This is a genomic window from Streptomyces sp. NRRL S-455 (genome assembly GCF_000717875.1).
Lineage (GTDB): Bacteria > Actinomycetota > Actinomycetes > Streptomycetales > Streptomycetaceae > Streptomyces.
Window position 1 is genome coordinate 56800 of sequence record NZ_JOCT01000024.1, and the last position, 113848, is coordinate 170647.

At 71.0% G+C, this 113848-nt stretch carries 104 protein-coding genes and 3 pseudogenes (2 of these 107 running past the window's edge); 60 read left to right on the top strand and 47 right to left on the bottom strand.

What is annotated here, in order from left to right; genetic code table 11:
* The 3 genes from IE97_RS0128670 to IE97_RS0128680 form a co-directional block, all read right to left on the bottom strand.
* On the bottom strand, positions 1 to 24 hold the beginning of the coding sequence (locus IE97_RS0128670) for a glutamate synthase subunit beta (RefSeq protein WP_030246676.1). Its footprint begins 1467 nt before the window's first position; 24 of the gene's 1491 nt are visible here — the first part of the coding sequence; it begins with the start codon at positions 22 to 24; its stop codon lies off the left edge, out of view.
* Positions 25 to 148: 124 nt separating this feature from the next.
* Positions 149 to 628: a DUF1772 domain-containing protein gene (locus tag IE97_RS0128675; RefSeq protein WP_030246678.1), complete on the bottom strand. Its 480-nt coding sequence runs from the start codon at positions 626 to 628 to the stop codon at positions 149 to 151.
* Between the two features lie 186 nt (positions 629 to 814).
* Positions 815 to 1513: a DUF2293 domain-containing protein gene (locus tag IE97_RS0128680; protein ID WP_030246681.1), complete on the bottom strand. Its 699-nt coding sequence runs from the start codon at positions 1511 to 1513 to the stop codon at positions 815 to 817.
* A gap of 68 nt (positions 1514 to 1581) precedes the next feature.
* On the opposite strand from IE97_RS0128680, the gene IE97_RS0128685 reads away from it, so the two are divergent.
* Both IE97_RS0128685 and IE97_RS0128690 read left to right on the top strand, forming a co-directional pair.
* Positions 1582 to 2214, top strand: coding sequence for a uridine kinase (locus tag IE97_RS0128685; RefSeq protein ID WP_030246684.1), 633 nt, complete (start codon positions 1582 to 1584; stop codon positions 2212 to 2214).
* 297 nt (positions 2215 to 2511) lie between these two features.
* The gene (locus IE97_RS0128690) at positions 2512 to 2940 is read left to right on the top strand and encodes a CBS domain-containing protein (RefSeq protein ID WP_030246686.1); all 429 of its coding nucleotides are present in this window, start codon (positions 2512 to 2514) and stop codon (positions 2938 to 2940) included.
* 42 nt (positions 2941 to 2982) lie between these two features.
* Here the strand turns inward: IE97_RS0128690 and IE97_RS0128695 are convergent, their stop codons facing one another.
* Entirely contained in the window at positions 2983 to 4110 is a 1128-nt protein-coding gene (locus IE97_RS0128695; protein WP_030246692.1) for a magnesium and cobalt transport protein CorA, read from the bottom strand.
* Positions 4111 to 4361: 251 nt separating this feature from the next.
* Between IE97_RS0128695 and IE97_RS0128700 the strand changes: the two genes are divergently transcribed.
* Positions 4362 to 5156 carry a methyltransferase domain-containing protein gene (locus tag IE97_RS0128700; protein ID WP_030246694.1) on the top strand — a complete coding sequence of 265 codons (795 nt, stop codon included), beginning with the start codon at positions 4362 to 4364 and terminating at the stop codon, positions 5154 to 5156.
* Positions 5157 to 5310: 154 nt separating this feature from the next.
* On the opposite strand, the gene IE97_RS0128705 is transcribed toward IE97_RS0128700, so the two are convergent.
* Together IE97_RS0128705 and IE97_RS0128710 are read right to left on the bottom strand one after the other, a co-directional pair.
* Positions 5311 to 6255 carry a carbohydrate kinase family protein gene (locus tag IE97_RS0128705; RefSeq protein WP_030246697.1) on the bottom strand — a complete coding sequence of 315 codons (945 nt, stop codon included), beginning with the start codon at positions 6253 to 6255 and terminating at the stop codon, positions 5311 to 5313.
* The gene (locus tag IE97_RS0128710) at positions 6252 to 7160 is read right to left on the bottom strand and encodes a pseudouridine-5'-phosphate glycosidase (protein ID WP_030246700.1); all 909 of its coding nucleotides are present in this window, start codon (positions 7158 to 7160) and stop codon (positions 6252 to 6254) included. Before IE97_RS0128710 ends, IE97_RS0128705 begins: the two co-directional genes overlap by 4 nt.
* A 107-nt stretch (positions 7161 to 7267) precedes the next feature.
* Between IE97_RS0128710 and IE97_RS0128715 the strand changes: the two genes are divergently transcribed.
* On the top strand, positions 7268 to 7696 hold the full coding sequence (locus IE97_RS0128715) for a VOC family protein (RefSeq protein ID WP_030246703.1): 429 nt from the start codon (positions 7268 to 7270) through the stop codon (positions 7694 to 7696).
* Positions 7697 to 7710: 14 nt separating this feature from the next.
* On the opposite strand, the gene IE97_RS0128720 is transcribed toward IE97_RS0128715, so the two are convergent.
* Complete coding sequence (locus tag IE97_RS0128720) at positions 7711 to 8265, bottom strand: methylated-DNA--[protein]-cysteine S-methyltransferase (RefSeq protein WP_030246705.1); 555 nt, start codon at positions 8263 to 8265, stop codon at positions 7711 to 7713.
* A 59-nt stretch (positions 8266 to 8324) separates the two neighbouring features.
* Positions 8325 to 9197, bottom strand: a complete 873-nt coding sequence (locus IE97_RS0128725) for a glycerophosphodiester phosphodiesterase (protein WP_030246707.1) — start codon at positions 9195 to 9197, stop codon at positions 8325 to 8327.
* Positions 9198 to 9481: 284 nt separating this feature from the next.
* Here IE97_RS0128725 and IE97_RS0128730 point away from each other — a divergent pair, with 284 nt between their 5' ends.
* Together IE97_RS0128730 and uvrB are read left to right on the top strand one after the other, a co-directional pair.
* Positions 9482 to 10354, top strand: coding sequence for an MHYT domain-containing protein (locus IE97_RS0128730; protein ID WP_030246709.1), 873 nt, complete (start codon positions 9482 to 9484; stop codon positions 10352 to 10354).
* 40 nt (positions 10355 to 10394) lie between these two features.
* Positions 10395 to 12542 carry an excinuclease ABC subunit UvrB gene (gene uvrB, locus IE97_RS0128735; RefSeq protein WP_030246711.1) on the top strand — a complete coding sequence of 716 codons (2148 nt, stop codon included), beginning with the start codon at positions 10395 to 10397 and terminating at the stop codon, positions 12540 to 12542.
* Positions 12543 to 12562: 20 nt separating this feature from the next.
* Here uvrB and IE97_RS0128740 read toward each other — a convergent pair whose 3' ends face one another.
* From IE97_RS0128740 to IE97_RS0128755, 5 genes and pseudogenes are all read right to left on the bottom strand, one after another.
* Positions 12563 to 13138, bottom strand: a complete 576-nt coding sequence (locus tag IE97_RS0128740) for a TerD family protein (RefSeq protein ID WP_030246714.1) — start codon at positions 13136 to 13138, stop codon at positions 12563 to 12565.
* Between the two features lie 279 nt (positions 13139 to 13417).
* Positions 13418 to 14827 (bottom strand): annotated as a pseudogene (locus tag IE97_RS43505) (SAV_2336 N-terminal domain-related protein); the annotation flags it as partial.
* On the bottom strand, positions 14820 to 15767 hold the full coding sequence (locus tag IE97_RS0128745) for an AAA family ATPase (protein ID WP_030246716.1): 948 nt from the start codon (positions 15765 to 15767) through the stop codon (positions 14820 to 14822). The gene IE97_RS0128745 and the pseudogene IE97_RS43505, both read right to left, overlap by 8 nt.
* Complete coding sequence (locus tag IE97_RS0128750; protein WP_030246718.1) at positions 15764 to 17833, bottom strand: hypothetical protein; 2070 nt, start codon at positions 17831 to 17833, stop codon at positions 15764 to 15766. Before IE97_RS0128750 ends, IE97_RS0128745 begins: the two co-directional genes overlap by 4 nt.
* Positions 17830 to 18798 carry a hypothetical protein gene (locus IE97_RS0128755; RefSeq protein ID WP_324605861.1) on the bottom strand — a complete coding sequence of 323 codons (969 nt, stop codon included), beginning with the start codon at positions 18796 to 18798 and terminating at the stop codon, positions 17830 to 17832. The genes IE97_RS0128750 and IE97_RS0128755 overlap by 4 nt, the downstream gene beginning before the upstream one ends.
* A gap of 260 nt (positions 18799 to 19058) precedes the next feature.
* Between IE97_RS0128755 and IE97_RS0128760 the strand changes: the two genes are divergently transcribed.
* From IE97_RS0128760 to IE97_RS0128770, 3 genes are all read left to right on the top strand, one after another.
* The gene (locus tag IE97_RS0128760) at positions 19059 to 19637 is read left to right on the top strand and encodes a TerD family protein (RefSeq protein WP_030246724.1); all 579 of its coding nucleotides are present in this window, start codon (positions 19059 to 19061) and stop codon (positions 19635 to 19637) included.
* 30 nt (positions 19638 to 19667) lie between these two features.
* Positions 19668 to 21689 (top strand): TerD family protein, encoded by a 2022-nt coding sequence (locus tag IE97_RS0128765; RefSeq protein WP_030246727.1) that lies wholly within the window; start codon positions 19668 to 19670, stop codon positions 21687 to 21689.
* Between the two features lie 224 nt (positions 21690 to 21913).
* Positions 21914 to 22915 carry a TerC/Alx family metal homeostasis membrane protein gene (locus tag IE97_RS0128770; protein ID WP_030246728.1) on the top strand — a complete coding sequence of 334 codons (1002 nt, stop codon included), beginning with the start codon at positions 21914 to 21916 and terminating at the stop codon, positions 22913 to 22915.
* 234 nt (positions 22916 to 23149) lie between these two features.
* Here the strand turns inward: IE97_RS0128770 and IE97_RS0128780 are convergent, their stop codons facing one another.
* The gene (locus tag IE97_RS0128780) at positions 23150 to 24421 is read right to left on the bottom strand and encodes an MFS transporter (RefSeq protein ID WP_030246729.1); all 1272 of its coding nucleotides are present in this window, start codon (positions 24419 to 24421) and stop codon (positions 23150 to 23152) included.
* A 270-nt stretch (positions 24422 to 24691) separates the two neighbouring features.
* Between IE97_RS0128780 and aroQ the strand changes: the two genes are divergently transcribed.
* Positions 24692 to 25165, top strand: a complete 474-nt coding sequence (aroQ, locus tag IE97_RS0128785) for a type II 3-dehydroquinate dehydratase (RefSeq protein ID WP_030246731.1) — start codon at positions 24692 to 24694, stop codon at positions 25163 to 25165.
* A gap of 221 nt (positions 25166 to 25386) precedes the next feature.
* On the opposite strand, the pseudogene IE97_RS0128790 reads toward aroQ, so the two are convergent.
* Positions 25387 to 25575, bottom strand: a pseudogene (locus IE97_RS0128790) (MBL fold metallo-hydrolase); the annotation flags it as partial.
* 120 nt (positions 25576 to 25695) lie between these two features.
* Positions 25696 to 26319: a TetR/AcrR family transcriptional regulator gene (locus tag IE97_RS0128795; RefSeq protein WP_030246735.1), complete on the bottom strand. Its 624-nt coding sequence runs from the start codon at positions 26317 to 26319 to the stop codon at positions 25696 to 25698.
* A 419-nt stretch (positions 26320 to 26738) separates the two neighbouring features.
* On the opposite strand from IE97_RS0128795, the gene IE97_RS0128805 reads away from it, so the two are divergent.
* Entirely contained in the window at positions 26739 to 27758 is a 1020-nt protein-coding gene (locus tag IE97_RS0128805; protein WP_030246738.1) for an NAD(P)/FAD-dependent oxidoreductase, read from the top strand.
* A gap of 94 nt (positions 27759 to 27852) precedes the next feature.
* Positions 27853 to 29484: an MFS transporter gene (locus tag IE97_RS0128810; RefSeq protein WP_030246741.1), complete on the top strand. Its 1632-nt coding sequence runs from the start codon at positions 27853 to 27855 to the stop codon at positions 29482 to 29484.
* Between the two features lie 558 nt (positions 29485 to 30042).
* On the opposite strand, the gene IE97_RS0128815 is transcribed toward IE97_RS0128810, so the two are convergent.
* Positions 30043 to 30696, bottom strand: coding sequence for an MBL fold metallo-hydrolase (locus IE97_RS0128815; protein WP_030246744.1), 654 nt, complete (start codon positions 30694 to 30696; stop codon positions 30043 to 30045).
* 10 nt (positions 30697 to 30706) lie between these two features.
* Positions 30707 to 31399 (bottom strand): maleylpyruvate isomerase family mycothiol-dependent enzyme, encoded by a 693-nt coding sequence (locus tag IE97_RS0128820; protein ID WP_030246747.1) that lies wholly within the window; start codon positions 31397 to 31399, stop codon positions 30707 to 30709.
* 222 nt (positions 31400 to 31621) lie between these two features.
* On the opposite strand from IE97_RS0128820, the gene uvrA reads away from it, so the two are divergent.
* Positions 31622 to 34636: an excinuclease ABC subunit UvrA gene (gene uvrA, locus IE97_RS0128825; protein ID WP_030246750.1), complete on the top strand. Its 3015-nt coding sequence runs from the start codon at positions 31622 to 31624 to the stop codon at positions 34634 to 34636.
* An 86-nt stretch (positions 34637 to 34722) separates the two neighbouring features.
* Here uvrA and IE97_RS0128830 read toward each other — a convergent pair whose 3' ends face one another.
* Positions 34723 to 35286, bottom strand: a complete 564-nt coding sequence (locus IE97_RS0128830) for a YceI family protein (RefSeq protein WP_030246753.1) — start codon at positions 35284 to 35286, stop codon at positions 34723 to 34725.
* A gap of 101 nt (positions 35287 to 35387) precedes the next feature.
* Here IE97_RS0128830 and IE97_RS0128835 point away from each other — a divergent pair, with 101 nt between their 5' ends.
* Positions 35388 to 36251, top strand: a complete 864-nt coding sequence (locus IE97_RS0128835; RefSeq protein ID WP_030246756.1) for a helix-turn-helix domain-containing protein — start codon at positions 35388 to 35390, stop codon at positions 36249 to 36251.
* A gap of 191 nt (positions 36252 to 36442) precedes the next feature.
* Here IE97_RS0128835 and IE97_RS0128840 read toward each other — a convergent pair whose 3' ends face one another.
* From IE97_RS0128840 to IE97_RS42610, 4 genes are all read right to left on the bottom strand, one after another.
* On the bottom strand, positions 36443 to 37351 hold the full coding sequence (locus tag IE97_RS0128840) for a carbohydrate kinase family protein (protein ID WP_030246758.1): 909 nt from the start codon (positions 37349 to 37351) through the stop codon (positions 36443 to 36445).
* Complete coding sequence (locus IE97_RS0128845; RefSeq protein WP_030246760.1) at positions 37348 to 38391, bottom strand: LacI family DNA-binding transcriptional regulator; 1044 nt, start codon at positions 38389 to 38391, stop codon at positions 37348 to 37350. The genes IE97_RS0128840 and IE97_RS0128845 overlap by 4 nt, the downstream gene beginning before the upstream one ends.
* A gap of 145 nt (positions 38392 to 38536) precedes the next feature.
* Entirely contained in the window at positions 38537 to 39484 is a 948-nt protein-coding gene (locus IE97_RS0128850; RefSeq protein ID WP_030246762.1) for a hypothetical protein, read from the bottom strand.
* A gap of 261 nt (positions 39485 to 39745) precedes the next feature.
* The gene (locus IE97_RS42610; RefSeq protein WP_199807071.1) at positions 39746 to 39907 is read right to left on the bottom strand and encodes a hypothetical protein; all 162 of its coding nucleotides are present in this window, start codon (positions 39905 to 39907) and stop codon (positions 39746 to 39748) included.
* 254 nt (positions 39908 to 40161) lie between these two features.
* Between IE97_RS42610 and uvrC the strand changes: the two genes are divergently transcribed.
* The 12 genes and pseudogenes from uvrC to pgi all read left to right on the top strand — a co-directional run.
* Complete coding sequence (uvrC, locus tag IE97_RS0128860) at positions 40162 to 42231, top strand: excinuclease ABC subunit UvrC (RefSeq protein ID WP_030246764.1); 2070 nt, start codon at positions 40162 to 40164, stop codon at positions 42229 to 42231.
* Positions 42228 to 43187: an RNase adapter RapZ gene (gene rapZ, locus IE97_RS0128865; protein WP_030246769.1), complete on the top strand. Its 960-nt coding sequence runs from the start codon at positions 42228 to 42230 to the stop codon at positions 43185 to 43187. The genes uvrC and rapZ overlap by 4 nt, the downstream gene beginning before the upstream one ends.
* Positions 43184 to 44263, top strand: a complete 1080-nt coding sequence (locus IE97_RS0128870) for a gluconeogenesis factor YvcK family protein (protein WP_030246773.1) — start codon at positions 43184 to 43186, stop codon at positions 44261 to 44263. The genes rapZ and IE97_RS0128870 overlap by 4 nt, the downstream gene beginning before the upstream one ends.
* Positions 44254 to 45246 carry a DNA-binding protein WhiA gene (whiA, locus tag IE97_RS0128875; protein WP_030246780.1) on the top strand — a complete coding sequence of 331 codons (993 nt, stop codon included), beginning with the start codon at positions 44254 to 44256 and terminating at the stop codon, positions 45244 to 45246. The genes IE97_RS0128870 and whiA overlap by 10 nt, the downstream gene beginning before the upstream one ends.
* A gap of 151 nt (positions 45247 to 45397) precedes the next feature.
* On the top strand, positions 45398 to 48352 hold the full coding sequence (locus IE97_RS0128880) for a M14 family metallopeptidase (protein WP_030246784.1): 2955 nt from the start codon (positions 45398 to 45400) through the stop codon (positions 48350 to 48352).
* Positions 48353 to 48595: 243 nt separating this feature from the next.
* Entirely contained in the window at positions 48596 to 49603 is a 1008-nt protein-coding gene (gene gap / locus IE97_RS0128885) for a type I glyceraldehyde-3-phosphate dehydrogenase (RefSeq protein ID WP_030246786.1), read from the top strand.
* A gap of 145 nt (positions 49604 to 49748) precedes the next feature.
* Positions 49749 to 50960 (top strand): phosphoglycerate kinase, encoded by a 1212-nt coding sequence (locus IE97_RS0128890; RefSeq protein ID WP_030246788.1) that lies wholly within the window; start codon positions 49749 to 49751, stop codon positions 50958 to 50960.
* A 5-nt stretch (positions 50961 to 50965) separates the two neighbouring features.
* Positions 50966 to 51742: a triose-phosphate isomerase gene (gene tpiA / locus IE97_RS0128895; RefSeq protein ID WP_030246791.1), complete on the top strand. Its 777-nt coding sequence runs from the start codon at positions 50966 to 50968 to the stop codon at positions 51740 to 51742.
* A gap of 101 nt (positions 51743 to 51843) precedes the next feature.
* On the top strand, positions 51844 to 52074 hold the full coding sequence (gene secG, locus IE97_RS0128900) for a preprotein translocase subunit SecG (RefSeq protein WP_009300451.1): 231 nt from the start codon (positions 51844 to 51846) through the stop codon (positions 52072 to 52074).
* Between the two features lie 208 nt (positions 52075 to 52282).
* Positions 52283 to 52618 carry an RNA polymerase-binding protein RbpA gene (locus IE97_RS0128905; RefSeq protein WP_003976875.1) on the top strand — a complete coding sequence of 112 codons (336 nt, stop codon included), beginning with the start codon at positions 52283 to 52285 and terminating at the stop codon, positions 52616 to 52618.
* A 122-nt stretch (positions 52619 to 52740) separates the two neighbouring features.
* Positions 52741 to 54072: an MFS transporter gene (locus IE97_RS0128910; protein ID WP_078603423.1), complete on the top strand. Its 1332-nt coding sequence runs from the start codon at positions 52741 to 52743 to the stop codon at positions 54070 to 54072.
* Positions 54073 to 54080: 8 nt separating this feature from the next.
* A pseudogene (gene pgi, locus IE97_RS0128915) lies at positions 54081 to 55604 on the top strand (glucose-6-phosphate isomerase); the annotation flags it as partial.
* Positions 55605 to 55657: 53 nt separating this feature from the next.
* Here pgi and IE97_RS0128920 read toward each other — a convergent pair.
* From IE97_RS0128920 to IE97_RS0128930, 3 genes are read right to left on the bottom strand one after another with little or no spacing between them, the layout of a single operon-like run.
* Positions 55658 to 58063: an FtsX-like permease family protein gene (locus IE97_RS0128920; protein ID WP_030246798.1), complete on the bottom strand. Its 2406-nt coding sequence runs from the start codon at positions 58061 to 58063 to the stop codon at positions 55658 to 55660.
* A 39-nt stretch (positions 58064 to 58102) separates the two neighbouring features.
* Entirely contained in the window at positions 58103 to 58858 is a 756-nt protein-coding gene (locus IE97_RS0128925; protein WP_030246800.1) for an ABC transporter ATP-binding protein, read from the bottom strand.
* Positions 58855 to 59370, bottom strand: coding sequence for a PadR family transcriptional regulator (locus tag IE97_RS0128930; protein WP_030246803.1), 516 nt, complete (start codon positions 59368 to 59370; stop codon positions 58855 to 58857). Before IE97_RS0128930 ends, IE97_RS0128925 begins: the two co-directional genes overlap by 4 nt.
* A 122-nt stretch (positions 59371 to 59492) precedes the next feature.
* Between IE97_RS0128930 and IE97_RS0128935 the strand changes: the two genes are divergently transcribed.
* The 5 genes from IE97_RS0128935 (at position 59493) to IE97_RS0128955 (ending at position 66130) form a co-directional block, all read left to right on the top strand.
* Positions 59493 to 60764, top strand: a complete 1272-nt coding sequence (locus tag IE97_RS0128935; protein WP_030246805.1) for an ABC transporter substrate-binding protein — start codon at positions 59493 to 59495, stop codon at positions 60762 to 60764.
* A 140-nt stretch (positions 60765 to 60904) separates the two neighbouring features.
* Entirely contained in the window at positions 60905 to 62560 is a 1656-nt protein-coding gene (locus tag IE97_RS0128940) for a glycoside hydrolase family 13 protein (RefSeq protein WP_199807070.1), read from the top strand.
* Positions 62561 to 62597: 37 nt separating this feature from the next.
* Entirely contained in the window at positions 62598 to 63923 is a 1326-nt protein-coding gene (locus IE97_RS0128945) for an ABC transporter substrate-binding protein (protein WP_030246810.1), read from the top strand.
* 6 nt (positions 63924 to 63929) lie between these two features.
* The gene (locus IE97_RS0128950; protein WP_030246813.1) at positions 63930 to 65294 is read left to right on the top strand and encodes an ABC transporter permease subunit; all 1365 of its coding nucleotides are present in this window, start codon (positions 63930 to 63932) and stop codon (positions 65292 to 65294) included.
* Positions 65291 to 66130, top strand: a complete 840-nt coding sequence (locus IE97_RS0128955; RefSeq protein WP_030246815.1) for a carbohydrate ABC transporter permease — start codon at positions 65291 to 65293, stop codon at positions 66128 to 66130. The genes IE97_RS0128950 and IE97_RS0128955 overlap by 4 nt, the downstream gene beginning before the upstream one ends.
* Before the next feature lie 17 nt (positions 66131 to 66147).
* Here the strand turns inward: IE97_RS0128955 and IE97_RS0128960 are convergent, their stop codons facing one another.
* Both IE97_RS0128960 and IE97_RS0128965 read right to left on the bottom strand, forming a co-directional pair.
* Positions 66148 to 66993 carry an NmrA family NAD(P)-binding protein gene (locus IE97_RS0128960; RefSeq protein WP_030246817.1) on the bottom strand — a complete coding sequence of 282 codons (846 nt, stop codon included), beginning with the start codon at positions 66991 to 66993 and terminating at the stop codon, positions 66148 to 66150.
* Entirely contained in the window at positions 66990 to 67430 is a 441-nt protein-coding gene (locus tag IE97_RS0128965; RefSeq protein WP_030246820.1) for a nuclear transport factor 2 family protein, read from the bottom strand. The genes IE97_RS0128960 and IE97_RS0128965 overlap by 4 nt, the downstream gene beginning before the upstream one ends.
* 125 nt (positions 67431 to 67555) lie before the next feature.
* Here IE97_RS0128965 and IE97_RS0128970 point away from each other — a divergent pair, with 125 nt between their 5' ends.
* The gene (locus IE97_RS0128970; protein ID WP_030246823.1) at positions 67556 to 68137 is read left to right on the top strand and encodes a TetR/AcrR family transcriptional regulator; all 582 of its coding nucleotides are present in this window, start codon (positions 67556 to 67558) and stop codon (positions 68135 to 68137) included.
* Between the two features lie 83 nt (positions 68138 to 68220).
* Here IE97_RS0128970 and pgl read toward each other — a convergent pair whose 3' ends face one another.
* From pgl to tkt, 5 genes are read right to left on the bottom strand one after another with little or no spacing between them, the layout of a single operon-like run.
* Positions 68221 to 69006, bottom strand: a complete 786-nt coding sequence (pgl, locus tag IE97_RS0128975) for a 6-phosphogluconolactonase (protein WP_030246826.1) — start codon at positions 69004 to 69006, stop codon at positions 68221 to 68223.
* Positions 69003 to 70151 carry a glucose-6-phosphate dehydrogenase assembly protein OpcA gene (opcA, locus tag IE97_RS0128980; RefSeq protein ID WP_030246829.1) on the bottom strand — a complete coding sequence of 383 codons (1149 nt, stop codon included), beginning with the start codon at positions 70149 to 70151 and terminating at the stop codon, positions 69003 to 69005. The genes pgl and opcA overlap by 4 nt, the downstream gene beginning before the upstream one ends.
* Positions 70148 to 71671 (bottom strand): glucose-6-phosphate dehydrogenase, encoded by a 1524-nt coding sequence (gene zwf / locus IE97_RS0128985; RefSeq protein ID WP_030246830.1) that lies wholly within the window; start codon positions 71669 to 71671, stop codon positions 70148 to 70150. The genes opcA and zwf overlap by 4 nt, the downstream gene beginning before the upstream one ends.
* Positions 71672 to 71675: 4 nt before the next feature.
* Complete coding sequence (gene tal, locus IE97_RS0128990; protein WP_030246832.1) at positions 71676 to 72794, bottom strand: transaldolase; 1119 nt, start codon at positions 72792 to 72794, stop codon at positions 71676 to 71678.
* Between the two features lie 34 nt (positions 72795 to 72828).
* Positions 72829 to 74916: a transketolase gene (tkt, locus tag IE97_RS0128995; protein ID WP_030246834.1), complete on the bottom strand. Its 2088-nt coding sequence runs from the start codon at positions 74914 to 74916 to the stop codon at positions 72829 to 72831.
* Positions 74917 to 75300: 384 nt separating this feature from the next.
* On the opposite strand from tkt, the gene IE97_RS0129000 reads away from it, so the two are divergent.
* The 3 genes from IE97_RS0129000 to IE97_RS0129010 all read left to right on the top strand — a co-directional run bounded on the left by IE97_RS0129000 (position 75301) and on the right by IE97_RS0129010 (position 77896).
* On the top strand, positions 75301 to 76218 hold the full coding sequence (locus IE97_RS0129000) for a heme o synthase (protein WP_199807069.1): 918 nt from the start codon (positions 75301 to 75303) through the stop codon (positions 76216 to 76218).
* Positions 76219 to 76276: 58 nt separating this feature from the next.
* Positions 76277 to 76609, top strand: coding sequence for a hypothetical protein (locus IE97_RS0129005; protein WP_030246837.1), 333 nt, complete (start codon positions 76277 to 76279; stop codon positions 76607 to 76609).
* Positions 76610 to 76789: 180 nt separating this feature from the next.
* Entirely contained in the window at positions 76790 to 77896 is a 1107-nt protein-coding gene (locus IE97_RS0129010) for an amidohydrolase family protein (protein ID WP_030246838.1), read from the top strand.
* Here the strand turns inward: IE97_RS0129010 and IE97_RS0129015 are convergent.
* The 4 genes from IE97_RS0129015 to IE97_RS0129030 all read right to left on the bottom strand — a co-directional run bounded on the left by IE97_RS0129015 (position 77893) and on the right by IE97_RS0129030 (position 81595).
* Positions 77893 to 78900: a COX15/CtaA family protein gene (locus IE97_RS0129015; protein WP_030246839.1), complete on the bottom strand. Its 1008-nt coding sequence runs from the start codon at positions 78898 to 78900 to the stop codon at positions 77893 to 77895. The two genes, IE97_RS0129010 and IE97_RS0129015, sit on opposite strands and share 4 nt — an antisense overlap.
* Before the next feature lie 68 nt (positions 78901 to 78968).
* Positions 78969 to 79685, bottom strand: a complete 717-nt coding sequence (locus tag IE97_RS0129020) for an ABC transporter permease (protein ID WP_051705167.1) — start codon at positions 79683 to 79685, stop codon at positions 78969 to 78971.
* Between the two features lie 142 nt (positions 79686 to 79827).
* Positions 79828 to 80751: an ABC transporter ATP-binding protein gene (locus IE97_RS0129025; protein WP_078603424.1), complete on the bottom strand. Its 924-nt coding sequence runs from the start codon at positions 80749 to 80751 to the stop codon at positions 79828 to 79830.
* 31 nt (positions 80752 to 80782) lie between these two features.
* The gene (locus IE97_RS0129030) at positions 80783 to 81595 is read right to left on the bottom strand and encodes an aminoglycoside N(3)-acetyltransferase (RefSeq protein ID WP_030246845.1); all 813 of its coding nucleotides are present in this window, start codon (positions 81593 to 81595) and stop codon (positions 80783 to 80785) included.
* A gap of 161 nt (positions 81596 to 81756) precedes the next feature.
* Between IE97_RS0129030 and IE97_RS0129035 the strand changes: the two genes are divergently transcribed.
* Genes IE97_RS0129035 through IE97_RS0129070 form a run of 8 tightly spaced genes read left to right on the top strand, consistent with a single transcriptional unit; the run spans position 81757 to position 88354 of the window.
* Positions 81757 to 82500: a helix-turn-helix transcriptional regulator gene (locus tag IE97_RS0129035; RefSeq protein ID WP_030246847.1), complete on the top strand. Its 744-nt coding sequence runs from the start codon at positions 81757 to 81759 to the stop codon at positions 82498 to 82500.
* On the top strand, positions 82497 to 83918 hold the full coding sequence (gene sufB / locus IE97_RS0129040) for a Fe-S cluster assembly protein SufB (protein WP_030246849.1): 1422 nt from the start codon (positions 82497 to 82499) through the stop codon (positions 83916 to 83918). Before IE97_RS0129035 ends, sufB begins: the two co-directional genes overlap by 4 nt.
* Before the next feature lie 58 nt (positions 83919 to 83976).
* The gene (gene sufD / locus IE97_RS0129045; RefSeq protein WP_030246852.1) at positions 83977 to 85197 is read left to right on the top strand and encodes a Fe-S cluster assembly protein SufD; all 1221 of its coding nucleotides are present in this window, start codon (positions 83977 to 83979) and stop codon (positions 85195 to 85197) included.
* Positions 85194 to 85514, top strand: coding sequence for a non-heme iron oxygenase ferredoxin subunit (locus tag IE97_RS0129050; RefSeq protein WP_030246854.1), 321 nt, complete (start codon positions 85194 to 85196; stop codon positions 85512 to 85514). Before sufD ends, IE97_RS0129050 begins: the two co-directional genes overlap by 4 nt.
* A 7-nt stretch (positions 85515 to 85521) precedes the next feature.
* Positions 85522 to 86286 carry a Fe-S cluster assembly ATPase SufC gene (gene sufC / locus IE97_RS0129055; protein WP_030246855.1) on the top strand — a complete coding sequence of 255 codons (765 nt, stop codon included), beginning with the start codon at positions 85522 to 85524 and terminating at the stop codon, positions 86284 to 86286.
* A complete protein-coding gene (locus IE97_RS0129060) occupies positions 86283 to 87539 on the top strand; it encodes a cysteine desulfurase (protein ID WP_030246861.1) in 1257 nt (418 codons plus the stop codon). The genes sufC and IE97_RS0129060 overlap by 4 nt, the downstream gene beginning before the upstream one ends.
* 15 nt (positions 87540 to 87554) lie before the next feature.
* A complete protein-coding gene (sufU, locus tag IE97_RS0129065; protein WP_030246866.1) occupies positions 87555 to 88025 on the top strand; it encodes a Fe-S cluster assembly sulfur transfer protein SufU in 471 nt (156 codons plus the stop codon).
* The gene (locus tag IE97_RS0129070; RefSeq protein WP_003989431.1) at positions 88022 to 88354 is read left to right on the top strand and encodes a metal-sulfur cluster assembly factor; all 333 of its coding nucleotides are present in this window, start codon (positions 88022 to 88024) and stop codon (positions 88352 to 88354) included. The genes sufU and IE97_RS0129070 overlap by 4 nt, the downstream gene beginning before the upstream one ends.
* A 74-nt stretch (positions 88355 to 88428) precedes the next feature.
* Here the strand turns inward: IE97_RS0129070 and IE97_RS0129075 are convergent, their stop codons facing one another.
* Positions 88429 to 89271 carry an AbfB domain-containing protein gene (locus IE97_RS0129075; protein WP_030246869.1) on the bottom strand — a complete coding sequence of 281 codons (843 nt, stop codon included), beginning with the start codon at positions 89269 to 89271 and terminating at the stop codon, positions 88429 to 88431.
* Between the two features lie 177 nt (positions 89272 to 89448).
* Here IE97_RS0129075 and IE97_RS0129080 point away from each other — a divergent pair, with 177 nt between their 5' ends.
* The 7 genes from IE97_RS0129080 to IE97_RS0129110 all read left to right on the top strand — a co-directional run bounded on the left by IE97_RS0129080 (position 89449) and on the right by IE97_RS0129110 (position 93708).
* Positions 89449 to 89769: a DMT family transporter gene (locus tag IE97_RS0129080; protein WP_030246871.1), complete on the top strand. Its 321-nt coding sequence runs from the start codon at positions 89449 to 89451 to the stop codon at positions 89767 to 89769.
* A complete protein-coding gene (locus tag IE97_RS0129085) occupies positions 89769 to 90317 on the top strand; it encodes a TetR/AcrR family transcriptional regulator (RefSeq protein WP_030246875.1) in 549 nt (182 codons plus the stop codon). Before IE97_RS0129080 ends, IE97_RS0129085 begins: the two co-directional genes overlap by 1 nt.
* A gap of 119 nt (positions 90318 to 90436) precedes the next feature.
* Positions 90437 to 91441 carry a 2,3,4,5-tetrahydropyridine-2,6-dicarboxylate N-succinyltransferase gene (gene dapD / locus IE97_RS0129090; RefSeq protein WP_030246877.1) on the top strand — a complete coding sequence of 335 codons (1005 nt, stop codon included), beginning with the start codon at positions 90437 to 90439 and terminating at the stop codon, positions 91439 to 91441.
* 133 nt (positions 91442 to 91574) lie between these two features.
* Entirely contained in the window at positions 91575 to 91805 is a 231-nt protein-coding gene (locus tag IE97_RS0129095; RefSeq protein ID WP_030246880.1) for a hypothetical protein, read from the top strand.
* Between the two features lie 180 nt (positions 91806 to 91985).
* A complete protein-coding gene (locus IE97_RS0129100; protein ID WP_030246882.1) occupies positions 91986 to 92405 on the top strand; it encodes a phage holin family protein in 420 nt (139 codons plus the stop codon).
* Positions 92402 to 92728 (top strand): DUF3618 domain-containing protein, encoded by a 327-nt coding sequence (locus IE97_RS0129105; RefSeq protein ID WP_037835026.1) that lies wholly within the window; start codon positions 92402 to 92404, stop codon positions 92726 to 92728. The genes IE97_RS0129100 and IE97_RS0129105 overlap by 4 nt, the downstream gene beginning before the upstream one ends.
* Before the next feature lie 299 nt (positions 92729 to 93027).
* Positions 93028 to 93708, top strand: coding sequence for an antibiotic biosynthesis monooxygenase (locus IE97_RS0129110; protein WP_030246887.1), 681 nt, complete (start codon positions 93028 to 93030; stop codon positions 93706 to 93708).
* A 58-nt stretch (positions 93709 to 93766) separates the two neighbouring features.
* On the opposite strand, the gene IE97_RS0129115 is transcribed toward IE97_RS0129110, so the two are convergent.
* Positions 93767 to 95596: an endonuclease/exonuclease/phosphatase family protein gene (locus tag IE97_RS0129115; protein ID WP_030246889.1), complete on the bottom strand. Its 1830-nt coding sequence runs from the start codon at positions 95594 to 95596 to the stop codon at positions 93767 to 93769.
* A 302-nt stretch (positions 95597 to 95898) separates the two neighbouring features.
* On the opposite strand from IE97_RS0129115, the gene IE97_RS0129120 reads away from it, so the two are divergent.
* From IE97_RS0129120 to IE97_RS0129135, 4 genes are all read left to right on the top strand, one after another.
* Entirely contained in the window at positions 95899 to 97326 is a 1428-nt protein-coding gene (locus tag IE97_RS0129120; RefSeq protein ID WP_030246892.1) for a hypothetical protein, read from the top strand.
* 157 nt (positions 97327 to 97483) lie between these two features.
* A complete protein-coding gene (locus IE97_RS0129125) occupies positions 97484 to 98926 on the top strand; it encodes an alkaline phosphatase PhoX (RefSeq protein WP_030246894.1) in 1443 nt (480 codons plus the stop codon).
* 289 nt (positions 98927 to 99215) lie between these two features.
* On the top strand, positions 99216 to 100253 hold the full coding sequence (locus IE97_RS0129130) for a LacI family DNA-binding transcriptional regulator (RefSeq protein WP_030246898.1): 1038 nt from the start codon (positions 99216 to 99218) through the stop codon (positions 100251 to 100253).
* Positions 100254 to 100354: 101 nt separating this feature from the next.
* Entirely contained in the window at positions 100355 to 100930 is a 576-nt protein-coding gene (locus IE97_RS0129135; RefSeq protein ID WP_030246900.1) for a TetR/AcrR family transcriptional regulator, read from the top strand.
* A 26-nt stretch (positions 100931 to 100956) separates the two neighbouring features.
* Here IE97_RS0129135 and IE97_RS0129140 read toward each other — a convergent pair whose 3' ends face one another.
* The 8 genes from IE97_RS0129140 to IE97_RS0129175 all read right to left on the bottom strand — a co-directional run bounded on the left by IE97_RS0129140 (position 100957) and on the right by IE97_RS0129175 (position 108713).
* Complete coding sequence (locus IE97_RS0129140) at positions 100957 to 102180, bottom strand: TerD family protein (protein ID WP_030246903.1); 1224 nt, start codon at positions 102178 to 102180, stop codon at positions 100957 to 100959.
* Between the two features lie 64 nt (positions 102181 to 102244).
* Positions 102245 to 102466 (bottom strand): hypothetical protein, encoded by a 222-nt coding sequence (locus tag IE97_RS0129145; protein WP_030246905.1) that lies wholly within the window; start codon positions 102464 to 102466, stop codon positions 102245 to 102247.
* Positions 102467 to 102555: 89 nt separating this feature from the next.
* Entirely contained in the window at positions 102556 to 103545 is a 990-nt protein-coding gene (locus tag IE97_RS0129150; protein ID WP_030246908.1) for a zinc-dependent alcohol dehydrogenase family protein, read from the bottom strand.
* A complete protein-coding gene (locus tag IE97_RS0129155) occupies positions 103542 to 104393 on the bottom strand; it encodes a carbohydrate ABC transporter permease (RefSeq protein ID WP_030246909.1) in 852 nt (283 codons plus the stop codon). The genes IE97_RS0129150 and IE97_RS0129155 overlap by 4 nt, the downstream gene beginning before the upstream one ends.
* A complete protein-coding gene (locus IE97_RS0129160; RefSeq protein WP_030246911.1) occupies positions 104390 to 105328 on the bottom strand; it encodes a carbohydrate ABC transporter permease in 939 nt (312 codons plus the stop codon). The genes IE97_RS0129155 and IE97_RS0129160 overlap by 4 nt, the downstream gene beginning before the upstream one ends.
* Positions 105325 to 106698 (bottom strand): ABC transporter substrate-binding protein, encoded by a 1374-nt coding sequence (locus IE97_RS0129165; RefSeq protein WP_030246914.1) that lies wholly within the window; start codon positions 106696 to 106698, stop codon positions 105325 to 105327. The genes IE97_RS0129160 and IE97_RS0129165 overlap by 4 nt, the downstream gene beginning before the upstream one ends.
* Positions 106699 to 106823: 125 nt before the next feature.
* Positions 106824 to 107591, bottom strand: coding sequence for a DeoR/GlpR family DNA-binding transcription regulator (locus tag IE97_RS0129170; RefSeq protein ID WP_030246916.1), 768 nt, complete (start codon positions 107589 to 107591; stop codon positions 106824 to 106826).
* 312 nt (positions 107592 to 107903) lie between these two features.
* Positions 107904 to 108713, bottom strand: a complete 810-nt coding sequence (locus IE97_RS0129175) for an NAD-dependent epimerase/dehydratase family protein (protein ID WP_030246918.1) — start codon at positions 108711 to 108713, stop codon at positions 107904 to 107906.
* 223 nt (positions 108714 to 108936) lie between these two features.
* Here IE97_RS0129175 and IE97_RS0129180 point away from each other — a divergent pair, with 223 nt between their 5' ends.
* From IE97_RS0129180 to araD, 6 genes are all read left to right on the top strand, one after another.
* A complete protein-coding gene (locus tag IE97_RS0129180) occupies positions 108937 to 109878 on the top strand; it encodes a 5-dehydro-4-deoxyglucarate dehydratase (protein WP_030246920.1) in 942 nt (313 codons plus the stop codon).
* Positions 109875 to 111038 (top strand): hypothetical protein, encoded by a 1164-nt coding sequence (locus IE97_RS0129185; RefSeq protein WP_030246923.1) that lies wholly within the window; start codon positions 109875 to 109877, stop codon positions 111036 to 111038. The genes IE97_RS0129180 and IE97_RS0129185 overlap by 4 nt, the downstream gene beginning before the upstream one ends.
* A 331-nt stretch (positions 111039 to 111369) precedes the next feature.
* The gene (locus tag IE97_RS0129190) at positions 111370 to 111978 is read left to right on the top strand and encodes a TIGR03086 family metal-binding protein (protein WP_030246927.1); all 609 of its coding nucleotides are present in this window, start codon (positions 111370 to 111372) and stop codon (positions 111976 to 111978) included.
* Positions 111979 to 112128: 150 nt separating this feature from the next.
* The gene (locus IE97_RS0129195) at positions 112129 to 112788 is read left to right on the top strand and encodes a GntR family transcriptional regulator (RefSeq protein ID WP_030246931.1); all 660 of its coding nucleotides are present in this window, start codon (positions 112129 to 112131) and stop codon (positions 112786 to 112788) included.
* The gene (locus IE97_RS0129200; protein WP_030246933.1) at positions 112785 to 113696 is read left to right on the top strand and encodes a dihydrodipicolinate synthase family protein; all 912 of its coding nucleotides are present in this window, start codon (positions 112785 to 112787) and stop codon (positions 113694 to 113696) included. The genes IE97_RS0129195 and IE97_RS0129200 overlap by 4 nt, the downstream gene beginning before the upstream one ends.
* Positions 113693 to 113848, top strand: the 5' end (the start) of a protein-coding gene (araD, locus tag IE97_RS0129205; protein WP_030246936.1) for an L-arabinonate dehydratase. The gene runs 1575 nt beyond the window's last position; only the first 156 of its 1731 coding nucleotides appear in the window; the start codon lies at positions 113693 to 113695; the stop codon falls past the right edge of the window. Before IE97_RS0129200 ends, araD begins: the two co-directional genes overlap by 4 nt.

The window sequence follows — 113848 nt, forward strand, 5'->3', positions numbered from 1 at the left end:
CATGAAACCCTTGGGATCGCCCATGGCCGTCTTCCTTGCGCGCGCGTGTGACGGGCCGTGTACCGCCGGGCGGCACTCCTCCGGCCACGATACGTCCGCGACGGCCGGTCCGCAGGGCTGCGGACAACGCTTTCTCGCAGGCCGGGCGTCAGGTGAGCGCCAGCACGTACGCCACCGCCGCGCCCGCGGAGGCAACGGTGCGGACGTGGTTCCACATCGTCCACTCGCGCACATACGCCGGCCAGTAGGCGTCCGCCTCCGAGGTGCCCGGCTTCAGCTTGAGCAGTGCGTCGTTGCGCGGCACATTCGCGACCATGGTGAGCCCGAACGAGCCGAACAGGTACAGCGCGCTGCCCACCAGCAGTTCCACCGTCCCCTCGTCCGGCCACAGCACGAACGTCACCACGGCGATCACCGCGCACAGCACGGCCGACCCGAGGAACACGATCATGAAGGGCGGTGTCACCGCTGCCACGTTGATCGCGTTCATCGCCGCCACCCCCTGCGCGGGCGGCAGCGTGGCGAGGCCCCGCATGACGAAGGTCGAGAAGCCGCAGAACACCCCGGCCACCACACCGGTTCCGAGCACACCCAGCACTGTCACCACGAAGTACGGTCCGTCGATCATGTCAGCCTCCCGCCCGTCGAGCCGGGATCCTGCCCGGCTCCCTTCCTCACCACAAGTGAATTCCCGTACGAGCACGGTGACCATGGCCGAGCGGCGCCGGGGCATACGCGACCGTCCAGCCCCGCCGATCGACCCGGCCTGCCGAGCCGTCGTGTGGCCGGCGCCCCGCCCGCGGGTCCTCTCCTGTCACCCCACGGAACCGAGCCCCGCCTCCGTCCACCCCCGCAGCACCGCCTCCACCACCGGCGCGATCCGCCGCCGCGCCTCGTGCCGCGGCACACCGCTCATCAGCAGACGGTCGTACGGTGTGTCCAGATGCCGGACGGACGCCACGACCGCCGAGGTCACCGCCCCCTCGGTCAGCGCCCGCCCCGCCGCGCTGCGGCCCACTCGGCCGCTGCCCCGCTCGGAGGCGTGCGCGGCGATGGCCTGTGCCCGCGCGGCGGGGCAACCGGGAAACAACCGCCGTATCTCCGCCGCGAACGCCCGGGCGAACAGCGCGTCCTGAGCCGCGCGCCGTCGCGCGTCCCGCACGCGGCGCCGCCGTCGCGCCTCGGCGTCCGCCAGGCACCTCTGCTCGGCCCGCGCGAGCGCCGCCTCCTCGACCAGAACACCCTGCCGCTCGTAACGGCTCTTGCGCCGGTTGAACCGCACGACCACCGCCGACAACCCGCTCTCCTCCCGCGACCGGCGCGTCAGCGCGGTGTCGCCTCTCGGCAGGAACACCAGATGCCCGAGGTCGGCACAGTCGAGACACCGGGCGACACCGTCCTCCAGGACGAGCAGCGGCAGCGGCCCTCGCCGGCATCCGGCGCAGTGCCGCCTCCTGAGGGGCTGGAAGACGAGAAGACCGGTGGGGGACGGGAGCGACGCGCGCGGGACCATGTGTGGTTCATTCCCGCTGAGAGCCGCGGCACCTCCGTCCTGCTGCGGCCTGCCGCATCATGGGCCGTGTGCGACTCGAAGCGATCACCTGGGACCGGCTCGGCGACCTGCTCGCCGAACGTCTGCTCGACCTGAAACCCGCCGACGGCAGTCCCTGGCCACGCGTCGCCTTCGACGGCGCCCCGGCCGCCCACCCGGGGGATCTCGCCCGGCGCGTCGGTGAGGCGCTGCGCGTACGCGGCCGCTCCTCGCTCGTCGTCGGCACGGAGGGCTTCCTGCGCCCCGCGTCCGTGCGACTGGAGTACGGCCACCAGGACGTGGAGTCCTATTACAGCGGCTGGTACGACACGGGAGCCCTGTGGCGTGAGGTGTTCGGCCCGCTCGAGGCCGGCGGTGACGGCCGCGTCCTGCCCGACCTGTGGGACCCGGCGGCGGATCGGGCCACCCGCAGCCCCTACGTCCGACTCCCGCCCGGCGGCGTGCTGTTGATGCACGGATCCTTCCTCCTCCGGCACTGGTTCCCCTTCGATCTGAGCGTCCACGTCCGGCTCTCACCGGGCGCCCTGCGCCGTCGGACACCCGAGGCCGAGCACTGGACCCTCCCGGCCTTCGAACGCTATGAGCGGGAGACCGTCCCCTCGGAAACGGCCGACGTCCTGGTACGGGCCGACGATCCGCGCCATCCGGCCTGGGGTGGCTGAGGGGTCCTTTCACTCTGCCCGTCCGGGTCGCGCGGCCTGGCACCGCTCCCCCAAGCTCTCGACTTCGCTCGAGCAGGGGGCACCCCCATCGAGGGCTTCGGCGCCTTGCGATGCACGGCACCAGACCACGCGCCCTGATCGGACGCTCATAGTGAAAGGACCCCTCAGCCGCCGCCGGACGGTTCGTGGGCGGCTGTTCTCGTGTGCGGGAGCCGCAGGACGCGGCGAGAATGGAAGACGCCGGGACTCGCGGTGCGTCCCGTGCCGCGCCGGCCGTCCGGCACCGGGAGGTACTTCATGACCACCGCCGGAGACATCATGCACCGCGGCGCCCAGTGGATCCCCGCCCACGAGACCCTCGACCGCGCCGCCCAGCTCATGCGAGAACTGAACGTCGGTGCCTTGCCCATCAGCGACGAGAACGAACGGCTCTGCGGCATACTCACCGACCGTGACATCGTCGTCGGCTGCGTCGCCATGGGACACGACCCGGCCAGGGTCACCGCGGGCGAGATGGCCAAGGGCACCCCTCGCTGGATCGACGAGGGCGCCGACGTCGGCGAGGTCCTCCGCGAGATGCGGGAGCACCAGATCCGCAGGCTTCCCGTCATCCAGGACAAGCGCCTGGTCGGCATGATCAGCGAGTCCGACCTGGCCCGTCATCTGGCCGACGACCAGATGGCCTCCTGGGCCGAGGGCGTCTACGCCAGGACCGTCCCGGGCTGACCGCGCGGGCGTCCGCCGGTCACCCCGCGGGTCCCGGCGTCGTCAGAGCCAGCCGCTGCGCCGGAAGCCCCGGTACAGCGTCAGGCACGCGACGGATATGACCCCGATGACCATGCCGTAGCCGTATCGCCAGTGCAGTTCCGGCATGTGGTCGAAGTTCATGCCGTACACCCCGCAGACCATCGTCGGCACGGCGATGATCGCGGCCCACGCCGTGATCTTCCGCATGTCCTCGTTCTGCGCGACCGTGACCTGCGCGAGGTGCGCCTGAAGGATGGAGTTGAGCAGTTCGTCGAAGGCGGCGAGCTGCTCCTTCACGCGCAGCAGGTGGTCCGAGACGTCGCGGAAGTACGCCTGTATCTCCGGGTCCACCGCCCGGATCGGCCGCGCGGCGAGATCCTCCAGCGGCCGGCTGAGCGGCACCACCGCCCGCTTCAGCTCCAGGAGTTCCCGCTTGAGCTGGTAGATGCGCCCAGGGTCCGCCCGTGCGCCGGTCTCCGCGAACACATCGGTCTCGACCTGGTCGATGTCCATCTGCACCGAGTCCGTGACGGTCAGGTAGTCGTCCACCACATGGTCCGCGATCGCGTGCAGCACCGCGGACGGGCCCTTGGCCAGCTGGTGGGGATCGGACTCCAGCTCCTCGCGCAGCGGGCCCAGCGAGCCGTGCCGGCCGTGCCGCACCGTGATGACGAAGTCGTGACCGACGAACACCATGATCTCGCCGGTGTTCACCACCTCGCTGGTGGCGGTGAGTTCCTCGTGCTCGACGTAGCAGACGGTCTTGAACACCGCGAACAGCGTCTCGCCGTACCGCTCCAGTTTGGGGCGCTGGTGGGCCTCGACGGCGTCCTCGACGGCCAGGGGGTGCAGGTCGAAGAGTTCGGCGATGCCCGCGAACTCCTGGTCGGTCGGTTCGTGCAGGCCGAGCCAGACGAAGCCCTCCCGGCTCTTGCGCACCCGCTCCACGACCTCCACGAGATCACCGCGCACGGGCGTGCGGACACCGTCCCGGTACGTCACGCAGTTCACCACCGAGGAGCCCAGCGGGGAGCGGGCCGGGTGACTCAGGTCGACGCGCGGGCGACGCCGGGCCAGCCGAGCCACCTTGCGGAGGCCACCGACCCCACCGAGGCTCGTGACCTTCCGCAGATTCCCCGCCATGGACATCCGGATCTCCTTGCCTGGCTCTCCTCGCGCCGTTCCCGCGCCTTGGCGCGCCAGTCTGCCAGGCCGACGTGAGCTGCGGGTAAGCCTGTGGAAACGGCTGGTTCCGTCTTGTTCCCGGCTGTGGATGACGTGACCGTGGATGACGCCGGTCCGCTGCCGACGATGACATCGACGCGTGCCGGAGCGGTGCGGTTCTCCGTACCGGAGCGTCGACTCACGTGGACAAGTCGGGCAACTGGGATGATCGCGGCATGATGCGAACCGATGGGTACCTCCTCGACAACCGGCAGACCGAGGCGGCAGAGCACTACAGCGCCTTCGCCGCTCTCTTCGACCCCACGACGTTCCGGCATCTCGAAGTGCTCGGTGTCGGATCCGGCTGGCGGTGCTGGGAGGTCGGTGCGGGCAACATCTCCGTGGTGTCCTGGCTGGCGAAGAAGGTCGGCCCGACCGGACGGGTCGTGGTGACCGACCCCGACCCCTCACGGCTCGCCCCGGCGCCCCGGCCGCCCGTGCAGGCGCTCGTGCACGACCTCTGCCGGCGAGTGCCGCCGGGGGAGGACTTCGACCTGGTGCACGCCCGCCTCGCGCTCGTCCAGGTGGCCGACCGGGAGCGGGCCCTGCGGACCCTGGCCAAGGCGCTGCGCCCCGGTGGCCGTCTCCTCGTCGAGGACGCCGACCCGGGCCTCCAGCCCCTGCTCTGCCCCGACGAGTACGGCCCGGAGCAACAGCTCGCGAACCGGCTTCGGCAGGGCTTCCGGCGACTGCTCGCCGACCGGGGGACCGACCTTCCCTGCGGTCGCACCCTCCCGCGCCTGCTCCGGGAAGCCGGCCTGACCCGTGTCCAGGCCGACGCCTACTTCCCCATCGCCTCGCCGGCCTGCGCCGCCCTGGAGTCCGTCACGATCCGCCAGATCCGGGACCAGCTGGTCACCGCGGGCCACGCCACGGACCAGGAGATCGACCGCCACCTCGCGAACGTCGCGTCCGGCAGCCTCGACCTGACGACGGCTCCGATGATCTCGGCGTGGGGGCGAAAGCCGTAGCCGCGGGAGCCGTGCGGCTGAGCCGGGAGGCGCCAGCCCGCCCGGGGCGTGAGCCCGGCCGGACGTGGTCCGCCCGGAGCGAGGCCGCCATTGCGGCAGGGCGGTCTGCCGCCCACCGGTCCCACGCCCTCGCCACCGGCCCGGCAGGAGGCCGTCAGCCGGGCGGGGGCGGTCTGCCGCCCACCTGCTCCACCGCCCTCGCACCCGCCCGGCAGCCCTCCTTCGCGGCCTCCTCGGGATACGCGCCGGCGAGCAGCGCGGCGAGGAACGCACCGGTGAAGGCGTCGCCGGCGCCCGTGGTGTCCCGTGGCGCCGCCGGTACGGCCGGCACACGGGCGGACACCTTCCCCGAGCGGGCCACCGCCGCCCCCTCGTGGCCCTGTTTGACGACCACCAACGGGACGCGCAGGCTCAGCTCGGCCGCCGCCTCCGCCGCGTCGGCCAGTCCCGTCAGCAGGCACGCCTCGTCCCGGCTGGGCAGCAGGACGTCCACGCCCTCGACGAGCGCGAGGAAACGCCCGGCGCCCAGCTCCCCGAGGAAGCCGGCCGACGCCGGGTCCAGACTCACCGGCACGCCCCGCGCGCGTGCGGCCTTCACCGCCACCGCCACCAGCGCGCGACTCGTTTCCGAGAACAGGAGATAGCCCGACAGGTGCAGCCGGGCCACCCCGTCGAGCAGCGCGTCCGACCAGTCGGCGGGCCCGAGCCGCAGTGACGCGCCGCTGTCGGTGAGGAACGTCCGCTCCGCCGAAGCGCCCCCGTCCACCAGACAGATCACCGTGCCGGTCGGCACCTCCGGGTCGACCACGAGCCGCGGACGCACCCCACGGGCCACCAGCTCCCGCTCGTGCCAGGCAGCGGCTTCCGCCCCCACGCGCCCGAGCAGCCGCACCTCCGCCGCGCCCCGGTGCGCGGCCCAGCACGCCACGTTGGCGCCGGCTCCGCCAGGCACCGTCCGGATCGAGGCAGCCGTGTCCGTCCCGGCCGCGAGCGGTCCCCGGTACCGCGCGACGACGTCGGTGATGACGTCCCCGACCACCAGCAGCGCCCCGGCCCGCGCCGAACCGGTCGCGCGCCCCGTGCGGGCGGCCCCGCTCATCCCCGGGCCCAGGCCGCCGCGATCCGCGCCGCCAGACGCACGTTGCCGCGGACCGCCGCCAGGTTGGCGCTCAGAGAGGCTCCGTCGGTGTGCCGTACCAGGTAGTCGAGCAGGAAGGGCGTGACCGCCTGGCCGCTGATCCCCTCCGCCTCGCACGCGTGCAGCGCCTCCGCGAGCACCCGCGCGTGGAGCTCCGGATCGAGCTGCTCCTCCTCGGGGACGGGGTTGGCGACGATCAGCGCCGACTCCGGCCCGGCGAGCGCGTCCTGCGCCCGCATGACGTCCGCCACCTGCTCCGGCGTCCGCAGCGTCCAGTCCACCGGATGCCCCGAATCGGACAGGTAGAAGCCCGGGAAACGGTCCGTGCCGTAACCGGCGACCGCGACACCCAGCGTCTCCAGCCGCTGGAGCGTCGCCGGCACGTCCAGGATCGACTTCACCCCGGCGCACACCACCGTGATCCGCGTCCGCGCCAGCAGCCCCAGGTCGGCCGACTCGTCCTGCGTCACCGTCCACTGCCGGTGCACCCCGCCGAGCCCGCCCGTCGCGAACACCCGAACGCCCGTCAGCGCAGCCAGCAGCGCGGTCGCCGACACCGTGGTCGCCCCGCTCACCCCGGAGGCCACCGCCGGAGGCAGGTCCCGGTGGCCCAGCTTGCGGATCCCGTCCTCGTTCGCGACGCGCTCGAGCTGCTCCTCGCCGAGCCCGACATGGGGCCGCCCGTCCAGCACGGCGATCGTCGCCGGCACGGCGCCCTCCTGCCGCACGGCCGTCTCCAGCTCCAGCGCCACCTGGAGGTTGCGCGGGCGCGGCAGCCCGTGGGCGATGATCGTGGACTCCAGGGCCACCACGGGTCGACGCGCGTCAATCGCCTCCCGCACTTCTTCGGACACCACCAGCACCACGCGCCTGCCTCCTGTCAGTAGGCCATTCGGTCTTCCCTCATCTCTGGCGGGCCGCGTACCGGACCAAACCCTTGCGGGCCGTCGGGGACGTCACCAGCCTGGAGTACATGACGCACCACACACCACGTCTTGACCACGTCGTCCTCTGGGTGCGCGACCCCGTCGCCGCCGCCGACTTCTACGAGAAGGCCGTCGGGCTGGAGACGCTCAGGCTCACCGAGTACACCGCGGGAGAGGTGCCCTTCCCCTCCGCGCGCGTCAACGACGAGACCATCCTGGACCTCATGCCGCTGACCTTCGCGGCACGCATGACGATGCTGCCCGGTGCCGCCGACAGCGCCGGTCACCCCGTCAACCACGTCTGTCTCTCGCTGCCCCGCGGTGACTTCGACGCCCTCCTCAGCCGTCTCGAGGAACGCTCCGTACCGGTGTCGGACCTCTCGTACGACTCTTTCGGCGCCCGGGGCCAGGCCAGGCGCAGTTTCTACTTCCGCGACCCGGACGGCAACGTCTTCGAGGCGCGGCACTACGACTGACCTGGGCGCCGGCCTCAGAAAAGAGGCTCGGGCAGCACCCCTTCCAGGGCGAGCAGCGTCCGCTTGGTCTCCAGACCGCCCCCGAAGCCGCCGATGCCGCCGCCGCTCTCGACGACCCGGTGACAGGGCACCACGACCGGCAGCGGATTGGCGCCCATCGCCATGCCCACGGCCTGGGCGGCGCCCGGCTGACCGACCCGCCGGGCCAGGTCGCCGTACCCGACGACGGTGCCGTACGGCACGCCCGAGGCGAGTTCGCGCAGCACCTCCCGGTTGAAGCCGGAGATCAGTGACCAGTCGAGCGGCAGCTCGAAGTGGCGGCGTTCACCCGCGAGGTAGTCCCCGACCTGACGTATCGCCTCGGCCAGCGGCGGGGAACCGGGCGCTTCGACGGGCTCGGTGCCGAACCGCGCGGCCAGTCGCTCCACCGCTCGGTCCCGTACCGCGTCCGTGGCATGGAAAACGACGTTGACCAGGCCGTCCCCACGGGCGGCCAGCAGCAACGGTCCGATCCCGCTCTCGACGACCGCCCACACGACCCGCGGCTCGACCTGCCCCTGACTGTCCATGCGCCCACGGTACGACGCCCCACCGACAACGCCCGGGGCCCGGGACCCGCCGGAGCGGATCACCCGCCCACGGCCTCCCGCACCACGTCGGGCCTGTTCGTGATGATCCCGTCGACGCCGTACCGGGCGACCCGCTGGGCCGTCGCCGCGTCGTCCACCGTCCAGGCGAAGACCTCCAGCGGCCTGCCGTGCGGCCCGTCGACCGCCTGGACGGTGGAGACGTACGCCGAGGAGAGCGTGCTGTGCGAGGGGTTGATCTGGTCGGCGAAGCGGGCGTAGACCGGCAGGTCCGACACCCGCGGTGTCCCCAGGAAGCCCGTCTTGACTCCGGGCTTCAGCTCGTGCACCGTCCGCACACTGTCCGCGCTGAAGCTCTGCACGATCAGCCGGCCCGCCAGATGGGGCCTGTCGAGCCAGCCCTCGTTGCTGAGGACCTTGAGCGTCTGCCGCTCGATGCCCGGATACAGCTCCGGGTTCTTGATCTCCAGGAGCAGTTTCTGGTGATGCCGCTCGACCCGGTGCACGAACTGCTCCAGCGTCGGTACCCGCGCGCCCGCGTACGCGGGGCCGAACCAGCTGCCCGCGTCGAGACGCGCTATCTCGGCGGCGGTGAAGTCCTTCACCTTCCAGGGAGCCCGGCCGGGGAACACCTCCTCGACATCGGTGGTGCGCCGCAGGTTGTCGTCGTGCAGGACGACGAGCGCACCGTCCCTGGTCCGCTGGACGTCGTTCTCCACCCAGCGGATTCCCAGCTCGGCCGCCTTGTCCACGGCGGCCAGCGTGTTCTCGGGTGCGTACGCCGAGGCACCGCGGTGCGCTATGACCAGCGGTGCGGTGCCGGCGGGAGCGGCGACCGCGGGAGAGACGGGGAAGAGGAGGGCGGCGGTCCCCAGGAGCGCGGAGGTGGTGGCGACGACAGCGCGCGCGTGCATGCGGACTCCTCACGTCGAGCGATCACGTGACACACAGCTCAACTCTGACAGCAGAGGGTCAACGCGAGGAGGGCGCAGGATGGCCACAGGTTGAACGGAAGTGACCCGACTCCGCTCACGGATACCGCACAACTGGGGCAAGGCCGTGTTTCTTTGCCGGAAAGTCGTTCGGCCATTCCGGTGGGGGTCATACTCTCTGCGTCAACCCTGACCGCTCGTGCGGTCCTGGGAGGGGGCGCACATCAGCAATCACGGGACGCAAAGGGCGGGGAGGGCAGCCGCGCATGCACGGCACGGTCGACGGTTTCAGCTACGGCCTGGTCACACCCCTGGTGGCCTACCTCATGGCCTGCCTCGGTGGCGCCCTGGGGCTTCGCTGTACCGCGAGGTCCATGCTCGTCGCCCAGTCCTGGCGCCCCGGCTGGCTGGCCCTCGGCTCGGCCGCCATCGGCTCCGGCATATGGACCATGCACTTCATCGCGATGATGGGGTTCACGGTCCGCGACACCCCGATCCACTACGACAAGTCCATGACCTTCGCGAGCCTGGCGATCGCGATCGTCATGGTGGGCGTCGGGATCTTCATCGTCGGCTACCGGGGAGCACGCGGAACGCCCCTGTTCACCGGAGGCACCCTCACCGGTCTGGGCATCGCGTCGATGCACTACCTCGGCATGGCCAGCATGCGCCTGGACGGGCAGCTGGAGTACGACACCTTCACCGTCGGCGTCTCGGTCCTGATCGCCGTGGCCGCCGCCACCGCCGCCCTCTGGGCGGCCGGCCAGGTCCGGGGACTCCTGTGGAGCATGGGCGCCGGCCTCATCATGGGACTCGCCGTCACCGGCATGCACTACACCGGGATGGCCGCCCTGAGCGTCCACCTGCACGGCACGGGCGAACCCACCTCGGGTGACTCGCCCGCGTCCTTGCTCGCGCCCATGCTGTTGGGCCCGCTCGCCTTCCTGCTCCTCGCGGGTGTCGTGGTGATGTTCGACCCACTGATGGTCATGGGCAGGCCCACCGTCGTGTCCGTCGAGCGCAAGCCCGGCATCCCCGCCCACGCGCACGCCCACCACCACGGCCCGCACCGCCGGCGGTTCCGCCCGCGCCGCCCCGTGGGGCACCGAAACGGCTCCCGCACCCCGCAGAACCGCTGATCGGAGCCCATTGTCAGTGCGGGGTCGTACGGTGGATCCCATGCGGCCCGTTTCCCACATCGAACGCACGGTGGCGCCCTTCGAGGTCGTCAGCCCCTACCAGCCGAACGGCGACCAGCCGGCGGCCATCGCCGAGCTGGCCCGGCGCATCGAGGCAGGCGAGAAGGACGTCGTCCTCCTGGGCGCGACCGGCACCGGCAAGTCCGCCACCACCGCGTGGATGATCGAGAAGCTCCAGCGCCCCACGCTCGTGATGGCGCCGAACAAGACGCTCGCCGCCCAGCTGGCGAACGAGTTCCGCGAGCTGCTCCCGAACAACGCCGTCGAGTACTTCGTCTCGTACTACGACTACTACCAGCCCGAGGCCTACGTCCCGCAGTCCGACACCTACATCGAGAAGGACTCCTCGATCAACGAGGAGGTCGAGCGGCTGCGCCACTCCGCGACCAACTCGCTGCTCACCCGCCGCGACGTCGTCGTGGTCGCCTCGGTCTCCTGCATCTACGGCCTCGGTACCCCGCAGGAGTACGTGGACCGGATGGTCCCCCTCAAGGTCGGCGAGGAGATCGACCGCGACGAACTGCTGCGCCGCTTCGTGGACATCCAGTACACGCGCAACGACATGGCGTTCACCCGCGGCACCTTCCGCGTCCGCGGCGACACCATCGAGATCTTCCCGGTCTACGAGGAGCTGGCCGTCCGCATCGAGATGTTCGGCGACGAGATCGAGGCGCTGTCCACGCTGCACCCGCTCACCGGCGAGATCATCAGCGACGACGAGCAGCTCTACGTCTTCCCGGCGTCCCACTACGTCGCGGGGCCCGAGCGTATGGAGCGGGCCATCAACGACATCGAGAAGGAGCTCGGCGAACGCCTCTCGGAGCTGGAGAAGCAGGGCAAGCTCCTGGAGGCCCAGCGCCTCAGGATGCGCACCACGTACGACATCGAGATGCTCCGCCAGATCGGCTCCTGCTCCGGCGTGGAGAACTACTCGATGCACTTCGACGGCCGCCTGCCGGGCTCCCCGCCCCACACCCTGCTGGACTACTTCCCCGACGACTTCCTGCTGGTCATCGACGAGTCGCACGTCACGGTCCCGCAGATCGGCGCCATGTACGAGGGCGACGCCTCCCGCAAGCGCACCCTCGTCGACCACGGCTTCCGGCTGCCCTCGGCCCTGGACAACCGGCCGCTGAAGTGGGAGGAGTTCCAGGAGCGCATCGGCCAGACGGTCTACCTGTCGGCCACCCCGGGCACCTACGAGATGTCCCGCTCGGACGGCGTCGTCGAGCAGATCATCCGCCCCACCGGCCTCGTCGACCCCGAGGTCGTGGTCAAGCCCACCGAGGGGCAGATCGACGACCTGGTGCACGAGATCCGGCAGCGCACGGAGAAGGACGAACGCGTCCTGGTCACCACGCTCACCAAGAAGATGGCCGAGGACCTCACGGACTACTTCCTGGAGCTCGGCATCCAGGTCCGCTATCTGCACAGCGACGTCGACACCCTGCGCCGGGTCGAACTGCTGCGCGAGCTGCGCGCCGGCGAGTACGACGTGCTCGTCGGCATCAACCTCCTGCGGGAGGGCCTCGACCTGCCCGAGGTGTCCCTGGTGGCGATCCTGGACGCCGACAAGGAGGGCTTCCTGCGCTCCGGCACCTCCCTGATCCAGACCATCGGCCGCGCCGCTCGCAACGTCTCCGGCCAGGTCCACATGTACGCGGACAAGATCACCCCGGCGATGGAGAAGGCCATCGAGGAGACCAACCGGCGCCGGGAGAAGCAGATCGCGTACAACACGGAGCAGGGCATCGACCCTCAGCCGCTGCGCAAGAAGATCAACGACATCGTCGCCCAGATCGCCCGCGAGGACGTCGACACCGAGCAGCTGCTCGGTTCGGGCTACCGCAAGGGCCGGAAGGACGGCGGAGGCACCAAGGCGCCCGTGCCCTCCCTCGGTGGCAAGGCGGCCGAGGCGGCCAAGCCCGCCAAGGGCAGGGGCAGGGCGAAGGAGACGGTGCCGACCGACCGCCCCGCGGCGGAACTCGCCGAGCAGATCGAGGAGCTCACCACGCGCATGCGGGCCGCGGCCGCTGAGCTCCAGTTCGAGGTCGCGGCCCGGCTGCGCGACGAGGTCTCCGAGATGAAGAAGGAACTGCGTCAGATGAAGGAGGCGGGATTGGCCTGACGGGTCACCAGGCGGCCCGGCTACAGGAGCGGCATCATCGCGGGCATGAGGTCCTGGAAGGTGCGGCCGTTGGCCGGTACATCGAGCATGGTGATGCTCCAGTCCTCGCTGCCCAGACGGCTGAGTCTGACAAGGATCCGAGCCGTTGACTGGTCGCCGCCGGTGAGTACGAAGCCGACGACTTCCTGTTTGGTGTTCTCGTCGATGACCCGGCAGCGGACGCTCTCCACATCGATGAACGTCTGCCCCGTGAAGGAGTTCAGCGTCATGATGATGGCGTCGATGTGCACGGGGACCCGCTGAAGGGAGACCAGGACGGCCTCGTCGACGTCGTCGACCAGGGAGTCACCGGTGTGCCGAACGGAGCCGTCGTCGCTGACCAGATGCCGGAAGAAGACCACGTCCACAGGCTGCCTGTCGGCGAACAGGACGGCCGAGACATCCAGATCGATCTCCCGAAGGCGGGACCGGAACAGGCCGCGGCGCCTGACGGCCTGCCAGCTCACCTGGACGCGCACCGTGCTCAGGCGGACTCCGGCCCGCCGCAGAACCACCTGCTGCCCCCTGGACAGCTGAACGCTCCCCGAGGCCGGCAGCGGGGGCAGTTCGTGCCGGATGCCCTCCGCCGGCTCCGACGCCGCGTCCTCGGCCGGTGTCCGCCCGTCGACCGGTGGCGGGGCCGGCTCCTCGACCGGCTCTTCGACCGGCTCTTCGACCGGCTCCTGCACCAGCGCGATCCCCAGCAGCTCCAGCACCCTGGCCGGTGCGTCGGCGAAGGACGCGCCGTCCGCGAGATCCGGTCCCGAACCGAAGGAAAGTTGTCCGTGGCCCGACAGGCGCCTCCGGTTTCGGGGGCCGGGGCCGCGGGCCACCGCCCGGGTCAGCGCGTCGTAGAGCTGCCACGCCTCATGCGTGCCGAGCAGAGAGGTGAAATAACCCCGGGCCGCGGGCCGGTACCGCACCCATGCCGACTCCTCCCCGGCTTGGACCCGCTTGCCCGGGACGACGGGCCCGCCCACGAGGAACTCCGCCAGGTCGGATTCGGTGGCCTCGGGCACGAGCTCGTCCGCGATCAGGCGCAACAGCGGAAGGCTCAGCTCCGGGAAGGGGGAGCAGAGCACGGCCAGCCGCACCGCAGCCGTCGAGGCCCGGTTACGGAAGGCCTTCGCCAACACATGGTCGGGCTCCTGGGAACCGTGCTCCTCGGCCGCGGGCCCCCAGCGGGCGGATTCTCTGCCGGGAGCGGGCAGCAGCAACGCGTCGCACCCCTCGGGGCTGCAACGCATCAACGTGCGCGCCCAGCGGCCGACCGGCCGCGGCGACAACGTCACGGTCGGGACGGGCAACTCCCCTGCCTCCGGCGGTGTCCGAAAGAGCAGTCCACTGTTCGACGCCCCCGGCGCCCCAGGGGAAGAGACCCGGACCGCGGTCAGATCCACGCCCACGTGCCGCCAGATGCGCGTGGGCAGCGGGTTGACGAGGGCGGTGACGTGGGTGCGGGTCCACCCGCGCAGCTGTTCCCAGAGGTACCCGCTCTGCCACGCGTATGAGGTGCAGTCGGAGAACACGAGGACGAGCCCGCGTCGGCTGAGGGGCACCGGGCCGGACAGCGGGCCGCCCTCAGGGGATCCGCGCGTGCGGGAGCGGAGGTCAGGAGCGGGCAGATCCGCGTCGAGCGTGAGGATCCGGATCGTACGAAAGGCGTTCAGCGTCGTGAGCAGGCGGCTGAGTTGGTCGGCCGTCTCCTGCCAGACGGACATGGTGGTGCTGCGATCGATGATCAGGGTGAGATCGAACCACCGCTCGGGTGCCGGCGCGAACACCGGGGAGAGTTCTCCCGTGCGGCCGTACTCCGCCACCGTGGCATCGACGTCCAGTCGGCGTGCCCGCCCACGTGGCCAGCGCCGTCTGAACGGATAGAGGGCGCGTACCAGTTCATGTTCCCTGAGGAGCGGCCGGCCACCGGGGGTCGCCACGGAGCGCTCCGTGACGGTCTCCGTCTCGGTCTCGACGTCGGGCGTGGGGTCGTCCGCGCCGTCTTCGGGTGGAGGGGGTGTGCCGGTGGCGACGGGATCGGCAGCGGACGGCTTGACCGGCATGACCCCCTGGAGGGACGCCGGACCGGCGTCGTCCGCGGGTTCCCGTTGCTGCGGGCCGATTCCGGCGAGCCACAGCAGTTCCGCGACGCCCAGGGCGTCCCGGCCCGGGTCCAGGCGCAGCACCGCCCGGGTGAGGCGCGCCAGCGCGTCGACCGGCTCCCCGTCGGGCTGCCGTCGGTCAGGCACGGGAGAGGTCCTTCATCAGCAGCCGCTTCACCCGCTCCCGTTCGGCGGAGTCCGCCGACGGGGTACCGCTGAGGATGTGCAGCGTGCTGAGCAACTGGTCGACCGCGACCGTTTCCCCCGCTCCCACGCGCTCGACGAATTCCTGGACGAGTTCCGCCTCCGGGCTCGACGGCCGGACTTCGAGGCGCAGATGCTTGCGCACCACGTCGCACATGAGCGCGACCGTGGGCGGGGGCATGGTGTACCGGACGCAGCGGCGCAGGAAGGCGGGGGGCATTTCCTGGTCCCCGTTGCTGGTCATCACGATGAAGGGGAACTCGGTGCAGCGGACCCTGCCGTTCTCGATCCGGTGCACGACCTCCGCCTCCCAGGTGCGCACATCGGCCACCGTCCGGTTCTCGCGCAGCAGTTCGACGACGGTGAACTCGCCGCGCTCCAGCACGTCGAGCAGGTCCCCGGGCAGATCGAGATCCGCCTTGTCGATCTCGTCGATGAGCAGCGCGCGCGGCCGCCTGGCGGGCAGCAGGGCACTGCCCAGCGGGCCGAGTTGCAGGAAAGCGGCGATGTCGTCCGCCGCGCCGAAGGTGTCGCCGCGATCCCGGGACAGCTGGTGGGCGTGGATGCGGCCGAGCGCGTCGTAGCGGTAGAGCGCGTCGGCCAGAGTGCTGCGGGAGGTGATCTGCCAGCGCAGTACCGCCCCGAGGCCCAGCTCCAGCGCCACCTGCTCGATGACCGTCGACTTGCCCGAGCCGGGCGGGCCGGTGAGCAGCAGCGGCCGTCGAAGGCACAGCGCCGCGTTCACCGCGTCGGTCAGCCCTTCGGGCGGCTGGAAGACGTCTCCGGCCGGCCGGTGCGGGAAGGTCCGCCATGGAGGCGCCGGGGGCAGCCAGACGTGCGGCCGGGGCTCTCCGGTACCGGTGTAGTAGCTGTTCCAGGTCACGTGTCCTCCAGGCAGGGGCGAGGCGCCGACGGCGGTACGGGCTGGGCGACGCTGCGGCAGAACGCGAGCCACTCGCCGCTGTCCCACACCAGCCGCAGGTCCGCGACCGGATCGTCCTGGGCGCCCAGCCAGCGCCGACGGTAGGCCTGAGCGATACCGACCGGCATGGTCGGCCAGTAGCGGTCGAGACTGTCCGGCCACTCGGCGGCACGGTCGTCGTTCTGCGGCCACACGAACACCGGGGTGTACGACAGGAGCAGCTCCACCAGCGGATGGTCGCCGCCGGGATGGTGCAGCAGGCCGATGCCCTTGGCGTACCGGCCCTTGTACAACTCGCCGCGCAGCACATCGCGGTCCTGCACGGCGTGGCGGTCGAGCCAGTCCAGCGGGATGTCGCCGGTGCAGTTCACCATCTGTTCCCAGCGGTCCTTCACCACACCGCGCAGCTTTCTCAGCAGCCGCGTCGGCGCGAGCCGCCCGCTCCAGTGCAGGACCACGTCGTAGTGGTGGCCTATGCGGATGCCCTCTCCGGCCTCCTCCGGGCGCCACTTCAGCAGCAGCGCGGCCGGGAGGGCGATATCGAGCCGACGCAGCTCGACACGGAGTTCGCAGGCCAGCTCGTCGGCCCAGAGGACGGCTTCGTCGAGGGCCTTCTCCACGCTCGTCTGGTCGGCTTCGGGCGTCTCGAACTGAGTCCGGTCCACGATGTCGCCGTCGCGCACCAGCCAGGCGTCCAGCGAGTCGGGCCAGTCGCCGGTCAGTGAGGCATGCAGGCTGACCACCAGGCTGAGCTGCCGGTTCTCCCGCTGGGCTCGAGCGAAGGCGAGGGCGTCGTTGAGCGCCGTGGAGGCGTTGATGGCCTGGGCCCACTGCCGTACGACGGGATCGGACGGGTCCTGTCCGGTTTCCAGCGCCAGCAGTGCCACGAACCGGGTGAGCCCGCGCAGGCGCTCCGGATCACTGAGCGGATGGTCGTAGACGAAGTGGTCGACGGCGTCCGCGACGGTCGGCTGAGGGCGGACCCTCGGCAGCTCGGTCTCCGCGGTCAGCACGGCGCCGAGGGCGTGACGCAGGTGGGCGGTGGTCACCTCGCCGCCGAGCCGGCCGGAGAGCAGCTCCACGGTACGGAACGCCATGACGAGGCCCTCCGCGGCGCGCGTCGCCCGCACCGTCATGGGGTCGGCCGGCCGGGATGCCAACGCGGTGAGCAGTGCCGAGGCGTCGTCCAGGGTGGCCGGCACCTGGCTGTGGTCCAGTGGGGGGTCCAGAGCGGAGAGGGCGGCCGAGAGTTCCGCCCGTGCCCGGGGCCCGGGGGTGCCGGTGCGGGGCAGAGCGGAGTTCCCGGCGTGGCGGAGGTTGCGCGCCAGCCACAGGGGTTCCCGGGCGAGTGGATGACTGTCCAGGATCCCGCACCCGACACTCTGGCGGGGGAGCCGGCCGCGCAGCGCTCCGGCGGCAGTGGCGACGTCGACGAACTGCCCGGCCTGGGCCTGCCCTTGCTGCAGCACGGCCGCGAGTTCCCGGGACATCCGGAGGTCGATCGACTGCTGGGCGGCCGAGCAGGACATCAGCACCGCCAGCCGTGCGCTGCCACCCCTCACGCCGGTCGCCAGTTCGCTGGAGTTCGGCATGGCGCCGCCGGCATGGCAGGTGTCCACGACGCACACGACCCCCTGCACACCGTCCCGGTCGGCCGCGTCCCGAAGCAGCGGGCCGACCTCGACCGCCTGGTCACGCACCTCCGGCTGGGAGTCGGTGCCCATGTAATAGAGGGAACCGGAGGCGCCAGGGGTGAAGCCGTGCCCGAGCAGCGCCACCACCAGGACGGCGCCGCGCTCGCCCGCGAAGCGGTAGGCCTCACGGACCAGGTCCGCGATCCTGGCGCCGGTCAGCCCCGGTCCGAGGACCAGGGAGCGGCCGTCGGGCAGCCCTGGGACGCACCCCCCGAGGTGCCGGTCCGTCAGCACGCTGTGCAGCAGACGGGCCGATTCCTCCAGCCGGTCGAGGTGCCCCATGGCCGCACACTGGGCGCCGATCACGAGCAGGTGACGTGGGAGCGCCGTCATCGTTCTCCGGCGAGGGCGGCGCGCAGTGTCTCGGCGATCGGACCGGCCACACCGGGCTGTGCCAGATAGAGCACCGCGGGATGGACCCAGAGGCCGACCGAGTCGACTCTCCTGCTGTCCGGCCGCACCTGTGCGCTGTTGGGCCCGAAGTCGTCCTCCAGACGGTGGCGTACGGCCACCGGATCGTCGGGGTCGTAGAAGTTCAGCCACGCACGGACCCGTTCGGGCGTGCACGGCGGTCGCGGCACCAGCCGTGGCCACACGACGGTGCGCATGCCGAGCGGCGACCCCATGGTCACCAGCAGTTGTACCGGAGAGGGGCGTTCGTGCAGGGCTTCCCAAGTGACCACCGTGCCGAGCGAATGGGCCACCAGCACCGTGGAGCCCGGAGCGCATTGCTCCGTCACACGGTCGCGGATCACCGTGTCGAGCGTCCGGCCCGCCCGGTCGGGCTCCCGCCGGGCGAGGTAGCGGGCCACCTGCCCGAGGTCGCGCACCATCAGCTTGGGGGCCGCCCACTGGCCCAGGCCACGGAACAGCCGCATGGACAGCACGGTGGTGGCCGCGTTGAGGGCCCGGCGCACCGCCGCCATCGTGCCCTGCTCCTGGGGGTGCGGGAGTAACTCCGCACGCGCGTGCGCCAGGATCTCGGCGCGCGTCGCTTCCCGCTCGCCGGCCGGAACGTCCGGAAGCGGCTCGGAAAGCCCGGCCAGCACCTCGTCGAGCAACTCCAGGACCAACTCCGCCGACTCGGCGTCCACGATCTCCACCGTGGATCCCTGGGACTGCGCGGGCCGGAAGAGATCGCCGTAGTAGACGAACGCACGGTCGACCTCACCGCCCGACAGCGCGTCCGCCACATCGGAATGGCCCGCCCCGCGCATTCCCGACGCCAACGCGTCCGTCCAAGAGGCCAGTTCGCCGACGCGGTCCCGCGGACCGCCCACCCCGTGCACGAACACCACCCGAGGCCTCATCGCACCCCCGATCACTGTCGCCGAAAGCAGCGTAGACGCATCAGCCCTGCCCGTTCACCCATTCCGCGGCTGCCGGTACGGATGATCGCGGCGCGCCGGGCCTGGTGGCGACCGTGTTGCAACCCTGACACAAACGTCCCGTGCGGGGTGGCGGTGTCCGGCCCCAAGGCATTTAGTTGCCGAAGAGCAGTCACATCGCGGCCCGTCCGGCCGTCCGGCCGCAGGCACCGCATGAGGAGAGGACTCGCGTGAGCGTCAACTTGTCCAAGGGCCAGGCCGTCAGCTTGCAGAAGTCCGACGGCGGCAGTCTGACGGCCGTCAGGATGGGTCTGGGATGGCAGGCCGCCCCGCGTCGTGGTTTCTTCGGCAGTCGTACGAAGGAGATCGACCTCGACGCCTCGGCCCTGATGTTCGCCGACCAGGAGGTGGTGGGCGCCGTCTGGTTCCAGCAGCTCGTGAGCGACGACGGCTCCGTCCGCCACACCGGTGACAACCGCGTCGGCGGTGCCGGCCAGGGCGGCGACGACGAGTCGATCCTCGTCGACCTGATGCGGGTGCCGGTGCACATCAACCAGATCGTCTTCACGGTGAACTCCTTCACCGGCCAGACGTTCGCCGAGGTGCAGAACGCCTTCTGCCGCTTGGTCGACGAGACCACCGGCCAGGAACTCGCCCGCTACACCCTCACCGGCGGCGGCTCGGCCACCGCCCAGATCATGGCGAAGATGACCCGTCAGGGCACGGGGTGGAGCATGCAGGCGATCGGCGAGCCCAGTCACGGCCGTACGATCCGTGACCTTGTTCCGGCCATCGTGCCGCACCTCTAGCGGGCCGGGACAGGACGGGGGGAGGACGCGATGGCCACCGAGCTGGCGCAGGGGCAGAACTGCCGGTTGCCCGGACCGCGGCTTGAGATACGGCTGTCCGCCGGTCATCCGGTGATCGCGGGTGCCACGCTGTCCGACGAGGACGGCCGGGTGCCGGGTCCCGAGTGGGTGGCACACCCGGGCTCGCCGATCGTCCCCGGCCTGGAGGCGCCGCGGCGGGCCGCCGCGCAACACCGGCTGGCCGTCGACCTCGGCGCGATGCCGGAGCCGGTGTGCCGTGTCAACGTGCTGATCGCGTTGCTCCACGGCATCGGCGGCCCGGAGCGCTTCGGCGGCTTGCCCGCCCCCTACGTCGCGGTCGCCGGCCTCGACGGCACGGAGATCGCCGGTTACACCATCACCGGCCTGGACACCGAGTCGGCGGTCGTCGCCCTGGAGCTCTACCGCAGGCAGGGTGCCTGGAAGGTGCGGGCGGTCGGCCAGGGCTACGCGGGCGGCCTCGCCGAGCTCCTCACCGACCAGGGCCTGCCGCAGGCCCGGGAACTCGCGGGCACCATCAACGAGGCGGTGGCCGAGGGGATGCCACGCCCGGTGCAGGCGCCCCCGCCCCTTTCGGCGGAGGGCGACCGCTCCCGCCGGGCGGCGGCCCCGGCCTTCGGACCGGACCAGGGCCGCACGGCTCCCCAGGACGACTCCCCGATGCCCCCGAACGGCGGGCAGACACCAGGTGGGCCGGGGCAGCCCGCACCGCAGCCGCCGGCGTACCCCGGCGGCACGCCGGACCCGTCCGCCGCCCCCCGGCCCACCGCCGCGAGTGGCGGCCCGATCGACTACAGCCACCCGCGCCGTCAGAACGCCGCCCCGCCCACACCTCCGCCGACCGCACCCCCGGCCGCTCCCGGGCAGCCCCGAACGCCCATCGCGGGTGATGCGACCGGCTGGTCCATGGACGAGCGGCTCTACAACCAGGTGTGGGGCATGTTCGAGGACCTCGCCCGCACCACCGCCGCCTACCGCGGTGCCGTGGACTTCGCCGACTCACGCAGGGACAAGGAGCTGGAACAGCTCCTGTCCGACCCGCGCAGCCGGATCGGCGGGCAGGGCGACGCCGCCCGCGAGGCGGCCCGTGCCCGGCACGCCCAGCTCGTGGCCCAGGCCAGGGAGGCCTTCGACCGGGACCTCGCCCAGCTCACGGCCGAGGCCGAGGTCGTCGAACCGGCCCTGCCACCGGCGTACGCCCGCTGGGACAGTCCCGTGTGGCACGCCTACCGCGTACCGACGGAGATACCCATGGCCGTGCGCCTGGGCAACCTCCATCTGCCCGAGGCCGACCCGATCCGGATCCCGATGCTGGCCCGGCTGCCGCTGGAGCGCGGTCTGTGGATCGACAGCGGACGAACCGTCGGACGGACCGGGCCGTCCGACGGTTCGTCCGCCGAGGCGCACGCCCTGGGGCGTCTCGCCATGGAGGCGGCTGTCGCGCACGCGGCCCGGCTGCTCGCCGTGCATCCGGCGGGCGAGTTCGCCGTCCACGTCATCGACCCGGCCGGTTCCGGAGCAGGGCCGTTGGCACCCCTCGTGCGGACCGGTGTGCTCGCGGCTCCGCCCGCGCTCGGCGCCGCAGGGGTGGCGGACGTCCTGGCACGGCTCACACAGCGGGTCGACCTGGTGCAGATGGCGGTACGGGGAGGCGCCGCCGACTCCCTCCCACCGGGCTTCGACACGTCCCAGCAGGTGCTGATCGTCAACGACTTCCCGCACGGCTTCGACGACCGGGCCGTGAACCAGCTGCGTTACCTCGCCGACGAGGGCCCCGCTTTCGGTGTTCACCTGATGATCGTGGCCGACCGCGAGGAGTCGTCCGCGTACGGGCCGTTGCTCGACCCGCTGTGGCGTTCGCTGCTGCGACTGACCCCGGTGGCCGACGACCACCTCGCCGACCCCTGGGTCGGTCATGCCTGGACGTACGAACCCCCGCTCGTGCCGCCGGGCAGCCAGGTCCTCCAGCAGGTGCTCACTCAGGTCGCGGCCGCCCGTGCCAAGCACACGTAAAGCCACCTGACCTGCGAGTTTGGTCTTTCTTTTGCCAAGGGCTTTACCTGTTCTTGGTGATTGCGGTACTGTTTTCGGCACGGAGGGGAGTACTCCCTGTCTGCTGCGACGTACCCGTCAATACGGATCAGGCCAGATCCCGGGGCGTCGGCCCATCCTTGGGTGGAAGAGACCTCCGGCAGCGACGACGCTGACATTTGCCGTTAACGACTGCCGGAGGCGCAGTGGATGTTTCCGTGACCCTATGGGTCCTGACGATCGTGGGTCTCGCCGCCCTGATCGCGGTCGACTTCTTCATCGGCCGCAAGCCGCACGACGTGTCCATCAAGGAAGCCGGGATCTGGACCATCGTCTGGATCGTTCTCGCCGTGCTCTTCGGGCTCGGTCTGCTCGTGTTCGGAGGCGGCCAGCCGGCCGGTGAGTTCTTCGCGGGCTTCATCACCGAGAAGTCACTGAGCGTCGACAACCTCTTCGTCTTCGTCCTGATCATGGCGAAGTTCGCGGTGCCGTCGCAGTACCAGCAGCGGGTGCTGCTGATCGGTGTCCTCATAGCCCTGGTCCTGCGGGCGATCTTCATCGCAGCCGGTGCGGCGATCCTCGCCAGCTTCTCCTGGGTCTTCTACCTCTTCGGCGCCTTCCTGATCTGGACCGCCTGGAAGCTCATCCAGGAGGCCCGCGCTGACGAGGAGGACGAGGAGTACGAGGAGAACAAGCTGCTCAAGGCCGCCGAGCGCCGCTTCGGTGTGGCCGACCGCTACCACGGCACCAAGCTGTGGATCGAGCAGAACGGCAAGCGGGTCATGACCCCGATGCTGGTCGTGATGCTCGCGATCGGCACGACGGACGTGCTGTTCGCCCTCGACTCCATCCCGGCGATCTTCGGCCTGACCCAGGACCCGTACATCGTCTTCACGGCCAACGCGTTCGCCCTGATGGGTCTGCGTCAGCTGTACTTCCTCATCGGCGGCCTGCTGAAGAAGCTGGTCCACCTCAGCTACGGCCTGTCGATCATCCTGGGCTTCATCGGCGTGAAGCTGGTGCTGCACGCCCTGCACGAGTCCGGGGTGCACGTCCCCGAGATCAGCATTCCGGTCTCGCTCGGCGTGATCTGCTCCGTCCTGATCGTCACCACGATCACCAGCCTGCGGGCTTCCAAGAAGCAGGCGGCGGCCGAGGCCGCGCAGGGGCAGAGCGGAAGCGCTCCGAAGGACAGCATCGACGTCTGACCGCGGCGCACGAAGGGACAACCCGACCAGCCCCGCGGCCCGGTGAGGGGCCCCGCACGACGGACGGAGTGCGGGGCCCCTGCCCGTCTGCGACGATCAGCGCATGATCATGGCCCGATCGGACCGACCTTCCCGCGGTCGCCCTCGCGTCCGTGCGGCTCTCCGGCCCGCTGGTGCTCGGGCTCAGCACCACCACCCACATGGTGCTGCTCGCGGCGTGCCCGGAACCGGTGATCAACCCGTAGTCGCCTCCACCGCGGCCACGGGCACCGGACGCGTCTCCGGCAGCAGTGCGAAGCACCCGAGGCTGAACAGCGCGATCGCCGTCAGATAGGCGGCCACGCCCCAGGGCACCCGCCCGCCCTGCTCGGCCAGCGCCGTCGCCACGATCGGGGTGAGCGCGCCGCCGATCACCCCGCCGAGGTTGTAGCCGACGGCGGCGCCCGTGCAGCGCACCCGCGGTGCGTACAGCTCCGGCAGATACGCGGCGATCACGGCGAACATCGTGATGAAGGAGAGCATCGCCCCGAGGAAGCCGAGGAACATGGGCAGCGGCTCGCCGGTGGCGAGGAGCGCGACCATCGGGAACATCCACAGTGCGGCGGCCGCGCACCCGGCCAGGCACAGGGGGCGCCGGCCGTAACGGTCACCGAGCAGAGCGACCAGCGGCGTGAGCGCGCCCTTCACGACCACCGAGCCCATGATGCAGGTCAGCATGGTGCCGCGGCTCACCCCGAGCCGTTCCGTGCCGTAGGCGAGCGACCAGGTGGTCACCGCGTAGAAGATCGCGTAGCCGATCGCGAGCGCCCCGCCGGTGAGCAGGAGGAGTCGCCAGTGGTCACGCACGACCTCGGCGAGCGGCACGCGCGCGTGGTCTTCGAGCTCGAGGAATCCGGGGCTTTCGGTGAGTGAGGAGCGCAGCCACAGTCCCACGACGGCCAGCACCCCGGCCGCCCAGAACGGCACCCGCCACCCCCACGCGGCGAACTGCGCCTCGGACAGCGTCGCCGACAGCCCCAGCACCACACCGTTGGCGAGCAGGAACCCCAGCGCGGGACCGACCTGCGGGAAGCTCGACCACAGCCCACGCCGCCCGGCGGGCGCGTGCTCCACCGTCAGCAGCACCGCGCCGCCCCACTCCCCACCGAGCCCGAGCCCCTGGAGGAAGCGCAGGACCAGGAGCAGCAGGGGGGCGGCCACACCGATCGTGTCGTACGTCGGCACACAGCCCACCGCGACCGTGGAGGCACCGGTGAGCAGCAGCGATGCGACCAGGACCGGCCGCCGCCCCCGCCGGTCCCCGATGTGCCCGAACAGCACAGACCCCAGCGGCCGTGCCACGAAGCCCACGCCGAAGGTGGCGAAGGCGGCCAGCGTCCCGGCCACCGGCGAGAAGGTCGGGAAGAACAGCGGCCCCAGGATCAGGGCCGCGGCGGTCCCGTAGACGAAGAAGTCGTAGAACTCGATGGCCGTGCCGGCGAGCGAGGCCGCCGCCAGGCGCGGCATGGAGGGTGCCCTTACGGTGCGTACGTCGTGCATGCCGCGTCAACTACCCACCGTGACGGCGAGTTACGGGGGCGCGCGGGGGCCCGGGGGCCCTCAGCACGTGACGGTGATGCGCCGGGCCGGACCATCGACCCGCACGACGCCCCGGTAGGGAATCTACGGCCGCGGATCGGTGTGCCCGGCTCGGCGTCCCTTCGGCGCACCGTGATAAACCGGGGTGCGAGCGGCGGCCCTGCCGCGGGCCGCTCGACCGAACGGACCGGAGGAACCGTGCCCCGCAGCCTGGCCAACGCCCCGATCATGATCCTCAACGGCCCCAACCTGAATCTGCTCGGCCAGCGTCAGCCGGAGATCTACGGCTCCGACACCCTGGACGACGTCGAGGCGCTGTGCGCCAAGGCGGCGGCCGCGCACGGCGGCACGGTCGACTTCCGCCAGTCCAACCACGAGGGGGAGTTGGTGGACTGGATCCACGAGGCGCGGCTGAACCACTGCGGGATCGTGATCAACCCGGGTGCCTACTCGCACACCTCCGTCGCCCTCCTGGATGCCCTCAACACCTGCGACGGCATGCCGGTACTAGAGGTCCACATCTCCAACATCCACCGGCGCGAGTCGTTCCGGCACCACTCCTACGTCTCTCTGCGTGCCGACGGGGTCATCGCCGGGTGCGGGGTGCAGGGGTACGTGTTCGGCGTGGAGCGCGTCGCGGCACTCGCGAAGGCGGGCCAGGCACAGGCGTAGGCAGGACACACCTCGCAGGCCGGGGCCGCCGGCCGAGGGCGGGGATCGACAGGCCGGCGGCCCATCCGCACAGGAGCCGTCATCCTGCGCGGGGCTGCTACCAGTTGACCGCTCAACCAGAAAAGAGGGGAGCGTACGTGCGACACCGGCGCGTGTGAACGATTCACACGGGGCGCGTGCGCGGCTCACCCCTCAGGCGCTCCCGCGCCCCGCGTAGCCGTTCACCACCCGCGCGCGTGCCACTCCGGCAGTTGCGGACGCTCCGCGCCCAGCGTCGTGTCGTCGCCGTGCCCCGGGTAGATCCACGTCTCGTCCGGGAGGACGTCGAAGATCTTGGTCTCCACGTCGTGGAGGAGACTGGCGAACGCCTTGGGGTCCTGGTGGGTGTTGCCCACACCGCCGGGGAACACCACAGCACGCGCCAACACACGAGGTCACGGCGGCGCGTAAACCTACGGGCCGTGCCTTCGCGGCGTCGAAGTGGGCCGACCGCATCAGATGCCTGTGCAATGAGGCCGGCCGTGCCCTTCTCAGCGGTGGCGCGGGCGAGGCAGCAAGGCGAACGCGCTCTCCGCAATCGAGGTCAGGCGGGCGGGACTGTGGCCGTACGCGCCTACGACATCGGTCCCGCGGATGATGGTCAGCAGAAGGTAGGCAAGGTCGTCGGGATCCGCGTCGGGGTCGATGTCGCCGTTGCGCTGCGCCGCTCGCACACACTCGGCCACCGCCGTCGCGAGCACGGAGAAGCAGTCGTTGGCCAGGCGTTTCACCTCGGAGTCGGAGGCGCCGATCTCCAGGGCCATCTTGGCGGCGAAGCAGGCCGCCGCCGCCCGGTCAGGGGCGGGGGGTACGTCGGCGGCGAGTGGCACCCCGTGGACGGCGCGGAGCAAGTACGCGTGCAGTCGTTCCAGGGCACCCTCGTCCGGTCCGGCGAGCGCTTTCGGCGCAAACTGCCCCAGCCGGGCGAAGTAGCCGGCCATCGCCTGCAGCAGCACGCCGTGCTTGCCGTCGAACGCGGCATAGAGGCTGCCGCGGCCCAGGCCGGTGGCGGCGCTGATGTCGTCGACGCTCGTGCCGTTGTAGCCCGAGGCGCGGAACTGCCGCTCGGCGGCATGCAGGACGTGGTCGCGGTCGAAGCTTCGTGGTCTCGCCATACACCGAAGGTAAAGCCGACCCGCCGTTATTGACAACCCAGTACAGAACCATCTAGGTTTCTGACTGTTCAGTACACAATCATCCTGAGCTCACCGGACAGGGTGTGTGTACGCCTGGCGCGATGGAGAGCAACCCATGCCTTTGCGCTCCTCCGCGCCGCCCAACGTTGCGACGCCTTCCAGGCTGGCAAGGCCCGGTCTGACCCTCGCGATCCTGGCGACGGCGAGTTCCATCGCCGGACTGGATCTGTACATCACGAACGTCGGGCTGTCCTCGGCGCGGGGCACTTCCTGCACCTCGAACAGCCCAAGTCGGTCGCCGACCACATCCTCGGCTTTCTGAACAGCTGACCCCCCTCCAACCACCCAGAACTCGAAGGGTTGACCGAACCATGACTGATAAGGAAAGGCAGGAGGCCATGGCTGTGGCGACTCCTCCGTACGCGAGCGACGCACTGGCCGAGGGGACCGTCGACGCGGTGGTGATCGGCGGGGGCGCCGCAGGGCTGAACGGTGCCCTGATCCTCGCCCGCTCCCGCCGCTCGGTCGTCGTGATCGACAGCGGCTCCCCGCGCAACGCGCCCGCGGAGGCCGTGCACGGCTTCATCGTCTTGGACGGCACCCCGCCGTCCGAGATCCTTCGATGGGGCCGGGAGCAGGTGCGCCAGTACGGCGGACGCGTCGTGTTCGGCGAGGTGGTCTCGGCCGAGTCCGCCGCCCCGTCGGCGGACGGGGACCTGCGGTTCACCGTCACCCTGGCCGACGGCCGCAGCATCACCGCTCGCCGCATCCTTGTGGCCACCGGCCTCACGGATGTGCTGCCGGAGGTGCCTGGGCTCGCCGAGCACTGGGGGCACAGTGTGGTGCACTGCCCGTACTGCCACGGCTGGGAGGTGCGCGATGAGCCCATCGGCATCCTGGCCACCGGCCCGGCCTCCATCGGCCACGCGTTTTTGTTCCGTCAGCTGACCGAGGACCTGATCTACTTCACCCACGGCACTGACCTGGATGAGGACAGCCGCGCCCGCTTCGCCGCCCGCGGCATCCGCGTCATCGACACCCCGGTCACCGAGGTCGTCAACGACGAGGGCGGTGCCCTCGCCGGGGTGCGCCTGGCCGACGGCCAGGTCGTCGCCCGCCGCGTCCTCGCAGTCGCCGCGCCGATGCAGGCCCGCACCCGGGGCCTGGAAGGTCTGGGCCTGCCGGTGCAGGGCCTGCCGAACATGGGCCGCGGTTTCGCCTCCGGCACGGCCGGCACCACCGGGGTGCCGGGCGTGTGGGTGGCCGGCAACGCCACCGATCTGGTCGCCCAGGTCGGGGCCTCCGCAGCGGCCGGCGCACTGGCCGGGGCCGACATCAACAGGATGCTGGCCACCGCGGACACCGACGCGGCCCTCCAGGGGATCGCCGAGGGAAGCCCACAAGGGGCCACAGGATGATCTTGAAGCCCGGAGATCTCAGCCCGTCGCCCGCTCGCCTCACGGGCAATCAAGTGCTTCCGCTCGTCCGCCCCGTCCCCCTCAGGAGCTACTGATGCCCTTCCTAGCGAACACCCCCGTGGAGAAAATGACCGGGCCTTACGCGCGGCGCTGGTGGGCGCTGCTCGTGCTGTGCCTGAGCCTGCTGATCACGGTGATGGCGAACACGTCGCTGATCGTCGCCGCCCCCGACATGACCACCGAGCTGGGCCTGAGCAGCAGTGATCTGCAGTGGGTCGTCGACTCCTACACCGTTCCGTACGCGGCGCTGATGCTGGTGCTGGGCGCGATCGGCGACAAGTACAGCCGGCGCGGCGCGCTGGTGCTGGGTCTGCTGCTCTTCGCCGGCGGTTCGGTGATGGGGAGCATGGTCGACGAGACCTCGCTGGTCATCGTGGCCCGCGCGATCATGGGTGTGGGTGCCGCGGTCGTGATGCCGGCCACGCTGTCCCTGGTGGTCGCGACCTTCCCCCGGAGCGAGCGGGCCAAGGCCATCACCGCCTGGGCCGCGACCTCCGGGCTGGCGGTAGCCGTCGGCCCGCTGGTCTCCGGCTGGCTGCTTGAGGACCACGCCTGGGGCTCGACCTTCCTGATCAACGTGCCGATCGCCGTCCTCGCCGTGTTCGGCGCGCTCGCCCTGGTACCGCCGTCCAAGGCGGAGGGCATGGGCCGGATCGACTACGTCGGTGGTCTGCTGTCGATCGTCACCGTCGGCTCCCTGATCTACGCCGCCATCGAGGGCCCGCACTCCGGCTGGGGCGTCGGCCCCGTCACCGCCGCCGTGGTCGCCGGTGTCGGGCTGGTCGCCTTCGTGGCCTGGGAGCTGCGGCACCCGCACCCGATGCTGGACGTCCGAAAGTTCGCGCTGCGGCCCTTCAGCGGCTCGATGCTCGCGGTGATGTTCTTCTTCTTCGGCATGTTCGCTGTGATCTACTACTCGACGCAGTTCCTGCAGTTCGTCCTCGGCTACGGCGCCCTGGACACGGGTGTACGGCTGCTGCCGTTGGGCGGTGCGGTGTTCCTCGGGTCCGCGGTGACCGGGGTGCTCGCCCCGAAGCTGGGGGTGAGGGTGATGGCCGTGACCGGCATGGCCGTCGGCACGGCGGGCATGTTCCTGCTCACCCAGATCGACAAGGGGTCGACGTACGGGGACTTCCTGGCGCCGCTGATGATGCTGGGCCTCGCGCTCGGACTGGCCATCTCCCCGGCGACCGACACGATCATGGGCTCCTTCCCCGAGTCCGAGCTGGGCGTCGGCGGCGGTGTCAACGACACCGCGCTCGAGCTGGGCGGGGCGCTGGGCATCGCGGTGCTGGGCTCGCTGCTGGGCACGGCCTACCGGGACGAGCTGACCGACCTGGTGGGCAACCGGCTCCCGGGCGAGGCGATGGAGATCGCCAAGGACTCGGTCGGTGGTGGCCTGGCCGTCGCGGAGCGGGTCGCGCAGGATCCCTCCGCCGGGCCCCAGCAGGCCCAGGCCGCCATGGACGCCGTCCACCAGGCCTTCGCCCACGGAGTCGCCCAGACCAGCCTCATCGGCGGGATCATCATGGCCGCCGGAACACTGATCGTTCTCGCGGTCCTGCCGGGCCGGCGCGGGTTCGCGGGGAAGAGCGCCGAGCCGGGGGCCGGGAAGGCGGCGAGCGAGGCGGCGACTGCGCGGGAGCACACCGGGGCCACCCGCTAGATCGCCGGCGGGGCGTCCACTGGATCGCCGGGGACGCGTCCGCCGGGTCGCCGGGCACCCCCTCCGCCGGATCGCCCGCCAGGCGCGTCGGGCACGAGCCCGGCGGCGCGAGACGCGCAGGGCGCGGGCGTGGTCCACGGTCCACGGCCACGCGGATCCTCTGCCGGAACACCTCACCGTCCTCGGCCTCCGGGCCGCCCCGGGGCTCTCCTCCGCGGCCCGGAGGTCAAGGGCCGTGAGGTGACAGCGGCGGTCGCAGCCCGCTTGAGCGCGGCCTCCAGCTGCGTGCGGGTGTTTCGAGCCCGTAGTACGGCTGGGAGCCGAAGGGATGGATTGCGGAGAAGTGGGAGATTCCGCTGCCTGCCAGGTGAACCCGGCCCGGCAGACCGCAGCCCATGCAACAGTCCCCCTGATCATGGCGGTCACCGCTGCCGGCGTCGGCGACGGTACTCTGGAGGCCACCGTCCGTGGGACATGACCCTCCCGAGCGCGGAACGGGCCTGAATGCGCGACCGCCCCCGCTTCGGTTTCGAAACAGGGGCGGTCGGCGTTGGACGGTTACCAGCCTCGTGCGCGCCACTCCGCGAGGTGGGGCCGCTCCGTGCCGATGGTGGTGTCGTTGCCGTGGCCGGGATAGATCCAGGTCTCGTCCGAAAGGACGTCGAACAGCTTGGTCTCCAGGCCGTTCATCAGGGAGTTGAACTCTGCGGCCTGTGTTGTCCGGCCAGGGCCCCCCGGGAACAGGCAGTCCCCGGTGAACACATGGGGATGCCCGTGCGGGTCGTCGTAGACAAGGGCGATCGAGCCGGGCGTGTGCCCGACCAGGTGGCGCGCGGTGAGCTCCACGTGCCCCACCCGGATGGTGTCACCGTCGTCGACGAGTACGTCGGTCGGCACGGGGATGCCCTCGGCGTCGTCCCGCCCCGCGTACGTGCGTGCGCCGGTGGCCGACACGACCTCGGCGAGCGCCTGCCAGTGGTCGCCGTGCCGGTGGGTGGTGACGACGGACGCGATACCGTCGCCGCCGATCATGCCGAGCAGGGTGTCCGCCTCGTCCGCGGCGTCGATCAGCAACTGCTCGTCGGTGGCACGGCAGCGCAACAGATAGGCGTTGTTGTTCATCGGGCCGACCGCGATCTTGGTGATCATCAGGTCCTTGAGCTCGTGCACGTCGGCAGGTCCGCCGACCGTCACCTCGCCGCTGTACGTCATGTCCGCCAGCCTATAGCGGGGGCAGTGCCGGAAGCGGACCACCGGCCGAGGTCAGGGCGGATCCGGCGCGGCGGCCGGCGAGCCAGCCGAGCAGTTCGGCCGGGGAACCCGTGACGGTCACCTCAGGCCCCTGCGCGCCCGGCTTCCGGCCGGTGCTCCACGCGCGTGTGCCGTCCGTGACGCGGGTCGGCGGCACGTAGGGCTGCCCGGCGAACCGGTCGGTGAGGAAGGCGATCTCGCGCTCCGTGAACTCCGCCGACAGATCCTCCAGCTCGTACCCGATCCCCAGGTCCACGTGGTGCAGCTCCACCTCCACCCAGCGCCGGAACGGGACCCGGGACGCGGAGTCGGTGACCCCGTTGCGCAGCTCCACCCTGCGCGACCAGTCCGCCGGGGCCTGACCGGCCGCCTGGAAGCGGGCCGCGCTCTCGCGCAGGTCGGCGAGCTGGACGTCGAGGCCGCGCGGGGCGTCCCGCTCGATGTCGGCGTCCCGGGCCTCGCCGGAGGGATACATGGGACGGCCTTCGAGGACGTTGACGAGAGCGTCGGCGTTCCGGGCGAGGTGGGCCAGGACGTGGCCGCGGGTCCAGCCGGGCAGGCGTGACGGCTCGGTCACAGACGCGTTGTCCAGTTTGCCGACTGCGAGGAGCAGCCGCTCGGTCGCGACACGTACAGACTCCAGGTCATGCGCGTGATCAATCATGGTGCTGACCCTAGCCACACCACACCTTCGGGTGAAGGTGGTGAAGCGGTGCCGTAAATCGAATGTGCGTGCTATAGGGTCGGGTGTGGCGTCGGGCATGCTGGATAGCCGGGGTGTGTTGGCAACCCGTGAATCCGACCGGCGTTGTCAGTGGCTCCCCCTAGTCTGAGAAGGACGGGGGCCCCGCCCCTGTCACTTCTCTCAAGAAAGGTGCGGACCGGCGTGGCCGACCGTCTCATCGTTCGTGGAGCGCGCGAGCACAACCTCAAGAACGTCTCGCTCGACCTCCCGCGCGACTCGCTCATCGTCTTCACGGGCCTGTCGGGGTCGGGCAAGTCCTCGCTGGCCTTCGACACCATCTTCGCGGAGGGGCAGCGGCGCTACGTGGAGTCGCTCTCCTCGTACGCCCGGCAGTTCCTCGGCCAGATGGACAAGCCGGACGTCGACTTCATCGAGGGGCTCTCCCCGGCCGTCTCCATCGACCAGAAGTCCACCTCGCGCAACCCGCGCTCCACGGTCGGCACGATCACCGAGGTCTACGACTACCTGCGTCTGCTCTTCGCGCGCATCGGCAAGCCGCACTGCCCCGAGTGCGGCCGCCCCATCTCGCGCCAGTCGCCGCAGGCCATCGTCGACCGGGTCCTGGAGCTGCCCGAGGGCAGCCGCTTCCAGGTGCTGTCGCCGCTGGTGCGCGAGCGCAAGGGCGAGTTCGTCGACCTCTTCGCCGACCTCCAGACCAAGGGCTACTCCCGCGCCCGCGTGGACGGCGAGACCATCCAGCTGTCCAGCCCGCCCACGCTGAAGAAGCAGGAGAAGCACACCATCGAGGTGGTCGTCGACCGCCTCACGGTCAAGGACGGAGCCAAGCGTCGCCTCACCGACTCCGTCGAGACCGCCCTCGGCCTCTCCGGCGGCATGGTCGTGCTCGACTTCGTCGACCTCCCCGAGGACGACCCCGAGCGCGAGCGCATGTACTCGGAGCACCTGTACTGCCCGTACGACGACCTGTCCTTCGAGGAGCTCGAGCCACGCTCCTTCTCCTTCAACTCGCCCTTCGGCGCCTGCCCGGACTGCACCGGCATCGGCACGCGCATGGAGGTCGACCCGGAGTTGATCGTCCCGGACCCGGACAGGAGCCTCGACGACGGCGCCATCCACCCCTGGTCGCACGGCCACACCAAGGACTACTTCGGCCGCCTCATCGGCGCCCTCGCCGACGCCCTGGGCTTCCGTACGGACATCCCCTTCGCGGGCCTGCCGCAGCGCGCCAAGAAGGCCCTGCTCCACGGCCACAAGACCCAGGTCGAGGTCCGCTACCGCAACCGCTACGGACGCGAGCGCCGCTACACCACGGCCTTCGAGGGTGCCGTCCCCTTCGTGAAGCGCCGGCACAGCGAGGCCGAGAGCGACTCCAGCCGCGAGCGCTTCGAGGGCTACATGCGCGAGGTGCCCTGCCCCACCTGCGAGGGCACGCGTCTGAAGCCGGTCGTCCTCGCGGTCACGATCATGGGCAGGTCCATCGCCGAGGTCTCCGCGATGTCGATCAGCGACTGCGCGGACTTCCTGGGAGAACTGAAGCTCACCGCCCGCGACAAGAAGATCGCCGAGCGGGTGCTGAAGGAGGTCAACGAGCGGCTGCGGTTCCTGGTCGACGTCGGCCTGGACTACCTCTCGCTGAACCGCGCGGCCGGCACCCTCTCCGGCGGCGAGGCCCAGCGCATCCGCCTGGCCACCCAGATCGGATCCGGCCTCGTCGGCGTCCTCTACGTCCTCGACGAGCCCTCCATCGGCCTGCACCAGCGCGACAACCACCGGCTGATCGAGACCCTGGTCCGGCTCCGCGACATGGGCAACACGCTCATCGTCGTCGAACACGACGAGGACACCATCAAGACCGCCGACTGGGTGGTCGACATCGGCCCCGGCGCCGGCGAGCACGGCGGCAAGGTCGTGCACAGCGGCTCCCTGAAGGAACTGCTCACCAACGCCGAGTCGCAGACCGGCCAGTACCTGTCCGGCAAGAAGGCCATCCCGCTGCCCGGCATCCGGCGCCCGGTCGACCCGTCACGGCAGCTCACGGTGCACGGCGCCCGGGAGAACAACCTCCAGGACATCGACGTCTCGTTCCCGCTGGGCGTCTTCACCGCCGTCACCGGTGTCTCCGGCTCCGGCAAGTCGACCCTGGTCAACGACATCCTGTACACGCACCTCGCCCGCGAGCTGAACGGCGCGAGGAGCGTGCCCGGACGGCACACGCGCGTGGACGGCGACGACCTCGTCGACAAGGTCGTCCACGTCGACCAGTCGCCCATCGGCCGCACCCCGCGGTCCAACCCGGCCACGTACACCGGCGTCTTCGACCACATCCGCAAGCTGTTCGCCGAGACCACCGAGGCGAAGGTCCGCGGCTACATGCCCGGCCGCTTCTCCTTCAACGTCAAGGGCGGCCGCTGCGAGAACTGCTCGGGCGACGGCACCATCAAGATCGAGATGAACTTCCTCCCGGACGTCTACGTCCCGTGCGAGGTCTGCCACGGCGCCCGGTACAACCGGGAGACCCTGGAGGTCCACTACAAGGGCAAGTCCATCGCCGACGTCCTGAACATGCCGATCGAGGAGGCCACGGACTTCTTCGAGGCGGTTCCCGCGATCGCCCGCCACATGAAGACCCTGAAGGACGTCGGCCTCGGCTACGTCCGGCTCGGCCAGTCCGCGACCACCCTGTCCGGCGGTGAGGCCCAGCGCGTCAAGCTCGCCAGCGAACTCCAGCGCCGCTCCACCGGCCGCACGGTGTACGTCCTGGACGAGCCGACCACCGGTCTGCACTTCGAGGACATCAGCAAGCTGCTGGCGGTCCTGTCCGGACTGGTCGACAAGGGCAACACGGTCATCGTCATCGAGCACAACCTCGACGTGATCAAAACCGCGGACTGGATCGTCGACATGGGCCCCGAAGGCGGCGCCGGCGGTGGCCTGGTCGTCGCCGAGGGCACGCCCGAGCAGGTCGCCGGGGTCCCGGCCAGCCACACCGGCAAGTTCCTGCGCGAGGTCCTCGGCTCCGACCGCATCAGCGACGCGTCCTCGGTGAAGGCGCCGCGCAAGAGGACGGCGCAGAAGACCGTCCCGGCACAGAAGACCGCCGCCGGCAGGACGGTCAACAGCACCGCCACCAGGAAGACGGCGGCCAAGACCACGAAGGCCGCCGCGAAGAAGACGACGCGGACGACCAAGGGCTGAGAGCGAGCAGTAACGGGCAAGCGGTAACGACGCGCCGTGCTCCGCGGGTGACCACCCGCGGAGCACGGCGCGTCGGCGTGTGTCCGTCAGCCGTTCTTCGGTTCCACGAACTGCATGTCGAGCTGGATCTTCACCACTTCGCCGAGCAGGCCGGGGGCGAAGTCGAGCCCGAACTCGCTGCGCCGGATCTCGCCCGTCGCCTCGAACCCGGCATGCCGGCTGCCGTCCATGGGCACATCGACCAGCCCGCCGAACTCCACGGCGAGCGTCACCGGCCGGGTCACCGCGCCGATCGTCAGTTCGCCCTCCATCGTCCAGTCCTCCGCCTCGCCCGATACGCGCGTCGAGCGGTAGGTCATCGTCGGGCGCTTCTCGACGTCGAGCAGGTCGGAGGCGCGTACGTGCGCGTCCCGGTCGGCGTTGCCGGTGTTGACCGAGGCCAGATCGATGGTCGCGGACACCCGCACATCCTCGACCCGTTCCCCGACGTACAGTTCGGCCTCCAACCGCTCGAAACGGCCCCGCACCTTGGCGATACCCAGGTGGCGGATGGTGAAGTTCACTGAGGAGTGGAACGGATCCAGGGCCCAGTTTCCGGGGGCCAGCGGCAGGGCGGTGGCGGGAACGGCAGCAGCGGTGTCATTCGTCATGCACTCCACCGTGAGGGCTCCACGGCCCATGAGGGAGACCGGCCGGAGCCTGGTAGTGGCAGGGCCACGATCCGGGCCGGCGCGCGTTGTAGGTTCGGCGGGTGAGCGACAACGAGTTGGGCACGTTCCTGCGCGCCTGGCGTGAAGCCGTCAGCCCTGCCGAAGCAGGCCTGCCCGCGGGGTCACGGCGCCGTACCCCGGGTCTGCGACGGGCCGAACTGGCCACCCTCGCCGGCATCAGCGTCGAGTACCTCACCCGCCTGGAACAGGGCCGCGACCGCAACCCGTCCGCCCAGGTGCTCGGTGCCCTGGCCGACGCCCTGAACCTGTCGCTCAACGACCGGATGCTGCTGCGCCGCCTGACCAAGGAGGCGGACGGCGGCGACCCACTGGTCTGTGCGGCGGCCCCGTCCCTCAGCCGCACGGCCCGCCCCACCGTACGGGCGCTTCTTGACCGCATGGAGCCGACTGCCGCACTGGTGGTCAACTGGATCGGCGACGTCCTCGCCCACACCGCCGGGTACGAGCGGCTGGTCGGTCCCATCGGCCTGCTCGACGACGAGCCGCCCAACCTGCTCCGGTACCTGTTCACCGACGAGCGGGCCCGCAGCGCCTACCGTGACTGGGACCGGGTGGCCGACGATCTTGTCGCCCGGCTCCGGCACGGCGTCCCCCTCCGGGATCCGCACCTAGCCGAACTGGCCGACGAGCTGACGGTGACGGCCGGGGCGGACTTCGCCGACCGGTTCGCCGACCTGGCCACCACACCGCGACAGACAGGCTCCCAGCACCTCGACCACCCGGAGGCCGGCTCACTCCGCCTCCTGCAGGAGACGCTCGCGCTCCCCGACGAGGGACAGCGGGTCATCGTCCTGCTGCCCGCGGACGACGCCACGGCCGCGGCCCTGGACCGCCTCAACGGCCGCCGGCCCGGCGCGCTGCGGGCGGTGGGCGAGACGGGCTGAGCGACGCGGCCGGACTCCGCCCGCCTCTCAGCCGTCGGGCGTGCGGGCGGCTTCGTGTTCGTTCCGGTGCCGCGTCCGGGTGCTCGTCTCGGGTTGTCGGCTCGCGTCAGCCGTCCAGCTCGCGGGTGCGGGCGGCTTCGTGTCCATTGCGGTGATGCGTCCGAGGGCCCGTTTCGGGCCGTCGGCTCGCGTCAGCCCTCCAGCTCCCGGGCGTACGGCGGCTCCGCCCCCGCCCGCGAGCAGGTGACCGCCGCCGCACGGGCCGCGAAGCCCAGCAGCCCCGTCCAGCCGTCGGGGCCCAGTGCGGCCAGCGCCTGCCCGCTGAGGGCGTCGCGTACCGCGAGCCCGTGCAGCAGCGCGGCGTTGACCGTGTCACCCGCGCCGATCGTGTCCACGACCTCGACCCGTTCGCCCGGCACCGCGTACTCGCCGCCGTCGGCGGTGTAGGCGGTGATCCCGTCGCCGCCCCGGGTGACCACGACCGCCGCGGGACCGGCGGCCAGCCACTCCCGCGGCGTACCACCGAGCCACTCGGCGTCCTCCGCCGACAGCTTCAGCAGCGACACGAACGGCAGCCAGCTCTTGAACCGTGCCCGGTAGGCGTCCGCGTCCGGGATCAGCCCGGCCCGGATGTTCGGGTCCAGCGCGGTGAACACGCCCTGCCCGGCCGCCGCACGCATCAACTCCTCGTATGCGCTCGCCCCCGGCTCCAGCACCAGCGAACAGGTGCCGAAGGAGACCGCGCGGGTGCCGGACGGCAGCGTGGCGGGCGCGGTGAAGAGCCGGTCCGCCGTCCCGTCGACGTAGAAGGAGTACGCCGCCGAGCCGTCCTCGCCGACCGTGGCGACGGCCAGGGTCGTGGGCTCGGTGCCGCGCTGCACCGACGACACGTCCACCCCGGTGTCGCGCAGCCGGTCCAGCAGGGCCTCCCCGAACGCGTCGTACGACACCCGGGAGCAGAAGGCGGCGGGCGAGCCGAGACGGCCCAGCGCCACGGCCGTGTTGTACGGGCCTCCGCCGAGCGCCGGCCGCAGCGCCGCCAGGGCGCCCGCACCCTGCGGCACCAAATCGATCAGGGCCTCACCGGCGACGACGATCACGACAGGGTTCCTTTCCCGAATGAGTCTGGGCAGCCGCACGAAGTGCGGTGGACGAAGGTGCAGGGCAGCCGTGCGGTCCGGGCGGGCCGGTCCGGCTCGGCGAGACGCTCCAGGAGCACGCGGACGGCCTGGGCGCCGATGTCCTTGCTGGGCTGCGCCATCGCGGTGAGCCGCGGCGAGAACAGGTCCGCCCAGGTGAAGTCGTCGAAGCAGCACAGCGCGATGTCGCCGGGCACGGACAGACCGTGGGCGCGCAGGGCACGCAGCGCCCCGATGGTCATCGCGTTGTTGCCGGTGACCAGCGCGGTGGGCGGCACGGCGAGGGACAACAGGGCGGCGGTGGCCTGTTCGGCACCGGCCGCCTCCGAGTCACCGTGCACCAGGAGCCGCTCGTCGTAGGGGAGATCCGCGCAGGACAGGCCGGTCCGGTAGCCGGTGATCCGCTCGCTCGTGGTGCTGAGCCCCGGCCGCCCGGCCACCAGGCCGATCCGCCGGTGGCCGAGCCCGGCGAGGTGGGTGACCAGCCGGGACGTCGGTTCGGCGTTGTCGGCACAGACCTGGTCGAAGCGCGGACCGCCGTCCGTCCCCCGGGCGTCCACCAGCCGGTCCAGGAACACGGCCGGGACGCCGTGCCGCCCCAGGTAGGCGAGCAGCCCGCGCGGGTCCGCGGAGGGTGCGACGATCATGCCGTCCACCCGGCGCTCGTGCAGCAGCTGGACGACCTTGCGCTCGTGTTCCGGGTCGTCGTGCGGATCGGCGATCAGCAGACTGTAGCCGTGTTCCAGGGCACTGGCCTCGACGCCCTGCAGAATCTCCGTGAAGTACGGGTTGCTGATCGCCGACACCGCCAGCCCGATGGAACGGGTGCGGGCCGTCACCAGGGAACGGGCCAGCGTGTTGGTGGTGTAGCCGAGCTCTTCCACGGCGTCCAGGACCGCCTGGCGGGTGTGCGGAAGCACCGGGCGGGTGCCGTTCAGCACGTGCGAGACCGTCGCCACGGAGACACCGGCACTCCGGGCGACGTCGGCCATGGTCGCCATGGTGTTCCCTCCTCCGCTTCCGGCGGGGAACGTATCGCATTCCGCGCCCGACGTAAACGCTTGCGCAAACGTTTACGTCCGGCGGGACCCGGCCCGGTCCGGCTCAGCCCGGCCCAGGGACATGGGTAGCCCCAGGCCCGGCCGGCTACTCCCAGTCCCAGCCGATCCCCACAAAGCCGGCCCGCGCCCGCGGCTCGACCAGATGCACCGACCGGTGCCGCCCGCTCAGCGCCAGCTCCTGGCACCCACTGCGCGGCGCGGCAGCCGAGGCCTGCGAAAACCGGTGACAGCGCACCGGGAGGGCCGCCGCGTCGAAACACACCTGGAGCGCGTACTGGCCGCCGGGGGAGTCGCAGCCCCGGACGTACTCGCGTGACACGCCCGCCGTACCGTCCTCGACGCCGTAGCGGAACAGGAACGTGTCCCCGGCCCGCAGCCGGGTGTCGAAGAGCAGCTCGGCCGCGAGCACTCCCGTGTCGCCGTGCCAACGGACGCGCCCGGTACGGCAGTTCTCCAGAGCGAGCACCCGCATGCGCTCCGGCACGGCTCCCCGGTCGCCGTAGTGGACGGCAACGAAGCGGTCGACGCCGTCCCGGTGGGCGCGCACGATGTGGTGCGCCTCCCGCTCGGCCAGTTCGCGCCGCGCCCCGATCCGGAGCCGCTCGTGGTGCCCGAGGGTGTGCAGGCCCTCGTCCGGCGGACAGCCCAGCTCGGCCAGGACCTGGTCCAGCACCCCGGACGCATCGACCAGGGAGCGGTAGGACCGGGCCGACGACCGCTGCCCGGAGGGGTTCCCGCCCGACTCGGCGAGCAGCCGGAGCAGCGACTCCTCGGGAAGCTCCAGGATCTCCTCGAGCGCGCGCACGGCCCGCAGCGACTCGGGGCGCTGCGGGCGCCGGGCGCCCTGCTGCCAGTAACTGAGACTGGTGACGCCCACCTTCACACCGTGGCGGGACAGATGGTGCTGCACGCGTTGCAGCGGCAGCCCGCGGGCGGCGATCGCGGCACGCAGGGCGACGTGGAAGGGGCCGCCTCGCAGGGCCGAGTCCAGTTCCGCGGTGGCGACGTCCGCGTGCTGTGGGGCGTGCGGCATGCAGGGGCCTCTCTGTGAGTCGGCAAACGGCTGGTCAGACCGTTCGCGCGGGCCGCCCGGGGGCCGTCCCGCCGGCGCAGGGCAGGTCTGCACAGCCGTACGCCGTCGTTCAGCGCCCCGAGTTCCCCCGCATTGAAGCGTGTTGACCTGATCCCGACAACACCTGATGCCGGACAGTGACGTACTCCCCGCCGGGCCCGCCCGGGCACACGAAACGCCCGGGGCACGCGCCCCGGGCGTTCGCGGCAGACCCGTGAGCTTCTAGGAGTGGTCGCTTCCGTCCTGGTCCCGGAGCGCGAGACGCTTGGCCCGAGTGATGTCGGGATCGCGCGGGTCCAGGGCGTCGCGCAGCGCCAACGGCTCGTCCGGGTACCGGCGGGTACGGACCGCCCGCCGCGTCTTCTCGATCCGCATCCGCTTCATCTGCGCAGCCCTCCGACCCGTGGCCCGCCCGCTCCGCGTAGGAGGCGGCCGGTCCGCACCGACAATCTGTGCCTGCACCGGCACGGACTCCGCCCGCCGGACGTCGCCGTGTCCCGTGGGTGAGCCCCATTCCCGCTACCGGCGTGCCGTAATCCCCGGGGCGGGACATGCCGTTGGAAACTGCCTCCCGCAGGGCCGGTGATCGCGCCCGTCGGCTCGTCGGACTGTCGGTGCTCGCCAGTAGGGTGTGAGACATGGCCGACCCCTCCAGCTACCGCCCCAAACCGGGTGAGATCCCCGACTCGCCGGGGGTCTACCGGTTCCGTGACGAGCACCGCCGGGTGATCTACGTCGGAAAGGCGAAAAGCCTGCGCCAGCGCCTGGCGAACTACTTCCAGGACCTGGCGGGCCTGCACCCGCGCACCCGCTCCATGGTCACCACGGCCGCGTCCGTGGAGTGGACGGTGGTGTCCACGGAGGTCGAGGCGCTCCAGCTGGAGTACTCCTGGATCAAGGAGTACGACCCCCGGTTCAACGTCAAGTACCGCGACGACAAGAGCTACCCGTACCTCGCCGTGACGATGAGCGAGGAGTACCCGCGCGTGCAGGTGATGCGCGGTCACAAGAAGAAGGGCGTCCGGTACTTCGGTCCCTACGCGCACGCGTGGGCGATCCGCGACACCGTCGACCTGCTGCTCCGTGTCTTCCCGGTGCGCACCTGCTCGGCCGGCGTCTTCAAGAACGCCGCCCGCACCGGCCGCCCCTGCCTCCTCGGCTACATCGGCAAGTGCTCGGCCCCCTGCGTGGACCGCGTCTCCGCCGAGGAGCACCGGGAACTGGCCGAAGAGTTCTGTGACTTCATGACCGGCCGGACGAACACGTACATCCGCCGCCTGGAGCGGCAGATGGGCGAGGCGGCCGAGGAGATGGAGTACGAGCGGGCGGCCCGGCTGCGCGACGACATAGAGGCCCTGAAGAAGGCCATGGAGAAGAACGCGGTCGTGCTCGCCGACGCGACCGACGCCGACCTGATCGCGGTCGCCGAGGACGAGCTGGAGGCGGCCGTCCAGATCTTCCACGTGCGGGGCGGACGCGTCCGCGGCCAGCGCGGCTGGGTCACGGACAAGGTGGAGGAGATCACCACCGGAGCCCTCGTGGAGCATGCGCTCCAGCAGCTGTACGGCGAGGAGACGGGCGACGCCGTCCCCAAGGAGGTCCTGGTCCCGGCCCTGCCCGACCCGGTGGAGCCCGTCCAGGAGTGGCTCGCCGGGCGCCGCGGCTCGGGCGTCTCCCTGCGCGTCCCGCAGCGCGGCGACAAGAAGGCCCTCATGGAGACGGTGCAGCGCAACGCCCAGCAGGCGCTCGTCCTGCACAAGACCAAGCGGGCCTCCGACCTGACCACGCGCTCGCGCGCCCTGGAGGAGATCGCCGACGCCCTGGACCTGGACAGCGCCCCGCTCAGGATCGAGTGCTACGACATCTCCCACCTCCAGGGCGACGACGTCGTGGCCTCCATGGTCGTCTTCGAGGACGGCCTGGCCCGCAAGAGCGAGTACCGCCGCTTCCAGATCAAGGGTTTCGCGGGGCAGGACGACGTCCGCTCCATGCACGAGGTGATCACCCGCCGCTTCCGGCGCTACCTCGCCGAGAAGGAGAAGACGGGCGAGTGGACGGACGGCGAGGACGCGGACAACGCCGGTAACGGCGAGCTCACCAGTACCAACACCCTGACCGAGGACGACGGCCGCCCCAAGAAGTTCGCCTACCCGCCCCAGCTCGTGGTCGTCGACGGCGGCGCCCCGCAGGTCGCGGCCGCCCAGCGCGCCCTGGACGACCTGGGCATCGACGACATCGCCGTGTGCGGCCTCGCCAAGCGCCTGGAGGAGGTCTGGCTGCCCGGCGACGACGACCCGGTGGTCCTGCCCCGTACCAGCGAGGGTCTGTACCTGCTCCAGCGGGTCCGTGACGAGGCCCACCGCTTCGCGATCACCTACCAGCGCGCCAAGCGGTCCAAGCGCTTCAGGTCCAGCCCGCTGGACGATGTCCCGGGGCTCGGGGACACCCGCAGGCAGGCACTCCTGAAACACTTCGGTTCCCTGAAGAAACTGCGATCCGCCACCATCGACCAGATCTGCGAGGTCCCCGGCATAGGCCGCAAGACCGCCGAGACCATCGCGGCGGCCCTCGCCCAGGCGGCCCCGGCCGCACCCGCCGTCAACACGGCGACTGGGGAGATCATGGAAGAGGAGCCAGGCACCATGGGTTCCAGTGGGGAACCCGTGCGGACGGGTGCCCCGGACGAGCGACGGGGGCAGGAGACATGAACGTGAACGAGCACGACGGTCGCACAGAGCAAGCCGGAGACGGAGCACAGGTGAGTACGGGCACACCCAATGACAAGGCCCAGGTCCCGGACGCGGCCATCCCCGAGCTGGTGATCATCTCCGGCATGTCCGGGGCCGGCCGCTCGACGGCCGCGAAATGCCTGGAGGACCTCGGCTGGTTCGTCGTGGACAACCTGCCGCCCGCGCTGATCCCCACCATGGTGGAGCTCGGCGCCCGCTCCCAGGGCAACGTGGCCCGGATCGCCGTCGTCGTCGACGTCCGCGGCCGCCGCTTCTTCGACAACCTCCGCGAGTCCCTCGCCGATCTGGACACGAAGAACGTCACCCGGCGGATCGTCTTCCTGGAGTCCTCCGACGATGCCTTGGTGCGCCGCTTCGAGTCGGTGCGCCGCCCGCACCCCCTGCAGGGCGACGGCCGCATCGTCGACGGCATCGCCGCCGAGCGACAGCTCCTGCGCGAGCTGCGCGGCGACGCCGACCTGGTGATCGACACCTCCAGCCTGAACGTGCACGAGCTGCGCGCCAAGATGGACGCCCAGTTCGCCGGCGAGGAGGAGCCCGAGCTACGGGCGACGGTCATGTCCTTCGGCTACAAGTACGGTCTGCCGGTCGACGCCGACCTGGTCGTCGACTGCCGCTTCCTGCCGAACCCGCACTGGGTCCCGGAGCTGCGCCCGTACACGGGCCTCAACGAGGAGGTCTCGGGCTATGTCTTCAACCAGCCCGGCGCCAAGGAGTTCCTCGACCGGTACACCGAGCTCCTCCAGCTCGTCGCCACCGGCTACCGCCGCGAGGGCAAGCGCTACGTGACCATCGCCGTGGGCTGCACGGGCGGCAAGCACCGCTCGGTCGCCATGTCGGAGAAGCTCGCGGCCCGGCTCGCGGCCGAGGGCGTGGAGACGGTGGTCGTCCACCGGGACATGGGACGGGAATGACACGACGTGCTCCGCGGCTGAGCCGGCTGCGCCGGGCGGTGCCCGAGGGCAGCACCGACGGAAGGAGTGGCCGGCCTGCCGAGGCCCGGGGTGGCAGACCGCGCCGCCGGGGCGCCCAGCCCAAGGTCGTCGCCCTCGGCGGCGGCATGGGCCTGTCCGCCTCGCTCGCCGCGCTGCGCCGCATCACCGGCGCCCTCACCGCCGTCGTCACCGTGGCCGACGACGGCGGCTCCAGCGGGCGGCTGCGTGACGAACTGGGCGTACTGCCGCCCGGTGACCTGCGCAAGGCGCTGGCCGCGCTGTGCGGCGACGACGACTGGGGCCAGACCTGGGCCCGGGTCATCCAGCACCGCTTCCAGTCCCAGGGCGACCTGCACGAGCACGCGGTCGGCAACCTGCTGATCGTCGCCCTGTGGGAGCAGCTCGGCGACCACGTCCAGGCCCTCGACCTGGTCGGGCGGCTGCTGGGCGCCCAGGGCCGGGTGCTGCCCATGTCCGCCGTTCCGCTGGAGCTGCAGGCCCTGGTCAAGGGCCACGACCCGGCCCGGCCGGACGAGATCGACACGGTCCGCGGCCAGGCCACCGTCGCCCTCACCCCGGGCGAGGTGCAGTCCGTGCACCTCGTGCCGAACGACCCGCCCGCCGTGCCCGAGGCGGTCGAGGCCGTCCTGGACGCGGACTGGGTGGTGCTCGGCCCCGGGTCCTGGTTCTCCTCGGTCATCCCGCACCTGCTGGTGCCGGAGCTGCTGGACGCGCTCACGCAGACCAAGGCCCGCCGGGTACTCTCGCTGAACCTCGCCCCGCAGCCCGGAGAAACCGAGGGCTTCTCCCCGCAGCGTCATTTGGAGGTTTTGGGACGACACGCCCCTAAACTCGCCCTGGACGTGGTGCTGGCCGACGAGGCCGCCGTGCCCGACCGGGACTCCCTGACCGACGCCGCCAAGCGGTTCGGCGCCGCGGTCGAGCTGGCTCCGGTGGCCCGGACCGACGGAACCCCGAGGCACGACCCGGAGCTGCTGGCCGCCGCGTACGACCGTATTTTTCGGATGCATGGAAGGATCGGCCCATGGCGATGACGGCAGCGGTGAAGGACGAGATTGCCCGGCTTCCCGTCACCCGGACCTGCTGCAGAAAGGCCGAGGTCTCGGCCGTGCTGCGGTTCGCCGGCGGCCTCCACCTGGTCAGCGGGCGCATCGTGATCGAGGCGGAGCTGGACACCTCCGCGGCGGCCCGCCGGCTCAAGCGGGACATCCTGGAGATCTTCGGCCACAGCTCCGAGCTGATCGTGATGGCGCCGGGCGGGCTGCGCCGCGGCTCGCGTTACGTCGTACGGGTGGTCGCGGGCGGTGACCAGCTGGCCCGCCAGACCGGCCTGGTCGACGGCCGGGGCCGCCCGATCCGCGGCCTGCCCCCGCAGGTGGTCTCGGGGGCCACCTGCGACGCCGAGGCGGCCTGGCGAGGCGCGTTCCTGGCGCACGGCTCGCTCACCGAGCCCGGCCGCTCCTGTTCGCTGGAAGTGACCTGCCCCGGCCCCGAGGCCGCGCTCGCCCTGGTCGGCGCCGCCCGCCGGTTGTCGATCCCCGCGAAGGCCCGCGAGGTGCGCGGCGTGGACCGGGTGGTGGTCCGCGACGGTGACGCGATCGGCGCTCTGCTGACCCGGCTCGGTGCCCACGACTCCGTGCTGGCCTGGGAGGAGCGGCGGATGCGCCGCGAGGTCCGCGCCACCGCCAACCGCCTCGCCAACTTCGACGACGCCAACCTGCGCCGCTCGGCCCGCGCGGCCGTCGCCGCCGGTGCCCGCGTCCAGCGCGCCCTGGAGATCCTCGGGGAGGACGTGCCCGAGCACCTCGCCGCGGCCGGCCGGCTGCGCATGGAGCACAAGCAGGCGTCCCTGGAGGAGCTCGGCGCGCTCGCCGACCCGCCGCTGACCAAGGACGCCGTCGCCGGCCGCATCCGCCGTCTGCTGGCCATGGCCGACAAGCGCGCCTCGGACCTCGGCATCCCGGGCACGGAGGCCAACCTCGCCGAGGACGAGCTCGCCGACAATCTCGTGGGCTGATCCGACAGTCCGTCACAAAGCCGGGGCCGGCGTCCACTTGGGTGACCGGCACCGGCTTTCGCGTGTCGCCCGGGCACTCTTGACTCGATCATGGACTGTCATGAGCCTGGCATCTGTTCGCTGCTGTGGCGGACCCACGCTAGGGGGGTTCATGAGACGAAGAGCGAGATCGATCCTCGCTGTCGGCGCGCTCCTGATCGGCGGAGCGAGCATCGCACCCATCGCCCAGGCACAACCGGACAGCGCGGCCTCGTCCGATCCGGACGAAGTCAAGGTCTTCCGCGCCGACGTGACCCGTCAGCAGGTACCCCTGCTGCTCGCCGCCGGCCAGGACGGCCACGAACTCAGCGAGCGGGTGCCCGCGAAGGGCACCGCCACCGTCGAGGTCTATCTGACCGACCAGCAGGCGCGGAAGCTGGAACAGCAGGGCGTCGAGCTCACCGAGCACAATCTCTCCGCCAGGGCGAAGGACCGCGTCGGGGAGGCCGCCGAGGGCGTGTTCCGCCCGTACAGCGGCAAGGGCGGCCTCAAGGAGGAGATCCTCCAGGCTGCGCAGGAGAACCCGGGTCTCACCAAGGTCGTCTCCATCGGCAAGACGGTCAAAGGCCAGGACATCCTCGCGCTGAAGCTCACCAAGGGCGCCAAGAGGACCAAGGACGGCTCCAGGCCTTCCGTCCTCTACATGTCCAACCAGCACGCGCGCGAGTGGATCACGCCGGAGATGACCCGGCGCCTGATGCACCACTACCTGGACAACTACAAGAAGGACCGGCGCGTCAAGAAGATCGTCGACTCCACCGAGCTGTGGTTCCTCATCTCGGCCAACCCCGACGGCTACGACCACACCCATGCCGGTGCCGCCAACCGCATGTGGCGCAAGAACCTGCGCGACATGAACGGCGACGGAGTCATCAGCACGGGCGACGGCGTCGACCTCAACCGCAACTTCGCCTACAAGTGGGGCTACGACGACGAGGGTTCGTCACCCAACCCCACCAGCGAGACCTACCGGGGCCCGGGCCCGGTCTCCGAGCCCGAGACCAAGGCCCTGGACGCCTTCCAGAAGCGGATCGGCTTCACGTACGGCATCAACTACCACTCCGCCGCCGAACTGCTCCTCTACGGAGTGGGCTGGCAGGTGGCCACGCCCACCCCGGACGACGTCCTGTACGAGGCGCTCGCCGGTACGCCGGAGAACTCCGCGATCCCCGGGTACCACCCGCAGCTCTCCTCCGAGCTGTACACCACCAACGGTGAGGCGGACGGCCACGCGGCGAACATCAACGGCCTGGCGATGTTCACGCCCGAGATGTCGACCTGCCAGACCGCCTCCGACGCGGACCCGAACGACGAGTGGAAGGCGTCCGACTGCCGCTCGGTCTTCACCTTCCCGGACGACGAGAAGCTGATCCAGCAGGAGTTCGCGAAGAACGTCCCGTTCGCGCTCTCCGTCGCCGAGTCGGCCTCCCGCCCCGACCGGCCGTCCTCGTCGGTCGGACTGAGCGCCGCCGACTTCACCCCGGCCGCGTTCCCGGTGTCCTACGCCCGCGGCGGCGACCAGGAGGTCTCCGTCGTCGCCCGCAAGTCGCTGCGCGACAAGGAACTGAAGTACCGCGTCAACGGCGGCCGCACCGAGGACATGGCGCTCAAGCCCTGGAAGGGCGGCGAGACCTACGGCGGCGACGACAACCTCTACTTCGACGAGTACCGGGCGAAGGTCAAGGACGGCGACCCCGGCGACAAGGTCCAGGTGTGGTTCACCGCGGAGACGAGGAACGGCAAGAAGGTCTCCAGCGACCGCTTCACCTACACCGTCGCCGAGCGGCCCCGGGCGAACGCCCTCGTCGTCGCCGAGGAGGGCGCGACCGCCGCGCAGGCGCGGAAGTACGTCGACGCCCTGGGGGCCAACGGCCGCAAGGCCGTCGTCTGGGACGTCGCCGAGCGGGGCGCACCCGACGCGCTGGGCGTGCTGAGCCACTTCGACACCGTCGTCCACTACACGGGCGCGAGCGTCCCGGGCAACGCCACCCAGCTGCAGCTGCGTGCCTTCCTCAATGAGGGCGGCAGGCTGATCGAGGCCGGTGAGCAGGCCGGCGGCAGCGTCGACCTCGGCGGCGGTGCCCTGTCCAACGACTTCAGCCAGTACTATCTGGGCGCCTACAGCCGTACCACGGCCGCCGGAGCCACCGGATTCACCGGCTCGGGCGAGCTGAGCGGCTTCACGGGCCCGCTCGCCGACGCGCCCGGCAACCCGCTGGACAAGGCGGGCCGCTACAACGTCACCTCCGACGAACTGCCCGCCGACAGGTTCCCGCAGTTCGCGAGCAGGGGAGCGGGACAGTTCGCCGGGGCGGTCAACCCGTACGGCCCCTACGCGGGCTCCTCGATGGCCGCCGCCGTCCACACCGACGACGGCTACAAGCGCCTCACCCGCACCGTGGACCTCACCGGTGTCACGGCGGCGGATCAGCCCACCCTGCGCACCCAGCTGATGTGGGACACCGAGCCCGGCTACGACAACGTCCTGATCGAGGCCCACACCGCGGGCGCCGACGACTGGACCACCCTGCCCGAGAAGAACGGCGCCACCAAGGCCACCGTGCCCACGGAGTGCGAGGGCGGCTTCTACCTCCGTGAGCACCCCTGGCTGCAGCACTACCTGACCCTGTCGGACGACGGCTGCGCCGCTACCGGCAGCACCGGGCAGTGGCACAGCCTCACCGGCGCCTCCGCCGGGTGGCAGCAGGTGAACTTCGACCTGAGCGCGTACGCGGGCAGGACGGTCGAGGTCTCGATCAGCTATGTCACGGACCCGGGCACCGGCGGATACGGCGTCCTCGCCGACGAGGCCTCGCTCGTCATCGGCGGCACCGCGAAGGAGACCGAGGGCTTCGAGACCTCGCTCGGTGCCTGGAAGGTGGCCGGCCCGCCCGCGGGCAGCCCGGCCGCCGTCAAGGACTGGGCCCGCACCGGGGCCCTCTTCCAGACATACGGCGCGGTCACCACGGACGACACCGTGCTGCTGGGCTTCGGCCTGGAGCACGTCGTCACCGCGGCCGACCGGGCGGCCCTGATGAGGAAGGCGCTCGCCTCCCTCGACGTGTGACCTCCTGTGAACCGGGAACTCTCGGTCAATAGGCACCACGCCGGGTAGCGAAATCGAGTGATCTCGCTCTCGGTGGCGGGCGGTCCGTACCCCTACTGGCCGGTACGGACCGCCCTGCCGTGTATGGGGCATCTGGATGTCACCACCGGGGCCTCAGGGAGGTAGGGTCGGAGGCGGTCGGGGACATCCCAAACAGAGCTCGCCGGCTCTTCATGGCCGGCGTACCAACGAGGAGATCGGTTCGTGACGATCCGCGTAGGCATCAACGGCTTCGGCCGCATCGGTCGTAACTACTTCCGCGCGCTGCTGGAGCAGGGTGCAGACATCGAGATCGTGGCTGTCAACGACCTGGGTGACACCGCGACCACCGCTCACCTGCTGAAGTACGACACCATCCTGGGCCGCCTCAAGCAGGAGGTCTCGCACACCGAGAACACCATCACCGTCGGCGACAAGACCATCAAGGTCCTCGCCGAGCGCAACCCCGCCGACATCCCGTGGGGCGAGCTGGGCGTCGACATCGTCATCGAGTCGACCGGCATCTTCACCAAGAAGGCCGACGCCGAGAAGCACATCGCGGGCGGCGCCAAGAAGGTCCTGATCTCGGCTCCGGCCAAGGACGAGGACGTCACCATCGTGATGGGCGTCAACCAGGACCAGTACGACCCGGCGAACCACCACGTCATCTCCAACGCCTCCTGCACCACCAACTGTGTGGCGCCGATGGCCAAGGTCCTCGACGAGAACTTCGGCATCGTCAAGGGCCTGATGACGACGGTGCACGCCTACACCAACGACCAGCGCATCCTGGACTTCCCGCACAAGGACCTGCGCCGCGCCCGTGCCGCCGCGGAGAACATCATCCCGACCACCACGGGTGCCGCCAAGGCAACCGCGCTGGTCCTCCCGCAGCTCAAGGGCAAGCTGGACGGCATGGCCATGCGCGTCCCGGTCCCGACCGGCTCGGTCACCGACCTGGTCCTCGAACTCGGCCGCGAGGTCACCAAGGAAGAGGTCAACGCCGCCTTCCAGAAGGCCGCGGAGGGCGAGCTGAAGGGCATCCTCGAGTACACCGAGGACCCGATCGTCTCCTCCGACATCGTCAACGCCCCGGCGTCCTGCACCTTCGACTCCTCCCTGACCATGGTTCAGGAGGGCAAGAACGTGAAGGTCATCGGCTGGTACGACAACGAGTGGGGCTACTCCAACCGTCTCGTCGACCTGACGGTCTTCGTCGGCAACCAGCTCTGATCGAATAGATCAGGCACCACGATGTGAGAGCAGGGCTCGGGCAGCGCACGGTCGCGCTGCCCGAGCCCTGACTCGCGTACAGATCAGAGCTGTTCGATCACGAGCGCTTACGAGCGATCACGAGCTCTTTCAGGAGTCCCCTTTTATGAAGACGATCGACGAACTCCTCTCCGAAGGGGTCGCGGGCCAGCGGGTCTTCGTCCGCGCCGACCTGAACGTGCCGCTGGACGGCACCACCATCACCGACGACGGCCGTATCCGCGCCGTGCTGCCCACCGTCAAGGCCCTCGCCGACGCGGGCGCCCGCGTGGTCGTCGCCTCGCACCTGGGCCGTCCCAAGGGCGCCCCGGACCCGGCCTTCTCCCTGGCCCCGGCCGCCGCGCGCCTCGGTGAACTCCTCGGCGCCGAGGTGGCGTTCGCGACCGACACGGTCGGCGAGTCCGCCCGGGCCACCGTCGCCGCCCTCGCCGACGGCCAGGTCGCGGTCGTCGAGAACCTGCGCTTCAACGCCGGCGAGACGAGCAAGGACGACGCCGAGCGCGGCGCCTTCGCCGACCAGCTCGCCGCCCTCGCGGACGTCTACGTCGGCGACGGATTCGGTGCCGTGCACCGGAGGCACGCCTCCGTCTTCGACCTCCCGGCCCGCCTTCCGCACTACGCCGGCTACCTCATCGCCACCGAGGTCGGCGTCCTGAGGAAGCTCACCGACGACGTCAAGCGGCCCTACGCCGTCGTCCTGGGCGGCGCCAAGGTGTCCGACAAGCTCGCCGTCATCGACCAGCTGCTCGGCAAGGCCGACCGCCTGCTCATCGGCGGCGGCATGGTCTTCACCTTCCTCAAGGCCAGGGGCTACGAGATCGGCACGTCCCTGGTCCAGGAGGACCAGCTCCCGGCCGTCCAGGAGTACATCGAGCGCGCCGAGAAGAACGGCGTCGAGCTGGTCCTGCCCGTGGACGTCGTGGTCGCGCCCGAGTTCCCGGACCTCAAGACCAAGGCTCCGGCCCGGCCCAGCACCGTCGCCGCGGACGCCATGCCGGCCGGTCAGATGGGCCTGGACATCGGTCCCGAGTCCCGCAAGCTGTACGCTTCGAAGATCGCCGACGCCGCCACCGTCTTCTGGAACGGCCCCATGGGCGTCTTCGAGCACCCCGATTTCGCCGAGGGCACCAAGGCGGTCGCCCAGGCTCTCCTCGACTCCCAGGCCTTCACGGTGGTCGGTGGTGGCGACTCCGCCGCGGCCGTCCGCATCCTGGGCTTCGACGAGAACGCATTCGGCCACATCTCGACCGGTGGCGGCGCCTCCCTCGAATACCTCGAGGGCAAGACGCTCCCCGGCCTCGCCGCACTGGAGGACTGACCTCAATGAGCACGCGTACGCCGCTGATGGCGGGCAACTGGAAGATGAACCTCAACCACCTCGAGGCCATCGCCCACGTCCAGAAGCTCGCCTTCGCCCTGGCCGACAAGGACTACGAGGCCGTCGAGGTCGCCGTCCTGCCGCCCTTCACCGACCTGCGCTCCGTGCAGACCCTGGTCGACGGCGACAAGCTCAAGATCAAGTACGGCGCCCAGGACATCTCGGCGCACGACGGCGGCGCCTTCACCGGCGAGATCTCCGGCCCGATGCTGGCCAAGCTGAAGTGCACGTACGTCGCCATCGGCCACAGCGAGCGCCGCCAGTACCACGGCGAGACCGACGAGCTGGTGAACGCCAAGGTCAAGGCCGCCTACAAGCACGGCCTGACCCCCATCCTGTGCGTCGGCGAGGAGCTGGAGGTCCGCGAGGCGGGCAACCACGTCTCCCACACCCTCGCCCAGGTCGAGGGCGGCCTGAAGGACCTCTCCGCCGAGCAGGCCGAGACCATCGTGATCGCCTACGAGCCCGTCTGGGCCATCGGCACGGGCAAGGTCTGCGGCGCCGAGGACGCCCAGGAGGTGTGTGCGGCGATCCGCGGCAAGCTCGCCGAGCTGTACGCGCAGGACGTGGCCGACAAGGTCCGCATCCAGTACGGCGGCTCCGTGAAGTCCGGCAACGTCGCCGAGATCATGGCGCAGGCCGACATCGACGGCGCCCTGGTCGGGGGTGCCTCGCTGGATGCCGACGAGTTCGTCAAGATCGTGCGCTTCCGCGACCAGTGAGTATGCGGTAACGACGATTCGTCGTACCCTTGCGGGGTCCAGCACTGTGCTGGGCCCCGCGTCGTCCATCCGAATCCGAGGAAGTTGGTCCAGCCGTGGTTTTGGGGTTCTCGATCGCCCTGATCGTCTTCAGCCTGCTGCTGATGCTGCTGGTGCTGATGCACAAGGGGAAGGGCGGCGGCCTCTCCGACATGTTCGGTGGCGGCATGCAGTCCTCCGTCGGCGGCTCCTCGGTCGCCGAACGCAACCTCGACCGCATCACCGTCGTGGTCGGTCTGCTGTGGTTCGCGTGCATTGTCGTGCTCGGCATCCTCATGAAGGTGAACAACTGATCGACCGGCAATCCGCACGCAGGACGTTCGTAGGGCCCCATGTCCGGTACGCGCAGCTGAGCGCGGCCTATCATGGGGCTTGCGTCTACGTGTGAGGGTTGTAACTCCAATCACTGGACGCGCGTTGGGCCTTACGTAGACTGAGGCGCTCGCAGCGAAGCGAAACGCCGACTCGCTTCGCGGCACCATCACGCAGGGAGTTACGACCGTGGCAAGTGGCAACGCGATCCGGGGAAGCCGGGTCGGGGCGGGGCCGATGGGCGAGGCCGAGCGCGGCGAGTCCGCGCCGCGGCTGCGCATCTCCTTCTGGTGCTCCAACGGACACGAGACCCAGCCGAGCTTCGCCAGCGACGCGCAGGTGCCCGAAACCTGGGACTGTCCCCGCTGCGGCTTTCCGGCAGGCCAGGACCGGGACAACCCCCCGGACCCGCCGCGCACCGAGCCCTACAAGACACACCTCGCCTATGTGCGGGAGCGGCGCAGCGACGCGGACGGCGAGGCGATCCTCGCCGAGGCGCTCGCCAAGCTGCGGGGCGAGATCTAGAAGTCGAGACCGGCCGGGCACCAGCAGGTGCCCGGCCGGAACTGCTTTCCCGCCCTCGCCGCCGGCCGATTGTCAGTGGTGCCCTCTACGGTTTGTGCATCGGGCGAACCGTGGGGGGGACTGTGGCGACTGTCGAGGTGAAGGGCCTGCGCGCGCCCGCGTGGCGCGGGGGCTTCGGACGGCTGTGGAGCGCCGCCGTGCTGTCCAGCTTCGGAGACGCGCTGCGTACGGCCGCGCTGCCCCTGCTGGCCGTCACCCTCACCGACGAGCCGCTGCTCGTCGCCGCCGTCACGGCCTGCGGCTATCTGCCCTGGATCGTCTTCGGACTGCTCGGCGGGGCCGTCGCCGACCGCGTGGACCAGCGCCGCGCCATGTGGACGGTGGACGCCTTACGCGGGCTGCTGGTCGCCGCCTTCGCGGTGGCCGTCGCCCTCGGTCATGCCTCGATCGGCCTGCTCATCGTCCTGGCCTTCGCGCTGACCACCCTGCAGACCCTCTTCGACAACGCCGCCACGGCTCTGCTGCCCGCCCTCGTCGACCGGGACGCGCTCGGCAGCGCCAACGCCCGGCTGATGACCGGGCAGCGCGTCGCGGGCGGCCTGCTGGGCGGCCCGCTCGTGCCGCTGCTGCTGGTGGGCGGGGCCGCCCTGCCCTTCGCCGCCGACGCCGTGACCTTCCTGGTGGCCGCCGCGCTGGTGGCCTCACTCCGCACACCGGTGCCCGAGCGGGAGCCCCGGCCCGCGGGCAGCACCCTGCGTCGTGAGATCGCCGAGGGCCTGCGCGCCCTGGGGCGGGACCGGGCGCTGCGCGGACTGTGCGCCGCCACCGCCCTGTGCAACATCGGCATGGGTGCTCTCGTCGCCACCCTCGTCGTCCTGGTGACCGGCTGGCTGGACGCGGGCCACGCGGCGTACGCGGCGGCCATGACCGCGTACACGGCCGGCAGCCTGGCCGGGGGAGCGCTGGGCCGCCGGCTCGTCGACCGCGTCGGGCGGACGCGCGCGGTGCTGCTCGCCGGGATCGTGCAGACCGGGGCGCTCGTCGCCGTGGGGACGGTGCGCAGCCTGACCACGCTGGTCGCCGCCCTGACGGTCTTCGGCTTCATGGGGATGGTGTGGAACGTCAACACCACGACCCTGATGCAGGAGCGCAGCCCCGCCGCCCTGCTGGGCCGGGTCAGCTCCGCCTTCCGGACGCTCGCCGTCGCGGGCGCGCCCGCGGGAGCGCTGCTGGGCGGAGCCGTCGCCACCGCCTGGGGCGAGAACACCCCGGCACTGCTCGCGGCCGCCTTCTTCGCCCTGTCCGTCACCGCGCTGATACCTGTGCGTCGGCCGGACGTACCTGTTGTTGCGTCCGAGGACGGCGCGACGACAGTCCACGGCAACCGCTGCTCCATTAGGTTGGGACCGGCAGCGGGGCAGCTACGCAGCAGCACAGGCAAGGAAGAAGGCTGAAGTCCGAGATGAACGCAGACGGCCGCACCAGGCTCAACCAGACGCCCGAGTGGACGGCACTGGCCAAGCACCGCGAGGAACTGGGCGATGTCCACCTGCGCGAGCTGTTCGCCGCCGACTCCGGCCGCGGCACCGCGTACACCCTCCGGGTCGGTGACCTGTACGTCGACTACTCCAAGCACCTCGTCACCGACGACACCCTGCGGCTGCTGCGCGAACTGGCCGCAGCCACGGACGTGTTCGGGCTCCGGGACGCCATGTTCCGCGGGGAGAGGATCAACACCACCGAGAACCGGGCCGTGCTGCACACCGCCCTTCGGGCGCCCCGGGACGCGGTGATCGAGGTCGACGGTGAGAACGTCGTACCGGGTGTGCACGCCGTGCTCGACAGGATGGCCGCCTTCGCGGACCGGGTGCGCTCCGGTGAGTGGACCGGCCACACCGGCAAGCGCATCCGGAACGTCGTCAACATCGGTATCGGTGGCTCCGACCTCGGGCCCGCGATGGCGTACGAGGTACTGCGCGCCTACACGGACCGCTCGATGACGTTCCGCTTCGTGTCGAACGTGGACGGCTCCGACCTGCACGAGGCGGTCAGGGACCTGGACCCGGCTGAGACGCTGTTCATCGTCGCCTCCAAGACCTTCACCACCATCGAGACGGTCACCAACGCCACGTCAGCGCGCGGCTGGCTGCTCGAGGCGCTCGGCGACGAGGCCGCCGTCGCCAAGCACTTCGTCGCCCTGTCGACGAACGCGGAGAAGGTCGCCGAATTCGGCATCGACACGGCCAACATGTTCGAGTTCTGGGACTGGGTCGGCGGCCGCTACTCGTACGACTCGGCCATCGGCCTGTCCCTGATGATCGCCATCGGCCCGGACCGCTTCCGGGAGATGCTCGACGGGTTCCGCATCGTCGACGAGCACTTCCGGACCGCGCCCGCCGAGTCCAACGTGCCTCTCCTGTTGGGCCTGCTGGGCATCTGGTACGGCAACTTCCACGACGCCCAGTCGCACGCGGTCCTGCCGTACAGCCACTACCTGTCGAAGTTCACCGCCTATCTCCAGCAGCTCGACATGGAGTCCAACGGCAAGTACGTCGGCCGGGACGGGCGTGAGGTGGACTGGCAGACCGGGCCGGTGGTGTGGGGCACGCCGGGCACCAACGGGCAGCACGCCTACTACCAGCTCATTCACCAGGGCACGAAGCTCATCCCGGCGGACTTCATCGGCTTCGCCCGGCCGGTCGCCGAGATGAGCGACGAGCTCAAGGCGCAGCACGACCTGCTGATGGCCAACTTCTTCGCCCAGACGCAGGCGCTCGCCTTCGGCAAGACGCCCCAGGAGGTGCGGGCCGAGGGGGTGCCGGAGGAGCTGGTGCCGCACAAGACGTTCAAGGGCGACCACCCGACGACCACGATCCTGGCGCCCGAGCTGACCCCGTCCGTCCTGGGCCAGCTGGTCGCCCTCTACGAGCACAAGGTGTTCGTGCAGGGCGCGGTGTGGAACATCGACTCCTTCGACCAGTGGGGCGCAGTGACGACCGCCGGGGGGTACGCGGGCGGTGGCGCCTGAACTCGTCGAGGTCAGGCCACCGCGCTCAGCGTGTCCGCCAGTCGCCGCCGTGCGGCCCGGGCCGCGGGCACGGCGGCGAGCGCCGCCGCACAGAGCACCGCCGCCGCTCCGAGCAGCAGCATGAGCAGGGCGGAGGGGCTCTGTGCGATTCCCGCGCCGACGCCACTCCCTCTGCCCTGGGCGTCGATCAGCCAGTGGGCGAGGGGCAGGCCCAGGGCGCTGGCGGCGAGGACCGCCGCCAGCGCCGTGCAACCGGTGGCCGTGACCGTGATCGCCGTGATCTGCCGGGGTGACAGGCCGATGGCCTTCAGCGCCAGCAGATCCCGTTCGCTCTCCCGGACGGTGCCGCCGATCGCGGTCAGCAACTCGATGAGCCCGATGAGGGCGAGGACGGCGATCAGCCCGGCCACGACGGCGCGCAGCGGGGAGAGGCCGTCGGCCGGGTTGGCCACGGTGTGCACGTCCAGGTGCCCGCGCCCGGCTACGGCCAGCCGGTCGGCCACCTCCCGGGGCTCGGCGCCCGGCTCAAGGCGCAGCTCGTACAGGGTCGGGCGGAGCCCGGGGTCGTTCGCGCGGAGAGTGTCCAGGGACGTGGAGATGACCCGCCCGGCGTTCTCCGGCTCGATGCTGCGGCCCACGATGTGCAGGACCTGAGGCTGGTCGCCGACGGTCATCCGCACCCAGTCGCCGACGCGCACGTCCAGCAGATCGAGCAGCCCCTGCCCCGCCACCGCCTCGTCGGCGCCACCAGCCGGGCGGCCCTCGGCGAGGGTGTACGGGTAGGGGTCCTGGTGGGTGCCGAGGCCGCGCAGGGCGATGGTCGCCGTCTGGCCCGGGACCAGGGCCGCCGTCTCGACGCCGGGGTAGGCGGCGGCCACCTCCGGGTCGCGCTCCAGCAGCGCCCGGGTCTGCCGCTCGCTCAGGCCCGCGTCGGCGCGGACGCTGAGCGCGGTCGGCAGACCGATCTGCTCGGGCTCGCTGTGGAAGCGGTCGAGGGTGGTCCAGGCGCTCATCGCCACGACGATCAGCAGCAGCGGCAGCGTGAGACGGGCGACGGTGGCCAGGGACCGGGGACGGCGGGTGAACGCCTTGTGCCAGCCCAGCACCAGCGCGGGCGGGACCCGGCCGCCGAGCGCGCGGCGTGCCGGGCCGGAGAGCCGGCCGGTCCGGGGGGCCGCGGGCGGCAGCCCGACGAGCCGGCGCAGACCGCTCGCCGGCCGGCCGTCCCGCGACGCCGCCGTGGGCCGCCGTCCGAGGATCCGGCGGGGCGTCCCGGACCATCGTCCGCCCAGCGCCGCGGCGGGCCTCTGCACCGGGACCGGCGGCACCCGTCCGGCACGCCAGGCGGCGAGTCCGGTGGTCGCGCCGATGAACAGCACCGCGCCGACCGGGATCACGACCAGCGCGACGGTGTGCCCGGGCAGTCCCTGCCACACGCCGACCGCGTCCCCGAGCCGCCCGGGGATCCGGCTGCCCAGCACCTCGGCGAGCGCGGCGGCGGCGACGGCGCCCAGCAGGGCGTAGGCGAGGTGCTGGAGCAGGAAGACGCGGACCACCTGGCCGGGTGTGAAGCCGATCGCCTTCAGTACGGAGAGATCGCGCAGGTGGCCGCGGATACGAGTGCTGATCGCCCCGTGCACGGCGAGCCCGGCGGCGACCAGCGCGCCCAGCCCGAACAGGCCCAGCACCTGACCGAGGAGCCGGTTGTCGCCCTGCGCCTCGGCCTGTGCCTGCTGCCAGGTGGACACCTCGCCGATCGCTCCGGCGCCCAGCACGGTCACGGCGCGCTGGACGACGTAGGAGGTGTCGCCGGGGTCGGTCAGCCGCAGCCCGATCACCTGGCCGCCCGGGTCCGTCACGGCCGACGGCAGTGCCCACACCAGGCCCGGCTGCTCACCGGGCCGGTAGCGCGGCTCGGCGCTGTCGGCCAGGCCCACGACGGTCAGTTGCCGGGCGGTGCCGGGCACGGTGAGGGTGTCGCCGGGTTCGGCCAGCAGCGCCCGGGCGAGACGGCTCTCCAGGACCACACCGTTCGGGTTGGCGGGGTCGAGCCAGTGCCCGGAGACGATCGGCGGTCGGCCGACCGCGGGCCGTTCCTCAGTGCCGCGCAGCTCCACGGAGGCGCGGCTGCCGCGCGAGGCGACGGTGGTGGAGGCGGTGGGGTAAGGGCCGGCGACGGAGTCGACACCGTCCAGCTCGGCCAGCTCGCCGGTGTCGGCCGCGGTGTCGGTGTGCAGCCACACGTGCGCGCCGTGCGACTGCGTGAACACCCGCTGCCAGGGGTTGGTGGCGTACCCGAACAGGGCCGTGGCGAGCAGCAGTGACGCGACGATGCCCGCGGTGGCGAGGACGAGGAACAGCGCCTCGCCGCGGTGCGTGCGCAGATCGGAGTGGGCCCAGCGCAGGGTGGCTCGCATACGGCTCAGCCCTTCCGGGAATCGTCGTACCCGCGCATGTCAGTCCTTCAGCTCCAGCACACCGGAGATGCCGGTGCGGCGCGGCGGGGTGGTGCCGTCGAGTTCCGCGTCGTCGGCGATCCGGCCGTCGAAGAAGCTGATCACCCGGTCCGCGGCGCTCGCCAGGCGGGCGTCGTGGGTGACCAGGAGGATCGTCTGGCCGCGCTGGTGGAAGCGGGACAGCAGCCGCATCACCTCGCGGGTCCCCTTGCTGTCCAGGCTGCCCGCCGGTTCGTCGGCGAGCAGCAGCGGTGGATGGTTCACCAGGGCCCGGGCGAGGGCGACCCGCTGCTGCTCGCCGCCGGACAGCTCGCCCGGCATGCTGCGTTCCTTGCCCGTCAGGCCCAGCTCGGCCAGCAGCTGCTCCCGCTCGGCCCGCGCCCGCTTCGGCGCGGCCCCGGCGAGCAGCGCGGGCAGTTCCACGTTGTCGGCGACGGACAGGTTGGACACGAGGTTGAAGAACTGGAAGACGATTCCGATCCGCTTCCGGCGTTCCACAGCCCAGCGGGCCTCGCTGTAGCCGTCCGTGCACTCGCCGTCGAGCCAGATGCTGCCCGCGTCCGGCCGCTGGAGCCCGCCGAGCAGATGCAGCAGGGTCGACTTGCCGGCGCCGGACGGGCCGGTGATCGCCACGAACTCGCCGGGCCGTACGCACAGGTCGACCCCGCGCACCGCGTGGGCGGGCGCGCCCTCGCCGTGGTGCGTCTTCACCAGCCCTTCGGCACGCAGCACAGGAGTGGGGCGGTCGTCGCTCACTCCAGCTCCTCCAGCTCTTCCTGACACCGTTCCAGCCAGTCGAGGTCGGCCTGCAGGTGCAGCATCGCGCCCTCGATCAGCAGGTGGGCGATGCGGTTGTCGCGGTCTTCGGCGCCGGCCAGCCTGGACAGCTGCCGCATGGTGTTCAGATACTGGCGCCGCTGCTTGTTGATCAGCGAGATCTGGTCGGCGAGCCCGGTCTGCGGAGCGAGCGCCAGCTTCATGAAGAACTCGTCCCGGACCCGCGGCTCGTCCTCGGGCTCCTCGAACCAGACGCGCAGCGCCTCCCGCCCGGCCTCGGTGAGGTGGTAGACCTTCTTGTTGGGCCGGCTGGACTGCGTCACGTCCTCGCCCTCGATCAGTCCCGACTTCTCGAGGCGGCCGAGGGTCACATAGATCTGGCCGACATTCGGCTGAGGGTACGCGGAGCCCAGCAGTTGCTCAAGGTCCTGCTTGAGCTCATAGCCGTGGGCGGGTCCGCGGGCGAGGAGTGCCAGGAGGGGCAGGCGCACGCGTGCAGTCCTCCTGTCCGGTCCAATGTGCTCCAGGCCCTAGTATCGCCCATACCTAACAGGTATACATGGCCTCTGATTCCGGGCAAAGGTGCCCGTCGCCGGTGTACAGGGAGGAACCTATGCGGTGGATCCATGCCGCGGGTAGGGGCCTTCTCGTTCTCGTCGTGGTCCTGACCGGCTATGTCGCCGCCGGGGCCCAGGCCGGTGAGCCTACGGGATCCGGCCGCGGCCCGCTCACCCTCGCCACCGCCGGGGACCTCACCGGCTACCTGGGCCCCCTGCTGGAGGGCTGGAACCGCACCCACCCCGGCGAGAAGGTCACCCTGGTCGAGCTGCCCGACTCGGCCGACGAGACCCGGGCACAGATGGCCACCGACCTGCGCGACGGTGACCGCAGCCGGTTCGACGTGCTCAACATCGACGTCAACTGGACCTCGGAGTTCGCCGCCGCGGGCTGGATCCGGCCCTTGCCGCGTGACCGCTTCCCGCTGAAGACCTTCCTCCAGCCGGTCGTGGACACGGCGACCTACGACGGACAGCTCTACGCCGTCCCGTACGTCACCAACGCCGGCCTGCTCCTCTACCGCAAGGACGTCCTCGCGAAGGAGGGTGTCCGGCCGCCGCGCACCTGGGCGGAGCTGGAACGGTACGCGAAGACCATCGCCCCGAAGTACCGCCTCGACGGCTACGCCGGGCAGTTCCTGCCGTACGAGGGTCTCACCGTCAACGCGGCCGAGGTCGTCTACTCGGCGGGCGGTTCGATCCTCGGTGACGAGGGGGAGCGCGTCACCGTCGACTCGGCGGCGGCCCGCGAGGGCCTCGGGTTCCTCGCCCGCGGAGTGCGCGAGGGCTGGATCCCGAAGGAGGCCCTGACGTACAAGGAGGAGGAGTCCAAGCAGGCCTTCCAGGACGGCCGGCTGCTCTTCCTGCGGAACTGGCCGTACGCCTACGTCGGCGCCTCCGCCCCGGGGTCAGAGGTCGCCGGGAAGGTCGGCGCGGTACCTCTGCCGGGACCGGACGGGCCGGGCACCAGCGTTCTAGGCGGCTCCAACCTCGCCGTCAGCGCCCACACGCGGCACCCCGACTCGGCCGCCCGGCTGATCGCGTACCTCACCAGCGAGCGCGTCCAGCGCCAGGTCCTCACCCGCGGCGCGCTGCCGCCCGTACGGGCCGATCTCTACCGGGACCCGGCCCTGATCCGCAGGTTCCCGTACCTGCCGACCCTGCGCGAGAGCGTGATCGCGGCCGAGCCGCGTCCCAAGAGCCCACGCTACGACCAGGTCAGCCTGGTGGTGCAGGCGGTCGTGCACGACGCGATGGCCGGGCGGGAGACGCCCGCGGCGGCGGTGCGGCGTCTGGCGCGGGAACTCGCCGCGATCTCCCGCCGCTGACTGCTCTAGTTACTTGTTAGGTAACGCGGACGTCTCATCTCCGTGCGAGATGCCCGAGAAAGTCCATATTTCGGCATCCAACTGGCCGGTCACCTCTGTGCTTTTCATTGACACCCTCTCGACACGCCTACTTAACATGCATGCATAACCGCTGCCCTCCTCAGAGACAGGTCGATGGGTTGAACAGGCACCACTGGTGGCGTGACGCAGTGATCTATCAGGTGTACGTCCGCAGCTTCCTGGACAGCACCGGCGACGGCATCGGCGATCTCGCCGGCGTCCGGGCCGGACTGCCGTACCTCAAGAAGCTCGGCGTCGACGGGATCTGGCTGAGCCCCTTCTATCCCTCGCCGCAGCACGACCACGGCTACGACGTGGCCGACTACTGCGACGTCGACCCTCTCTTCGGCGATCTCGCGGAGTTCGACCTGCTGGTCGGGGCCGCGCGGCGGCTCGGCATCAAGGTCCTGCTCGACATCGTCCCGAACCACTGCTCCAGCGATCACCCGTGGTTCCGCGAGGCGCTCGCCGCGGCGCCCGGCAGCCCGGCCCGGGCACGCTTCCACTTCGCCGACGGCCGCGGCCCGGACGGCGACGAGCCGCCCAACAACTGGCACTCGATGTTCGGCGGCCCCGCCTGGAGCCGGGTCACCGAGCCCGACGGCCGGCCCGGCCAGTGGTACCTGCACATGTTCGCGCCCGAGCAGCCCGACTGGAACTGGCGCAACCCGGAGATCGCCGCCGAGTTCGAGCGGATCCTCCGCTTCTGGCTCGACCGGGGCATCGACGGCTTCCGCATCGACGTCGCCGCCGGCCTCTTCAAGCACCCGGACCTGCCCGACTCCGACGACCCGGAGGCCGACGCCCGCACCCGCGACTCGGTCAACCCGCTCGCCTGGAACCAGCCCGAGGTGCACGACGTGTGGCGCCGCTGGCGGTCCATATGCGAGGAGTACACCGACCGTGACGGCCGCGAACGCCTGCTCGTCGGCGAGGTCTCCGTCCCGACCGCCCGCGAGCACGCCCAGTACGTCCGCCCCGACGAACTGCACCAGGCCTTCTTCTTCGACCTGCTCAGCGCCTCCTGGGACGCCGACGCCTTCCAGAAGGTCATCTCCGAGGCCATGCAGGACATCGCCGGGACCGGCTCGACGGTCACCTGGGTCCTCAACAACCACGACCAGGTCCGCACCGTCACCCGCTACGGCGAACCCGCCGAGGGCAGCGGACTCGGCGCCGCCCGGGCCCGCGCCGCCGCCCTGCTGATGCTGGCGCTGCCCGGAGCCGCCTACATCTACCAGGGCGAGGAGCTCGGGCTGCCCGAGGTCGTCGACCTGCCCGACGACGTGCTCACCGACCCGATCTTCCGCCGCACCGGCAGCAGGGCCCGCATCCGCGACGGCTGCCGGGTGCCGCTGCCCTGGTCGGGACAGGCCTCGCCGTTCGGCTTCACCAGCGGCACGGAGAGCGCCAAACCCTGGCTGCCCCAGCCCGAGTACTTCGCCGAGTACGCCACCGACCGGGCCCTCGCCGACACCCGGTCCTTCTGGCACCTGTACCGCGACGGCCTCCAGCTCCGCTCCCAGCTCCCGCAGTTGGGCGAGGGCACACTGCGCTGGCTGGACACCCCGCCCGGCGTCCTGGCCTTCGAACGCGGTGACGACCTGGTGTGTGCCGTCAACTTCGGTACGGCCCCCACCCCCGCGCCGGTCTCCGGCACCCCGTTGCTCGCCAGCGGCCCCTGCCCGCCCGGAGTGCTCTCCGGCTCGACGGCCGCCTGGTGGATCCGTTCCTGAACTCCCCGCAAGTCAACTTCCCGAAGGGACATCAACGATGATGCGACGACGTACCACCCTGCTCACCGGCTGCACCGCCCTCGTCCTGGCGCTCGGCGCGACCGCCTGCGGCGGCGGCCCCGTCTCCGCCGGCGGCGGCGACAAGGCACTCAGCGGCCAGACGGTCACCGTGGCCGGTGTCTGGTCCGGCACCGAGCAGAAGAACTTCCAGAAGGTGCTGGACGCCTTCACCGAGAAGACCGGCGCCAAGACGCAGTTCACGTCCACCGGCGACAACGTCTCCACCGTCGTCGGCAGCAAGATCGAGGGCGGCAACGCCCCCGACGTCGTGATGGTCCCGCAGGTCGGCGTGCTCAAGCAGTTCGCCGCCAAGGGCTGGCTCAAGCCCCTGTCGAAGAAGACGCAGGCATCCGTCGACGCCAACTACGCCGACGTCTGGAAGAACTACGGCACCGTCGACGGCACCCTCTACGGCCTCTACTTCAAGGCCGCCCACAAGTCGACCGTCTGGTACAGCCCCGACGCCCTCACCCAGGCCGGCGTGAAGCCGCCGAAGTCCTACGACGAGATGCTCAAGGCCGGGCAGACGGTGTCCGACTCCGGCCTCGCCGCCTTCTCCGTCGCCGGACAGGACGGCTGGACCCTCACCGACTGGTTCGAGAACGTCTACCTCTCCCAGGCCGGACCCGAGAAGTACGACGCCCTCGCCGCGCACAAGCTGAAGTGGACCGACGCCTCCGTCGTCGACGCCCTCACCACGCTCGGCAAGCTCTTCAAGGACAAGCAGCTCATCGCGGGCGGCCAGAAGGGCGCCCTGAACACCGACTTCCCCGGCTCGGTGGAGAAGGTGTTCGGGCCCGAGCCCGAGGCCGGCATGGTCTACGAGGGCGACTTCGTCGCCGGCGTCGCCAAGGACCAGTTCGGCAAGACCATCGGCGAGGACGCGAACTTCTTCCCGTTCCCGGCCGTCGGCGGCGGCGAGGCACCGGTCGTCAGCGGCGGTGACGCCGCCGTCGTCCTCAAGGACGGCAAGAACCAGAAGGCCGCCCAGGCCCTCCTGGAGTACCTGGCGACCCCGGAGGCCTCCGCGGTGTGGGCCGAGGCGGGCGGCTTCCTCTCCCCGAACAAGAAGCTCGACCTCGCGAAGTACGGCGACGACGTCACCCGGGCCACCGCCAAGTCCCTCGTCCAGGCCGGGGACTCGGTCCGCTTCGACATGTCCGACCAGGCCCCGGCGGCCTTCGGCGGCACGAAGGGCGCCGGCGAGTGGAAGCTCCTCCAGGACTTCCTGCGCGACCCCTCCGACCCGAAGGGCACCGCGGCGAAGCTGGAGGCCGCGGCGGCCAAGGCGTACCAGGACTGATAGGTCATGACTGCCACTCTCGTGAAAGAGACGAGCCCTCCCGCGCCGCCCGGCCCGGCCGCCGACCGCACGCGGCGCCTGCGGCGGCGCGGCAGGATCGTCGCCCTGCTGTTCGTCTTCCCCGCGCTGCTGCTGCTCGGCGCGCTCGTCGTCTACCCGGTGCTGTTCAGCATCGGCCGCAGCTTCTTCGACGCCTCCGGCACGACCTTCGTCGGCGGCGACAACTACACCGAGATGTTCCGCGACCCCGCGACCCTCAACGCCGTCCGCAACACGGCCATCTGGGTCGTCGTGGCCCCGGCGCTGCTGACCGGGCTCGGCCTGATCCTGGCCGTCCTGGTGGAGAAGGTCCGCTGGGCCACCGCTTTCAAGCTGCTGCTCTTCATGCCGATGGCGGTGTCCTTCCTCGCCGCCGGCATCATCTTCCGGCTCGCGTACGACGAGGACCCGGACAAGGGCGTCCTCAACGCGGCGGTCGTCTCCGTCCACGACGCCTTCGAGGGTTCGTCCTCCTACCCGACGGCCCGGGCGCGTGACGGGCAGGGCCTGACGAAGGAGAAGGACGGCTCGTACCGCACGAGCACGGCCGTCTCGCCCGGGGACGCGGTGACGCTGGGCCTGGTCGGCGTGCAGCCGGGCGACCTGCCCGGCGACGCCCGGCCCGCCTCGGGGGCGGCGGGGCAGAAGGCCGCCGCGGACGAACTGCGCGGTGTCGTCTACCTCGACTTCACGCCCGGCGGGGGAGGCGAGCAGGGCAAGGTCGACGCGCGGGAGAGCGGACTGCCCCAGATGCAGGTCGAGGCGGTCCGCGACGGCAAGGCGGTCGCCACGGCGACCACCGCCTCCGACGGTTCCTTCCGCTTCGAGGGACTCGAAGCCGGCTCCTACCAGGTGAAACTGCCGTCGTCCAACTTCGCCCCGCCCTACGAGGGCGTCTCCTGGCTCGGACCGGCGCTGGTCACCCCCGCGATCATCGGGGCGTACCTGTGGATCTGGACCGGCTTCGCCATGGTGCTGATCGGGGCGGGCCTGGCGACGCTGCCCCGGGACGCCCTGGAGGCGGCGCGGATGGACGGCGCGAACGAGTGGCAGATCTTCCGGCGGATCACCGTGCCGCTGCTGGCCCCTGTCCTGACGGTCGTCTTCGTGACGCTGGTGATCAACGTGATGAAGGTCTTCGACCTCGTCTACATCATCGCGCCCGGCCCGGTGCAGGAGGACGCGACCGTGCTCGCGACGCAGATGTGGCTGGTGTCGTTCGGCGGCGGCAACAACCAGGGGCTCGGCAGCGCGCTCGGTGTGCTGCTCCTGCTGCTGGTGGTCCCGGCCATGGTGTTCAACGTCCGCCGTTTCAAGAGGAGTCAGCGATGAACGCGGTTCGGCGCGGACTGGGCAACGGGGTCGTCCAGGCCTTCCTCGTCGTGGTGGGCCTGGTGTGGATGACGCCGCTGGCCGGGCTGTTCCTGTCCTCGCTGCGGTCCGCCGAGGACACGGCGAAGGGCGGCTGGTGGACGGTGTTCACCAGTCCCGGGCAGCTGTCCTTCGACAACTACTCGTCGCTGCTGCAGAACGCGGGCATCACGCAGGCGTTCTGGAACACGGTGCTGATATCGGTGCCGGCGACCTTGCTGGTCGTGGTGATCGCGGCGCTCGCCGGATACGCCTTCGCGTGGCTGGACTTCCCCGGGCGGGAGGCGATCTTCCTCGTCGTGGTCGCGCTGCTGGTGGTGCCCGTGCAGATCGGGCTGCTGCCGGTCGCGAAACTCTTCGGGCAGCTGGGGCTGTTCGGCACGATTCCCGGTGTCGTCCTCTTCCACGTCGCCTACGGACTGCCCTTCGCGGTGTTCCTGCTGCGGAACTACTTCGCCGAGATGCCGAAGGAGATGCTGGAAGCCGCCCGGATGGACGGCGGCAGTGAGTGGCGTATCTTCACGCGGCTCGTGCTGCCCGTGGGGCGGCCTGCGATCGCCTCGCTGGCCATCTTCCAGTTCCTGTGGGTGTGGAACGACATGCTGGTGGCGTTGCTCTTCGCGGACAGCGCGTCGCAGCCGCTGACGGTGGAACTCCAGTCGCAGATCCGCCAGTTCGGCAGCAACATCGACGTCCTGGCGCCCGGGGCGTTCCTGTCCCTGGTCGTCCCGGTCGTGGTCTTCTTCGCGTTCCAGCGGCACTTCGTGCAGGGGGTGATGGCGGGCTCGGTAAAGTAGCCCGCCCCATCGGCCGGCTAGCCGTCCACCGCCGCCACGGAGCGCTCCACATGGGCGCGCAGGCTGCGCGGTGGGCGGCCGGTGAGCCGTTCGACCGTGTCGGTGACCCGGTCCTCGGCCCCCTCGGCGATGTCCCGGTCCAGACCGGCGAGGACCGCGGCGAACTCCGGCGGGAGGGTTCGTGCCAGCCGGTCGCGCAGCTGCTCGTAGGTCAGCCGCCGGTGGGTCACTCGGCGCCCCGTCACCTCGCTGAGCACGGCGGCGGCGTCGTCGTAACTCAGCGCCTGCGGCCCGGTGACGACCAGATCGCCGCCCGCGTCGCGGTCGCAGGTCAGCGCGTGCACGGCGACGGCGGCGATGTCGTCGGCGTCCACGAAGGCCACGCGCCCCTCGCCCGTCGCGGTCCGCACGATCCCTTCTTCCCGGATGCTCCGGGCGTGCTCGTGCTCGCCGGTGAGGTTCTGCATGAACCACGAGGGCCGCAGGGCCGCCCAGGTCTCGAACAGGCCGGGCAGGGCCTGCTGCACCTGTCCGACGGCCGGGCCGCCGGAGGGGATCGCAGAGGATCCGAGCAGCACCGCCCGGCCCACCCCGGACGCGCGGGCCCGTTCCAGGAACGGCAGCATGACGGCGGCGGGGTCGGGGTCCCCGACCGGCGGGACCAGATAGACCCGGTCCACGCCCTGCAGCGCCTCCTCGAACGTCCCCGGGGCGTACCAGTCGAAACGGACCGCCTCGGCACCGGCGACGGGGACCGCGCGGCGGCTCGCGGCCCGCACCCGCAGCCCTCGCGCGGTGAGCAGTCGGGCCACGCGCCCGCCGGTCGTGCCGGTGGCGCCGATGACGAGGGTGGCGGCGCTCACCGGGCGCTCCCCGCGAAGTCGGCCGCGCCGTCCTGGGGCAGGGCGAGCGGGTTCCAGTAGTCGCGATAGTGGGTGAAACGGCCGTCGGCGACCGTCACCACGGCGATGTACGTCATGTCGTAAGGCGCCCGGCTCGCGACCAGCCGCCCCACCGCGCGCATCTCCACCACGACGGTCGCCGGGTCGTCGGTCCGGTGGATCGTCAGGTCGGGGGTCGCCTGCAGGTCGATGTGGTCGGGGTAGTCCCGCATGTAGTCGAGGACGGCGGCCTTGCCCTCCAGCCGCCTCGGCCACCCCTCGGGCGCGAACGGGAACTCCATGACGCCGTCGTCGTCCCAGAGTTCCACCCAGCCGGAGATGTCCTTGTCGAGCAGCAGCCGCAGACTGTGGCGGAACACGTCGGCCGGTGAGGTGGATGTAGTCGTGGATGAAGTCATGGGAGTCCCTCCGCTACGATGCGGACTGCTGGTCCGCTTAAGAAAGAATACGGACTCGCGGTCCGGTTACGCAAGATACGGACCTGGAGTCCGCTTACTCGGTCGGAGGAGACGGAGGCATTCCCGTGCCCGAACGCAAGCCCCGCGCGGACGCCCTGCGCAACCGCGAGTCCGTCCTGGCGGCGGCCGACCGGCTCTTCGCCGCGTGCGCGAGCCCCGAGGACGTCACCATGGCCGACATCGCCGCCGCCGCCGGCGTCGGCAAGGGCACCCTCTTCCGCGGCTTCGGCGACCGCACGGGCCTGATCCGCGCGCTCTACGAGTCCCGGCTCGAACCGATCCGCCACGCCGTCGCCGAGGGCCCCCAGCCGCTCGGACCCGCGACGCCTCCCGCCGAACGCGTCCCGGCCCTGCTCGACGCCCTGCTCTGCTTCAAGCTCGACCACCGGCACCTGTCCGTGGCCCTGGAGGGCACGGCGAGCGACAGCCCCTACCGCGCCGCACACTACGACTGGTGGCACGGCACGCTCCGGGACGTCCTGGAACAGCTCCCCGGTCTCCCCGACGCCGGCTTCGCCGCCCACGCGCTGCTGGCCGCGGTCCGCGCGGACCTCGTCGACCACCTCACCGACCGGGAGCACATGACGCGTGAGCGGCTCAGGGCGGATCTGGCCGCGTACACCGCACGGGTGCTGGGCGGCGGCTGAGCGCGGGAACACCGGAGCGGCCGGACCCCTGCGATCAGGGGTTCCGGCCGCTCCGGTGAAGAAGCCGCTCGGCGTGCGCGCGGTCAGGCGGACGCCGGCGGGTACAGCGACCGCGGCAACTGCGAGGCCGCCGCCGCGTCCAGCAGCCACAGCGTCCGGGACCGGCCATAGGCGCCCGCCGCCGGTGCCTGCACCTCGCCCGCCCCCGACAGCGCGATCGCCGCCGCCTGCGCCTTGTCCTCACCGGCCGCGAGAAGCCACACCTCACGGGCGGCACGGATCGCCGGCAGCGTCAGCGTCACCCGCGTCGGCGGCGGCTTCGGCGCGCCGTGGACACCGACGACCGTACGGTCCGTCTCGCGCACCGCGGGCAACTCCGGGAACAGCGACGCGACATGCGTGTCCGGCCCGACGCCCAGCATCAGCACGTCGAACGTCGGCACGGGGCCATGGTTCTCCGGGCTCGCCGCTGCCGCCAGTTCCTCCGCGTAGGCGGCCGCCGCCGCGTCCACGTCGTCGCCGTACGGGCCGTCCGACGCCGGCATCGCGTGCACCCGCTTCGGATCGAGCGGCACCGCGTCCAGCAGTGCCTCCCGCGCCTGCGTGACATTGCGCTCCGGGTCGCCCTCCGGCAGGAACCGCTCGTCCCCCCACCAGAGGTCGAGCCGGCTCCAGTCGATCGCGTCCCGGGCGGGCGCCGCGGCCAGCGCGGCCAGCAGGCCGTTGCCGTTGCGGCCGCCCGTCAGGACCACGGACGCCGAGCCCCGGGAGGCCTGCGCGTCCACGATCCTGGTGATCAGCCGGGCCGCCGCGGCCTGCGCCATCAGCTCCTTGTCGCGGTGCACGACCAGCTGCGGTGCCGTACTCACTTCGTCGTCGACCTCCGTACCGGTTCCAACTCGGGCGGTTCCTGCTTCACCGGTGCCTGCGCCGTCGCCTCCGCAGCGGGTGCTTTCGCAGCCTTCTCGACGGGAGCGGGGAGCGCGAGCCGTCCCCCTTCGCCGCCTCGCTCGCCGCTTTTGGGCTCTCCTTTGGCCACCGGTTCCTCCAGCGAGGCCCGCGGCGCCGGCGGCGCCGGAGCCGACCAGGAGGACTTCAGCCGGTCCACCCCGTACCGCAGCGCCGACGCGTAGGTGTCGTCCGGGTCGAGCCGCCGCAGCTCCTCCGCGATCAGCTCGGCCGTGTCCCGGCGCTTGAGCGCCACCGCACGGTCCGGCTGGCCCTCGATGGACAGCGTCGCCAGGGAGCCGTCGGCGCGGTCCAGGTTGATCGGGCCGCAGTTGGTGGTCATGCGGACCGCGGTCAGACCCGGGCCGCTGGACAGGGAGCGCTTCACGGGGACGTCCAGCCGGTCCGCGAGCCACATCGCCAGCAGCTCACAGCTCGGGTTGAACTCCTCGCCCTCCACCTCGACGGCCCTGACCTCGCAGGCGACCTGGTCGAGCGCCGCCGCCAGCATCGAGCGCCAAGGCGTGATGCGGGTCCAGGACAGGTCCGTGTCGCCGGGGGTGTAGGCCCGGGACCGGGTGGCCAGGTCCCGTACCGGCTGCTCGGAGGCGTAGGTGTCGGTGACGCGACGCTGGGCGAGGGCACCCAGGGGGTCCTTCGCCGGGTCGAGCGGCGCGTTCACCGGCCACCACACCACCACCGGAGCGTCCGGCAGCAGCAGCGGCAGCACCACCGACTGGGCGTGCTCGGCGACCTCGCCGTACAGCCGCAGCACCACCGTCTCGCCCGTGCCGGCGTCCGCGCCGACCCGGACCTCCGCGTCCAGGCGGGACTGCGTACGGTCGCGGGGCGAGCGGGAGACACGCCTGATGACCACGAGCGTGCGCGAGGGATGCTCGTGCGCGGCGTCGCTCGCGGCCTTCAGCGCGTCGTAGGCGTTCTCCTCGTCCGTCACGATGACCAGCGTCAGCACCATGCCGACCGCCGGGGTACCGATCGCCCGGCGGCCCTGCACCAGCGCCTTGTTGATCTTGCTGGCCGTGGTGTCCGTGAGGTCAATCTTCATGGCCGACGCCAGCTCCGTCCGTGTCGCTCGAGCATTTCGTCCGCCTCGGCGGGCCCCCAGGTACCGGCCGGGTACTGGGCGGGCTTGCCGTTCTTGTCCCAGTACTCCTCGATCGGGTCGAGGATCTTCCAGGACAGCTCGACCTCCTCGGTGCGCGGGAAGAGGTTCGAGTCACCGAGCAGGACGTCCAGGATGAGACGCTCGTACGCCTCCGGGCTGGACTCCGTGAAGGACTCGCCGTACGCGAAGTCCATCGACACGTCCCGGATCTCCATCGACGTGCCCGGCACCTTCGAACCGAAGCGGACCGTCACACCCTCGTCCGGCTGGACGCGGATGACGATCGCGTTGGAGCCGAGCTCCTCGGTGGCGGTCGTGTCGAAGGGGGAGTGCGGGGCCCGCTGGAACACGACCGCGATCTCGGTGACGCGGCGGCCCAGGCGCTTGCCGGTGCGCAGGTAGAAGGGGACGCCCGCCCAGCGGCGGTTGTCGATCTCCAGCTTGATCGCGGCGTAGGTGTCGGTCTTGGAGGAGGCGTTGATGCCGTCCTCCTCCAGATAGCCGCGCACCTTCGTGCCGCCCTGCCAGCCGGCCGCGTACTGGGCGCGCACGGTGTCCCGGCCCATGTCCTTCGGCAGCTTCACGGCACCGAGCACCTTGGTCTTCTCGGCGGCCAGCGCGTCCGCGTCGAAGGAGGCGGGCTCCTCCATCGCGGTGAGCGCCATGAGCTGGAGCAGGTGGTTCTGGATGACGTCACGCGCGGCGCCGATGCCGTCGTAGTAGCCGGCCCGGCCGCCGATGCCGATGTCCTCGGCCATGGTGATCTGCACGTGGTCCACGAATGACCGGTTCCAGATCGGCTCGAACATCGTGTTGGCGAAGCGCAGCGCCAGGATGTTCTGGACGGTCTCCTTGCCCAGGTAGTGGTCGATGCGGAAGACCTGCTCCGGGGCGAAGACCTCGTGGACGACCTTGTTGAGCTCCTCGGCCGAGGCGAGGTTGTGCCCGAAGGGCTTCTCGATGACCGCGCGCCGCCAGGAGCCGCCGGTCTGGTCCGCCAGCCCGTGCTTCTTCAGCTGCTGGATGACCACCGGGAAGGACTTCGGCGGCACGGAGAGATAGAAGGCGAAGTTGCCGCCCGTGCCCTGGGCCTTGTCCAGCTCCTCGATCGTGGAGCGCAGCCGTTCGAACGCGTCGTCGTCGTCGAAGGTGCCCTGCACGAAGCGCATCCCCTGGATGAGCTGCTGCCAGACCTCCTCGCGGAACGGCGTGCGGGCGTGCTCCTTGACCGCGTCGTGCACCTCCTGGGCGAAGTCCTCGTGCGCCCACTCGCGGCGTGCGAAGCCCACCAGCGAGAAGCCCGGCGGCAGCAGACCCCGGTTGGCGAGGTCGTACACGGCGGGCATGAGCTTCTTGCGTGACAGGTCACCCGTGACGCCGAAGATGACCAGGCCCGACGGCCCCGCGATACGCGGGAGCCGTCGGTCCGCCGGGTCACGCAGCGGGTTGCTGCTCGACACCTGTTCAGCCCTCCGAGGGGGCGAGGCGCTTGAGCTCGGCCTCGGTCGACTTCAGCAGGTCGGTCCAGGACGCCTCGAACTTCTCGACGCCCTCCTCCTCGAGCAGCCGGACCACGTCGTCGTACTTGATCCCGAGCTTCTCGACCGCGTCGAGGTCGGCGCGTGCCTGCTCGTACGTGCCGGCGACGGTGTTGCCGGTGATCTCGCCGTGGTCCTCGGTGGCCACCAGGGTGGGCTCCGGCATGGTGTTCACCGTGTTCGGGGCGACCAGTTCGGTGACGTACATGGTGTCGCTGTACGCCTTGTCCTTCACGCCGGTCGACGCCCACAGCGGACGCTGCTTGTTGGCGCCGGCCTTCTCCAGGGCGTTCCAGCGGTCCGAGGAGAAGACCTCCTCGTACGCCTGGTAGGCCAGCCGGGCGTTGGCGACGGCGGCCTTGCCGCGCAGCGCCTTGGCCTCGTCGGTGCCCAGCGCGTCGATCCGCTTGTCGATCTCGGTGTCCACGCGGGAGACGAAGAACGACGCCACGGAGTGGATCTGCGACAGGTCCAGACCGCGCTCCTTGGCCTTCTCCAGGCCGGTCAGGAACGCGTCCATGACCAGGCGGTAGCGCTCCAGGGAGAAGATCAGCGTGACGTTGACGCTGATGCCCAGGCCGATGGTCTCGGCGATGGCCGGGATACCCGCCTCGGTCGCCGGGATCTTGATGAGGGTGTTGGGCCGGTCCACCAGCCAGGCGAGCTGCTTGGCCTCGGCGACCGTCGCCCGCGTGTTGTGCGCCAGGCGGGGGTCGACCTCGATCGAGACCCGGCCGTCCTTGCCGCCGGTGGCGTCGAAGACGGGGCGCAGCACGTCGGCGGCGTCACGGACGTCCGCCGTGGTGATCATGCGGATGGCCTCTTCGACGGTGACCTTGCGGGCGGCGAGGTCGGTCAGCTGCGTGTCGTAGCCGTCGCCCTGTGAGATCGCCTTCTGGAAGATCGACGGGTTGGTGGTGACGCCCACGACGTGCTGCTGGTCGATCAGCTCGGCGAGGTTGCCGGACGTGATCCGCTTGCGCGACAGGTCGTCCAGCCAGATCGCGACGCCCTCCTCGGAGAGGCGCTTCAGTGCGTCTGTCATGGAAATTACATCTCCTACGTGTCGTGTATGAGCGTCAGCGCTGAGCTGCGGCGATCGATTCCCGGGCGGCGGCGGCCACGTTCTCGGCAGTGAAGCCGAACTCCCGGAAGAGCACCTTGCCGTCGGCCGAAGCACCGAAGTGCTCCAGGGAAACGATGCGGCCGGCGTCCCCCACGTACTTGTGCCAGGTGAGACCCACGCCGGCCTCCACCGCGACCCGCGCCCGGACGGACGGCGGCAGGACGCTGTCCCGGTACCCCTGGTCCTGCTGCTCGAACCACTCCACCGACGGCATGGACACGACGCGCGTGGGCACGCCGGCGCCCTGGAGCTGCTCGCGCGCCTCGACGGCGACGTGCACCTCCGAGCCGGTGGCGATCAGGATGACCTCGGGCTCGCCGCCGTCGGCCTCGAACAGGACGTAACCGCCCTTGGCGGCATCGTCGTTGGGCTCGTACGTCGGCACGCCCTGACGGGTCAGCGCCAGGCCGTGCGGCTGGCCCTTGCCGAACTCCTTCGTCCAGCGCCGGAGGATCTCGCGCCAGGCGATGGCCGTCTCGTTGGCGTCGGCCGGGCGCACGATGTTCAGGCCCGGGATCGCGCGCAGCGACGCCAGGTGCTCGATGGGCTGGTGGGTGGGGCCGTCCTCACCCAGTCCGATGGAGTCGTGCGTCCACACGTACGTCACCGGCAGGTGCATCAGCGCCGACAGCCGCACCGCGTTGCGCATGTAGTCGGAGAAGACCAGGAACGTGCCGCCGTAGATCCGGGTGTTGCCGTGCAGCGCGATGCCGTTCATCTCGGCGGCCATCGCGTGCTCGCGGATACCGAAGTGGATCGTGCGGCCGTACGGGTTCGCCTCCGGCAGCGGGTTGTCCGCCGGCAGGAAGGAGCTGGTCTTGTCGATGGTGGTGTTGTTGGAGCCCGCCAGGTCCGCCGAGCCGCCCCACAGCTCGGGAATGACCCCGCCGAGGGCCTGCAGCACCTTGCCGGAGGCGGCACGCGTCGCGACACCCTTGCCGACCTCGAAGACCGGGATCTTCTCCTCCCAGCCGGCCGGCAGCTCACCCGCCGCGATCCGGTCGTACTCGGCGGCGCGCTCGGGGTTGTTGTCCCGCCACTGCTGGTACGCCTTCTCCCACACCGCGCGGGCCGCCTGGCCCCGCTCCAGTGCCTTGCGGGTGTGCGTGATGACCTCGTCGGAGACCTCGAAGCTCTGCTCCGGGTCGAAGCCCAGGACCCGCTTGGTGGCGGCGACCTCGTCGTCGCCCAGCGCGGAGCCGTGCGCGGCCTCGGTGTTCTGCGCGTTCGGCGCCGGCCAGGCGATGATCGAGCGCATCGCGATGAACGACGGCCGGTCCGTGACGGCCTTGGCCTTCTGGATCGCCTCGAAGATCGCGGCCGGGTCCAGGTCACCGTTGGCCTGCGGCTCGACCCGCTGCACGTGCCAGCCGTAGGCCTCGTAGCGCTTGACCGTGTCCTCGGACACGGCCGTCTCGGTGTCGCCCTCGATGGAGATGTGGTTGTCGTCCCACAGCAGGATCAGGTTGCCCAGCCTCTGGTGGCCCGCCATCGACGAGGCCTCGGCGGAGATGCCCTCCTGCAGACAGCCGTCACCGGCGATGCAGTACACGAAGTGGTCGAACGGGGACTCGCCCTCGGCGGCCTCCGGGTCGAACAGGCCGCGCTCGTAGCGGGCGGCCATCGCCATGCCCACCGCGTTGGCGACACCCTGCCCCAGCGGGCCGGTCGTCGTCTCCACACCGGTGGTGTGCCCGTACTCCGGGTGGCCCGGGGTCTTCGAACCCCACGTGCGGAAGGACTTCAGGTCGTCCAGCTCCAGGCCGAAACCGGCCAGGTACAGCTGGGTGTAGAGGGTCAGGGACGAGTGGCCGGCGGACAGCACGAAGCGGTCGCGCCCGACCCAGTCGGCGTCCGCCGGGTCGTGCCGCATCACCTTCTGGAAGAGGGTGTAGGCGGCAGGCGCCAGGCTCATCGCCGTACCCGGATGGCCGTTACCGACCTTCTGTACGGCATCGGCGGCCAGGACACGCGCGGTGTCGACGGCCCGCTGGTCCAACTCGGTCCACTCGAGGTCTGTTGTGGTCGGCTTGGTGCTCACCCTGGGTCAGGGCTCCTCTCCACATGTTCGGATGCCGGTGTATCGGGGCGCCCACCGGCCGCAGTCGAGCCTACCCCTGTGGGACGTGCGTTCTTCCGAGTCACCCAAGAGTGCCGGGACTCCTCCCGATCCGCCTCCTGACTGGTCCGTAACGCATTCGACAGGTGAATACGGAGCCGCTCATCCGGGTGCTCAATCGAGCTTCCGGACGCCCTTCCGCAGCCCCCTCCCAACACGATGCGACCCCCGCGAATGTCCGACTCTGGGCAACGTCTAAAGTGGCGTGGTACGCGCGAGCCTTTACCGGGACTTCACACGGGTGAGGCTCGCTGGGATGTCTCTGTAGGGGTGTGCGTGACGGCCGTTGAATCCCGTCCAGCGGGGATGCTCGGGACGGACCAGAGCCCGGCCCACCGGCCGTTGGGGGCCCGTGTCAAGGGGTTCGTGGCTCTCACCAAGCCGCGGATCATCGAGCTGCTGCTGATCACCACGGTTCCGGTGATGTTCCTGGCTGAGCAGGGCGTGCCCGACCTGACACTGGTGCTGCTGACCTGCCTCGGCGGCTACATGTCGGCGGGCGGCGCCAACGCGCTCAACATGTACATCGACCGCGACATCGACGCGCTCATGGACCGCACCTCGCAGCGCCCGCTGGTCACCGGCATGGTCAGCCCCCGCGAGTGCCTCGTCTTCGGCATCACCCTGGCGATCACCTCCACGCTGCTCTTCGGCCTGACCGTGAACTGGCTGAGCGCCTGGCTCTCCCTCGGCGCGCTCCTCTTCTACGTCGTCGTCTACACGATGATCCTCAAGCGCCGTACCTCGCAGAACATCGTGTGGGGCGGCATCGCCGGCTGCCTGCCCGTGCTGATCGGCTGGTCCTCGGTCACGAACTCCATGTCGTGGGCGCCGGTCATCCTCTTCCTCGTGATGTTCTTCTGGACGCCGCCGCACTACTGGCCGCTGTCCATGAAGGTCAAGGAGGACTACGCGCGCGTGGGCGTGCCCATGCTGCCCGTGGTCGCCTCCAACAAGGTCGTCGCCAAGCAGATCGTGATCTACAGCTGGGTCATGGTCGCCGTCTCGCTCCTGCTGACCCCGCTCGGCTACACGGGCTGGTTCTACACGGCGGTCGCCCTGCTGGCGGGCGGCTTCTGGCTCTGGGAGGCGCACGGCCTGCAGAACCGCGCGAAGGCGGAGATCACGGGCGCGAAGCTGAAGGAGATGCGCCTGTTCCACTGGTCGATCACCTATGTGTCGCTGCTCTTCGTGGCGGTCGCGGTCGACCCGTTCCTGCGCTGACGTACGTCACACCGCCCTGCTCTCGCGAGTCGATCTACCCGTGAGTAGCATCCTGGACATGGCAGACACGCAGCAGGTTGACCCGAAGGCCGAGCGCAAGGTCGCCCGGCTCGCCCAGCAGATCACCTCCTTCTCCAAGGCCCACGGCGGCGCCGAGGGCCAGGTCGCCTACCTCGGCGAACGCGGCGCCCGCATCGTCCTGGTCGGCGAGGACGGCAACTGGGGCGACCTGGTGGCCCCGTCCTTCGAAATTGCCGAGAAGGCGGTGGAGAAATCGGGCATCACCCGCCACGAGTCCTTCGACGGCGAATTCGCCGCGAAGGTCAAGACGGGCCGCTACGAGTGGTCGCGCATGGCGGGCATCCAGGTCGGCGGCCCCAAGAACGTCTGAGCAGCCGACTCAGGGGCGCGGGGCTGTATCGATTTGCGGCTCCGCCGCGTGGGCGCGAGCAGCCACACACGGTCCGCACCCGCCGTATGAAACCGGCCGCCCACCTCGGGACCGCGACCTCGAACCCGGTTCACCCGTTAGGACCCTTAGGAACAACAGGGTCCACACCGGGAGGTCCGGATGATCGAAACGCCGTCCCTAGTGGACCAGTACTGCCACGGAGTGCTCCGCACGGAGCTGGGCCTCGGCACCTTCGAGGCCCACCTCTCCCGCACCGAGGGCCCACCCGCCCCCGGCACCACCCTCTTCGACACCCAGACCGGGTTCGCCGTGCGGCGCTGGTGCCCACCCCTGCTCGGCCTCGAACCGCACTGCGCACCCGCCCGCTACATCGCCCGCCGCCGCGAACTCGGCGTCCTGGAGTCCGGCCGCCGGCTCCTGCGCGGCAGCGGCATCACCACGTACCTGGTCGACACCGGCCTTCCCGGCGACCTGACGGAACCCGGTGAGCTGGCCTCCGCAGGAGCCGCCGAGGCCCATGAGATCGTCCGCCTGGAACTGCTCGCCGAGCAGGTCGCCGACACCTCGGGGACCGTCGAGTCCTTCCTCGCCAACCTCGCCGAGTCCGTGCACGCCGCCGCCGCGAACGCCGTCGCCTTCACCTCCGTCGCGGGTGTACGGCACGGCCTCGCGCTCGCGCCGGAGCCGCCCGGGCCGGGGGAGGTGCGGGGGGCCGCCGGCCGCTGGCTCGCCGGGCGCGGCGTCGGCGGGGAGCTGAGCGACCCCGTGCTGCTGCGGCATCTGCTGTGGAGTGCCGTCGCCTCGGGGCTGCCGCTCCAGCTGCACGTGGGGCTCGGCACGCCGGGCCTGCGCATCGACCGTACGGACCCGGTGCTGCTGACGGACTTCGTACGGGCCACCGCCGGCCTCGGCACTGACCTGGTCCTGCTGCACGGCTACCCGTACCACCGCAACGCCGCCCACCTGGCCGGTGTCTTCCCACACGTCCACGTCGACTCCGGCGCCGCCCTGGTCCGCACCGGCGCCCGGGCCGCGACCGTCCTCGCGGAGATCCTGGAGCTGGCCCCGTTCGGCAAGATCCTCTTCTCCAGCGGCGCCCAGGGCCTGCCCGAACTGCACGTGGTGGGCGCCCGCCTGTTCCGCGAGGCCCTCGGCCGGGTGCTCGGCACCTGGGTCGCCGAGGGCGCCTGGTCACTGACCGACGCCCAGCGGGTGGCGGGCATGCTGGCGTCGGGGAACGCACGCAGGGTCTACGGCCTGGACTAGGCCTTGCTCAGGCTCGCCTCGGCCGAGGGGCCGGGCACCTCGGCCACGAGCTCCGGGCGCTCCCGCAGCGACAGCACCACCCGCAGCACCCAGATCCACATCACGGCCGAGCCGAACATGTGCAGGCCGACCAGGACCTCGGGCAGGTCCGTGAAGTACTGGACGTAGCCGATGGCACCCTGCGCGAGCAGGATCAGGAACAGCTCGCGGGTGCGGCTCAGCGGCGTCTTGGGGGCGTCGACCGCCTTCAGGACGAACCACAGGGCGAACGTCAGCGTCACCACGATCCACGCCAGCACGGCGTGCAGCTTGCTCACCATCTCCCAGTCGACCGGCATCCGCTCGACCTCGCTGGAGTCACCGGCGTGCGGGCCCGCGCCCGTGACGACCGTGCCGACCAGGATGAGCAGAACGGTGGCCGCGACCAGGAACCACACCAGCTGCCGCACGGCCTTGCCGACCAGCGGGCGCGGCGGCGCGTCGCCCTCGCGGACGCGCTGCCACATCACCGTGGCCACCGCGATCAGCGCCGACGTCGCCACGAAGTGGGCCGCGACCGTGTACGGGTTCAGACCGACCAGCACCACGATGCCGCCGAGCACCGCGTTGCTCATCACGATCCAGAACTGCGCCCAGCCCAGCCGGACCAGGCCACGCCGGTACGGCTTCCGCGAACGCGCGGCGATGATCGCCCAGCCGACGGCGGCGCACAGCACGTAGGTCAGCATGCGGTTGCCGAACTCGATGGCGCCGTGGACGCCCATCTCACTGGTCGCGGTGAGCGAGTCGGCGGTGCACTTGGGCCAGGTCGGGCAGCCCAGGCCCGAGCCGGTCAGCCGTACGGCTCCACCGGTGACGACGATGAGGACCGACATCACGATGGCGGACAGCGCCGCGCGCTGGACCGTCCGGGGTTCCGGGGTCCAGCGGTCGGCGATGAAGGCGAGCGGGTTGCGCAGGGCCGCCCTGGCGTCGGCGGGGGTCACTTTTGGCACGCGAACCATCGTAGGACGCCGCTTGTGCACGCTTTCACGAGGGTCCGTCATGGCCTTGCTCCCAGGTGTCGTGGGTCTTACTCCCAGCGGAAGAACCGTCCGGCCGCCGCCAGTCCCACGACCGCCCAGACGGCGAGGATGCCGAGGTCGCCCCAGGGCATCCCGGCTCCGTGCTGGAGGACGTCCCGCAGTCCGCCGGACAGGGCCGAGATGGGCAGCAGGCCGAGTACGTCCTGCGCGGCGGAGGGGAACTTGTCGAGCGGGACGACGACCCCGCCGCCGACGAGCAGCAGCAGGAACACCAGGTTGGCGGCGGCGAGCGTCGCCTCGGCCCGCAGCGTCCCGGCCATCAGCAGGCCCAGGCCCGAGAAGGCCGCCGTGCCGAGGACCAGCAGGAGCAGCACGGCGAACGGGTTGCCGTGCGGCGACCAGCCGAGCGTGAAGGCGATGACCGTCAGCAGCACCACCTGGAGCACCTCGGTGACCAGGACGGACAGCGTCTTCGCCGTCATCAGGCCCCACCGGGGCAGCGGGGAGGCGGCGAGCCGCTTCAGCACCCCGTAGCGCCGCTCGAAGCCGGTCGCGATCGCCTGCCCGGTGAAAGCGGTCGACATCACCGCGAGCGCGAGGACGCCGGGGGCGAGGAAGCCGACCGCCTCGCCCGTACCCGTGTCGACGATGTCCACGGTGCTGAAGAGCACCAGGAGGAGGGTCGGGATGACGACGGTGAGCAGCAGCTGCTCGCCGTTGCGTAGCAGCATCTTCGTCTCGAGCGCGGCCTGGGCCGCGATCATGCGGGGGAGCGGCGCGGCCCCCGGCTTCGGCGCATAGGTGCCGGTGGCGGTCACGAACGCAGCTCCTTGCCGGTCAGTTCCAGGCTGTGCCGTCCCGGGGGACAACCCCCGGACCCCCGGCCGACCTCGGTGTGAGCCGGAATCATGAGCGCAACTCCTTGCCGGTCAGCTCGAGGAACACGTCCTCGAGGGTATGCCGCTCCACCGAGATCTTCTCCGGCATCACGCCGTGCTGGGCGCACCAGGAGGTGACCGTCGCGAGCAGCTGGGGGTCGACCTTCCCGACGACCCGGTACGAACCCGGTGTCAGTTCGGCGGCCGAGCAGTCGGCGGGCAGTGCCTTCAGCAGCGAGGCGACGTCCAGGCCGGGGCGGCCGGAGAAGCGGAGCGTGTTCTCGGCGCCGCCCCGGCACAGCTCCTCCGGTGAGCCCTGGGCGATGACCCGGCCCGCGTCGATGATCGCCACGTCGTCGGCGAGCTGCTCGGCCTCGTCCATGTAGTGGGTGGTGAGGATCACCGAGACACCGTCGGCGCGCAGGTCCCGGATCAGGTCCCAGGTGGCGCGGCGGGCCTGCGGGTCGAGTCCGGCGGTCGGCTCGTCCAGGAAGACCAGCTCGGGGCGCCCGACCACGGCCATGGCGAGGGCGAGCCGCTGCTGCTGGCCGCCCGACAGCCGCCGGTACGTCGTACGGCCGCAGGAGCCGAGCCCCAGGCGCTCGATCAGCGCGTCCACGTCGAGGGGGTCCGCGTGCAGCTTGGCGACATGGCGGAGCATCTCGTCGGCGCGGGAGCCCGAGTAGACGCCGCCGGACTGGAGCATCACGCCGATGCGGGGCCGCAGCTCGCGGGAGTCCGTGACCGGGTCGAGGCCCAGGACGCGCACCGTGCCGGAGTCCGGCTTGCGGTACCCCTCGCAGGTCTCGACCGTGGTCGTCTTGCCCGCCCCGTTGGGGCCGAGCACGGCGGTCACGCCCTCCCGGGCCACCAGGTCCAGCCCGTCCACCGCGGTCTTCGTGCCGTACCGCTTCACCAGGGCCTGGACCTGGACCACGGGCTCACTTCGCATGGGTCCAGAGTCTAGGTACGCCGAACGGGTCTCAGACCCGGGGGTGCGGGAAGTCCTCCTCGCGAGGCCGGTGCACCGCCAGCCACCGCTCGGCGTAGGCCACTGCCTCCGCCACCGGGAACAGCCGGGCCTCGGCGGCCCCCACCTTTCCGCGTACGACGGGACGGTCCCGCTCGAAGTCGTAACCCAGCTCGTCGAACCGGTCCGAGCTGATCGACACCTCGATCACCGTCTCCCAGCCTTCCGGCCCCGGCCTGCCCACGGCGACACGCGGGGACGGTATGCGGTACTCGGCGAGGTGGAAGCTGGTGCAGGAGGCGTAGCCGGCGCCGAGCAGCAGGACCCGGGCGCCCATCGCCTCCAGCTTCGCGAGCGGGCTGCGCTCGCCGAGCCGGCAGTCGGGCGCGTGCCCCTCGATCACCTCCGCCGCGTTCCGGCCGACCGCCGCGAACGAGGTCTGCGGGTGCGCGCTGCGCAGCGCTCCGGGCCAGGTGCGCACGGTCTCCGGGACGACGCCCACCCCGCGGCTGGGCGTGATGCGCGGGTCGTAGGCGGGCATGGTGGCACGGATCGCCGGCCACCACTGAGGGGGCACGGGCGGGTTGCCCCACAGGGCGGGGTCGGACAGGTCACCGGTCTGCGTCGGAACGACCAGCGTGCCCTCCGGCCCGAGCGCGTCGAGCAGCCCCCGCACCACCGTGACGGCACCGCCGTTGACCCAGCCGAACGAGCGCAGCGACGAGTGCGCGAGGAGGATCTCGCCGGGCCGCACGCCCAGCTCGCCCAACTGCGTGCGCAGTGTGTCCCGAGTGACAAGTGGGCCGGTCGGAGGGGGTGTGGACATGGTTCGGGAGTCTCCCCGAAGCGGCCCCGGCATGCCACCCGTTTGATCGATCAGAGATCGTTTCCGCAGGTCAGATTAGGTAAGCCTAAGTGACGCAGGGCACCCGCGGGCGGGCCGGGCGCGGCTTGCCCGGCTCCAAGGAATTACGCAACAATGGCGTTGTGAAAAACGTCGGCGAGGCTCGGGAGACCCCGATGGGGACCCAGCAGGAGGAGCTCGCGACCGGGGAGCGGTCCACCCGCAACCGCGTCGCGCGGTCCATCCTGGACCACGGCCCGTCGACCGTCGCCGAGCTCGCCCAGCGGCTGGGGCTCACCCAGGCGGCCGTGCGCCGGCACCTCGACGCCCTCACGGGTGACGGTGTCGTGGAAGCCCGCCAGCAGCGCGTCTACGGCACGCGCACCCGCGGCCGCCCGGCCAAGGTGTTCGCCTTGACGGACTACGGCCGGGACGCCTTCGACCAGTCGTACGACAAGCTCGCCGCGGACGCCCTGCGCTGGATCGCCGACCGCGAGGGAGGCGGTGAGGCGATCGCCGCCTTCGCCCGCGCCAGGATCGCCGCGCAGGCAGGCGCGTACCGGAAGGCGGTCGAGGCCGCCACGCCCGAGGGGCGGACCGAAGCGCTGGCCAAGGCCCTGAGCGCGGACGGGTACGCTGCTACAGCGCGCAGCGCGCCCCACCCGCAGCAGGGTGAACAGCTCTGCCAGCACCACTGCCCGGTCGCCCACGTCGCCGAGCAGTTCCCCCAGCTGTGCGAGGCGGAGACGGAATTTTTCGCCGAGCTGCTCGGTACGCATGTACAGCGGCTCGCCACCATCGCGCACGGCGACGGCGTCTGCACGACGTTCATCCCCAAGATTTCCCACAACGCATCTGCAAGCACGGCCGGGAGGAACCCCGCATGACTCTCCCCACGGAGACTGCCCACCCTGAGCTCGAGGGCCTGGGCAAGTACGAGTACGGCTGGGCCGACTCCGACACGGCCGGCGCCTCCGCCAAGCGCGGCATCAACGAGGACGTCGTCCGCGACATCTCCGACAAGAAGAGCGAGCCGGAGTGGATGACCAAGCTCCGCCTCAAGGGTCTGCGCCTGTTCGAGAAGAAGCCCATGCCGAACTGGGGCTCGGACCTGTCGGGGATCGACTTCGACAACATCAAGTACTTCGTGCGCTCCACGGAGAAGCAGGCGGCCTCCTGGGAGGACCTGCCCGAGGACATCAAGAACACCTACGACAAGCTGGGCATCCCGGAGGCCGAGAAGAACCGCCTCGTGGCCGGTGTCGCCGCCCAGTACGAGTCGGAGGTCGTCTACCACCAGATCCGCGAGGACCTGGAGGAGCAGGGTGTCATCTTCCTCGACACCGACACGGCCCTGAAGGAGCACCCGGAGCTCTTCAAGGAGTACTTCGGCACGGTCATCCCGGCCGGTGACAACAAGTTCGCCGCGCTGAACACGGCCGTGTGGTCCGGCGGCTCCTTCATCTACGTGCCGAAGGGCGTGCACGTGGAGATCCCGCTCCAGGCCTATTTCCGCATCAACACGGAGAACATGGGCCAGTTCGAGCGGACCCTGATCATCGTCGACGAGGGTGCCTACGTGCACTACGTCGAGGGCTGCACCGCCCCGATCTACAAGTCGGACTCGCTGCACTCCGCGGTCGTCGAGATCATCGTCAAGAAGAACGCCCGCTGCCGCTACACGACCATCCAGAACTGGTCGAACAACGTCTACAACCTGGTCACCAAGCGCGCTGTGGCCTACGAGGGCGCGACCATGGAGTGGGTCGACGGCAACATCGGCTCCAAGGTGACGATGAAGTACCCGGCCGTCTACCTGATGGGCGAGCACGCCAAGGGCGAGACCCTGTCCATCGCCTTCGCCGGCGAGGGCCAGCACCAGGACGCGGGCGCCAAGATGGTCCACATGGCCCCCAACACGTCCTCGAACATCGTCTCCAAGTCGGTGGCGCGCGGCGGCGGCCGTACCTCCTACCGCGGTCTCATCGAGATCGGCGAGGGCGCCCCGGGCTCCAAGTCGAACGTGCTCTGCGACGCGCTGCTGGTCGACACGATCTCCCGCTCGGACACCTACCCCTACGTGGACGTCCGCGAGGACGACGTGTCCATGGGCCACGAGGCGACCGTCTCCAAGGTCTCCGAGGACCAGCTCTTCTACCTGATGAGCCGCGGCCTGAGCGAGGACGAGGCCATGGCGATGATCGTGCGCGGCTTCGTCGAGCCCATCGCCAAGGAGCTCCCCATGGAGTACGCGCTGGAGCTCAACCGGCTGATCGAGCTGCAGATGGAAGGCGCGGTCGGTTAATCCCGCCCGCAGCCCCATCAAGCCCCTTACGCAACGGAAAGCGAGCACTACGACAGCCATGGCTGAGGCCCAGAACTCCCCCACTCTCGGCTCCGCTCGAGCGGGGGGACCCCCACCCGTGGGATCCACCACCACGGGCTCGATCGCGGTCGCCGCGGAGTCGACCGTCGCCACGCGCATGAGCGCGCCCCCGTCCTTCGACGTGGCGGACTTCCCCGTCCCGCACGGCCGGGAGGAGGAATGGCGGTTCACCCCGCTGGAGCGCCTGCGCGGCCTGCACGACGGCACCGCCGTCGCGAACGGCGACGGTGTGAAGGTCGACGTCCAGGCCCCCGAGGGCGTCACCGTCGAGACCGTCGGCCGCGACGACGCCCGGCTCGGCAAGGCGGGCACCCCGGTGGACCGTGTGGCGGCCCAGGCCTACTCCGTGTTCGAGAAGGCCTCGGTCGTGACCGTGCCGAAGGAGACCGTCCTCACCGAGCCGATCCGCATCGCGGTGCACGGCGAGGGCGGCACCGCCTTCGGCCACCAGGTGATCGAGCTGGGCGCCTTCGCCGAGGCCGTCGTGGTCATCGACCACACCGGTGACGCGGTGCTCGCCGCCAACGTCGAGTACCTGCTCGGCGACGGCGCCAAGCTGACCGTCGTCTCCGTCCAGGACTGGGACGAGAAGGCCGTCCACGTCGCCCAGCACAACGCGCTGGTCGGCCGCGACGCCTCCTTCAAGTCGGTCGTCGTCACCTTCGGCGGCGACGTCGTCCGGCTGCACCCGCGCGTGCGGTACGCCGGCCCCGGCGGCGAGGCCGAGCTGTTCGGCCTGTACTTCACCGACCAGGGCCAGCACCAGGAGCACCGCCTCCTGGTCGACCACAACGTCCCGCACTGCAAGTCCAACGTCGTCTACAAGGGCGCGCTCCAGGGCGACGACGCGCACGCGGTGTGGATCGGCGACGTGCTCATCGAGGCCAAGGCCGAGGGCACCGACACGTACGAGATGAACCGCAACCTGGTCCTCACCGACGGGGCACGCGTGGACTCCGTACCGAACCTCGAGATCGAGACCGGCGAGATCGTCGGCGCCGGCCACGCCTCGGCGACCGGCCGCTTCGACGACGAGCAGCTCTTCTACCTCATGGCCCGCGGCATCCCGGAGTACGAGGCCCGCCGCCTCGTGGTCCGCGGCTTCTTCGCCGAGCTGGTCCAGCAGATCGGCCTCCCCGACATCGAGGAGCGCCTGATCACCAAGATCGAGGAGGAGCTGGAGGCGTCGGTCGGATGACCGCATTCGTACGCGTCTGTGGACTGAGCGAGCTGGAGGACGACACCCCGAAGCGGGTGGAACTCGACGGCACGCCCCTGTCCATCGTGCAGACCGAGGGCGAGGTGTTCGCGATTTACGACATCTGCTCGCACGCGAACGTCTCGCTGGCGGAGGGCGAGGTCGACGACTGCCACATCGAGTGCTGGCTGCACGGCTCGCGCTTCGACCTCCGTTCCGGCAAGCCCGACGCCCTTCCGGCGACGCGCCCCGTCCCCGTATACCCCGTAAAGATCGAAGGGGACGACGTGCTCGTCTCCCTCACCCAGGAGTCCTGAGGCACCCATGGCAACGCTTGAAATCCGAGACCTGCACGTCACCGTCGAGGCCGACAACGCCACGAAGGAGATCCTCAAGGGCGTCGACCTCACCGTGAAGCAGGGCGAGACGCACGCCATCATGGGCCCCAACGGCTCGGGCAAGTCGACCCTCGCCTACTCCCTCGCGGGTCACCCGAAGTACACCATCACCGGCGGTACCGTCACCCTCGACGGCGAGGACGTCCTGGAGATGTCCGTCGACGAGCGCGCCCGCGCCGGCCTGTTCCTCGCCATGCAGTACCCGGTCGAGGTCCCCGGCGTCTCCGTCTCCAACTTCCTGCGCACCTCCGCCACCGCCGTCCGCGGCGAGGCCCCCAAGCTGCGCACCTGGGTGAAGGAGGTCAAGGAGGCCATGGAGCGCCTCAACATGGACCCCGCCTTCGCCGAGCGCAACGTCAACGAGGGCTTCTCCGGCGGTGAGAAGAAGCGCCACGAGATCCTCCAGCTGGAGCTGCTCAAGCCGAAGGTCGCGATCCTCGACGAGACCGACTCCGGTCTGGACGTCGACGCCCTGCGCGTCGTGTCGGAGGGCGTGAACCGCGTCCGCGAGACGGGCGAGGTCGGCACCCTGCTGATCACCCACTACACGCGCATCCTCCGCTACATCAAGCCCGACTACGTGCACGTTTTCTCCGGCGGCCGCATCGTCGAGTCCGGCGGCGCCGAACTCGCCGACAAGCTGGAGAACGAGGGCTACGAGGTTTACACGAAGGGTGGCGCATCCGCGTGACACAGCTGCCGGGCCTCCTCGACACCGAGGCGCTCCGCAAGGACTTCCCGATCCTGGACCGGCAGGTCCACGACGGCAAGAAGCTCGTGTACCTGGACAACGCGGCGACCAGCCAGAAGCCGCGCCAGGTGCTGGACGCCCTGAGCGAGTACTACGAGCGCTACAACGCCAACGTCCACCGTGGCGTGCACGTCCTCGCCGAGGAGGCCACGGCGCTGTACGAGGGCGCGCGCGACAAGGTCGCGGAGTTCATCAACGCGCCCTCGCGGGACGAGGTGATCTTCACCAAGAACGCCTCGGAGTCCCTCAACCTCGTGGCGAACATGCTGGGCTGGGCCGACGAGCCCTACCGCGTGGACTCCGAGACCGAGATCGTCATCACGGAGATGGAGCACCACTCCAACATCGTGCCGTGGCAGCTGCTCGCGCAGCGCACGGGCGCCAAGCTGAAGTGGTTCGGCCTCACCGACGACGGCCGTCTCGACCTGTCGAACATCGACCAGGTCATCACGGAGAAGACGAAGATCGTCTCCTTCGTGCTGGTCTCCAACATCCTGGGCACCCAGAACCCGGTCGAGGCGATCGTCCGCCGCGCCCAGGAGGTCGGCGCGCTGGTCTGCGTCGACGCCTCCCAGGCCGCGCCGCACATGCCGCTGGACGTACAGGCCCTGCAGGCCGACTTCGTGGCCTTCACCGGCCACAAGATGTGCGGCCCGACCGGCATCGGCGTCCTCTGGGGCCGCCAGGAGCTGCTGGAGGACCTGCCTCCGTTCCTCGGTGGCGGCGAGATGATCGAGACGGTGTCGATGCACTCCTCGACGTACGCCCCGGCACCGCACAAGTTCGAGGCGGGCACGCCGCCGGTCGCCCAGGCGGTCGGTCTCGGCGCGGCGATCGACTACCTCAACTCGATCGGCATGGACAAGATCCTCGCCCATGAGCACGCGCTGACCGAGTACGCGGTGAAGCGGCTGCTGGAGGTTCCCGACCTGCGGATCATCGGCCCGACCACGGCCGAGGAGCGCGGTGCGGCGATCTCCTTCACCCTCGGCGACATCCACCCGCACGACGTGGGCCAGGTCCTCGACGAGCAGGGCATCGCGGTCCGGGTCGGCCACCACTGCGCGAGGCCGGTCTGCCTGCGGTACGGAATTCCTGCGACCACGCGAGCGTCGTTCTATCTGTACTCCACGCCGGCGGAGATCGACGCGCTGGTCGACGGCCTGGAGCACGTACGGAACTTCTTCGGCTGAGGGGCGTGCTAGACGGTGAAACTGGACTCCATGTACCAGGAAGTCATCCTGGACCACTACAAGAACCCGCACGGGCGGGGCTTGCGGGATGGCGACGCCGAGGTGCACCACGTCAACCCGACGTGCGGTGACGAGATCACACTGCGCGTGAAGTACGACGGCACGAGGATCGAGGACGTCTCGTACGAGGGCCAGGGCTGCTCGATCAGCCAGGCGAGCGCGTCCGTACTGAACGAACTCCTCGTCGGCAAGGACCTCCCCGACGCGCGGAAGATCCAGGAGACCTTCCTGGAGCTGATGCAGTCCAAGGGGAAGCTCGAGCCCGACGACGCCATGGAGGAGATCCTGGAGGACGCGGTCGCGTTCGCCGGGGTGTCCAAGTACCCGGCCCGGGTGAAGTGCGCCCTGCTGAGCTGGATGGCCTGGAAGGACGCTACGGCCCAGGTGCTGGGCGGAGCCGACGCCGAGAAGGAGACGACGGCATGAGCGAGACCGTGGAGATGAAGCCGGCCTCGGAGGAGGAACTCCGCGAGGCCCTGATGGACGTCGTCGACCCCGAGCTGGGCATCGACGTCGTCAACCTGGGCCTGATCTACGGCATCCACGTCGACGAGTCCAACATCGCGACCGTGGACATGACCTTGACGTCGGCGGCCTGCCCGCTGACGGACGTCATCGAGGACCAGGCCAAGTCCGCCACGGACGGCCTCGTCAGCGAACTGCGCATCAACTGGGTCTGGATGCCCCCGTGGGGCCCCGACAAGATCACGGACGACGGACGGGAGCAGCTCCGGGCGCTCGGGTTCAACGTCTGAGATCGGCTGACTGAGAAAGGGCGGCACCCTCCCGGGTGCCGCCCTTTTCCGTGCTCAGTCCAGCTCAGTCCAGCTCAGTCCAGCCCGGCCACCAGCCGGAACGCCGTGTCGGCGCGGTACAGGCCGTCGTGCTGGTACGGCTCGAGGCGGATCTGGAAGTTGCGGTGGCGCAGGAAGCGGCCCGGGTAGTTGGCCGACTCCAGCATGACCGCACCCGAGGAGGCCGAGGGGCGGGGGCAGAAGGTGGCGTCCTTGCGGAAGAGGGCCGAGCCGTCGTCGGCGTCCTTGACCAGGACGAAGCTGCGGTGGCGGAGGTAGCGGCCGTCCGCCGTGGTGAAGGAGTAGCAGGAGGGGTCGGCGAGGCCGGAGACCCGCTGGAACGTGGCGTCCTCGCGCTGCTCGGAGCCTGAGCCGATCCGGTCCAGACGGACATAGCCGTCGCTGACGCGCCAATAGCGGTCGGGGTAGTTCACCGAGCGTATGGATGTCCCGCGGGAGGCCGGTCGCCTCGGGGGTTCCGAGGGCTTCGAAGCTTCCTTCGAAGGCGAAGGCTCCGGGTCCTTCTTCTGCGGCTTCGCACTGGGGGAGGCGCTGGTGGGCGCGCTCGTGGTGGGGCTGGGGGACGGACGGTCCCCGTCCGCGGCCGCGGCTTCGGTACCGCCCTTGGAGGGGGTCGCGAACGAGATCAGACCGCCCGGGGCCGAGCTGCTGAGCGTGGTCGGCTCCGCCGCCTCGGGGGCCGGCTCGCCGGATTCGTTCTCCATCACGGTGACGGCCGTGACACACGCGGTGATCGTGGCCAGGGCGAGGGCGCTCGCCAGCCAGAGCCGTCGTGTTCCTGGTGCCCGGGTGGTGTCCGGGGCCCAGCCACTCTCCCAGGGGCGGTCCTGAGGCGGCTGGGACTTCTCTTCTGACATGCGCTTTTCCTCCGGCGGGCACCCTTGACGGCGGCGCAGTTGTGGTGGCCCGGTGTGTGATCGGTGACACCGTAGTGCACACGTGTGATTGCTGTGACTTGTTTGATGAGAGCGTTTTCTCACCGAGACCAACCCTCGTTGTGTACGGGCGTACATATGCTGTGTACGCTTGTACATATGGGTTATCTGCTGCTGGCCGGGGCCATCGCCGCCGAAGTGGGCGCGACCACCGCCATGAAGTACAGCGACGGGTTCAGCAGGCTCGGACCCTCACTGCTCACGCTCCTCGGCTACCTCGTCTCCTTCATGCTGCTCGCGCAGACGCTGAAGACCGTCTCCGTCGGCACGGCCTACGCGATCTGGGCCGGCGTCGGCACCGCGGCCATCGCCACCATCGGGATGGTCTTCCTGGGAGAGGGGATGACCTTCGCCAAGGCCGCCGGCATCGGGCTGATCATCGTCGGGGCCGTGGTGCTGAACCTGGGAGGTGCCCACTGATGCCCCGGCGCCACGACCCCGAACGGCGGCAGCGGATCATCGACGCGGCGATCCGGGTCGTCGGGGCGAAGGGAATCGCCGGGCTGAGCCACCGCAGTGCGGCCGCCGAGGCCGATGTGCCGCTCGGCTCGACGACGTACCACTTCAAGACCCTCGACGAGTTGCTGGTCGCCGCCCTGCGGCAGGCCAACGAGGGCTTCGCCAAGGTGGTCGCCGGCCGGGGCGGGCTGGAGGATCCCCGGACCGATCTGGCGGCCGAGCTCGCCGCGTGGATGGGGGAGTGGCTCGCGGGCGACCGTACCGGGGTCGAGCTGGAGTACGAGCTGTACCTGGCCGCGCTGCGCAGACCCGCCCTGCGGCCCGTCGCCGCCGAGTGGGCCGAGGGGGTCGCCGAACTGCTGTCCCGGCGCACGGATCCCGTGACCGCGCGGGCGCTGGTGGCGGTCGTGGACGGTATCTGCCTCCAGGTGCTCCTGACGGGGGCGCCGTACGACGAGGCGTACGCCCGGGAGGTGCTGGGGCGGGTCGTCGCGGGGGCTCGGGCGTGATGCCGGGATGGAGAGTCCGCGCTGCTGACGGGCGGCGTCCGGGTGTGGATACCGCCCGTCCCGTGAGACGCCCACACACCGGTTCGCATCGACCGGCGTCCGCCGGTTAGGTTGCCCTCATGACCGACACGACTGCTCCCCGCACCACCGGCGCCGTGGCCGCCGGCCTCGCCACGATCGCCGCCGACGGCACCGTCCTCGACACCTGGTTCCCCGCGCCCGAGCTGGTCACCGAGACTGCCGCGGGCGGCCCCGGCCCGTCCGGCACCGAGCGGCTCTCCGCCGAGCAGGCCGCGGAGCTGCTGGGCGGCGGTGCGACCGCGGCGATCGGCCCGGACCCCCGGCGGGGCGTCGAGGTGGTCGCGGTCCGCACGGTCATCGCCTCGCTCGACGAGAAGCCGATCGACGCGCACGACGCCTACCTGCGGCTGCACCTGCTCTCCCACCGGCTGGTCAAGCCGCACGGTCAGAGCCTGGACGGCATCTTCGGCTTCCTCGCCAACGTCGCCTGGACCTCGCTCGGCCCGGTCGCCGTCGACGACATCGAGAAGGTGCGGCTGAACGCCCGGGCCGAGGGCCTGCACCTTCAGGTGACCTCCGTCGACAAGTTCCCGCGGATGACGGACTACGTGACCCCGAAGGGCGTCCGGATCGCCGACGCCGACAGGGTCCGCCTCGGTGCGCACCTCGCCGAGGGCACCACCGTGATGCACGAGGGCTTCGTCAACTTCAACGCCGGCACGCTCGGCACGTCGATGGTCGAGGGCCGGATCTCGGCCGGCGTCGTGATCGGCGACGGTTCGGACATCGGCGGCGGCGCCTCCACCATGGGCACCCTGTCCGGCGGCGGCAACGTCATCATCTCCATCGGCGAGCGCTGCCTGATCGGCGCCGAGGCCGGTGTCGGTATCGCCCTCGGCGACGAGTGCGTCGTCGAGGCAGGCCTCTACGTCACCGCCGGCACCCGCGTCACCATGCCCGACGGCCAGATCGTCAAGGCCCGTGAGCTGTCCGGCGCCTCCAACATCCTCTTCCGCCGCAACTCGGTCACCGGCACGGTCGAGGCCCGGCCGAACAACGCGGTGTGGGGCGGGCTGAACGAGATCCTGCACAGCCACAACTGATCCCCCGCGGCAGCACGCGCCTGACCTCGGCCACGTACGAGGTACCCGGCGTGACCTCGCGGCCCTCTCGGCAGATGAACGGGTGGACACAGTGTCCGATCAGACGCCGAACCGACGAAACGAGGACCGGGGCATGAGGAACGAGCAGGGGCGGGGCGCGGCGTGCCGGCTGGCCGGGGCGGTCGTGGTGCTGGCGGTGTGCTGGCTTCCCGCGGGGAACGCGTACGCCGACGAGACCAACACGGGCTCGAAGAACGGTCACCGGTTCGGTCTGGCCAACATCGAGGTCGGCCAGATCGACGACCCGGCGGAGGACGTGCTGGAGCACACGCTGCTGTTCGGGGACGGGTACGCCTGGAACTGAGCCATACACCGGCGCCTGGCCGGGGCCCGTACCGCACGGGGTGCGGTACGGGCCCCGGCCTGTTCTTGTTTCTCGTAAGTGGTCGTAGGTGTTGCCGTCGGAGCGCGGAGGGGCTGCCGCAGGGGTAGCGGGGGGTGGGCCGGGTACTCGGGGGTTCCTACGTCGAGAGGAGGCGGAACCGTGACCGGGACCATGGAACAACGGGCCGTGCGCGACGAGCACCACTCCGTGGGCGAGCTCGTCTCACAGGCCGCGGAGCAGCTCTCCCGGCTCGTGCGGCAGGAAATGGCTCTTGCCAAGGAGGAGCTGGCCGAGAAGGGGCGGCGTGCGGGGCGTGGCGGTGGGCTGCTCGGTGCGGCGGGTGCGGTCGCCTACGCAGGGTTTCTCGCGATGGCCGGGGCGGGTGCGGCCGCCCTCTCCCTGGTGCTGCCTGTCTGGGCCGCGGCGCTCATCGTGATGGGTGTGCTGTTCGTGATCGCGGCCGTGCTCGCCGTGATCGGCCGGGGGCAGTTGCGCCGGGCTACGCCTCCCACGCCTGAGGAGGCTCTCGGCAGCGTCAGGGCGGACGTGGAGGCGATCAGGGAAAGGGCGCATCGATGACGGACGCGACGGGTGGGGCCAAGGGGCCCGATGAGCTGCGGCGGCAGATCGAGCGGACTCGTACCGAACTCGGGGACACCGTGGAGGAGCTGGCGGGGAAGGCGGATGTGAAGGGGCGTGCGCGGGCACGAGCGGCCGATCTTCGGGACAAGGCCGGGGCGATGACGGTGCAGTTGCGCAGCAGTGCGTCTCAGGCTGGGCAAACCGTGCAGGAGAGGGCTACGCATGCGGGGCCTCGTCCGGTGCTGATCGCGGGGGTGGCCGCGGGAGCTGCTGTGGTGGCTGTCGAGGTGTATCGGCGGCGGAACAACGGGCATTGCTGAGCGTGGGTGCGCGTAGCGCGGTGCGCCGGGTGGTGGGTCGGGGCCGTGCCGGGGGGTGTCCGTCCTCGGAACGGCGCGATGGGGTCGGAGACCGATTGACGGTCCGTTGACGCGCCAACCAGCTGCGGGCGGACACCCCCCGACACGTCCCCTTGGGGCGATGGGGGTCCCCCCTGCTCGAGCGAAGCCGCCCCAGCACCGACGCCGAGTTCCTCGCGAAGTCGCACCTTGACCTCAAGCTTGGTCGAGGTTGAACAGTGGCGTGTGTACACAGTCGGCACACACCACTGGAGACCTCGATGAGCCGTCGAACCGAGCAGCACCCCGATCTCACCGACCCCCGCATCGGTGCGCCCTTCTTCAGCACCTGGCGCGTGGGAACCCCGGAGCGTCAGCAGAGGACCGTGGAGGGGATCGGGCGGACCTGGGAGGGACGGCCGTGGCCCGTCGCGGACCTGCTGGGGTACCACGTGTACGCGGGACACGACGGGTCCACGCTGATGCACTACTCGCAGTGGAGCAGCGAGCAGGGATACGAGGGCTTCGTGAAGACGCACCGGCAGGAGCGAAACGACGAGATCGACACCGCCGTGCCGGGGATCGAGCGGGTGGGGCTCGCGCGGTACCGGCGGTATCGCAGCCGGGAGCGGGCGGTCGGGGACGAGCGGGTTCCAGAACTGATCGTCGCCGTGCGGGTCGACTTCTCGGCGGGGGAGCGACGGGAGGAGTGGGTCGATCTCGTGCTCAAGGCCTTGGGTGACGATCCGGAGGGGCACGCCGGGCTGGTCTCCGCCCACTTCCACCTGAGTACGGACGGCGGGCACGTGCTGAACTACGCCGAGTGGGAGAGCGACCAGGCCTATGACGAGGCCTTGGCCGTGCCTGACACCGACATGTGGGAGCGGGTGCGGACGTATCCGGGTGTGAAGGGGGCGAGCGGGAGCCGCTACCGGCACGCTCTGGGGCTCGTGCCCGGGTGAGGCTCGTGCGGTGGGGCCGGCCGGGTGGTGCGGTCGGCCGGCCCCGTGGGCGCGGGTGTTACGGGCGGAAGCGCAGGACCTGCGGGTCGTGGTCGCTGATCTGGTCGTGGAACTCCGCGTTGACGTGCACGCTGTCGTACTCGAAGTCGCAGTCCCGGCGGATCGACGGGCTGATCAGGATCTGGTCGAGGACCTGGCTGTTGCCCTGGTAGACGTACGAGTAACGCTCGCCGCGCGGGAGCGACTTGATCGCCGACCAGAGTTCGCCGCGGCCCTCGAGGAGCCGCGTGGTGCGGGAGAACTCGAAGTCGTTGATGTCGCCCAGGGCGATGACGTCCGCGTTCTTCTGGGTGTCGAGGATGTCCTTGACGAAGGCGTTCACCAGGGTCGCCTGCTGGTGGCGCTGGGTCTCGGAGCTGCGGGCGGGCGGCTGGTACTGGGAGGTCAGGCCCTGGTCGCCGCCCTTGGAGTTGAAGTGGTTGGCGATCACGAAGACGGTACGGCCGCGGAAGGCGAACTCGCCGGCCAGCGGCTTGCGGCTGTTCTTCCAGGCCTCGTCGGCGGGGGCGATGCGGCCGGGGCTGAGGGTGAGGTGGGCCTTGCCGCGGATCTTCGTCACGCCGGTGGCCGTCGTGGCGTCGCCGCCCGCGCGGTCGGTGAAGGAGACCCGTTCCGGGTTGAACAGGAACGCCTGGCGGATGTTGCCGCCCGGCTCGCCGCCGTCGGCGCCGTCCGCCGGGTCGATCGCACGCCAGTCGTACTTCGGGCCGCTCGCCGCGACGATCGCGTCGATCAGCTCTTCGAGGGTCTGGTCGGCGGCGACCGTGCCGTCGTTCTTCGCGCCGTTGTTGTCCTGGATCTCCTCCAGGGACACGATGTCGGGCGACTTCAGGTTGTTCACGATCGCGGAGGCGTGCGCGGCGAACGTGTCGTCGGTGGGGTCGAGGTTCTCGACGTTGTAGGTGGCGACCGCGAGTTCGGAGGAGCGCTGAGCGGTCGTCGTCTCGCGCTTCAGGCCGGCGGACTCGAGCGTGCCGAGCTCGCTCGCCACCAGGGTGTAGCCGCCGAACTGGTTGTAGTCCAGCGGGCCCGCCGTGGTGCCGGCGAGGGTGTCGCCGACGTTCGCCTTCGGGAAGTCCGCCGTCGGGCCGAGGGACTGGATCTGGAGGCGGCCGGTGTTCTGGGCGTCGTAGGAGCCGTAGACCGTGCCGCCGTTGCGGGTGCGGTTCTCGTGCGGCTTCACCGTCACCCAGAGCTCGGTGTACGGGTCGGTGGCGCCGACCACGCGGGTGTCGGTGACCCGGACGGTCATGCCCTCCAGCGACTCGTAGCGGTCCAGGGCGTACTTCGCGGGCTTGAGGGGGAGCGCGTTGATCGAGCCGTTCGCGGTGGTGTCACCGGCGGGTGCGTAGGCGGCGGGGACCGACGTCGCGGTGATGGCCGTGGCGGCGGGGAGCTGGTTGCCGCTGGACAGGACCGTGAAGGTCGGCTTGGTGATCTCCGTCAGGGACTGGTTGCCGGAGGTCGTGCCACCGGGAACGTACTCCGAGACCGTGCCGCTGACCGTGACGGAGTCACCGACGGCGACCCCCTTCGGCGTCGAGCCGGTGAAGACGAAGACGCCCTCGCTGGTCGCCGGGTCGGCGTCCGGGTTCGGGTCCTGGATCCAGAAGCCGCGGGACGAGCCGTAGGTCCGGATGCCGGTGACGATTCCGGTCACGTCGGTGACCTGCCGGCCGGCGTACGGGGACGTCCGGGTGGTGCCCTGGATGTCGTGGATGCGCACGGCGTCGGCGTGTGCGGGAGTGGTGAGGACGATCGTGGATGCCGCGGAGCACACGGCGGCGACGGTGAGCGCGGCGAGGCGCGCGGACGACTTGCTCGGCAACGGGAATCCCTCCGGGGACGTGACAGGGCGCCGGGACGAGGGTGGTGCGTGGACTGTCTGCCGCTACCTGTGGGGCGGGCGGTGTGACACGCGTAGCGGGCGGTGGACGGGGCGCGGGGTGGGGCCGGCCCGGTGAACAAGTGTCCGCCGACTTCTACGCGCGTCAATCTCCAGCCTGGTCAGGCCACTTGTCAAGGTTTCGGCCATGCACAGACGCTGACGCCGAGGTGAAGTGGGCGTCATGGGTGTAAATCCGTCTAGGCTGAGCGACTGAGTCGTATGCGTCCTAGGAGAACCAGCCGATGTCAGACAGCTCCCCCCTGCCGCCGGTGCGGCTGCACACCGAAGCGGAGCTGGCGCGCGACGCGCTGTCCACGCCGTTGCTTTCCCGGGCCGCCCGGCTGGCCCGCTGGGCGGGGCCGGAGACCCGGGTCGACGCCGGGGGCGGGCTCGTCGACGAGCAGCTGCCCGCGGCGGCCGAGGCCCTCGGGCTGAGCGGTGAGGACGCCGCCGCCGACGCCAGTGAGGCGTGGCGGGTGGCCGTGGACGCCGGGCTCGTCGAGATCGTCGACGAGGAGGAGGGCACCGTCGCGGCGGGCGAGGAGCTGGCGCTGCTCACCGGTGGCTCGCCGCACGACGTGCTCGCGGTGTGGCTCACGGCCCTGGAGACCGTGCTCGCCGACGCGAGCGTGCCCGACCTGGAAGGGATCGCGGGTCTCGTGGACGGTGAGGGCGAGATCGACCTCTCCGCCCTCGACTGGGACCCGGAAGCCGAGGCGGAGTTCCTCGACGGCGTGCTCGGCAACCTGTACCTGCTGACCGCCGGCGAGGACACGCCCGGCGACGCCCCGGTGCCGTTGCCCGCGCTGGCCGCGTCGGTGATCGTGCCCAGCGACATGGGCGAGCCCACCAACGACGTCCTCGAGCAGGTGTCCGACGCGATGATGCGGCTGGACGACCAGTTCCGGATACTGGAGCCGGTCGGACTCGTGGCCTACCAGCCCGTGGACGAGGCACTCATGGCCGACGCCGACGAGGAGCCGGCGGCGCCCGTCGACGACACCGACGTCTCCCGCTACGGCATGGTCCGGCTCACCCCGCTCGGCCTGTACGGCATGCGTGCGCGGCTGATGGAGGCCGGGTTCGAGGCGCCGGCCGTCGGGGACCTCGCGGACAAGGGGGCCGACGCGCTGCTCGACGGCACGGCGACCTATCCGCCGGGGGCCGCCCAGGCCGAGACCGAGCAGTGGCTCGAGCGCCGCGAACCGCTCGCCGCGGCACGGGAGTTGCTGGCGGCGGCGCGCGGAGCCGACACCGGTGCGCCGTTGCGGCGGCTGCGGTGTCAGCAGGCATTGTCGCTGGTCGGTGCCACGGCCGAGCCCGCTCTGCGGGAGGTGCTCGACGACGCCGAACTGGGCGGGCTCGCACGGGTGTGGCTGACCGAGCACGGCGCGGCGGACGTGCCCGCGCCGTCCGAGGCGATGGTGTACTGGCTGACCATTGACACGGTGGCCGCGCAGCTCGCCGCGGAAGGGAATTCCGAGGAGTTGCGGGCGTTGGTGGAGGGGCTGGCGCGGCAGCACGGCGGGTTCTTCGAGGCGGTGTGGCGGGTCGATCACCCCGCCACGGCTGATGTGCTGGAAGCGATGGGGCGATTGCATCCGGACAAGAAGGTCGCGAAGGAAGCGCGGAAGGCGGCCTTCAAGGCGCGTTCGCAGCAGGGGGGCTGAGTCCGGCCCGTGGGGCGCGGGTCCGTCGTGGCTGGTTGCGCAGTTCCCCGCGCCCCTGTCGGGCGTTGTTCAGTCCTCGTTCATATCCGAGCGGGACGGTGTCGCCGCACGGGGTCCGCCACCCTCCACGGCATTCCCACCTGTCTCAGGAGACACCATGTCGCTCACCCGCAGGGACTTCGCCAGAAACTCCGCGATCACCGGTGTCGCGCTGGCGGGCAGTGTCGGTGCCCTCGCCACCGCACCGAACGCCCTCGCGTCCTACGACAACGAGGGCAGCACGGGGGAGACGTCCGCGGACGCGCGGCAGGGCGTCGGCTACGGGCCGCTCGTCCCCGACCCGAAGGGCATCCTCGCCCTGCCCGCCGGGTTCGAGTACCGGATCATCACCTACAGCGGCAGGACCAAGCTGGAGTCCGGCGAGTTCACGCCCTCCAACCACGACGGCACCGCCGCCTTCGACGGGCCTCGTGGCACCACCCTGCTCGTCAACAACCACGAGCTGAAGGGCCCGCGCTCCGAGTGGAAGTACCCGGTGCCGCTCACCGAGGGCCTCGTCTACGACCCGGCGGCCTCCGGGGGCTGCACGGTCGTCGAGGTCCGCCCCGACGGACGGGTCGCCGAGTGGGTGGGCATCGCCGGCACCTCCACCAACTGCGCCGGAGGCAGCACCCCGTGGGGCACCTGGCTCACCTGTGAGGAGAACTCCGACCGGGCCGGCGAGAACGGCATGACCAAGGACCACGGCTATGTGTTCGAGGTCGACCCCAGCGACCGGCGAGCCAACCGCGGACCCAAGCCCTTGAAGTTCTTCGGCCGCTACGACCACGAGGCCGTCGTCATCGACCCCAAGCGCGGGCACGCCTACCTCACCGAGGACGACGACGAGCCCAACGGCCTCTTCTACCGCTGGACCCCGCCGCGCGGCTTCGAGTACGGTCCCGGGAAGTTCCGCAAGCTCGCCGACGACGCCGGTGCCCTCCAGGCGCCCAAGTGCTTCGACTCCGGCGGGAGGTATGTCGACGACCTGTCCCGCGCCACGAAGACCGGCACCGTCTACGGCGTCGACTGGGTGGACGTGCCCGACCGCGACGCCCGCACCACCCCCGTCCGCAAGCAGTTCGGCGACGGCGAGGTCACCCGCGCCCGGAAGCTCGAGGGCATGTGGTGGGGCGACGGCGGCGCGTACATCGTCTCCTCGTACGCCCGTGAGGAGAGCCCCGTCCAGCACGACGGCCAGGTCTGGTTCTACGACCCCAAGCGCCGGACGCTGACCCTGAAGGTCCTGCTCGGAGTCAACCCCGATCCCTCCAGGGACGGCGCCTTCGACGGCCCGGACAACATCACGGTCTCCCCTTACGGCGGAATCGTCCTCGCCGAGGACGGCGAGGGCGTCTCGCACCTCTTCGGCGCCACGGAGAGCGGCCGTACGTACCCCATCGCCCGCAACGACCTGAACGTCGGCACCGAAGAGGAGCCCGAGTACAGCGAGTTCGCCGGCGTCACCTTCTCGCCCGACGGCAAGACCCTGTACGCCAACATCCAGGACCCGGGCATTCTGCTCGCCATCACCGGCCCCTGGAAGCGCCAGAAGCGGTGATGGATCCGCTCGCAGCTCCCGCGCCGCGCCTCCCGCAGGAAGCATCCGCCTTTTCACGGGCCGCGTTTCCCCCGGAAACCTGTGAGCCGGACGACTGAGACCGGCCGTTCTCCGGGCCGGCCTTCAGTGCCCTGTGTCCGACGGCTGTGGGGTCGTCGGCCGGGGGCGATCGGCAGGTCCCGGCAGCTGTGCGCCGATTCCGTCCGGAGCACGTCACCGAGCCCTCGACGGCCCGGGGCCGCCGGCTGTCCCTGCCGGGCCCCGGGCGCCGCCGGATACAGTGCTGCGCGTGTGGACGGACAATCAGCCGGCGGAGCCGGGTGCCGACCGGCCCGACGGTGCCCGGCGCCGGGCGACGATCCATGACGTCGCACGACTGGCCGGGGTGTCACGCCAGACGGTGTCCCGGGCGGTCAATGACAAGGGTGAGATCGACCCGGGGACCAAGGAGCGGGTCCTGGAAGCGGCGCGGCTGCTGGACTACCGGCCGAGCCGGTTCGCGCGCGGGCTCGTCCAGAAGGGGACGGTGACGGCGGGCCTGGTCATCCCGGACCTGCGGAACCCGTTCTTCCCCGAGGTGGCCGCCGGTGTGCTGGAGGCGGCGGAGCAGCGCGGCTGGCAGGTCGTCGTGTGGGACTCCCGGATCGACGAGGCCAGGGAACGGCAGGCCCTCGACGTGCTCTCCCACCAGGCCGACGCGGTCGTGGGCTACTTCAAGGACCCGGACGACGTCCTCACCCGGCATCTCGGAGGCGTGCCGTTGGTGCTTCTGGAGCGCGGCCCGCAGCAGACCCGGTTCGCGGCCGTCGGCATCGACGCCGCCACCGGCGTCGAGCAGGGCATGAACCACCTGTTCCGCGCGGGACACCGCAGGATCGGCATGCTGGACGGCCTGCACGGACCCGGCCCGCGCAGGCTGGCCTTCCTGGAGCAGGTACGGCGGCTGGGTCTGCCGGTCGGTGAGGACGCGGTCGTGATGTGCCCGGAGCACAGCGTGGCCGGCGGCGAGGAGGGCATGGAACGGCTCCTCACGGCGTGGCCGGAGATCACCGCGGTCTTCGGCTTCAACGACCTGATCGCGGTGGGGGCGATGCGTACCGCCCGCCGCCACGGCCGGAGCGTTCCGGACGACCTGGCCGTGCTCGGCTTTGACGGCCTCTCCCTGGGCGAGCTGGTGGACCCCGCCCTGACCACCCTGCACATCGACAAGCGGCAACTGGGCCGGCTGGCCGTGGAGCAGCTGGCCCGGCTGCGCGCGGGTGAGGAGCCGCTGCGCGGCGCGGACGCCTGGGTGGTGCCCGAGCTCGTGGTGCGCGCCTCGGCCTGACGGCCACGGCGCATGGCACACCCGGCCCGGCATGCCGGCGTGCTCGACCCCGGCTCCGCTCTAGGCTACGGAGTGGGTCCCCGGTTGGTGAGGAGAGCTGCATGGTGGCGGTAAGGCCCATGCGGGCGGACGCTCGGCGCAACCACGAGCGGTTGCTGAAGGTCGCCGTGGAGGCTTTCGCCGAGTACGGGGAAGGAGCGTCGCTCGACGACATCGCCAAGCGCGCAGGGGTCGGCTCCGGCACTCTCTACCGGCACTTCCCGACGAGACAGGCGCTGCTGGAGGCCGCGTACCTGGACCGCGTCGAGGCGATCGCGGCCCGGGCGGACGAGCTCGCGACCGGACTCCCGCCGGGGGAGGCGCTCGTCGAGTGGCTGTACGAACTCGGAGCCGGGCTGATCCGGATGCGCGGCCTCAGGGCCCTGCTGGGCCCGGCGGTCACCGGAAGCGACTCGACGGTGGCCACGGCCTGCGGCGACTCGGTGAAGAGCGCGGCGGAGCGGCTGGTCCGGGCGGCACAGGAGGAGGGCACGCTCCGGCGGGACGTGGAGCCGATCGATGTGCTCCGACTGGCTCACGGGGTGGCGACGGCGTCCGAGCTGGCGGACGGCCAGGGCGGGCACATCCGGCGGTATCTGACGTTGCTGACGGAGGGGTTGGGGGCGGGGCGTCACTGACCCGTGGGCCGGACGCCCCTCGGGGCCTACAGCGCCTGGGCCGCCGGCTTCACCATTCCCCTCACCGTGCGGGACTTCACGAAGTCACCCATCGCCGTCATCTCCCACTCGCCGGAGAACTGGCGGATCAGCTTGGCCATCATCACGCCCGTCTGTGCCTCGGCGCTGGTGAGGTCGAAGCGGACCAGTTCCTCGCCGGTCATGCCGTCCAGGAGGCGGCAGTAGGCCTTGGCGACCTCCGTGAACTTCTGGCCGGAGAAGGAGTTGACCGTGAAGACCAGGCCCGTGACCTCCTGGGGGAGACGGCCGAGGTCGACGGTGATGACCTCGTCGTCCCCGCCGCCCTCGCCCGTGAGGTTGTCGCCGGAGTGGCGGATCGCGCCGCCGACGATCTGGAGCTTGCCGAAGTAGCAGCTGTCGATGTGGTTGCGCTGCGGCCCGTAGGCGATGACCGAGGCGTCCAGGTCGATGTCCTTGCCGCGGTACGCCGGCTCCCAGCCGAGACCCATCCGGACCTGGGAGAGCAGGGGACGCCCGCCCTTGACCAGGGAGACCGTCTGGTTCTTCTGGAGGCTGACGCGGCCCTTGTCGAGGTTGATCTTCCCGGCGCCGGGCGCGGGCGGCGGAGGCGTGGCCGGGGTGGCGGGAGCCGCGGGCGCGGAGACGGGCGGGGCGGGCTGCGCGACCGGCGGCTGCGGCGGTGCCGGCGGCGGGGCCACCGGCTGGGCGGGGGCCGCCGGCTGGGCCGGGGCGGCCGGCTCCTCCACCGTGACACCGAAGTCCGTGGCGATGCCCGCGAGGCCGTTGGCGTATCCCTGGCCGACGGCCCGGGCCTTCCACTGGCCGCCCCGCAGGTAGATCTCGACGATCACCAGGGCCGTCTCGGTGCCGAGCTGCGGCGGGGTGAACGTGGCCAGGACGGAGCTGTCGTCCGCGTTGCGGATGGTGGCGGTCGGTTCGATGCCCTGGAAGGTCTGGCCCGCGGCGTCCGGACTCGCCGTGACGACGATCTTCTCGATGCCCGGGGGCACGGCCGAGGTGTCCACCGTGATCGCGTCGGGCGCGGTGCCGCCGCCCGAGCGGTACGTCACGCCCGGGCCCGACGGCTGGTTGTAGAAGATGAAGTCGTCGTCGGAGCGCACCTTGCCGTCGGCGGTGAGCAGCAGGCCCGATACGTCGAGCCGCACGGGGGCGGCGACGTCCACCGTCACGCGAGCGGCGGACAGGGGGATGTTCGAGCCGGGGGTCATAGCTGTCATGCCCCGTGAACGAGCGAGGCGGTTTTGCCGTTCCCTTACCCCGCGCCCAATCGGGTCAGCGGCGGTTGCGGGGGTGATCGCGCGCGGTGCGTTCGTTGCCCCGCTTGTAGTCGCCGGTCCAGCGGGCCATGACGAGCTGGGGGTCGGAGGCCTCTGCCTCGGCGAGGAACCGGGCGGCCCGGGGGCCGTTCAGGGTGGCGGCGGGGCGGCCGTGGTGGGTGATGCGGACGGTTCCGCCGGTGTGCTGCTCGTAGCTGAATCCGTGGGGTCGTGGCATGCCCGCGAGCGTATGGGGCGGGAGGCAGGCGGCCCAGCGATTTTCGCCTGCCTCCGTCCGCTCCGGACCGTTCCCCGCGGCCCGGCTCCCTACGGCACCACGACGATCTTCCGGCCCACCCCGGCCGCGAACTGCTCCAGCGCCTGCGGGTACCGCTGGAGCGGAATGCGGTCGCTGATGAAGATCTCCGGGTCCAGCACCCCGTTCGCGAACAGCTCCGCCGCCCGCTCGAAGCTGTGCAGCACCGCCATGGAGCCGGTGATGGTGATCTCCTGGTTGTAGATGCGGTACGGGTCGATCGTCACGCGCGTCGCGTAGTCGGCCACGCCGAACTGCAGGAAGGTGCCCGCCTTCGCCACCCGGTCCAGGCCGTCCTGGATCGCCGCCGCGTTGCCCGTGGCGTCGACGACCAGGTCCCAGCCCTGCGGACGGTCGAGTTCGTCGGGGTTCGCCGCCGCTGCCGAGACGCCGAGGCGGCGGGCCGTCTCCAGGCGGGCCGGGTTCACGTCCACGACGTCCACGCTCGCCGCGCCCGTGCGCTTGGCCAGCTCCAGCATCATCAGGCCCATCGTGCCGGAGCCGTAGATCAGGACGTGCGCGCCGAGGCGGGACTGGAGCACGTCGTAGCCGCGTACCGCGCAGGACAGCGGCTCGACGAGTGCCGCGTCCTCGGTGCGGACGTGCTCGGGCAGTTTCACGCAGTTCGCCACCGGGGCGAGGGCGTACCGGGCGGCACCGCCCGCCGTCGTGACGCCGATCGCCGCCCAGCGTTCGCAGAGGTTGTTGTGGCCGGTGCGGCAGTAGCGGCACTCGTAGCAGTAGAGGGACGGGTCCACCGCCACCCGGTCGCCCACCGACACCTCGGTGACCTGGGTGCCGACGCCGACCACCTCGCCCGCGAACTCGTGCCCGGGCACGATCGGCAGCTCGGGGGCGAACTCGCCCTGGAGGATGTGCAGGTCCGTGCCGCACAGCCCGCAGGCCGCGACCTCGACGACGACCTCCCGCGGCCCTGGCGTCGGGTCCGGGACCTCGGCGACGACGGCCTTGCCCACGGACTCGATGACGGCGGCCTTCATTTGACGGCTCCCAACGACAGGCCCTGGACCAGCTTGTCCTGGGCGGCGAACCCCGCGGCGAGCACCGGCAGGGAGATGACGAGCGACGCGGCGCACACCTTCGCCAGGAACAGACCCTGGCTGGTGATGAAGCCGGTCAGGAAGACGGGGGCGGTCTCGGCGACGACGCCGGTCAGCACCCGTGCGAAGAGCAGTTCGTTCCAGCTGAAGATGAAGCAGATCAGGGCGGTGGCGGCGATGCCGGGCAGGGAGATCGGGGCGACGATGCGGGTGAGGACCGTCGGCAGTCTGGCCCCGTCCACCCGTGCGGCCTCGATCACCGCGACCGGGATCTCGGCGAGGAACGACTGCATCATCCACACCGCGATCGGCAGGTTCATGGAGGTGTAGAGGATGACCAGCAGCCAGATGTTGTCGAGCATTCCGGCGTTCTTGGCGAACAGGTAGATCGGGAGCAGGCCCGCCACGACCGGCAGCATCTTCGTGGAGAGGAAGAAGAACAGGACGTCGGTCCACTTGCGGACGCGGTTGATCGACAGGGCGTACGCCGCCGGCAGGGCCAGGACGAGGACGAGGAGCGTCGACGCCACGGACGCCACCGTCGAGTTGATCAGGGCCGGCCAGGGGCTCGCGCCGCCGCCCGCGCCGAAGAACTCGCGGTAGCCGTCCAGGGTCAGGGCCGCCGCGAAGGACGGCGGGTTGGTCGCCGCGTCCGCCTCCGAGTGGAAGGACGTCAGGGCCATCCACGCGATGGGCAGGAAGAACGCGATGCCGAGCAGCCAGGCCAGCAGGCCCAGGCCCGCACCCTTGCCTCTGACACGGCGGGCACGCAGTGCGGTCGTGCTCATGCGCGGGACACCTCCTCACGGAACAGGGACGACACCACGCGCAGGGCGAAGGTCGCGATGATGATCGAACCGATGACGACCAGGACGCCCGCGGCCGAGGCGAGGCCGTTCTCGTGGGCCTGGTAGAAGCTCTGGTAGACGGTGTAGGGGAGGTTGGCGGTGCCCAGGCCGCCGGACGTGATCGTGAAGACCGCGTCGAAGTTCTGGACGATGTAGATCGAGCCCAGCAGGGCGCCCAGTTCGAGGTACCGGCGCAGGTGCGGCAGTGTCAGGTGGACGAAGATCTGCCAGTCGCTCGCGCCGTCGACGCGGGCCGCCTCGATCTGCTCGTGGTCGCGGCTCTGCAGGCCGGCCAGCAGGATCAGCATCATGAACGGCGTCCACTGCCAGACGAGCGAGGCCTCGACCGCGAGCAGCGGGGTGTTGGAGATCCAGTCCGGCTGTGGGCCGCCCACATAGTGCAACAACCCGTTGAACAGGCCGTATTCAGGGTTGTAGAGCACATGCTTCCAGAGCAGGGCCGCGGCGACCGGCACCACCAGGAACGGGGCGATGAGCAGCGTGCGGACCACGCCCCGGCCCCGGAACCTCCGGTCCAGCAGCAGGGCGAGCGCCAGTCCCAGCACCAGACTGGCCAGCACCACCGCCACCGTCAGCAGCACCGTCGTCCACACCGAGTGGCGCAGGTCCGCGTCGGTGAGGACCTCCTGGTAGTTGTCGAGGCCCGTGAAGTGCCGGGCGTCGGGGTAGAGGGCGTTCCAGTCGAAGAAGGAGATCACCAGCGTGGCCACGAAGGGCAGCTGGGTGACGACGACCATGAAGACCAGGGCGGGCAGCAGCGGGGCCCGGGTCGCCCAGGCGCGCAGCCGGGCGGAGGGCGGTCGTGTCGCAGGCACGGGTGTCGTGGCCACGGGGGCCGTTGTCGTCGCTGTCATCGTCCCTCGTACTCCTCGGAGATCTTCTCGGCGAGCGCCTGTGACTTCTTCAGGGCCGACTCGACGGACTGGCGTCCGGCGATGGCCGCGCTGATCTCCTGGGAGACCTTGGTACCGAGGTCGGTGAACTCGGGGATGCCGACGAACTGGATGCCGGGTGCGGGCCGCGGCTGTACGCCGGGGTCGTTGGGCCTGGCCCCCTCGATGGCCTCCTTGGTCATCTCCTGGAAGGCGGCGGCCTCCTCGCGGTAGGCGGGGTTGGCGTAGGTTGAGGCCCGCTTGCCGGCGGGGACGTTGGACCAGCCGATCCGGTCACCGACCAGCTCTTCGTATTCCTTGCCGGAGGCCCAGGAGACGAATTTCCAGGCGTCGTCGGGGTTGCGGGAGGCCTTCTGGATGCCCCAGGCCCAGGTGTAGAGCCAGCCGGAGGACTCGGTCTTCTCGACGGGGGCGGGGGCGTAGCCGACCTTGCCCTTGACCGGGGAGTTCCCCGCCTCCAGGGATCCGGCCGCGGAGGTGGCGTCGTACCACATGGCGACCTTGCCCTGGGTCATGTTGTTCAGGCACTCGGCGAAGCCGGACTGGGCGGCGCCGGATTCGCCGTGCTCGCGCACCAGGTCGACGTAGAACTTCGTCGCCTTCTCGAAGGCGGGGGAGTCGAGCCGTGCCTTCCAGTTCTTGTCGAACCAGGTCCCGCCGAAGGTGTTCACGACCGTGGTCAGGGGGGCCATCACCTCGCCCCAGCCGGGCAGGCCGCGCAGGCAGATGCCCTTCATGCCCGGTTCGGCGCCGTCGGCCTTCGCGGCGAGGTCCGCCACCTGCTGCCAGGTGGGCCGCGCGGGCATCGTCAGGCCCTTCTTCTCGAACACGTCCTTGCGGTACATCAGGAACGAGGACTCGCCGTAGAAGGGCTGGCCGTAGAGCTTGCCGTCGTCCCCGGTGAGGGACTGGCGCATGGGCTTGAGGACGTCCTGTTCGTCGTAGGCCGGGTCCTTCGCCACGTAGCTGTTCATGTCGTGCAGCCAGCCGTTGCGGGCGTAGATCGGTATCTCGTAGTTGGACAGGGTGGCGACGTCGTACTGGCCGGCCTGGTTGGCGAAGTCCTGGCTGATCTTGTCGCGGACGTCGTTCTCGGGCAGGACGGTGAAGTTGACCTTGATGCCCGTCTCCTTGGTGAAGTGGGCGCGGGTCAGCTTCTGCAGCTCGACCATCTGGGGGTTGTTGACCATCAGGACGTTGATGGCGTCGCCGCCGGATCCGGCCCCGCCCGCGCCGACCCAGCAGCCGGAGAGCAGCGGGGCGAGCAGCGTCCCTGCGGCGGCCAGGGCGAGCGTGGCTCGCGGTGGCCGTCGTCGGCTCTGGGTTCGCATGGATCGCTCCTGGAGGTATGGGGAGATGATGTATGGGGAGATCAGTTAGAAGGAGATGAGATAGGGGGAAATAGGTGGCATGGCAGGGCGTGGCTGCGCCCTGAGGGGATGTGGGGCCCGGCGGGTCAGACGCGGATGACCTGCGGGCCGAGCAGCGAGTAGCGGTGGGCCTCGGCCGTGGGCAGCAGGGTGCTCGTCACGATCGCCTCCAGCGCGCCGATCTCGGCGAACCGGCAGAAGCTGACCGCTCCGAACTTGGTGTGCACGCCCGCGAAGACGGTGCGGCGGGCGGCCCGGACGGCCTGTGTCTTGACCTCGCTGACGGCCGGGTCGGGGGTGGTGAGGCCGTGTTCGCGGGAGATGCCGTTGGCGCCGATGAACGCCAGGTCGATGACGAAGCCGGCCAGCATCTTGGTGGTCCAGTGGTCGACGGTGGCGAGGGTGCCGGAGCGGACCCGGCCTCCGAGGAGCAGGACCGAGACGCTGTCGGACTCGGCCAGCGTGCCCGCGACCGGCAGGGAGGCGGTGACCACGGTCAGCGGCCGGTCCCGGGGGAGTGCCTCGGCGATGAGCTGCGGGGTGAAGCCCTCGTCGACGAAGACGGTCTCGGCGTCGCCGAGCAGTTCGGCGGCGGCGGTGGCGATGCGGCGCTTCTCGGGGACGTGGCTGGTGGCCCGGAAGGCGAGCGTCGTCTCGAAGCCGGCGCTCTCCACGGGGTAGGCGCCGCCGTGGGTGCGGCGGAGCAGCCCGTGGTCCTCGAGGACGCGCAGATCCCGCCGCACGGTCTCCTTGGCCACGCCCAGCTCGGCGGCGAGGGCGGTGACGTCCACAGCGCCGTCACGCCGTGCGGCCAGCACGATCTCGCGCTGACGTTCTTCCGCGGTTCTGTTCATGGCCGTCACCCGCCTCCCTGCTGTGCTGCCCGTTCGGGCCCTCGGTCGGGCCATGGGGGAAGTTCTACAGCGGGCGTTCTGAGGTGGCCAGGTCTGTTACGGAAGCGATCCTGCCCGTGTGTGCCCGTTCGGTCGTGCGGACGCGCGGAGTGTCACGGGGATGCGGTGGCCGCCCACGGGTGCGTCGTGGCTGGTCACGCCGTTCCCCGCGCTTCTGAGGATGCTGCCCTGCCGCTTCCGGGGCGTGCCCGAATGCCCGAGCGGGCGGGTCCGTTCTCTGCCCGCCCGCTCCTGTGGGTGAGGTGTTTTCGGTCAGTACGGCCAGATCGGCGGGTCCGTCACGAAGTGGCCGCCCAGGTAGGCGTGCGCCTCGTTGCCCGGATCCAGCTCGCCCTGCTCGGCGATGAGCTTCTCGGCCCACGGCTCGGAGTCGTCCTGCGGCTCGTAGCCGAGGGCCCGGGCGGTGCTCAGGTCCCACCACAGGCGGGTGTTGGCGGAGGAGCCATGGACGACGGTGTGGCCGACGTGCTCGGCGGTCAGGGCCGCGTGGAAGAGGCGGGCGCCGTCGGCCGGGCTCATCCACACCGAGAGCATGCGCACGCTGGTCGGCTCGGGGAAGCAGGAGCCGATCCGCACCGACACCGTCTCCAGGCCGTGCTTGTCCCAGTAGAGCTGGGCGAGGTCCTCGCCGAAGCACTTGGACAGGCCGTAGAAGGTGTCGGGGCGGCGGGCGGTGTCGACCGGGATCAGAGGGTCTTCGCCCTGGGGGCGCGGTGTGTAGCCGACGGCGTGGTTGGAGGAGGCGAAGACGATCCGGCCGACGCCCTCCTCACGGGCGGCCTCGTAGAGGTGGTAGGTGCCCTCGATGTTGGCCTTGAGGATCTTCTCGAAGGGGGCTTCCAGGGAGATGCCCGCGAGGTGGATGATCGCGTCGACGCCCCGGACGGCCTCGCGCAGGGCGTCCCGGTCGGCGAGGTCGGCTGTGATCGCGTCGGGTGCGCCCTCGATCGGGCGCATGTCGAGCAGGCGCAGCTCGTAGCCGTAGTCCGGGAGCAGGTCCCGCATCAGGGTGCCGAGGCCGCCGGCGGCGCCGGTGAGCAGAACGGTGCGGGGAGCGGGCATCCTCGGGTCTCCTTGAATCGGCCACCGTACACATGAGCGCACGGCATTCATATGCGTGGACACGCTAAGGAGCCGGGGCGGAGCCCGTCAAGTATGTCGCGGAAGCGGTGAATCCGCTGGTGCGTCGCGGGTTTGTGCGCTTGACCGTTGCCGTGGCGGCCCCGTAGCGTGGAGGTGTTCAGAAATGTAGACGCCAATCATGAATATGGAACCGGGAGAGCTCGTGACGTCAGCCCCTCTCGCCGCCCGCCTCAACATCCCCAGCGGACCGCTGTTCTTCCCGGTCACCGCGTACGGACCCGACGGCTCCGTGGACCTCGACACCTACCGCGCGCACGTGCGCCGCGGGGTGGAGGCCGGAGCCGCCGCCGTGTTCGCCTGCTGCGGCACCGGAGAGTTCCACGCACTCACGCCCGAGGAGTTCGAGGCGTGCGTCCGGGTGGCCGTCGAGGCGGCCGAGGGACGGGTGCCGGTCGTCGCGGGCGCCGGTTACGGCACCGCGCTTGCCGTGCGCTACGCCCGCCTCGCCGAGGCGGCCGGGGCGGACGGGCTGCTCGCCATGCCGCCCTACCTCGTCGTCGCCGGGCAGGAGGGGCTGCTGCGGCACTACCGGGAGGTGGCCGCGGCGGCCTCCCTGCCCGTCGTGGTCTACCAGCGCGACAACGCCGTCTTCACCCCGGAGACCGTCGTCGGACTGGCCCGCACGGACGGCATCATCGGCCTCAAGGACGGGCTCGGCGACCTCGACCTCATGCAGCGGATCATCAGCGCCGTACGCACCGAGGCCCCGGGCGACTTCCTGTACTTCAACGGCCTGCCGACCGCTGAGCAGACCCAGCTCGCCTACCGCGCCCTCGGCGTCACGCTCTACTCCTCCGCGGTGTTCTGCTTCGCGCCCGAGCTCGCCCTCGCCTTCCACCAGGCCCTCAGGACCGGCGACGACAGGACCGTCGAGAAGCTGTTGGACGGCTTCTTCCGCCCCTTCGTCGAACTGCGTACCCAGGGCCGCGGCTACGCCGTCGCCCTCGTCAAGGCCGGGGTACGGCTGCGCGGACTCGACGTGGGGGAGGTGCGGCCCCCGCTGCACGAACCGGCCGGGGATCATGTCAAGCAGCTCGCCGAACTGATCGAACACGGCTACGCGCTGCTGGAGGAGGCCAAGTGAAGGCGTCGGCATTCGTCTACCCCTGGGACGTCAACGGGGACCCGGAGGCGCCCGCGCGGATCGCCGCGCTCGGCGTGGAGCAGGTGACGCTCGCCGCCGCCTACCACTCCACCCGCGCGCTCACGCCCCGCCACCCGCGCCACCGCATCGTCACGGCCGAGCACGCCGCCGTGCTCTACCCGGCGGACGACCGCTGGGACGGCCGGGAACTGCGCCCCTACGCGGCCGGGGACTGGGCCCCCGGCGACGCCTTCGGGGAGGCCGCCGCCGCCCTCACGGACGCCGGTCTCGAGGTGCACACCTGGGTCGTCCTCGCCCACAACTCGCGTCTGGGCGCCGAGCACCCGGGCACCTCGGTGGTCAACGCCTACGGCGACCGATACCCCTGGGCGCCGTGCATCGCCCAGCCCGCCACCCGCGCGTACCTGACCGACCTGGCGGCGGAGGCGGCCGTACGGCCCGGGGCGGCCGGCACCGAGCTGGAGTCCCTCGGCTGGTACGGGCTGCAGCATCTGCACGCCCACGACAAGACCGGCGGCGTCGGCCTCGGCGACGCCGGGCAGTACCTGATGGCGCTGTGCTTCTGCCCGGCCTGCCGGGAGGGCTACGGCCGGCACGGCCTGGACGCCGACGAGCTGGCGGCCGCCGTCCGGACCGCGCTGGAGCCGGTCTGGCAGGGCGCGCCCTCCGACGGGGGCTGGGCGGACATCGAGAAGCTCCTCGGAGAGACGCTCGCGAACACCACGCGCGCGTACCGCGACGAAACCGCCCGCACGCTCCAGGAGGCGGCGGTCCGGGCCGTGCGCGAGGCCGCGCCCGACGGCTTCCAGGTGCTGCTGCACGCGGACCCGGTCTCCTACCACGTCGGAGCCAACCCCGGGGTCGACCCGGCGCACATCCTGTCCGTCGCGGACGGTGTGGTCGTGCCCTGCGCGAGCGGCACCGGCACGCTGACGCCGTTCGCGCGCCAGGGCAAGGAGGGCGCCGTCATCGCCGCCAACTTCACCGTCGTCTCCGGCATGGGCGGCAGCCCGGGCACCCTCGCCGCCGACGCGGCCGAGGCCCGGCGCCTCGGCGCCACCGAACTGCGGCTTTACCACGCCGGGCTGGCGTCCGACGGCGACCTGGAGACGGTCCGCGCGGCCCTCGCGGGGCGCTGAGCGCGGGGCTCCGTCACCAGTGGCTGACGTGCTGAGCGAGAGGGCCGCCCCCGGTCGGAGACGGCCCCGGCCCTCAAGCGGTGCTGAGCGAAGGGGCGCCTCGCCGGTCGGAGGTGGTTTCGGCCCTTGCCGGGGCCGAACCGGCGGAACTCTGTGATCGCGCGGCACGGGCACGAGAGGCCACGTCGTCTTGGCCGTCATGCCTGGTCATCATGGGGCTGAGGACCGGGGGCGGGGATCGGGCAGGTGCCTGCGGAGCGGCCGGACGGGCGATGAGTTCGGCGGCCGGTGTCGGTCTACCCCCTGAGACCGCACTCCGAAGGAGCAGGCCATGACCGACACCACCGCGACGACCGGTACGACGCTCGACCTCGGGCCGCAGACGGAGGTCCTGACACGGCTCGCAGCCGCTGTCACCGACGAGCAACTGGCCGACCCGACGCCCTGCCCCGAGTACGCGGTGCGCAACCTGCTCGGCCACCTGGCCGGGCTGGCCGCCGCCTTCCGCGACGCCGGCCGCAAGGACCTGGGCGTCACGACCGACACCAGCCCGGACTCCGCGCTCCCGGACCTCACCCCGGGCTGGCGCGAGGAACTGCCCGAGGTCCTCGCCGAACTGGCCGGGGCCTGGCGCGACCCGGCCGCCTGGACCGGCATGACCCGCGCCGGGGGCGTGGACCTGCCCGGCGAGATCGCGGGTCTCGTCGCCACCGACGAGCTGGTCATCCACGGCTGGGACCTGGCCCGCGCGACCGGCCAGCACTACGAACCGGACCCGGCCGCGCTCCGGGCCTGCCACGACTTCCTCGCGGCGGCCGTCGACGACCCCGGCCGGGGCGCCATCTTGGGTCCCGTCGTACCCGTCGAGCCGGACGCATCGCTGCTGGCCCGGGCGGTGGGCCTGAGCGGCCGCGATCCGGAGTGGACGCGCCGGCCGTAGAAAGCGATTGCAGTTTCTTTGCCGGAAGCATTGACGAAGCGAACGCGCCCTCCTACCGTCATCGCGTCGTACTTCGTACGTCATATATGAGACGCGATACGTGAGATCCGATACGCGATCCATCTGGACCGCGAGATCCGAGAGGCGCGCATGACCTCTGTGCCCACGCCGATCCCCTCCCGCACGCAATACGTGCTGGAGGGGATCAAACACCGCATCCTCACCGGGCAGTTGACGCCGGGGCAGGCGCTGGTCGAGACCGAGCTCGCCGCGCAGTTCGGGGTGTCGAAGACCCCGGTGCGCGAGGCGCTCAAGACCCTTGCCGGGACCGGGCTCGTCGTGATGAGCCAGTACAAGGGCGTCACGGTGCGCATGGTGGACGCGGACATGGCGCGCGAGGTCTACGACGTGCGGCTGCTGCTGGAACCCGAGGCGCTCAAGCGGGCCGTGCGCCGGGGTGCCTCCCTGGATGCCGCGCGGGACGCGCTGACCCGCGCCGACGCCGCCACCGACACCGCCGAACGCTCCCTCGCCAACCGCGAGTTCCACCGCGCCCTGTACCTTCCGTGCGGCAACCCGCTGCTCGGCCGGATGCTCGACGAGGTCCGCGACCAGGCCGCCCTGGTCTCCGCCGTCGCCTGGGCCGCCTCGCCCTCATGGGAGCGGGAGGCCGACGAGCACCGCGAGATCCTCCGGCTCGCCCTCGACAGGGACGCGGACGGCGCGGCACTCGCCCTCCACTCCCACATCGCTTCCTTCGTACAGCGCGCATTCCCCCAGGCGGGACTGGAACAGGAAGGTCAGGAATGAGCAGCGTGGCGTTCGAGACCCAGCGGGCGGCCCTGGCCGACGTGGTGGCGATCCCGGTGACCCCGTTCGCCGAGGACGGCTCCGTCGAGCGGGACACCTACCGGGCCCTGCTGCGCCGCCTGCTCGACGGCGGCATCACGACCCTCACCCCGAACGGCAACACCGGCGAGTTCTACGCCCTCACCCCCGAAGAGCGCCGGCTGGTCACGGAACTGACCGTCGACGAGGCCGGGGACCGGGCCGCGATCCTGGTCGGGGTCGGGCACGACGTGCCGACCGCGGTCGCCTCCGCCCGGCACGCCCGGGAACTCGGCGCCCAGATGGTGATGGTCCACCAGCCCGTCCACCCCTACGTCTCGCAGGCCGGCTGGGTCGACTACCACCGGGCCATCGCCGAGGCCGTGCCCGAGCTGGGCGTCGTCCCGTACATCCGCAACGCGCAGCTCACCGGCGCCCGCCTCGCCGAACTCGCCGACCACTGCCCCAACGTCATCGGCGTGAAGTACGCCGTCCCGGACGCGGCCAGGTTCGCCGCGTTCGCCCGCGACGCGGGGCTGGAGCGGTTCGTGTGGGTGGCGGGGCTCGCCGAGCCGTACGCGCCCTCCTACTTCTCCGCGGGCGCCACCGGCTTCACCTCGGGGCTCGTCAACGTCGCCCCGGCCGTCTCCCTGAACATGATCGAGGCGCTGCGCTCCGGCGACTACCCGGCCGCGATGAAGGTCTGGGAGCAGATCCGCCGCTTCGAGGAGCTGCGCGCCGACAGCGGCTCCGCCAACAACGTCACCGTCGTCAAGGAGGCCCTCGCCTCCCTCGGGCTGTGCCGCCGCGAGGTCCGCCCGCCGAGCCGGACCCTCCGGGAGGACCAGCGCGCCGAGGTCGCCGCGATCGCCGCGGGGTGGTCGATATGACCGGCAGGCTGCGTCCCGAGGACCTCAGAAGCCATCAGTGGTTCGGCGCCGAGGGCCAGCTGCGCACCTGGTCGCACAACGCCCGGATGCGCCAGCTCGGTTACGAGGCGGAGGAGTACCGAGGCCGTCCGGTGATCGCCGTCCTGAACACC

Excerpts from the sequence above, each read along its gene's own strand:
- IE97_RS0128675 (WP_030246678.1), bottom strand. The coding sequence starts at position 628 with ATGATCGACGGACCGTACTTCGTGGTGACAGTGCTGGGTGTGCTCGGA.
- IE97_RS0128680 (WP_030246681.1), bottom strand. The coding sequence starts at position 1,513 with ATGGTCCCGCGCGCGTCGCTCCCGTCCCCCACCGGTCTTCTCGTCTTC.
- IE97_RS0128690 (WP_030246686.1), top strand. The coding sequence starts at position 2,512 with ATGACCACCGCCGGAGACATCATGCACCGCGGCGCCCAGTGGATCCCC.
- IE97_RS0128695 (WP_030246692.1), bottom strand. The coding sequence starts at position 4,110 with ATGTCCATGGCGGGGAATCTGCGGAAGGTCACGAGCCTCGGTGGGGTC.
- IE97_RS0128700 (WP_030246694.1), top strand. The coding sequence starts at position 4,362 with ATGATGCGAACCGATGGGTACCTCCTCGACAACCGGCAGACCGAGGCG.
- IE97_RS0128705 (WP_030246697.1), bottom strand. The coding sequence starts at position 6,255 with ATGAGCGGGGCCGCCCGCACGGGGCGCGCGACCGGTTCGGCGCGGGCC.
- IE97_RS0128715 (WP_030246703.1), top strand. The coding sequence starts at position 7,268 with ATGACGCACCACACACCACGTCTTGACCACGTCGTCCTCTGGGTGCGC.
- IE97_RS0128720 (WP_030246705.1), bottom strand. The coding sequence starts at position 8,265 with ATGGACAGTCAGGGGCAGGTCGAGCCGCGGGTCGTGTGGGCGGTCGTC.
- IE97_RS0128725 (WP_030246707.1), bottom strand. The coding sequence starts at position 9,197 with ATGCACGCGCGCGCTGTCGTCGCCACCACCTCCGCGCTCCTGGGGACC.
- IE97_RS0128730 (WP_030246709.1), top strand. The coding sequence starts at position 9,482 with ATGCACGGCACGGTCGACGGTTTCAGCTACGGCCTGGTCACACCCCTG.
- uvrB (WP_030246711.1), top strand. The coding sequence starts at position 10,395 with ATGCGGCCCGTTTCCCACATCGAACGCACGGTGGCGCCCTTCGAGGTC.
- IE97_RS0128750 (WP_030246718.1), bottom strand. The coding sequence starts at position 17,833 with ATGACGGCGCTCCCACGTCACCTGCTCGTGATCGGCGCCCAGTGTGCG.
- IE97_RS0128765 (WP_030246727.1), top strand. The coding sequence starts at position 19,668 with ATGGCCACCGAGCTGGCGCAGGGGCAGAACTGCCGGTTGCCCGGACCG.
- IE97_RS0128780 (WP_030246729.1), bottom strand. The coding sequence starts at position 24,421 with ATGCCGCGCCTGGCGGCGGCCTCGCTCGCCGGCACGGCCATCGAGTTC.
- IE97_RS0128795 (WP_030246735.1), bottom strand. The coding sequence starts at position 26,319 with ATGGCGAGACCACGAAGCTTCGACCGCGACCACGTCCTGCATGCCGCC.
- IE97_RS0128805 (WP_030246738.1), top strand. The coding sequence starts at position 26,739 with ATGGCTGTGGCGACTCCTCCGTACGCGAGCGACGCACTGGCCGAGGGG.
- IE97_RS0128810 (WP_030246741.1), top strand. The coding sequence starts at position 27,853 with ATGCCCTTCCTAGCGAACACCCCCGTGGAGAAAATGACCGGGCCTTAC.
- IE97_RS0128815 (WP_030246744.1), bottom strand. The coding sequence starts at position 30,696 with ATGACGTACAGCGGCGAGGTGACGGTCGGCGGACCTGCCGACGTGCAC.
- IE97_RS0128820 (WP_030246747.1), bottom strand. The coding sequence starts at position 31,399 with ATGATTGATCACGCGCATGACCTGGAGTCTGTACGTGTCGCGACCGAG.
- IE97_RS0128830 (WP_030246753.1), bottom strand. The coding sequence starts at position 35,286 with ATGACGAATGACACCGCTGCTGCCGTTCCCGCCACCGCCCTGCCGCTG.
- IE97_RS0128845 (WP_030246760.1), bottom strand. The coding sequence starts at position 38,391 with ATGGCGACCATGGCCGACGTCGCCCGGAGTGCCGGTGTCTCCGTGGCG.
- IE97_RS0128850 (WP_030246762.1), bottom strand. The coding sequence starts at position 39,484 with ATGCCGCACGCCCCACAGCACGCGGACGTCGCCACCGCGGAACTGGAC.
- IE97_RS42610 (WP_199807071.1), bottom strand. The coding sequence starts at position 39,907 with ATGAAGCGGATGCGGATCGAGAAGACGCGGCGGGCGGTCCGTACCCGC.
- uvrC (WP_030246764.1), top strand. The coding sequence starts at position 40,162 with ATGGCCGACCCCTCCAGCTACCGCCCCAAACCGGGTGAGATCCCCGAC.
- rapZ (WP_030246769.1), top strand. The coding sequence starts at position 42,228 with ATGAACGTGAACGAGCACGACGGTCGCACAGAGCAAGCCGGAGACGGA.
- IE97_RS0128870 (WP_030246773.1), top strand. The coding sequence starts at position 43,184 with ATGACACGACGTGCTCCGCGGCTGAGCCGGCTGCGCCGGGCGGTGCCC.
- whiA (WP_030246780.1), top strand. The coding sequence starts at position 44,254 with ATGGCGATGACGGCAGCGGTGAAGGACGAGATTGCCCGGCTTCCCGTC.
- IE97_RS0128880 (WP_030246784.1), top strand. The coding sequence starts at position 45,398 with ATGAGACGAAGAGCGAGATCGATCCTCGCTGTCGGCGCGCTCCTGATC.
- IE97_RS0128890 (WP_030246788.1), top strand. The coding sequence starts at position 49,749 with ATGAAGACGATCGACGAACTCCTCTCCGAAGGGGTCGCGGGCCAGCGG.
- tpiA (WP_030246791.1), top strand. The coding sequence starts at position 50,966 with ATGAGCACGCGTACGCCGCTGATGGCGGGCAACTGGAAGATGAACCTC.
- IE97_RS0128920 (WP_030246798.1), bottom strand. The coding sequence starts at position 58,063 with ATGCGAGCCACCCTGCGCTGGGCCCACTCCGATCTGCGCACGCACCGC.
- IE97_RS0128935 (WP_030246805.1), top strand. The coding sequence starts at position 59,493 with ATGCGGTGGATCCATGCCGCGGGTAGGGGCCTTCTCGTTCTCGTCGTG.
- IE97_RS0128940 (WP_199807070.1), top strand. The coding sequence starts at position 60,905 with ATGCATAACCGCTGCCCTCCTCAGAGACAGGTCGATGGGTTGAACAGG.
- IE97_RS0128945 (WP_030246810.1), top strand. The coding sequence starts at position 62,598 with ATGATGCGACGACGTACCACCCTGCTCACCGGCTGCACCGCCCTCGTC.
- IE97_RS0128950 (WP_030246813.1), top strand. The coding sequence starts at position 63,930 with ATGACTGCCACTCTCGTGAAAGAGACGAGCCCTCCCGCGCCGCCCGGC.
- IE97_RS0128955 (WP_030246815.1), top strand. The coding sequence starts at position 65,291 with ATGAACGCGGTTCGGCGCGGACTGGGCAACGGGGTCGTCCAGGCCTTC.
- IE97_RS0128965 (WP_030246820.1), bottom strand. The coding sequence starts at position 67,430 with ATGACTTCATCCACGACTACATCCACCTCACCGGCCGACGTGTTCCGC.
- opcA (WP_030246829.1), bottom strand. The coding sequence starts at position 70,151 with ATGAAGATTGACCTCACGGACACCACGGCCAGCAAGATCAACAAGGCG.
- tal (WP_030246832.1), bottom strand. The coding sequence starts at position 72,794 with ATGACAGACGCACTGAAGCGCCTCTCCGAGGAGGGCGTCGCGATCTGG.
- IE97_RS0129000 (WP_199807069.1), top strand. The coding sequence starts at position 75,301 with ATGCTCGGGACGGACCAGAGCCCGGCCCACCGGCCGTTGGGGGCCCGT.
- IE97_RS0129005 (WP_030246837.1), top strand. The coding sequence starts at position 76,277 with ATGGCAGACACGCAGCAGGTTGACCCGAAGGCCGAGCGCAAGGTCGCC.
- IE97_RS0129010 (WP_030246838.1), top strand. The coding sequence starts at position 76,790 with ATGATCGAAACGCCGTCCCTAGTGGACCAGTACTGCCACGGAGTGCTC.
- IE97_RS0129015 (WP_030246839.1), bottom strand. The coding sequence starts at position 78,900 with ATGGTTCGCGTGCCAAAAGTGACCCCCGCCGACGCCAGGGCGGCCCTG.
- IE97_RS0129020 (WP_051705167.1), bottom strand. The coding sequence starts at position 79,685 with ATGATCGCGGCCCAGGCCGCGCTCGAGACGAAGATGCTGCTACGCAAC.
- IE97_RS0129025 (WP_078603424.1), bottom strand. The coding sequence starts at position 80,751 with ATGCGAAGTGAGCCCGTGGTCCAGGTCCAGGCCCTGGTGAAGCGGTAC.
- IE97_RS0129030 (WP_030246845.1), bottom strand. The coding sequence starts at position 81,595 with ATGTCCACACCCCCTCCGACCGGCCCACTTGTCACTCGGGACACACTG.
- sufB (WP_030246849.1), top strand. The coding sequence starts at position 82,497 with ATGACTCTCCCCACGGAGACTGCCCACCCTGAGCTCGAGGGCCTGGGC.
- sufD (WP_030246852.1), top strand. The coding sequence starts at position 83,977 with ATGGCTGAGGCCCAGAACTCCCCCACTCTCGGCTCCGCTCGAGCGGGG.
- IE97_RS0129050 (WP_030246854.1), top strand. The coding sequence starts at position 85,194 with ATGACCGCATTCGTACGCGTCTGTGGACTGAGCGAGCTGGAGGACGAC.
- sufC (WP_030246855.1), top strand. The coding sequence starts at position 85,522 with ATGGCAACGCTTGAAATCCGAGACCTGCACGTCACCGTCGAGGCCGAC.
- IE97_RS0129070 (WP_003989431.1), top strand. The coding sequence starts at position 88,022 with ATGAGCGAGACCGTGGAGATGAAGCCGGCCTCGGAGGAGGAACTCCGC.
- IE97_RS0129075 (WP_030246869.1), bottom strand. The coding sequence starts at position 89,271 with ATGTCAGAAGAGAAGTCCCAGCCGCCTCAGGACCGCCCCTGGGAGAGT.
- IE97_RS0129080 (WP_030246871.1), top strand. The coding sequence starts at position 89,449 with ATGGGTTATCTGCTGCTGGCCGGGGCCATCGCCGCCGAAGTGGGCGCG.
- IE97_RS0129085 (WP_030246875.1), top strand. The coding sequence starts at position 89,769 with ATGCCCCGGCGCCACGACCCCGAACGGCGGCAGCGGATCATCGACGCG.
- dapD (WP_030246877.1), top strand. The coding sequence starts at position 90,437 with ATGACCGACACGACTGCTCCCCGCACCACCGGCGCCGTGGCCGCCGGC.
- IE97_RS0129095 (WP_030246880.1), top strand. The coding sequence starts at position 91,575 with ATGAGGAACGAGCAGGGGCGGGGCGCGGCGTGCCGGCTGGCCGGGGCG.
- IE97_RS0129105 (WP_037835026.1), top strand. The coding sequence starts at position 92,402 with ATGACGGACGCGACGGGTGGGGCCAAGGGGCCCGATGAGCTGCGGCGG.
- IE97_RS0129110 (WP_030246887.1), top strand. The coding sequence starts at position 93,028 with ATGAGCCGTCGAACCGAGCAGCACCCCGATCTCACCGACCCCCGCATC.
- IE97_RS0129120 (WP_030246892.1), top strand. The coding sequence starts at position 95,899 with ATGTCAGACAGCTCCCCCCTGCCGCCGGTGCGGCTGCACACCGAAGCG.
- IE97_RS0129125 (WP_030246894.1), top strand. The coding sequence starts at position 97,484 with ATGTCGCTCACCCGCAGGGACTTCGCCAGAAACTCCGCGATCACCGGT.
- IE97_RS0129135 (WP_030246900.1), top strand. The coding sequence starts at position 100,355 with ATGGTGGCGGTAAGGCCCATGCGGGCGGACGCTCGGCGCAACCACGAG.
- IE97_RS0129140 (WP_030246903.1), bottom strand. The coding sequence starts at position 102,180 with ATGACCCCCGGCTCGAACATCCCCCTGTCCGCCGCTCGCGTGACGGTG.
- IE97_RS0129145 (WP_030246905.1), bottom strand. The coding sequence starts at position 102,466 with ATGCCACGACCCCACGGATTCAGCTACGAGCAGCACACCGGCGGAACC.
- IE97_RS0129150 (WP_030246908.1), bottom strand. The coding sequence starts at position 103,545 with ATGAAGGCCGCCGTCATCGAGTCCGTGGGCAAGGCCGTCGTCGCCGAG.
- IE97_RS0129155 (WP_030246909.1), bottom strand. The coding sequence starts at position 104,393 with ATGAGCACGACCGCACTGCGTGCCCGCCGTGTCAGAGGCAAGGGTGCG.
- IE97_RS0129160 (WP_030246911.1), bottom strand. The coding sequence starts at position 105,328 with ATGACAGCGACGACAACGGCCCCCGTGGCCACGACACCCGTGCCTGCG.
- IE97_RS0129165 (WP_030246914.1), bottom strand. The coding sequence starts at position 106,698 with ATGCGAACCCAGAGCCGACGACGGCCACCGCGAGCCACGCTCGCCCTG.
- IE97_RS0129170 (WP_030246916.1), bottom strand. The coding sequence starts at position 107,591 with ATGAACAGAACCGCGGAAGAACGTCAGCGCGAGATCGTGCTGGCCGCA.
- IE97_RS0129175 (WP_030246918.1), bottom strand. The coding sequence starts at position 108,713 with ATGCCCGCTCCCCGCACCGTTCTGCTCACCGGCGCCGCCGGCGGCCTC.
- IE97_RS0129190 (WP_030246927.1), top strand. The coding sequence starts at position 111,370 with ATGACCGACACCACCGCGACGACCGGTACGACGCTCGACCTCGGGCCG.
- IE97_RS0129195 (WP_030246931.1), top strand. The coding sequence starts at position 112,129 with ATGACCTCTGTGCCCACGCCGATCCCCTCCCGCACGCAATACGTGCTG.
- IE97_RS0129200 (WP_030246933.1), top strand. The coding sequence starts at position 112,785 with ATGAGCAGCGTGGCGTTCGAGACCCAGCGGGCGGCCCTGGCCGACGTG.